Consider the following 92,747-nt stretch of genomic DNA (forward strand, 5'->3'; position numbering starts at 1 on the left):
TTATTCCAGTAAGTATTTTGATTATAATTTGTTCATTTTTATTAAATATTTCTTTTGATGTAGGAATGTTATTTGTAATTAGTGGGTTTGTTGTAACCTGTATTACTTTATTGATTTTAAACTTAATTAAATTGCAAAAAAAATGGAAAATAAAAGAGATATAAAACAGGTTTTAACTTATGTTCAAAGTTATAAAAGTGATTTTGAATATGAAGAAGAAAAAATACAGCAAGAAATAAGTGAAGAAGAAAAAAATCAATCCTCTTTGTTGATCAAAATTCTTTCTATTTTCGGAGGTTATTTCGCAGGGATATTTTTAATTTTAGCTTTATTTTTTATAGGAATATATAAAAATGAGGGAGCAATGTTAGCTCTTGGAATTATTTTTATTATTTCGACAATTTTAATTTCAAGATTTGTGAAAAATAGTATAGTAGATGCTTTTAGTTTGACACTTATTATTACTGGTTTTGTAATGATTAATTTCTCTTATGAAAACTCTGAAGATTGGCAAATAGCGTTTTTATTAAGCGCTATAAATTTAGTTGTTTTTCTGTTGTCTAGAAGTTTTTTGATTTCATTTATTTCCATAATCGGATTTCATGCTTGTATATTTTATATGCTTTTTGAATTAGAAGTACCAAGTTGTATTAATATTATCGTGATTTTTGACTTATTGGTTTTATATTTTTTACAAACAAATGAATCGAAATTAATAACTGAAAATAATTTTATTTCTTATACCTTTCAACCAATAAGAATTGCTTTTATATTTACTTTATTAATAGGATTTTTTACAGTGAGTGAAATATTTGATTATAAGAAATTTGATTTTTATCCTTGGATTTCAACTATTGGAGTTTTTGTAGCTCTTTTATTTTTTCTTCCTAAATTATTTAAGAAAATAGAAATAACAGAAACCGTTTCAAAAATATTGATAATTGCATTTACATTTTGTGTTTTTTTAATTACAATTTTTGAACCGACAATTCTTGGAGCAATTTTCATTTTATTATTATGTTTTTATGCAAATTATAAAACAGGATTTTCTATTAGTTTAATTGCTCTGATTTATTTCGTATGTCAATATTATTATGATTTAAGTTTTACACTTCTAACAAAATCTATCTTGATGATGATTTCAGGAGTTTTGTTTTTAGTTATTTATTTATTCATCCAAAAAAAATGGTTCAAAAATGAAAAAGTCTAAACTGCTATTAATTGCTTTAAACTTAGTTTTATTATTAGGTTTTTTTACCTATTCCATTTTTCAAAAAGAAGAGTTATTAGAAGATGGAACTTTAGTTTTTCTAGAGTTAGCTCCAGTAGATCCTCGTTCTTTAATGCAAGGAGATTATATGCGATTAAATTATAAAATATCAAGAGAAGGAAACGATATTTCAGAAAGAGGATTTTGTATTGTAAAATTAAACGAGAAAAATATTGCAGAAAAAGTTCGAGTGCAAGATGAAAAGAATCCTCTGAACGAAGGAGAATTTTTGATTAATTATACAAAAGCTCGTTGGGGTAGAATAAATATAGGAGCCGAATCTTTTTTCTTTCAAGAAGGAACAGGAGATAGATATGAAAAAGCAAAATATGGAGCTTTGCGAATTGATAATAAAGGAAATAGTTTATTAGTAGGGTTGTATGATGAAAATTTGGAAGAGATTAAGTAAGAAAAAAAGATTTGAAATAACGAAAAATAACACCTATGAAGATGTTTTTAGTTCTGATGTCTTTTTTCAATATTGTATTAGCCCATTTTACATGAGATTGATGAATGGGATTATTTGGTTAATGAAAGAGAAAGAACAAATATCTTTTTGCAATAAATTATTAAAAGCAACAAAGAATTTATCTAATAAAGAATTAGAATATCTTTTATTGAAGCTTAATTGGAGGTATAATAAAGTAGCTGCATGGTCTATCGGTCTTCAAGGTAAAACAGAATTCGTAAGTCACTTTGAAAGTATTTTAGAAACTAAATACACAAAAATTGAACATATACTTGTAAATCTTTTTTTTCTTCAAAAAGAAAAGTCTTGTAAAACAATTTTAAAATTTATTCATAAACAGAGAAAGTACCTTATAAGTAATCAAGGAAATCATGGAGAGTCGTATTATGATTTTCATTGGGCACTTTCTATTTTGTTATATTGTGATATTAAATATGACACTGAATATTATAAACAATTAGTAAGTTCAAATGAATGGGAAGATTTTTTATATTATATGGAAGGGAAGAGGAAGGAGGCTTTTTTACGAAAATGTAAACCTTCTGAAGTAGAATTTATACATAAATTTATGAAGTCCTTAAATATGAATCAGGATTAATAATTATTTAATTAAGCTTATGAAAAAGATAATTTCCATTTTTGCTTTAATCATTTTTCTTTCTTGTCAAGAAAATTCTAAAAAAGGAGAAGATGAAAAAGTAGCGTCAAAACAAGAAATTTCTAAATCTCAAGAAATAGAAATTCAAAAACCAAAAACAAGATTAGATTCAATTAAAGAAATCTTCAAGAATAATCCGCAGCATAAAACAAGTGGTTTTGATTTTCCTGTAGGAAAACCAGATGCCAAGAATTATTACAATGCACAGAAGTTTACAGAGAATTATCATTTGGGAGAAGATTGGAATCATGTAAATGGTGGAAATTCTGATTTAGGGCATCCTATTTATAGTGCTGCAAACGGCTATGTTTATTTTGCTAGAGATAATGGAGGAGGATGGGGAAATGTTATTCGAGTTTTTCATCAAAAACAAAATGGAGAAGTTTTAGAATCTCTATATGCACATTGTGATACGATTTTGGTTAAAGAAAAACAATTTGTAAAGAAAGGTCAGAAAATTGGAACTATCGGGACTGCAAATGGAGCTTATCTTGCACATTTACATTTTGAAATTCGAACAGATATTGAGAAATATATCGGAGATGGTTATGATGTAGATACAACTGGATTTGTAAATCCAACTAGGTTTATAAATGAAAATAGAAGTGAATGAAAAAGATATTTGTAATCATATTAATGACTTTGACTAGTTGTAAAACTAATAAATTAGAAAATTGGATTGAAACGGAATCCGTTTATGACCCAAGGACTTATATGAGTAAGAATGAAATGTGTGTTGGGAGCTACATACCTAAAGAAGCTGTTTTATTAAACGAAAAATTAAACGAGAGTATTTCTATTTCGGTTTCTGATGAGGTAAGTGATGATTTTATAAAACAAGAAGTAGATTATAATTTGATTTTTCATATTTACGATAATTTAAATATTGTTTATCCAGAATACATTAATAATAAAGAATTATCAAAAAGAGAACTAGAGGTATTAAAGGTAAAATATCGATATAGAAAATTTAAAAGTTTTAAAATAAAAAATTTAACATTAAAAGATTATCTTATTTCATCAGAAACAGGATTTGATATTATTCAAGAAGCGAAAGATGAAAATGGAAAATGGAAACCAATAGAATATAGTATTCAGAAAATAGGTACTATAGTTTATATGACTCATGATATCCCATCAAATTCTGAGATTGAGTTTGCAATGCCTAGATATAAAGGAGAATTTGAAACAGAATTGCGCATTAATGTAATCCTAGGAGGATATGGTATTTTGACTTCAAAACCATATAAAGGAAGTATTAATCTAAGTCAATTTGAGGTTTCTGAAGAGATATTGGATTCTAAATATTCTTTGTTTCTAGAAGATTTTAAAAAATAGATGAATGAAAATAATAATTAGTGTTTTTCTATTAATTCTTTTAGTTGTTTTGATCTTAAAAAAGAATCGATTTGTAATTGGAACGTTGATTTTTATATTTCAGATTCCTATAATGATTTTTGTAATGCTTTTGTTTTTGTTTAAAAAGAGAAAAGGTTAGAAGAAATTACTTTCATTTGATAGCTATATTTAAGATTATTCTTTTTAATTTTAATTAATTATGGTTGTTGATAATTTATTATATTATTTAGTATTTGTGATTCTATTTACTATAATAGTTAAAAAGTTAACATTAATTTAATATTATAGGTTAAGGTGTTAATATATTTGTTTTTTAAAAACTAATACAACAAAAAACAAAAGAATGCAAAACACAAAAAAATTGCTTTTTGTCTTATTCTGTTTACCAGTTTTATTTTATGGTCAAAGGAAACAATCAAAGAATTCCTTAGAAAATATTATTGTTTACACAAAAGACGGAAGTTTTAATAAAAAATTAAAAAAAGAAAAAATTAAATTAAACCAACTATTAAATTCAGTTAATCATTGGTTTCATTTAAACGAAGATTATTCATTTCAACAAATTTCAAGTAGAACAGATAAATTAGGCTTTACGCATATTAATTTTGAAGAGTATTACAAAGGAGTTAAGGTTGAAAATGGAATTTTAATGGTACATCTAAAAGCAGGTTATGTTAATTCTATTAATGGTCAAATACATGCTTTGAAAGATGTTTCTTCTTCTTTAAAAGTTTCAAAAAGAAAAGCTTTAGAATTAGCGAAATCAAAACTTAAAGTTTCAAAATTAATTCAAAAATACCCTGTAGAAACAATATATTTAAGAGTTAAACATAAAGATTCTTTTAATTTTAAGTTAGCACAAAAAGTTAGAATTGATTCAAATGAACCATTTGAAATGTGTCATTTGTATTTAGATGCTAATTCAGGAGAGATTTTATCAAAAGTAAATTTATTTTATAATGAAGATACTTCAGGTACTGCAGATATTTTATATGGAGGAGTTGTAGATATAACTTGCGAATCTCATAACGGATCTTATAGGTTAAGAGAATCAGTGAGAAATATTCAAACTTTTGATGGAACAAATGCCGAAAATACAATAGAAATTGATGGAATTCCAAACGCAGAAGATTATGTTAGTTCAACAACGGATTGGGTAATGTCAGGAAATAATCAAACGGCATTAGACGTTCATTGGGGTATGGAAAAAACGTATGATTTCTATTTGAACGCAATGAATAGAAATAGTTATGATGATGAAGGAGGAGTAATTAAGCAATATATTAACCCACCACATTATCAAGAAGCATATGGAAATACACAAAATAATGCATCTGCTTATGGAGCACCTTATAATATTATGTTATATGGTATGGGAGATGGTACTGAATTCAATCCAATAGTTGCTTTAGATGTTGCAGGTCATGAGTTTACGCATTTAGTTGTGAATAATAATGGGAATGGAGGTTTAGTTTATCAAGGAGAATCAGGAGCTTTAAATGAATCTTTTGCAGATATTTTTGGTACATGTATTGAGTTCTATTCAAACATAAACCCAGATTGGCTAATTGGAGAGGATATTTATGTAGAAGATTTTACTTACATGCGTTCTTTACAAAATCCCAACTCAAAAGATCATCCAGATACATATGATGGAAATTATTGGATTAACCCTAATGATTCCTTTGATTATGGAGGAGTTCATATAAATAGTTCTGTACAAAATTTTTGGTTTTATTTGTTAAGTGAAGGAGGAAGTGGAGTAAATGATAAAGGAGATAGTTATTCTGTAACAGGTATTGGAATTGAAGATGCTAGAAGTATTGCATATAGAAACTTAATTACTTATTTATCTCCAACAGCATCTTTTTATGAAGCTTTTCAGGGTTCACTTCAAGCAACAGACGATTTATTTGGAGAAGATTCACAACAATATCAATCTGTAGAAGATGCTTGGTTTGCCGTTGGAATTTATCAAGGAATGGATTTACCTTGTACTGAGGAAACAGTTTTAACAGATTATGCAGGTACTTTTTCAGATGGTCAAGATTTATATTATAATAATACAAATTGTACTTGGTTAATAAAGCCAATCTATGCTAACCAAATTAAATTAACATTTACAGAATTTCAAACAGAATATGACTATGATTTTGTATATGTTTATGATGGAGGAAGTACAAATGCACCATTGTTAGGAAAGTTTTCTGGTTACACTATACCAGATGAAATTATAACATCAGAAGGTGTTGATCAAATGTTAGTCGTATTTACATCAGACTATACAGGGAATTTTAATGGATTTGAAGCTTCTTATGAAACAATAACAAATTTATGTGATGGCTTTATTGAGTTAAATGAAAATTCAGGTATCATTTCAGAAGGTTCCTCAATGAATGATTATCAAAATAATTCAAATTGTTCATGGTTGATTAACCCATTATCAGCAACTAAAATCTATTTAGATTTTTTAGAATTTAATATACAGAATGATGATTTTGTAAAAGTTTATGACGGAGAAGATAATTCAGCTCCTTTACTAGGGGAATTTACAGGAGATGTTATTCCAAATCAAATTATTTCTACGAACGAAGAAGGAAAAATGTATATAGAATTCTTTTCAAATAATGAGAATACTTCAGATGGATGGACAGCAAGTTATGAAATTGAGTATGAATATTGTGACGGTTTTGTAGAATTTACGCAAAATTCAGGTACTTTTTCAGATGGTAGTAATGATGGAAATTATCAAAACAATTCAAATTGTTCATGGTTAATAAACCCAAGCAATACTTACGAAACAACTTTATCTTTTCAAGAATTTAATTTATTTATTGGAGATCATCTATATGTATATGATGGAGAAGATGAGAATGCTCCACTTTTGGTAGAATTAACAGGTAATAATATTCCTAATGATATTGTAACTGTCAGTAGTCTTGGTAAAATGTTTGTGAAATTTACTTCAGATCAGTTTTTCCCCTCAAGTGGATGGACAGCTTCTTATACAACGAAAAATGCTGAATCTTGTGATGGATTAAAAGTTTTAACACAAGAGGAAGGTGTTATTTATGATGGAGTTATAGATGAAAATTACCCTAATAATAATAGTTGTTCTTGGCTAATTGATGTTGAAGATGCTGCTCAGATATTTTTAGATTTTACATTTTTTGATTTAGCTTCAGGAGATTATGTGAGAATTTACGATGGGGATAATTCTTCAGCACCTTTATTAGCAGAATATACAGAAAATAGTACTCCTGTCGATATTCAAACTACTTTTGGTAATAGCAAGATGTTCATAGAATTTTTAACAGATGATATGTCATCAGCTGAAGGTTGGCTTGCAGAGTATAGTGTAGGATATGAATATTGTAGTGGTTTTACAGAATTGGCTAGTCAAGGTTATATTACAGATGGAAGTGGTTATGATGCTAATTATCAAAATTCTGCTGATTGTTCTTGGTTAATTGATTCATCTAGTGCAAATTCCATAAGGTTTTATCCATATCAACTTGATTTAGCAGAAAATGATTTTATCAGAATTTATAATGGTGAAGATGACACAGCGGAATTATTAAAAGAGTACTCTCATACTAATGGTGGAATATATGAAACACCTTTAGGCGTGAATAAAGTCTTTATTAAATTTACTTCTGATGAATTTGGTTCTGATGAAGGCTTTAAGTTAAAATATGAGCCTAATTATAAACCTTGTCATGGTTTTACTGAATTGACAGATCCATCAGGTGTGTTTACAGACGGAAGTAATGAGGAGGATTATTCTAATAATACTTATTGTAAATGGCATATTAAACCAGAAAATGCCGTTCAAATTACTATTAACTTTACTGAATTTAACATTGAGAATGACTATGATTTTGTTAGAATTTATAAAAGTACAGAAGAATCAAATCAAAATATAATTGGGACCTATACAGGTAACGAACTTCCTGAAGAATTAACAACACCTTTAGGTGTTGGTGAAATGTTAATAAAATTTTCTACAGATGATTCGTATACTTATGATGGTTGGGAAATAAACTACACAAGTATAATTCAAGAACCTTGTGAAGGTTTTGTAGAATTAAATGCAGAAGAAGGAATATTATATGATGGAAGTGGTATTTATGAATATGAAAATAATTCAGAATGTTCTTGGTTAATAAATGTAGAAGGCGCTGCTCAAATTCTTTTAAATTTCACTGAATTCAATCTTGAAAATGATGATTATTTAAGGATTTATGATGGGGAGGATGAAACATCTCCTTTATTAGGTGAATATACAGGTGCAACAATACCTTCTGAAATACAAACAACTTATGGAAATAATAAAATGTTCGTAACATTTGAATCAAATGAAATAAATTCAAATTCTGGTTGGTGGGCAAATTATAAAGCAGGTTTTGAATACTGTAATGACTTTACACTTTTAGTTGAAGATAGTGGTGAAATAACTGATGGAAGTGGACCTAATTTTAACTATCAGAATTTAGCAAATTGTTCTTGGTTGATCAATCCTATAGATGCTGAGAAAATTAGACTAAGAATAGGAAGTTTTACTTTAGCAGAAAACGATTACATTAGAATTTATGATGGAGAAGATGAAACAGCACCTTTACTTTGTGAATTTTCTCAAAATGTACCAGTTGGTGATTACTTTCATTCTTCTTTAGGTAATAATAAAGTACTGGTTAAATTTTCGTCAGATGAGGCAATTACAACAAGTGGATGGAATATTACCTATAATTCAACAATTACCAATTGTAATGGATTTAAAGAATTGACAAGTGATTTTGGTGTTTTTTCTGATGGAAGTGGTGATGATAATTATCAAAATTATTCTGGTTGTACATGGTTAATCTCTCCAGAAGATGCTTTACAAATAAGTTTAAATTTTACAGAATTCTCAATAAATCCTGTTAATGATCATATTAAAATTTACGATGGGCCTTATATAACTTCACCTTTATTAGGAGAGTTTTCAGGTTATGATATTCCAGAAGAAATTAAGACATCCTTTGGAGTTGGTCAAATGTTAGTTAAGTTTCATTCAGATTATTCAGGGACTTCTTCTGGGTGGAGAGCTGAATATACAAGTATTATTGAAGAATATTGTTCTGGATTAACAGAATTGAATGAAGAAATAGGATATTTATATGATGGAAGTATAGACGAGGATTATTTAAATAATTCTAACTGTTCATGGTTAATTAATGTTGAAAATGCAGCTCAAATATTTTTAAATTTCACAGAATTAGATGTTGTTGAAAATGATTTTATAAGGGTTTATGATGGGCCTAATACAACATCACCTTTATTAGGAGAGTTTACAGGAAATAATATTCCAGATGAGGTGCAATCTTCTTATGGTAATAATCAAATGTATGTAGAGTTTATTGCTGATGGTAACGAAACAGCTTCAGGTTGGCTTGCAAGTTATTATGTAGGATATGAATATTGTAATGAAGAAGTATATTTAACAGAAGAAACAGGCACATTTTCTGATGGAAGTGGTGATGATAATTATCAAAATGAGGCGACTTGTTCTTGGCATATTTTTGTTGATGACTCTGATATTAATGGTTTATGGTTAACTTTTTCAGAAGTAAACCTTTCTATTAATGATTATATTAAAGTGTATGATGGAGAAAATAATACAGCTCCTTTAATTGCTGAAATAACTGGAAATGAAATTCCGGATGCTTTAAAAACAACTATAGGGAATAAACATTTATTTGTGGAGTTTATATCAGATGAAAGTGGAGTTAGTTCTGGTTGGGAAGCAAGTTATGAAACTTATACAAGCTATTGTTCTGATCTTACAGTATTAGATGAGATTTCTGGAACTTTTTCTGATGGAAGTGAAGAATATAATTACCAACCTAATACTAATTGTCAATGGCTTATAAGCCCAGAAAATGCAAATAGAATATTTCTTAATTTTACTCATATTGATCTTAATACAAATGATGTAGTTAAAGTATATGATGGAAATACTACATCAGCTCCTGAAATAGGATCATTTTCAATACAGGCAATTCCTGAAGAAATTTCAACTAGTTTTGGTGTTGGAGAAATGCTAGTTGTTTTTGATACATTTGATTTTGATGGTTATGAAGAACTTTCAGGTTGGGAAGTGGTATATACTTCTGAAATATTGGAGCCTTGTGATGGGATGACAGTTTTAAATGAAAAAACAGGGTATTTATATGATAGTGATTTAGATGAAAATTATTTGAATAACTCTAATTGTTCTTGGTTAATAGATGTAGAAGAGGCTGCACAAATATTTTTAGAATTTGAAGAGTTTAATTTATCAAATACTGATTATGTTAGAGTTTATGATGGTGCAGATGATTCGGCACCACTTTTAGGTGAATTTACTGGAAACAGTATTCCAGAGAATCTTCAATCTTCTTTTGGTAATAATAAATTGTTTGTAACTTTTATTTCAGATAATTCAATTACAGAAAGCGGTTGGTATGCTAGTTATTATATAGGATATGAATATTGTGAAGGTTTGACAGTTTTGACTGATGAATATGGTAACTTTACAGATGGAAGTGAGGAAGAGCAATATCAAAATTCAGCAAATTGTTCTTGGTTAATTGACGTACCGGAAGCTTCAAGTATAAAAATGAGTACTTCTAATTTTAAATTAGCAGAAAATGATGTGATTAGAATTTATGATGGTGAAAATGATCAAGCGCCTTTGTTAAAAGAAATAAGTCATGAAGATATGAATGTTTTTATTAGTGTTGAAACTTCATTTTTAACAAATAAAATGTATATACATTTTGAATCAGATGAGATTGGAAGAGAAAATGGCTGGACAATAAATTATCATTCAAAATATGATTTTTGTGAAGAAAACATTTTATTAACTGAACTTTCGGGAACTATAAATGATAATAGTGGAGATGAATTGTATAACCCTAATACTAGTTGTTCTTGGCTTATTGATCCGGAAGAAGATGTAAATCAAATATATCTTACATTTACAGAATTTGATATAGCATGGTGGGATTATGTAAAGGTTTATGATGGTCCAGATATTAATGCAGATTTACTAGGTGAGTTTACTGGGGATAATTTTCCTGAGCAAATAAAAACATCTCAAGGTGTAGGACAAATGTTTATTGTTTTTGAGACTAATGATTTTAATAATAAGGAAGGATGGGAAGCAGAATATACATCTGTATTAAGTACACAAGAACAGTATTGTATAGAATTAACCGAATTAACTTCTGACGAAGGACAAATTGACGATGGAAGTGAGCAATTTGATTATGTTTCTAATACTTATTGTTCTTGGCTAATAGCCCCTGTAAATAAAGATATAACAACATTAACCTTTACAGAATTTGAAACAGAATCAAACTATGATTATGTTAAAATTTATGATGGTGTAGATGCATCAGCACCTTTATTAGATTCATTCAGTGGTTCTTATGCTGAAGGATATACAGTATCTACTAACAATACTGAAGGAATAATGTTTATTGAATTTATAACTAATGATGAAGTGAATTTTGGAGGTTGGTCAGCTACTTATAACACCACAATTGGTACAGAAGAATATGAATTAGCTAATTTAATTTCAATATATCCAAATCCTACAGATGGGATGTTATTTATATATTCAAAATTAAATTATGAAGTTGAGTTTAAAATACTGGATATATTAGGTAAAGTTGTTTATGATTCGAATATCTTATTAAAAGGAGAAAACACAATAGATTTGAGTTACTTATCTAAAGGAATTTATAATATTGAATTTTGTTCGAATTCTGACTGTTCATTAAAAAAAATAGTCTTAAAATAGAATAAATTTTATATAATTTAAAAAAATCCTATATTAATTTTTATATAGGATTTTTTAAATTAGCTATAGAAAGCTACGTGATTTTTAAACTAATAAGAAAAAAAATTGATTTATTTTCTAATTTTAACTCTACTCAAAACATAATCTTAAAAAAGAATCGATTTGTAATTGGAACTTTGATTTTTATTTTACAGATTCCTATAATGATTTTTGTAATGCTTTTGTTTTTGTTTAAAAAGAGAAAAGGTTAGAAGAAATTACTTTCATTTGATAGCTATATTTAAGATTATTCTTTTTGATTTTAATTGATTCTGATTGTTGATAATTTATTATGTTATTTAGTATTTATGATTCTATTTACTATAATAGTTAAAAAGTTAACATTCATTTAATATTATCGATAAAGGTGTTAATATCTTTGTTTTTAGAAAAAGTAACTCATCAAAAAACAAAAAGATGCAAAACACAAAAAAATTGCTTTTTGTCCTTTTATGTTTACCGATTTTATTTTATGGTCAAAGGAAACAGTCAAATAATTCCTTTGAAAATATTATCGTTCACACAAAAGGCGGAAGCTTCAACAAAAAATTAAAAAAAGAAAAAATTAAATTAAATCAACTGTTGAGTACAGTTAACGACTGGTTTAATTTAAATGATGATTATTCATTTCAACAAATTTCGAGTAAAACAGATAAATTAGGTTTTACGCATATTAACTTTGAAGAGTACTACAAAGGAGTTAAGGTTGAAAATGGAATTTTAATGGTACATTTAAAAGCAGGTTATGTAAACTCTATTAATGGTCAAATACATGCTTTAAAAAATGTGACTTCAACATTAAAAGTTTCAAAAGGAAAAGCACTGGATTTAGCAAAATCAAAATTAAAAGTTTCAAAACTAATTCAAGAATATCCTACAGAAACTGTTTATTTAAAGATTCAAGAAAAAGATTCCTATAATTTTAAGTTAGCACAAAGAGTTAGAATTGATTCCAATGAACCATTTCAAATGTGTCATTTGTATTTAGATGCTAATTCAGGAGAGATTTTGTCTAAAGTAAATTTATTTTATAATGAAGATACTCCAGGGACTGCTGATATTTTATATGGAGGAGTTGTGGATATTACTTGCGAATCTCATAACGGGTCTTATAGGTTGAGAGAGGCAGAGAGAAATATTCAAACTTTTGATGCAACAAATGCTGATTATACAGTTGGTATTGACGGAATTCCAAATTCAGAAGATTATGAAAGTTCAACAACGGATTGGGTAATGTCAGGTAATGATCAAACAGCATTAGACGTTCATTGGGGAATGGAAAAAACGTATGATTTCTATCTGAATGCAATGGATAGAGATAGTTATGACGGCGAAGGAGGACTAATTAAGCAGTATATTAATCCACCACATTATCAGGCGGAACAAGGAAATACGCAAAATAACGCATCAGCTTATGGAGCTCCTTATAATATTATGTTATATGGAATGGGAGATGGAATACAATTTAATCCTTTAGTAGCTTTAGATGTAGCAGGTCATGAGTTTACACATTTAGTTGTAAGTAATAATGGAAATGGTGGTTTGGTATATCAAGGGGAGTCAGGTGCTCTTAATGAATCTTTTGCTGATATTTTTGGAACTTCTATTGAGTTTTATTCTAATGTAAATCCAGATTGGCTAATAGGAGAAGATATTTATGTAGATGGAATAACTTATATGCGTTCTATGGAAAATCCTAATTCAAAAGAACATCCTGATACTTATGCTGGTAATCACTGGATTGATACAAGTTCTTCATTTGATAATGGAGGAGTACATATTAATAGCTCGGTTCAAAATCACTGGTTTTATTTATTGAGTGAGGGAGGAAGTGGAACTAATGATAACAATGATAGCTATTCAGTTACTGGAATTGGAATTGAAGATGCTAGAAGTATTGCATATAGAAATTTAATTACTTACCTATCTTCAACAGCTTCTTTTTATGAAGCATTTCAAGGATCACTTCAAGCAGCAGATGATTTATTTGGTGAAGATTCTCAACAATATCAGTCTGTGGAAGATGCTTGGTTTGCAGTTGGTATTTATGAAGGAATGGATATTCCATGTTCTGGAACTACTGAATTAACAGATTTCTCGGGAACTTTCAATGATGGACAATCAATTTATTCAAGTGATACGTATTGTGCATGGTTAATAAATCCAGTATATGCGAATCAAGTTAAATTAACATTTACAGAATTTGAGACGGAGTCTGGTTATGATTTTGTTCGTGTTTATGATGGAAATAATACATCAGCACCATTATTAGGAGAATATTCAGGAACTAGTTTACCTGATGAAATTACAACTTCAGTTGGTGTAGGGCAAATGTTTGTAGTTTTCACTTCAGACCCTGGTGTTAATTATAGTGGTTTTGAAGCGGAATATGAAGCGTTAAACGAACCATGTGAAGGAAATACAATATTGACAGAAAATTCAGGTCAAGTGATGGATGGTTCAGGTCTTGATAATTATGCTGATAATTCGAATTGTACTTGGCTAATTGAGCCAGCAGGAGCAACTCAAATTAGTCTAAATTTTTCAGAATTTGATTTAATAGATGGAGATAGCGTAAAAGTTTATGATGGAGAAGATAATACAGCTCCATTATTAGGAGAATTTTCAGGGAATGAAATTCCAAGTGAAATTGAAACAACTTTTGGTAATGGGAAAATGTATATTGAATTTACTTCAGACGCTACAAATAATGCTTTAGGATGGCATGCAAATTATGATGCAATTTTTAGTTTTTGTGAAGGAGATTCTGAGCTTAATGACTCTACAGGTACTTTTACAGATGGAAGTGGAGATGATAATTATGAAGATAATTCAAATTGTTCATGGTTAATTAATCCAGAAAATGCAATTCAAATAACTTTAAGTTTTTCAGATTTTAATACTGAAACTGGATATGATTTTGTTAGAGTTTTTGATGGAGAAGATGATTCAGCAACTCTTTTAGCAGCATTTTCAGGAAATAATATTCCTGAAAGTATTTCAACTTCTTTTGGTGTGGGAGAGATGTTTGTAAGATTTACATCAGATGGTTCCGTAAATCGTCCTGGATGGACAGCTAATTATACAAGTGTAATAAATGAGCCTTGTGATGGATTGACAGAATTAAATACAGAGACGGGTATTTTATTTGATGGATTACTAAATGAAGATTATACTAATAATTCAGATTGTTCTTGGTTAATAAATGTAGATGATGCTGCACAAATTTTCTTAAATTTTACAGAGTTCAATTTAGAAGAAAATGATTATGTAAAAGTTTATGATGGAGAAAATGAATCAGCGACTCTTTTAGGTGAATATACAGGGAGTACTTTACCTGCTGAGGTTTATACAACTTTCGGAAACAATAAGATGTTTGTGGAATTTACATCTGATGATTCAGAAGTAAATACAGGTTGGTATGCAAACTACCATGCAGCTTATCAGTATTGTGCTGGAGAACAAGAGTTCACTGCTATTTCAGGAACTATAAATGATGGTAGTGACTCTAATGATTACCAAAATATGGCAGATTGTTCATGGTTAATTAATGTTGAGGTTGCAAATTCAATTCAAATTTCTTTTGATTACTTAAATTTAGAAGAAAATGATTATGTAAGAATTTATGATGGAGCAGATGAAGCAGCAAGTTTATTAGCTGAATATACAAATGAAAGTATTCCAGGATTTATTGAATCTTCATTTGGAGTTAATCAGGTACTTGTAAAGTTTACTTCTGATGAAGCAGGATCAAATGAAGGGTGGGAATTAAACTATGAAGCAAACTTTTCATATTGTCAAGGTCTTATGGAGTTAACAGAGCCTTTTGGATCATTCTCAGATGGAAGTGGAGATGGTAATTATGAAAATTATTCAGATTGTTCTTGGTTAATTAACCCAGAAAATGCAATTCAAATTACACTAGATTTTTCTGAATTTAGTACAGAATCAGGATATGATTATGTAAGAGTTTATGATGGAGAAGATAACAATGCACCTCTTTTAGGTACTTTTTCAGGTTCCACTTTACCTTCAGAATTGTCTACAACTTTTGGAGTTGGAGAAATGTATGTGGAATTTACAACAGATGTTTCAGTAACGAATTCAGGGTGGATAGCGAACTATACAAGTTTAGAAAGTGAGCCATGTACAGGTTTGACAGAATTAAATACAGAAACAGGAATTTTATTTGATGGATTAGTAGATGGAGATTATGTAGATAATTCAGATTGTTCTTGGTTAATTAATGTTGATAATGCTGCACAAATTTTCTTGAATTTCACAGAGTTTAATTTAGAAGAAAATGATTATGTAAGAGTTTATGATGGTGAAAATGAATCTGCTACTTTATTAGGAGAATATACAGGAAATACTTTACCAGTTGAGATTCAAACAACTTTTGGAAACAATAAAATGTTTGTGAAATTTACATCTGATGATTCAGGGGTAAATTCAGGGTGGTTTGCAAATTATTATGTAGGTTATGAATATTGTTCGGGTACTGAAGAATTAAATGCAGCATCAGGAAGTATTTCTGATGGTAGTGACTCTAATAATTATCAAAATATGGCAGATTGTTCTTGGTTGATTAATGTGAGTGCTGCTACTTCAATTCAAATTGAATTTCAAGATTTTTATGTACAAGAAAATGATTATTTAAGAATTTATGATGGAGCAGATGAAACAGCAAGTTTATTAGCTGAATATTCAAATGAAAGTACTCCAGATTATATTGAATCTTCTTATGGAGTTAATCAAGTATTTATAAAGTTTACTTCTGATGAGGTAGGAACAGCAGATGGATGGGAATTAAATTATGAAGCAAATTATACATACTGTCAAGGGTTTACTGAGTTAACAGATGGATCTGGATCATTTTCAGATGGAAGTGGTGATAATAGTTACCATAATTATTCAGATTGTTCTTGGTTAATTAACCCAGAAAATGCAATTCAAATTACATTAGATTTCTCTGAATTTAGTACAGAATCTGGGTTTGATAATGTAAGAGTTTATGATGGAGAAAATAACAATGCACCTCTTTTAGGTACTTTTTCAGGTTCCACTTTACCTTCAGAATTGTCTACAACTTTTGGAGTTGGAGAAATGTTTATTGAATTTACAACAGATGGTTCTGTAACATATTCAGGATGGACTGCAAATTACACTAGCTTAATAAGTGAGCCATGTTCAGGTTTAACAGAATTAAATAGCGAAACAGGAAGTTTATTTGATGGATTAATAGATGGAGACTATTCTAATAATTCAGATTGTTCTTGGTTAATTGATGTGCCAACAGCAGCGCAAATTTTCTTGAACTTTACAGAGTTTAATTTAGAAGAAAATGATTATGTAAGAGTTTATGATGGAGAAAATGAATCAGCAACTTTATTAGGAGAATATACAGGGAGTTCTTTACCAGCTGAAGTTCATACAACTTTTGGTAACAATAAAATGTTTGTAAAATTTACATCTGATGATTCAGGAGTTAACTCAGGATGGTTTGCAAATTATCATGTTGGTTATGAGTATTGTTCAGGTTCTGTTGAATTAAGTGCAGCATCTGGAAGTTTTTCAGATGGAAGTTTTGATGAAAATTATCAAAATATGGCAGACTGTTCTTGGTTAATAAATGTAGCTGATGCTCAGCAAATTTTCTTGAATTTTACAGAATTAGATTTAGCAGAAAATGATTATGTAAGAGTTTATGATGGGGAAGATGAAACAGCTCCATTATTAGGAGAGTATACTGTTAATAATTTACCACAGAATCTTGAAACAACATTTGGAAATAATAAAATGTTTGTAAAGTTTACTTCAGATGAAACAGGAACAAATTTTGGTTGGATAGCAAATTATAACGCAGGATTTGAATATTGTTCAGGTTTGACAGAATTTAATGATTTTTCTGGATACTTTACAGATGGTAGTTTAGGACAAAATTATCAGAATAATGCTGATTGTTCTTGGTTAATTAATGTAGATAATGTGAACTATGTAGAATTAAGTTTTACGGAGTTTAATTTAGCAGAAAATGATTATGTAAGAGTTTATGATGGGGAAGATGAAACAGCTCCATTGTTAGGAGAGTTTACTGGGAATTCACTTCCTTCAACTGTACAGACATCTGATAATAATGGAAAAATGTTTGTGAAATTTACTTCTGATGAAACAGGAACTTTTACTGGATGGGAAGCAAATTATATTAGTTATGTTGAATACTGTTCTGGATTAACTGAATTAACAGAAGATTCAGGAACTTTTTCAGATGGAAGTTTAGATTATGAATATTTAAATAGTTCAAATTGTTCATGGTTAATTAATCCAAATAATGTAGCTCAAATTATCCTTAATTTTACGGAGTTTAATACTGAAGGTGGTTATGATTATGTAAGGGTTTATGATGGAGAAGATAACTCAGCTCCTTTAATTGGTGAATATTCAGGTTCTTCAATTCCTAGTGAAATTTCAACTACTTATGGTGTTGGTAAAATGTTTATTCAATTTACAACAGATGGTTCTGTTACTTATGATGGTTGGACTGCAGAGTATACTTCTATTTTACCTGAGCCATGTTCAGGGTTGACGGAACTTACAGAAGATACAGGTTCTTTAAATGATGGTAGTGCTTCAGGAGATTATATGAATAACTCAAATTGTTCTTGGTTAATTGATGTAGCAGGTGCGACTAAAATATTTTTAGATTTTTCACAATTTAATTTAGCATCTGGGGATTATGTAAGAGTTTATGATGGTGAAAACGAATCTGCAACACTTTTAGGAGAGTTTACAGGAAATACTTTACCAGAAATTTTGGAAACAACATTTGGAAACAATAAAATGTTTGTGAAATTTACATCAAATTCTTCTGGAACAGCTGCAGGATGGTTTGCAGAGTATTTTGTTAGTTATGATTTATGTGCTGGAGAAGTAGTTTTAACAAATGAATCAGGATCATTTAGTGATGGAAGCGGTTCATTAAATTATTTAGATAATTCGAATTGTTCGTGGTTAATTGATCCAGATGTTGAAGTTTCACAAATTATTTTAAATTTTAATGAGTTTTCTACGGAAACAAGTTTTGATCGTGTTACTGTTTATGATGGGCCTAATGAAAATGCAAATGTATTAGGTCAATTTTCTGGGAATATTCTTCCAGAACAATTAGAGACTTCTGTTGGAGTTGGGCAAATGTATATTACTTTCACTTCAGATAGTTCTGTTACTGATGATGGATTTAGCGCTACTTATAATTCTGTACTTGTTTCACAACAACCTTATTGTAATGGATTAACGGAATTGACTGCTGCTTCAGGTTCGTTCTCTGATGAAAGTGGAAATTCTAATTATATTTCAAATACAGAGTGTACTTGGTTAATTAATCCTGAAAATGCAAACAAAATTACATTGACTTTTTCTGAGTTTGAAACTGAAAATATGCATGATTTTGTGAATATTTATGATGGAGAAAATGCAAATGCGCCACTTTTAGCTTCTTTTTCAGGAACTAATATTCCTAATTCTATTTCTACGTCAGAAGGTGTTGGCGAAATGTTTATTGAATTTATGACAGATGATACAGTTAATTTAGGAGGTTGGTCAGCAAGTTATAATACAATTTTAGGTTCTGAAGATTTTGAGTTGTCAAATTCAATTAAAATGTATCCTAATCCTTCAAATGGAATGTTGACAATTAACTCACAACTTAGCTATAATGTTAAATTTAAAGTTACTGATATGATTGGAAAAGTAGTTTATACTTCTGAAAAATTGATGAATGGAAGTTCTACATTTGACTTTAAACACCTTTCAAAAGGAGTTTATAATGTAGAGTTTTATTCTAAATCAGGTAGCTCAATAAAGAAATTAGTTTTAAAATAATTTCAATAACATAAGAAACCCAAAAATCTCCATAAAACATTTGTTCTATGGAGATTTTTTTATTTTCGATTCCTTTCAAATAATGTGGTTTCAATAGTATGAAGTGAAATATCTTTTTTCTTTAATAAAATCATGAAATGAAACAACATATCTGCAGCTTCGTTTTTAAATAAATGGTCATCTTGATCTTTTGCTTCTATCAATAATTCCATAGCTTCTTCACCAAATTTTTGACTCACTTTATTGATGCCTTTTTGATATAAATTATAGACATAAGATTCTGAATTTTTATTTTCAATTCTTCCCTCAATGATTTCTTCTAACTCATATAAAAAGCCTTTTGGTTTTTTCTCAGAAAAGCATGAGAATTTTCCTTTATGACAAGTTTCTTCAGAAGGTTTTACTTGAATTAAAAGAGAATCTGAATCACAATCTAATTGTATGCTTTTTACTTTTAAAAAGTTTCCAGAAGTTTCTCCTTTTGTCCAAAGCCTATTTTTAGAACGACTAAAAAAGGTAACAATGTTTTCTTTTAAAGTTTTTTCTAAAGCTTCTTTATTCATATATCCTAGCATTAAAACTTGAAAGGTTTTTTCATCTTGAATTATGACAGGAATTAATCCGTTTCCTTTGTTAAAATCGATATTTTCAATTTTCATAATCTTACAGGAATTTGTTCTTGATTTAAATAATTTTTTAATTCTGGAATAGAGATGCTTTCATAATGAAAAATACTTGCTGCTAATCCACCAGTTACATTTGTTTGATTAAAAACTTCTTTAAAATGTTTCATTTCTCCAGCGCCACCAGAAGCAATCACTGGAATTTTTACTAAGTTTGAAACCATTTTTATAGTTGAAATATCAAAACCATTTTTCGTTCCATCCGAATGCATGGAAGTAAGTAGAATCTCTCCAGCTCCTAATTTTTCTACAGTTTGTACCCAATCTTTTAAAAGAATTTCTGTCTTATTCGTTCCAGAATGCGTTACCACAAAAGAATTGCCATCCATATTTTTTACATCAATTGCAATAACGACACATTGACTACCAATTTCTTCAGAAATTTCTTTTATTAAAGTAGGGTTTTGAATAGCAGCCGAGTTTAAACTAATTTTATCCGCTCCAGCAATAATCAAATTTTTAGCATCTTCCAAACTTGAAATTCCACCGCCAACAGTGAAAGGAATAGAAATTTCTTTATTTATTTTTCTAACTAAAGAAATTAAGGTTTTTCTTTTTTCTAAAGTTGCTGAAATGTCTAAAAACACTAATTCATCTGCGCCTTGTTCCATATATTTTTTAGCTAAAACCACAGGATCTCCAACATCTTTTAAATCTAAAAACTGTGTGCCTTTTACGGTTTTTCCATCTTTAATATCCAAACATGGAATGATTCTTTTTTTTAGCATAATTCACATAGTTGTTTTAAAGAAATTCGATTTTCATAAATAGCTTTTCCAATAATTACTCCTTCACAACCGATTTCTTCGATTTTTAAAACATCATCAAAACTTGAAATTCCACCACTTGCAATCAGGTTTATTATTGAGTTATTTTTAAGTATTTCTTGGTACAACTCATTAGAAGTTCCAGCCAACATTCCGTCTTTTGAAATATCTGTACAAACAATATTTTTAATTCCTTTTTTGGTATAAAAATCAATGAATTCAAGAATTTCCAAATCCGATTGATCTAACCAGCCACTAGAAGCAACCAATTTATTTTTACAATCAGCACTTAATATTATTTTTTCAGTACCATATTTTTCTAACCATTCTAAGAATAAATCTTTTTGTTGCACAGCTACACTTCCAATATTCACCTGATTTGCACCAGAATCAAAAGCGATTTCAATTGATTTTTCAGTTTTAATTCCTCCACCAAAATCAACTTTTAAATTTGTGTTTTTACAGATTTGCTCTAAAGTTTTAAAATTTTTAATCTCATTCGATTTTGCACCATCTAAATCAACCAAATGCAAATATTGAATTCCATTTGCTTCAAATTCTTTAGCAACTTCCAAAGGATTTTCATTATATATTTTTTGTTTGCTATAATCGCCTTGCGAAAGTCTGACACATTTTCCGTCAATAATGTCGATAGCAGGTATTATTCTCATAATTCTAAAAAGTTTTTCAATATTTGATAACCCAAATCTGCTGATTTTTCAGGGTGAAATTGAGTTGCATAAAAATTGTCTTTTTCCAAAACAGCACTAAATGGCTGGTTGTAAAAAGAGATAGCAGTTGTTTCATCACAGATTTCTGCAAAATAGCTATGTACATAATAGAAATCCGTTTTACTTTTTAGATTTCCTAAAAGTGTAGAATTTAAAATTTCAATAGAATTCCAACCCATATGTGGCACAATTTCATTCTCTGGAAATCGCTTCACTTTTGTATTGAATATTTTCAAACATACCGTATTTCCTTCCTCGCTAGTTTCACACATTAATTGAAGCCCTAAACAAATTCCCAACATCGGTTTTTTATAATTTTTTAAAACCACATCCATTCCTTTTTCCGATAAATATTTCATTGCACTAGAAGCTTCACCAACTCCTGGAAAAATTATTTTGCTCGCATTTTGAATCGTTTTCAAATCATCTGAAACCTTACATTCATACCCAAGTTTGTTGACAGCATTTTCTACAGAAGCAATATTTCCACCATTATATTTTACAATTACTATCATAGGATACCTTTTGTACTTGGAATTCCGTTTTCATTATTTTTCTTAACTGCCATTTTTATCGCTTTTGCAAAACCTTTAAAAATTGCTTCAATTTTGTGGTGTTCATTTTCGCCATCAGCTTTTATATTCAAATTACATTTTGCACCATCTGAAAAAGATTTGAAAAAATGAGAAAACATTTCCGTAGGCATTTTTCCAACAAATTCTCTTTTAAATTCGGCGTTCCAAACAAGTTGACTTCTTCCTCCAAAATCAATTGCAATTTGTGCTAAACAATCATCCATAGGAAGTAAAAAACCATACCTTTCGATATTTTTCTTGCTACCTAAAGCTTCTGAAAATGTATTTCCAAGAGCAATTCCAACATCTTCAATTGTGTGATGTTCATCTATTTCTAAATCTCCTTTTACATTTATTTTCAAATCAATATTGGCATGTTTTGCAATTTGCTCCAACATATGATCAAAAAATCCAATTCCAGTATCGATGTTTTTCTGCCCATTTCCATCCAAATTCACTTCAATAGAAATATCGGTTTCCTGTGTTTTTCTTTTATAGGAAGCTTTTCTTGGTTGTTTTTTTAAAAAGGAATAAATTTCTTTCCAGCTTATAGTACATAAAACAGCATCTTTATTTTTATCACCAATTAAAATCCCGTTAGATTTCAGGTTTTTTGCTAATTCAATATCTGTTGCTCGATCTCCAATTACGAATGATTTTTTCAAATCATAATCTCCATAAATATATTTTTGCAAAAGTCCTGTTCTTGGTTTTCTAGTGTCTTTTTTTTCACTTTCAAAACTTTTATCAATTAGAATTTCTTTAAAATTCACACCTTCATTTTCAAAAGATTTGACAATGAAATTTTGCACTGGCCAAAAGGTTTCTTCAGGGAAAGAGTCTGTTCCCAATCCGTCTTGATTTGTTACCATTACTAGTTCAAAATCCAATTCTTTTGCAATTTTTGCTAACCATTGAAATACTTCAGGGTAAAACTCTAATTTTTCCCAACTATCCAATTGGTGATCGATTGGTGGCTCAATAACCAATGTTCCATCTCGATCAATAAACAATACCTTTTTCATCTATTTCTTTTAGTTTTTGGATTAATATTTTATTTTCTTGTTTGGTTCCAATTGAAATTCTCAAACAGTCTTTTATTTGTGAATTTCTATTTCGGATAATGATTTTATTCTCAATTAATTCTTGATATATTTTTTCAGAATTTTTACATTTTATAAGTAAAAAATTAGCTTCTGATGGAAATATTTTTTCTACAAAACTTAACCCTGAAAGTTCTTTCTTTAATTCTTCTTTTTGGTTTAAAATTTTATTAATATTTTTCTCAAATACTTTTTTGTTTTTTAATATTTCAATCGCCTTTTTTTGACTTTCTAGACTAATATTATAAGGTGGTTTTATTTTGTTTAAAAAAGAAATAATAAGTGGGTTCGAAACTGCCAAACCAATTCTTAAACCTGCCATTCCCCAAGATTTACTCAAAGTTTGAAGAACTACAAGATTTTGAAATTTTTCTACTTTTTTTACAAAAGAATCTTTGGAAGAAAAATCAATGTAAGCTTCATCAACGACTACAATTCCTTTAAAATTCTCTAATAAAAAATCAATTTTACTTTCTTTAATACAATTACCAGTTGGATTATTTGGAGAACAAATGAATAAGATTTTTAAGTTTTTATTTGAAATGATTTCTTTTAAAGTTTCTTCTAAAATTTCAAAATTTTCATTTAAATAGTATTCTTCGATATCTACATTATTAATTGCTGCCGAAACTTGATACATTCCATAAGTAGGAGAGAAGATGCCAATTTTATCTTCCTTTTGATTACAAAAAATACGAATTAAAAGATCAATTGCTTCATCACTTCCATTACCAAGAAATAAATTCGATTTTGAAATGTTTAATTGCTTACTCAAAATGTTTTTCAATTCATTTTGATTCCCATCTGGATATCGATTAAAGTTTCCAAAAGGATTTTCATTTGCATCCAGAAAAATTCCTTCTTTTAAGTTACTTTCACTTCGAGCACTCGAATATGCTTGTAAAGAAAGAATGTGTGGATTGATTAATTTTTCTATTCTTTCCATTTTTAAATTGAGTTTAATCTTACAGAAACTGCATTTTTGTGCGCCATTAATCCTTCTGCTTCTGCCATAATTTCAATTGTATTTCCAAGATTTTGAATTCCTTTTGCAGTAATTTCTTGAAAAGTGATTTTTTTAATAAAACTATCTAAACTAACACCACTATAATTCTTTGCAAATCCATTTGTTGGTAAAGTATGATTGGTGCCGCTTGCATAATCTCCAGCACTTTCACAACTATATTTCCCAAGAAAAACAGATCCTGCATTTTCTATTAAATCTTGATAAGTTACTGCATTTTCTGTAGCAACAATTAAATGTTCTGGAGCATAATAGTTACTTAATTCAAATGCTACATTAATATCTTTAACTAAAATCGCTTTACTATTTTGAATAGATTTTTCAACAATCCTTTTTCTGTCAAGTTGCTTTGTTTGTTTTTCTAATTCAAAAAGTGTTTTGTCAATTATACCTTCAGAAGTAGAAACCAAAACAACCTGAGAATCTTCTCCATGCTCAGCTTGAGAAAGTAAATCTGCTGCAATGTATTGTGGATTTGAAGTTTTATCAGCAATCACCAAAACTTCACTTGGACCAGCAGGCATATCAATCGCAGTTCCAAATTGCTGACAAATTTCTTTTGCTTTTGTCACATATTGATTTCCAGGGCCAAAAATCTTATCAACTTTCGGAATACTTTCTGTTCCCAAACTCATTGCTGCAATTGCTTGTGCACCACCAACTTTATAAATATTTTTAATTCCAAGCATATTTGCAGTAAAAAGAATAATTGGATTAATTTCATTTTTACTATTCGGCGGTGTGCAAATCGTAATGTTTTTACATCCAGCAATTTTTGCAGGAATTCCAAGCATCAAAATTGTAGAAAATAGGGGAGCACTTCCTCCAGGAATATAGAGTCCAACATTTTCAATTGGTTTATCTTTTTGCCAACATTTTACACCTTCTATAGTTTCAACTGTTTTATAGTTTTGTTTTTGCGAACTGTGAAATTTGTAAATATTTTGATAAGCAACCTGAATTGCATTTTTCAATTCTCTAGAAACAAAAGATTTTGCATTATTGATTTCTTTATTGCTAACTTTTAGATTTGAAATATTTACACCATCCAAAAGTTTTCCATATCGGATTAAAGCTTCATTCTTGTTGACTTTTACATCTTTAATGATTTCTCGAACAATAGTTTCTAATCGATTCGAATTTAATTTTGGTCTTTCGCAAATGGAATCCCAATCCTTTTTCTTTGGTTTTAAATATGTTTTCATGTTAGTTTACCATTTTATTTATTGGAACAATCAAAATATCTTCTGCTCCAGCAATTTTTAATTCATCAATAACTTCCCAAAATTCATTTTCATCAATAACAGAATGAAGTGAACTCCAACCTTCTTCAGTAAGTGGTAAAATCGTTGGACTTTTCAGTACAGGAAGAATTTTTGTGATAGCTTCAATTTTAGAATTTTCGATATTCATCAAAATATATTTACTGTTTTTTGCTTTCAACACAGCTTTTAAACGAAATAAAAATCGATCTAATAGTTCTTCTTTTTCAAGACTCAACAAATTACTTTTAGCCAAAACAGCTTCTGATTTCATAATTTGTTTTACTTCTTTCAGTCCATTTTTGAAAAGTGTACTTCCAGTACTTACGATATCTAGAATTCCATCTGCAAGACCAATATTTGGAGCAATTTCTACAGAACCAGAAATCTTGTGGATTTTCGCTCTGATATTATTTTCTTCTAAAAATTTGGAAAGAGTATTCGGATAAGAAGTTGCGATTTCTTTATCATTGAAATAATTTAATGAATCAAAATCAACATCTTTTGGTACAGCTAGAGAAACTCTACATTTTGAAAAACCAAGTCTTTGTACGATTGTAATATTTGGCTCTTGTTCGATCAAAACATTTTCACCAATGATGGCAATATCAACAGTTCCATCTTCCAGATATTTTGGAATGTCGGAGTTTCTTAGATATAAAATTTCTAAAGGAAAATTAGAAATATTTACCTTCAATTGATCTTTTCCATTGTCTATGGAAATTCCGCAGGAACTAAGAAGTTTTATGGAATCTTCGTGAAGCCTACCTTTTTTTTGAATTGCGATTTTAAGTTTACTCATTGTTTAAAAAATTATATCTGAGTAAAACGTAGGTAGCTTCCAAAAACAAAAAACACCATCTGATTTTACTCAGACGGTGTTCGGATATATCTTAAAACATTACATACCACTTTCACTCTGCCTGAGGGCAAATATGAAAATGATGATGATGTAATGATAAATTTCTCATTTGTTTGTTTTGTATGGTGCAATATTATGATCTATTTTTTAATATTCCAATAATTTTTTTCTTTTTCTTAAATTTTATATCAGAATTAACATTTCCCTAAACGGGATCTGTATTCATTCCGCCAATGATTTTCCAAGCTCCATTATCCTTTTTCCAAGTGTGCAAAATTCTAGTAGATTTAGAAGATTCGATTTGATTTGTAACAGTGTTTTTAAATATATATTTTACTACATAAATGCTGATTACCACACAGTCATATTGCTTTACAGAATATGGTTTTAAAGTATAAGAAAACTCTAGAAACTCACCTTGTTTTACAAAATTTATAGAACCTCCAATTTCATTTTTTGTTCTAATATTTTCACTCCAACTTGGCCAAGCTACCAATTCTTCATCCCAAAGTTTTAAATAAGAATCCAGATCTAAATTGGTTAAAACTTCCCAATATTTTTCTTCTAATTTCCAAACTTCTTCTTCCGCTTTGTTCATTTCTTTCATAGTTTAAGAGTTTTATTTTACAGCAACAATATTATTCAACATTTGTAGAATTTTTTCTGTTGCTTTATAATCGTCAAGGTTTTTAGAAGTATGAATTTCAGCAACCACATTATCTTCTCCATCAGCATATAAATAGAAAAAAACCGTAAAATGAATATGCATCACATCACCATTCATTTTCATATAAAGCATCTTTTTTCCGTTTACCAGTCGATACTCTTCCTTTACAATTTCCATATTAGAATCAACAGATTCTACTTCTTCTACCATTTTTTGTCTTAATTCCTCAATAGATTTTCCTTCTTTATTTGCAGCAAAAGAACCGAAAACATTACTTCCGTTTATTTTGGTTTTAAGAATATATTCTGTTTGCTGATCTGGATTATCATTTACTTCAAAATTCCATTTCTTTGGATTTAAATAAATTCCATATTTCGGATTCAATTGACTTTTAACTAAAAAAGTAGCATTCTTATCTACAGAAAATTCACTGTCATTTAGATCTCTAATATCATGTGGATCTCGATTCATATCAGTATATTCCCAAGTTCCATCATTTTTTAAAAAGACTGTTCTTCCTTCAGAAGTAATAGCGTTTTGTGCAAAAGAAAAATTCCAAGCAAAAACGAACAAAAAACAAAGTGTTATTTTTTTAAACATATCAATTACTTTAATTTCCTACATTAAAGTTAATTAATAAAAATGTTTTTATTTGTTAATTTTTAATTGAAATTAATTTGCTGATATATAGTTTTTTAAATGCTTTTGTTTTAGGTTTTACTTCAAATTATTTTAAAGTAATTTCTGGGAATAATTTTTTATATTTTTTAGGAACTTCTGAAGTGATAGAAAGTAATTCGCCAGTTTTTGGATGTGTAAATTTTAAAGAAAAAGCATGAAGATAAAGTCCTTTTCCTTTTAATAATAAATCTTCTTTTCCGTATAATAAATCTCCTAAAATTGGATTTCCATGCTCTGAAAGTTGTACTCTTAATTGGTGTTTTCTTCCTGTTTTTGGATTTAATTTTATTAGGTTTAAAAAATCAAATCGAGGAGATGCTACAGAAGAAATAAGTTCATAAGAAGCTTCCGATTCTTTATTTTCTACAGGAGTTTTTAAAATCCCATTTTCTTCCATTTTTCCTATTGTAATTGCTAAATATTCTTTCTGAACTTGTCTTTTTTCAAATAAAGAATTTAATTCTAAAATAGTAGAAGCAGTTTTTCCAATTAATAATAATCCACTAGTAGGGTAATCCAATCTATGAATTGGAAGTGGAGCAACAGCATCTTTTTCAGAAGATTTTTTTAAGTTGGATTCTAAAGCATTTTTAATTGTCCATTTTTTATTTCCACTAACTTCAATTCCTGCTGGCTTGTAAATAATCGCAAGAAAATCATCTTCAAACAAAACATCTAATTTTAAATCAATAGATACTTTTTTTGCCGTTTGAGTAGTGTCTTGAAATAAATCAATCGTATCACCAGAATTGATAAAACTTCCAGAATATCCACGTTTGTTATTCACTCGAATCAAACCTTTTTTTAACGAGTTTTTCATCGCTTTTTTCGAAGGAATTGTCGGGAAAGTTCCCGGAGTTAAATCACACAAACGAAAGGATTCTGTAATGGAATTTGGAACAACAAAAGTTCCTATTTTAACTAATACTGGTTTCAAATTTTTCTTGTTTAAAATATAATTTTGTAAAAATGCGAACTGCAAAAGTACAACTTCTTTTATTTAAAACCACCTAATTAACAATTACATTTTTAGATGTTCTAAGGCAAACTTCTTTCAACAACAGATTCTGGTAAAGATTTCTTTGCTTTCGCTCCCATATCTTTCAGTTTCTCCATACTTACAACAATATTTCCTTTACCTTCACATAGTTTATTCATCGCTCCAGAATATTCTGTTTTTGCATCATCTAAACGTTTTCCAATTTTAATTAAATTCTGAATCAAACCTTCAAATTTATCATACATCGCACCGGCTTGTTGTGCAATTTGAATTGCATTTCGTTTTTGTTTTTCGTTTTGCCAAATAGAGTTAATTGTACGAAGTGTTGCTAAAAGTGTAGAAGGCGTAACGATTACAATATTCTTTGAAAAAGCATTGTTATATAAATTCGGATCCATTTTTGAAGCAACCGCAAAAGCAGGCTCAATAGGAATAAATAAAAGCACAAAATCAGGAGATTCAATCTGATAAAGATCTTCATATCTTTTTCCACTTAACTGCATCACATGTCTATTGATCGAAGTAATGTGTTCTTTTAAAAGTGTCGGTTTTAAAGTTTCTTCCTCACAATTGATATATTTCTCATAAGCAGTCAGCGATACTTTTGAATCAATAATCATTTTTCTATTTTCTGGAAGATGAATAATTACATCAGGACGAAGTCTAGTTCTATTTTCATAATTTACACTAAAACTTTTTTCCATTTCAAATTCACGACCTTTTTCCAAACCAGATTTTTCTAAAACTCTTTCTAAGATAATTTCCCCCCAGTTTCCTTGCATTTTAGAATCACCTTTCAATGCTTTTGTCAAGTTCAAAGCATCTTTACTCATTTGTAAATTTAGTTTTTCAAGACCAAAAATTTGTTCTCTCAATGCAGCATGTCTATCAATTGTATCTTTATGTGTTTCTTCTACTTTTTTCTCAAAAGTCTGAATTTTTTCCTGCAACGGGTTTAAAATTTGCTGTAAATTGATATGATTTTGTTTCGTGAATTTCTCTGCTTTTTCTTCTAAAATCTTGTTTGCCAAATTCTCAAATTCAACCGAAAATTTCTCTTGAAGATTTAGAATTTCCTTTTTTTGTTCTTGCAACTTTTCTTTAAGCAAAACATTTTCAGAATTTCTTCTCGTATATTCTATTAAAACATCTTCTTTTTCATTTCTCAAATCTTCCAATTCAAGTTTTAGTTCCTCAATTGCTTGCTTTTTTTCCATTTGTGTTGTTTCCAACATATTTTGAAGATGCGCCAATTCAGTTGTTTTTTTCTGTAAATCTTCGTTTAGAGTATTAGACTTTTTACTTGCTTGAAGTTTTGAATATAAAAAACCAGCAATAGCGCCAATTGCGATACTTGAAATAGAAATAATTATCTGTTGCATTCTTTTTTATTTAAAAAGCTAAGATACTAGACTTTGTTAAAAAATAAAACCAAAAAGATAGAAGAAACCTACATTTTTAGCTAAATAAAAAATCATTTGTATTTAAATGCTTAACTTTAAAGAGAGTCAATTCAAAATCTTTTCATATGTCTTCATCAAAATTCTTTTTAAATCTGTTTAAAGTCTTATCCATTTTATTTTTAATATTTCTTTTTTCGAGTTATGTTTTTAGTGTTTTTTTGGAAAATGAATTGCGAGATATTACACAAAAAAAAGTAGAGGAATTCAATAAAACTTCAAGCTATAAAATCAAGATTGATAAAATTAATTTTAGTTTATTAAGACAAACAATTGTTCTAAAAAAAATAGAGATAAGTCCAGATGAGAAATATCTTTCTTTGATGGAAAATGGAAAACTGAATAAATCTGTTGCTTATAAAGTTTTTCTGCCAAAAGTAGAAATCGAAGGTTTTGGTGTAATTTCTTATATGAAAGATAAAATCATTCATTCGAACCAGTTGAAATTGATTGAATCAAAAGTTCGAATTATTCATTATGATGATGTAAAACGATTTGCGCACAAAGAACATATACAGAATTTGATGTTTGAGATAAAAGGAGTCAATGGTTTGATTTTGGATAAAATTCAACTTTATAAACCGCAGATAACTTTTGAAAATATAAATAATAAACAGAAATCTGAGATGGAGTTGGAGATGTATGATACTTCGGTTAATTCCATTGTTTTCAAAAAAAATGCTAAAGGAAAATTAGAGTTTCAAACAGAAAATTCAACTTTTACTTTAAAAGATTTTTGCTTGATTACATTTGACAAAAGATATAAGTTTTTTATAAAAGATTTACATTACGATTTGCATGAAAAAGCATTGCACTTAAAAGAACTTAATTTTGCACCAGATAAAAAAACACTACTAAAACTAACAGAAACTTATAAATATACAGAAGATGTTTTTTCTGTAGATATTAAAAAAATGGCTTCTACAAACTTTGATTTATTTACATTTTTTAAAGACGATGAAGTTCTTTTAGAATCTATTTCTATTTCAGATTTGGATGCTAAAATTTTAAAAAATAAAACAAAACCTTGGAATTATGATAAAAGACCGATATTTCCAAATCAGTTTTTAAATACTGTAAATACACCAATTATGATTGATAAAATTCATATTGAAAATGTTAGTTTGGATTATGAAGAAAAATTGAAACATTCGGATGAAAACTTGAAAGTTACTTTTAAGGAAGGAAATATCGAATTAAAAAATATTGCTACTAGTTTTTTTAGAAAAAAAGCACCTTTAGAATTATCTTTTAAAGGGAAGTTTATGGGAAGTTCCAATTTAGATTTAGAACTAAAAATGCCATATTTTAATCCAAATTTTGAAATTACAGCTTCTATGTCAAAAGCTCCTTTGACAGATTTTAATAAAGCCTTACATCCTGCAACAAATTATTCTTTTTTAAAAGGAGAACTGTTAAAAGTAAACATGAAAGCTACTGCAAATACCACAGAATCTTCAGGGGAAATGATCCTATTATATCATGATGCAGATTTTATCTTTCAAAAACATAAAAATGGAAAAGAGAATAAATTCAAGTCCTTTTTTGGAAACATTTTAGTAAAGAAAAGCAATCCAAATAAAAAAGGACATACGAAAGTTGTACCTGTATCTTTCGAAAGAGTTCCTTACAAAGGCTTAGGGAATTTTCTTTGGAAAACTTCCGAATCAGGTATTCGTCATACTTTTTTTGTGTTAGGTAAAAAAGAAAAATAATTATCGGTATTTTATTCGATATTTTTCAATATCGGTTAAAAATACGATAAAACTTATTTATTGTAATTTTACCCTGTAAAAAAAAAGTAGTACATTCACATCAAAAAGAATGAAAATATGGTAAGTGTAATTACTGGGGATATTATTAATTCTAGAAACAATTCTCCTGAGATTTGGTTGAAAGTTTTGAAAGAAGCTTTGCAAAATTATGGAGAAGAGTACGCAAATTGGGAAATATTCCGTGGCGACAGTTTTCAGTTATTAGTTGAAAATTCAGAAGAAGTCTTGAAAATTGCGATTTATTTAAAAGCAGCTTTAAAACAAATCAAAGGAATTGATGTACGAATGGGAATTGGAATAGGGAATATTTCTTTTCAATCTTCCAAAGTTTCACAAGCGAATGGAGAAGTTTTTATTTTCTCTGGCGAAGCATTTGAAGATTTGAAGAAGAAAACCATTCTGATTAAAACCAATAATACAATATTCGATGAAGAAATGAATTTGTATTTAGAACTTGGTTTGCTAAAAATGGATTTTTGGTCTGTTCGAGAAGCGACTTTAGTAAAAACGATTTTAGATTTTCCAGATTATACACAAAGTCAACTAGCTGAAAAATTAGAGAAAACGCAAAGTACGATTAGTGAAACTTTGAAAAGATCGTGTTTTGACGAGATTATGAAAATTGAAAAAATGTTTAAAGAAAAATTAAATAGAAAATGATATTATTGATAAAATTGCTTCTAGCTCATTTGGTTGGAGATTTTTTGTTACAACCTACAAGCTGGGTGAAAGATAAAGAGGAGAAAAAGATAAAATCGAAATATTTATATTATCATATTGGTGTTCATGCGCTGTTTTTGCTACTTCTTTTAAAGTTTGATTTTAAATATTGGTTAGGAATGTTGGTGATTGTAGCATCTCACTATATTTTTGATTTGTTTAAAATCTATTTTGTAGAGAAGAAGAATAATAGAATTTTCTTTTTTGTGGATCAATTGCTGCATTTATTGGCAATTATTTACGTAGTTACGCTTTATGAAAAAGTCAAATTCTTGGAAGAAGTTTTTGAGAGTCCAAAATTGTTATTGTTACTGGTTGCTGTTTTATTGGTAACAACTGTTGCTTCGATTGTAATGAAAGTGATTATCTCAAAATGGCGCCCTGAAACAATGGAGGAAAATGGCTCTTTAGAAGATGCAGGGAAATATATAGGAATGTTAGAAAGATTGTTTGTTTTTTGTTTTATCATCACAAATCATTGGACTGCAATTGGATTTTTAATTACTGCTAAATCTGTTTTTCGTTTTGGAGATTTATCACAAGCAAGAGATAGAAAATTGACAGAATATATTTTGATTGGAACTTTATTGAGTTTTGGTTTGGCTATTTCTGTAGGTTTATTATATCAGTTTGTAGAAAAATATATTAGTTAAGTTTTCGAAGCTTTCTTTTTAAAAATAAATAATAAAAGAAAAGACTTAGAAGTAGAACAGGGAAAATAACACAGAAAATAAAAAAGTTAGTTTCATAGTATGAAATCCCTAATAAATTGGAGATATTGATGATGAAATCAGTACAATAATTATATAGAAATTGAACTATTTTTTCCATTCTTTGATTTTCTTTTTTAGGTTTAAAATCTTATAAAATAAAAAAATAAATAGTGCTGGGAATAGAATCACGAATAGAAAAAGATTTGCAAAACGATAATTACCAGAAGACTTCAAAGTTTTGATTGTTCCAAAATATAGAGGGTCTGTAAATTGAAAATAATCTTTGAGTAGAGTAACATGATTTTCTTTACAATGATCCGTATTATGATGACAAGCCCAAGAACATTGATTTTTTAATTTTTTAGAACTGTTTAATTTAGTTTCAGAAAAAGAATAATTATTACTAAAACGAAAGTATTCATTGATTCCAATTATAAATAAAAAAGGAAAAAGAATCCAGAATAAAAATTTCCATTTCATAGGTGATTTTTTAAAAGATAAATTAGAATTTTAAAAAAAAGGTAACACAAAACATGTTACCTTTTTTAGTTTTATTTACTCAAGAAAATCCAACCATTTCTTGGTTCCATATTATTTCTATTTAATTCTAAAACATAATAATAAGTTCCAGATGGGAGAGGAGCATCAGAGTTTTTTGCAGTTCCATCCCAGTTTTCAGTGTTTTTATCTCCTTCATAAACCAAAGTTCCATATCGATTATAAATATAGAGTTTAAAATCAGGGAAATAATTTTTTAAATCTTCAATTTCAAAACCTTCACTAGAGTTTGAGTTAAAAGAATTTGGAACTTCAATATCCGGAATTTCACATTCTTTTACAATTAACTCTAATGTTGTCTTTGTTTCGCAATTTGTTTCAGAATTGAAAATTTTGATATATAAAATTTCAGGATTTGATTCATTAATATAAACTTCTGAAAGATTAATTGGATTTAAATTATTTAATAAATCTTCTTCAGAAGTATAAAAAGTAAGTTCGATATTTTCATTATCAACTTCTTCTAAATAAGAATTTTTGAAAGCTTCCAAATCAAATTCCGAAATTTGATAAGAAGTTTCACATTGTTCAATATTATCTTTTGGCAAAATAATTTTAGCATAAACATTTAATGTAAAACTTGTTGTGTCTTTACACTGTTCTTCACCTTTTAAAATTTTGACATAAATAGTTTTCGAATTTTCTTCAATGGAATAATTATCCGTAATCTGAATTTGGTTTTCATCGTTTTCTAGATCATTTTCTGTTTCATAAAAACTAATAATTACAGTTTCAGAAGTAAAAGTTTCTAAAATTTGATTGTATACAACTTCTAAATCAAATTTGGCTAAATCATCTAAAGGTTTACAAACAAAAAGATCTTCGATATCTGGACTAAAATCATTTTCAATTATAATTAATTCAAATGTTCCAGTAGAATTACAAAGAGAGACATTTTCTACAAAAACATAAATTGTTTGATTTTCACTTGTAGTATAATTATCAATATTTTCAATTTCGTTTTCTTGATTTTCTAAATCTTCTAAAGAAGTATAATATTGAATATTCGTAATTTGCTCGTTTGAATTTAAAATAAAATCTGAAACTTCACTAAAATCAAAAACTGCGACATCCTCATTATTTCTACAAGACTCTAAATTTGGTAAATCATCTAGAATTGGTGAATCTAAAATTGTTACTTCTATAGAAACAGAAAAGTTTTGAATTCCAATACCAACCTCAGCTGTAACAGTAAAAGTTCCAGTATCAGAGTAAATATGAGTAGTTTCTAAATCCGTAGAAATATTATTCGTACCAGAATCTGGATCTCCAAAATTCCAAACTACAGAATCTACATCTTCATTGTCAATATAAAAATGAGTTTCATCTCCCAAACAAAAGAATTGAGCTTTTATTGTTGGCTCAAAAATAGATTGAATAAAAACAGGTAGACCCCATCTGGTTTTTACACTAGAATTTAAAGCTAAACCTTCTTCTATATAATTTGCTGCCAAACCAGGTTCATTTGGAAACTCGATAAACGAAAGGTTTTTATAGGAATCAGTTACAGTTGTATGATATATTTTTCCATCGATAGCAATTTGTAAGGAACCTCTAGATCTCCTTTCAAAAGTTTGTAAAGAAAGGTCGTCATTGTAGGTTTTTTCATAAATATTTATTTTGGAAGCAGGAATGTCATTTGCGTTTAAATCGAATTGAGAAATAACTCCTAACTCAGAATAAAAACTAACAGCTTCACCATTATTATTCTCGAATTCTGTATAATAATCAATTTGTGCATAAGCATAATTTCCATTTGGCGAAAACTCCACTCCATAAGGAGATCCTTGATCATCATCACTTAATAAACTCAGCGGATTGGAAACAATGCCGGTTTCTTTATCAAAATCAAATAAATAAAGCAATCCTTTTTTGATTTCAGCAGCTATTCTAGGAGGATTAATATTGTTATAATCATTTGATAACGCAGGAAAATCTTCTATTTTATTGTTAGAATAAAAAGCAGAAATTAACTTAGTTCCTTGAAGATTAAATTTCATATATCCTCGCATATTTGTTACAGCAACATCATCATAATTTATTGTTGTGTTATCTAGAGGAGCTAAAATTAATTCTATATCAGGACCAACTTCCGAAGTAATTGGAGTTTCATTTACGCCACTAGAAGTAACTTTATATGCATAAAACTTATTTTCATAATGTGTCAATAACCAAAACCCTGTTCCATCTGAAGTTTTAGTTGCTGTCAATTTTTCAGAGCACTTATTTAACAATTGAATATTTTTTTCAGACTCAACAACACCGCCTAAACCAGCGTTTAAAGTCATGTCAATTGTAGAATATTTCAATCCAGTTGAAATTTCTTCAAAATCGGTATCATCTGTATGCACTGTGAAAATAAAATATTTGGTATCATCATTCGGATAAGGAACCACCATCCCTGAGCTAGTACTAGAATTTTCACCTCCAAGTTTGTCCTCGATAGGAGTATCTATGGGAAACATAGATTCATGATTTTTATTCCAAACATCAATTCCATCAGAATAAAAAAGTAAATCACCTTCAGGAGTACAAATGGAAGTACAACCTTCAAGAGTTTCCATTTCTCCAACAATAGGGGTTGGCGGGTTTGTATTAAAATCTAGTCCAGCATTTTCTCCAAAAAACCAGATACTAGATTCTTTTTGAGCAAAAACGGAAACAGTGAAAATAAAATAGAGTAAAAAGAGAGATGTAATTTTAATTTTCATTAATAAATGTTTTATAGATGTTTAGGACTAAATGTAATGAAAATTATAAATTTTAATAAAAAATATTTGATGAATATTGTATTTTGCGAAAAATAGCATACAATCTTGTGTTAAATAAAGTGAAAAAACTATGAAAATTATAAAAAGAATCCTTTTAGGAATAATTCTAATTCCAATACTTTATGGTTTAATTTCAATTATTTCAACATATATAACTATAAATCCTCAACAAGAAGAATCAAAAGAGAAGTATATTTTTCTTACAACAAATGGTGTGCATTTAGATATTGTTTTGCCAGTTTCTGAAATGAGTCCAAATTTAAGAGATGGTTTGCATTTTTCAAATAATTCTAAATTTATTGCATTTGGTTGGGGAGATAAAGATTTCTATTTAAACACGCCATCTTGGGAAGATTTGACTTTCAAAAATGCGATGAAAGCTCTTTTTTATAAAAGTGAAACTTTGATGCATCTTACAGAATTTTATAGACAAGAATCAGATTGGGTTAAAATTGAAATTTCGGATGCGCAATTGAAAAAAATGAATACCTATTTAGAAAATTCATTTCAAAGAGAAAATAGTGAAAAAGTTCTATTGAAAGGAAAAGGTTATAGTTATGATGATCAGTTTTATAAAGCAAATGGAAGTTATTCTTGTTTTAAAACTTGTAATTCTTGGGTAAACTCTGCTTTCAAATATTCGGATTTAAAACATTGTTTTTGGACACCGTATAGTTTTCGTTTGATGGATTTGTATTCGCAAGAAACAATTATAAGTTGGGATCCGAGATTTCCAAATGAAAATATTAGACGAGAACCTATCTTAAAAAAAGGATTTGAAGGAATAATATTCGATGATGGTTATTGTATTTATCAAAAACGAAAAAAAGATTCTTTCCTTGACTTTTCTTTTTCCTATTATGATGATTGTCAAATAGCAGTTAGCCAATTATTAGGTTTTAAAATCCGAAACATAGAAGAAACTGAAAAGGGTATAGAAAATCCATTTACTTTAAGAAAAAATGATAGTCTTAAAATTCAGACTATTTTGGAAAAGTTCGAAATGAGGAAAACTTCAGATATATTGAAACAATATCCTAATTCATTTTATTTTTATGTTGAATATTACTCAAAAATATTCAAATGGGAAATTTCTAAAGGTTTTGGAGAGGATGTTCTTTATCTTAAAAATTCACAACATTTCTTTTAAGTTAAAATAGTATAAGTTTTAGTTAGAGGCGTATCAGTTTTCAATTTTTCAATGCTTTATATTTGATTTATAAAATTATAAATAATGAAAAAGCTATTAGTAATAATTTTTGCATGTTCTTTAGGTTCATGTTTAAGTTTAGAAGAAAAGAAAGAAAAAGCAGAGAAAGAAGGAAATTCTATTGTCTCTATCAAATCGAAATTAATTAAAGGAGCAGGAGATGCTCTGAAGAGCGATGGGAAAGAAGCTGCAGAATCGGCAAGTGAAGGATTAGGAGAAGTTATCAAAGGAACAAGTTCAGGTTTTGATAAAAGTTTAGCCCGAGTAAATGTGAAATCGGATTCGACATTTTCTAAAGTTTTTGAAATTGGAAGAACGGCAATGAATGTAGAAAAAGATACTTCAAAAATTGTAGTTTATCTTATTGCGAATAAAGATTTTAATGGTAAAGTAAAGTTGAAAGCTTTTGATAACATGGAGAAAGAAATGGGAAGAAAAACCATGCCTGTAAATATGAAAGAAGATGATGCGGAATATTTTGATTTCATTTTTGATAAAAGAACTCCTCTATCACAAGTTGAATATTATGAAATTGAATTAAAATAAACTTACATCTAATATACTTTGTTTATTCTAATAAGCCAGAAACAATAATGTTTCTGGTTTTTTTATTTTCAATACTCTACTTTTGAAAACATTTACTTAATTTAAAAGGATGAAAGAATTTAAACACGAATTTCCAAAGGAAATCATTGAAGAACTGAAACAGATTGGAACTCCAAGACAATTAAAAAGTCATGAGGTTTTGATAAATAATGGAGAAAAAGTCAATAAACTATATTTGATTTTAGAAGGAGGAATGATTTTACTTTTTATTCATCCGAAAACTGGAAAAGAAAAAGCAATCAATTTTTTTATTCCAACATTTCATCCTTTAGCTACAATTGCAGATTCTTTTTATTATGGAAATCAATCAATTTATCAATTGAGAACTTTTACAAATACTTCTGTAATTGAAATTGATAAAGCAGATTTTGATAAATATTTAGAAGAATCAGAAGGAGGAAAATTTATTTATGATTTTGGTTTAAAATCTTTACTTCAAAAAAATACAATAAGAACTTTACTTACAAATTTAACAAGTGAGGAAATGTTGATTTATTTAAAAGATCATTTCCCACAAATTCTGCAAAATGTACCATCGAAATATGTTGCAGATTTCCTTGGAATTACTCCGCAATGGTTGAGTAAATTGAAGCATAAAATCTGATTTCTGAAATTAGTTTCAGAATTAGTAGTAACTTAATGTAGAACTTTGCCAAAAAATAATTCACGATGCAAAATAAAAATTGGGATACTACGAAAATGCCTAGTCAAAAAGGTAAAAATGTCATTATTACTGGTGGAAATGCAGGATTAGGTTTTCAGATGAGTTTAGAATTAGCCAAAAAAGGAGCTAATGTTGTGATTGCTTGTAGAAGTAAGGAAAAAGGATGGAATGCTGTGGAGAGAATTCAGAAAGAATTACAAAATTCGGATGCTAAACTGGATGTAATTCCTATGGATTTGACAGATTTCAATTCGATTGAAAACTTTGCAAAGGAATACAAAGCTAAATACGATACTTTAGATATTTTAATCAATAATGCTGGGGTTGTAAACTTGATTGAAAAAGGAACAACAGCTTCTGGTTTAGAAATGCATATGACTACAAATCATTATGGGCATTTTGCACTTACAGGAAGGTTGTTTCCTTTGATTAAAAAAACAAAAAATGCTCGTGTTGTTACGATGAGTAGCGGTGGTTATCGTTGGGGAGTTATTGATTTTGATGATTTAAATTGGGATAAACGTCCTTATGATCGTGTGAAATCCTATGGAGATAGTAAGCTTGCCAACATGATTTTCATGCGAAGTTTACAATTGAAATTTGAAAAAGAAAATATTTCAGCTATTTCAGTTGCAGCTCACCCAGGATTATCTGCTACGGAAAGACAACAAACAATAGGAATAGGAGGTAAGTTAACTAAAATATTAGCACAACCAGTTTATAAAGGAGCTTTGCCAGCTTTGAGAGCAGCAACAGATCCAGAAGTAAAAGGAATGGAGTTTTATGGACCAAGATTTGGAATGTTTGGTTATCCGAAATTAGTAAAAATCAAACCGATGGTTTTTGATGATGCTGTAGCAGAAAGACTTTGGAAAGTTTCGGAAGAAGTAACAAATGTAAAGTTTTAAGTTATGGAATTTAGAGCAGTTGTTATTGGTGCGACAGGTTTGGTAGGAAGTTTTTTAGTGAAAAAATTGATTGCCGATGAAAATTGTGTGGAGTTACGTTTGATCGTTCGAAGAAAAACAAAATTTGAACACCCGAAAGTAAAAGAAATACAGATTGATTTTGATAATTATCAAGATTATGTGAAAAATATAAAAGGAGATGTTCTTTTCTCGTGTTTGGGGACTACAAGAAAACAAGCAGGATCGAAAGCAAACCAAATCAAAGTAGATTATACTTATCAATACTATGCGGCGAAAAGTGCAAAACAAAATGGTATAAAAACTTATGCTTTGGTTTCATCTCCTTATCAAGATGTGACTTCTTCGAATTATTACAGAAAAATGAAAGCAGATTTGGAAGTTTCTGTAAGAGAATTAGATTTTGAACAAACAATTATTTTAAGACCAAATGGAATTGTTGGAAAACGAGAAATAGAGCGAAAATGGGAGGGAGCTGCAAGTAAAGTTTTTGATTTTCTTGGTTTAATAATTCCTCCATTACGAAAATTAAAATCTATAAAGGGAGAGAAAATAGCTGAAATTCTTTGGAAATTGTATCATAAAATTCAGAATAAAGAAAAAGAATTGATTATTCTAAGTAGAAATGAATTGTTAACTGTTTAATATCTTTTGATACTATACTCTTTATATGCATAGCGGAATTGAAATTATCTTTTTAGATTTTTCATTCCGTTTTTTTATTTGTTATGCATGAATAAAAAACTATATTTGATAAATTATTAATTTTAAAATGATTGCTATGAATTTTAAAAAGAATATTCAGTTAGTTTTTTTGTTTTTACCCTTTTTTCTTTTTGCTCAAACTTTTGAAGGTGATGATGTAATTATTCTTTCAGATGAATCAAATAATCAAAAATCAAAATCTAAGAAAAATAGATTTTTAAATGATTTTTGGAATAAAAGAAAAGGTATTAGATTCTCTGGAGGGAAAAATGATAATTTAGAAACTGAAGCAACATTTTTTATTACATCCTATCCTTATACAGAAGAAGGTTTTGGAGCAATGGTAACAAGATATCAAAATATTGGAGCTGGTTTAGAATACCTTAGAGTTGATGGGGAAAATGTATTTGGTACTAAATTATCCTATGAAAATCATTTTTTTCTTTTTTCTGGGCAAATTGGAGCAGATTTTCTTTTTTCAGATGATTCTCATCAATTTCGTTTAATGCCTAAAATAGGTTTATCAGCATTTGGAACTTTGACTTTATATTATGGTTGGAATTTTGATTTAATAAAACATAGTAAACTACAAACACAAAATCATTTAATTTCTTTACAGCTAAATATTATGTAATAAATTTGAATTAAAATTAGAAATGAAAACCCTACAAGATTTAATTGAAAAATATACTTACGATGAAAAAGTTCCAACAATAGATGATTTATTTTTATTGATTCAGGAAAATAATCTTGATGAAGAAAAAGAAATTTTAATTGACACTTTTGATTCTGAGTTTTGTCAAAGTCATTATGACTATATGTGTGGTAAATTTAATAATCTAGAATGGATTTTAGATTTACTCCAAACTGTTGAAAATATAAAAATTCTATCTCCAGATTTTGAACAATATTTCTATTATAAAGCACATGTTTTTGAAATGCTTTCGAGTGTTTCAGAGGACAAAAAAGAGAAGTTGAAATACAATCAACTTTGTCTGGATTATTTAAATCAATATTTAGATGAAAATCCTGAAAGTGTCACAACTTTAAATGATATTGCAGATAATATTTTTGTTCAATGTCAACTTAAAAATGATTTTTCTAGAGAAAATTTGGATAAAATAAAACAATTACTTTTAGAAGCTATTTGTTTAGAAAGAAAGGAAGAAAATCAAGGAGGTTTCTTTGCTTTTAACGGAATGGCAATTCATTCTTTTTTGGATAGACAATACAGTTTTTTAGGTTTAAAATTTGAAAATTATCAAACTTATTTTAAAGAATATCAAGTTGAGTTTAAAAAAGTAATGATTCAATTTTCAGAAGACAATCCTTCAATTTATTTTCATTGGGCAGAAACACTTTTAAGAATCACAGAATGGATTAATTATCCAAGTGAAGAAACTTGTAGAATAACTGAAGAAGATGTTACTTTAATTTGGAGAGAAGTAAAAGAAATTTCAAAGTATATCACGAATTTAAAAAGTAAAGATGAACATTTTCTAACAGCAATTGGACATCTCTTTCATAAAATTGCAAAGCATGAATTGGATTTTGATTTTTTTGCTTTAGCATTAAATTATTATCAAAAAGCAATTATTGTAAATCCGAAAACTTGGACAAATCCTTATTATGCTAGTGAAGTTTTAAAAAATATAGCTTTTATACATTTAAAGAATAAAGAGACAGAAAAAGCTCAAGATTTATTTCTTCAAGGAAAGACAATTTATAAAAAAGCACAAAATGAAATAAATGATTTTCAATTGAGTATTCATCATGCAAATTTTTTGATGGAATATGCCAAATATTTTGAAAACTATTCAAATACAGAAACTCTTTTAGAATGTAAAAAGCTGTATGAAGAAAGTAAAATTTTAGGTAAAGATTTTTACACGAGTCCTTTTTATGGTTTGGCAAAAACAAATTTATTATTAGGAAATAAAAGTATTTGTTTAGAAGTTTTGAAACAATGTTGTGAGATTTTTTCTAATGAATATCATACACATACTTTTGATGAGATTTTAAAAGATGAAGATTTTGTTAAGACTAAAGGTGAGATAATTAAAATACAAGAGAGTTTTAAAATTAAAATCAAAAAGTAAATGAGTTTTGATATACATATTAGTTGTAACTGCTATCAAGATGGTAAGATGGATTTTCCTGACTTTAAAGATAAATTAGAATTTGTTGAAGGAATTTGGTATTTAAAACATGAATACGAATGGACAGATTATGAAAAACATTATGATAATTGGAAATTTTGTGAACATAATCAATATGCTTATTTAGGTTCAAAAGCTCAATCCATAATTTATTGGAGAAAGTATTTGGAAGAGAATTATTCTACAAGATTTCAAAACTTAATTTTATTTTTTCCAAATGATAATAGCTATGCAAATTTTGATTATAATAAAGAGAAAGTTCTTTTAGAATTGAAAGAATTTATAAAACTTCAAAATGAAGAAAAATATATAACAAGATTAAAACAATTTGAAGAAATGCTAAAAATCGCAATCGAATTTAATCAAACAATTTATTGGAATTAAAAAAGACTAACACTGAAGTTAGTCTTTTTTCTTTATAAAATCGTGTATTTCAAATCTAAATAATAGAATTTCTATAAGTTAATAGTTTAATATTGAGGTTTTTATTTAAGCTCTATTAAATTGATTTGACCATCTTGAAGTCGATTAAAAGTTCCAACTAAAAAATCTTGTTCTTGTAGTTTAGTTTCCAATTCATCACATAAATCATTACAGTCAATTTTAATCTGATTTAGAATTTCGTATCCTGAAGTTGTTGTAATAAAACTTTCTCCATTTATTTTTAAATCAATATCAAATGAAGTTTCATTATTCACCTCTTGAGTTGATTTTACTTCTAATAATGAATATTTTAAGGAGCTACCATCTTGAGGTGGGTTTTCAACTTGTTGAACTTTTACTTTAAGATTGTAAATAAATCCTGATTGATAATCAAACCCATCAATGGAATTATAAAATTTTGTCCAATTATCAGAGCCTATTTTGTCATCTTCTTGAACTAATAATGTCAAAGATAAACCTTCGCTAATTCCCGTGTTTTGATAATGATTAATTCTCATGTCAATAGTTTGGGCATTGTCTTGATTATTATCATCATCTTTAGAACAAGAAAATAAAATTCCGATAATCATTAAAATTAATAAGTGCTTTTTCATAGTATAAAATTTAAGTTAAAATAATAGTAATTCTTTATAATTAGCAATTTTAGCAAAAATAGACTTTTAATATAAAAAATGAAAATCTTTTTTTATTTCTTCAAAAAATCTTTAAGTCTTTTATCAAATCTAGGATCTTCACCAAAAGTAAAATTTTCTGGCAAACCAAATTCAATTTTAAAACCATTACTACGATATTTTGGAAAAGTATAAACTCGATCACAACCAGCTGAAGAAGCCATACCCCAAAACCAAAAACCATAAATAATTTCGCCATTTAATACCATAGCAACGGGTGTGAAACTTGAAAAAGCTAAATTATTTATTCTTTTTTGAGCAGTATCTGTGAGGGTAATTTGTTGATTATCCCAATCAAAATTTTTGATATCATTATATGTAATTAATGGTGAATCATACAAATCATCTTTCTTTAAATCTAAACAAAATATGCATTCTTGTTTGCCCCCTTTATAGTTTTCGTAGTTTAAATCTAAGTTTTCTTTTTTAACTAAATAAATCTCAATTCCACTATTTTTATTTTGACTATAAAGTAGGGAAGAGGTGATAAATATTAATAGAATAACAATTTTTTTTAATTTCATAAATAGTAATTTTTAGTTGAGTTAATGTTTACAATTTTTATTCTTCAATCTAAATATATTTAAACTTAAAACTAATTGATTTTTTTAAAAAATATAATTGTTTCAAGAAATTAAATCTAAAAAAATCCGATTCATTTTGTTTTAATTGAATCGGATTCTCTAAATATATCTTTATAATATTAAGTTTTTTGATGTTTCTTTTTTGCTGCTGGAAATAAAACATTGTTTAAAATCAAACGATATCCAGGTGAATTTGGATGTAAATCTAATTCTGTTTTAGGGTCTCCAACTCTGTGCTGGTAATCTTCCGGATCATGACCTCCGTAGAAAGTAAACATTCCTTTTCCTTTTGTTCCATGAATATATCTTGCTTCTCCATTTGATTTATGTTCTCCCATCACAAGTATATTTGATTTCACAGTACTTCTATCAAAAGAAGTTGTTTGTCCCATAAAACCTTTTACTAAAACTGTATGATTTTGACAAAGCATTGTTGGAATCGGATCCCATTTTGCAGAATAATCCATCAAAGAAAAATAATCAGAAGTTCTAGGTATTTTTCTTTTTCTAGTCATGTCTATAGAAGAGAATTCATATTCTGTAGGATTTCTAGATAAAATGAAATTCTTAAAGGCAAATGTTTTTCTAAAATCAATTTTCGATTGATAATTTGCTTCCGAAGGATCTCCATCAAACATTACTTCTGTAATATCGACACCTTCAGCTGAAAGAGCAATATCAAAACTATCTGTTGCAGAACACATTGCAAACATAAACCCTCCACCAATCACATAATCACGGATTTTTTTTGCCACAGCCAATTTTTCTTGAGAAACCTTATTATAACCCAATTTTGTTGCTAAAGCTTCCGCATCTTTCTTTTGTTCTATATACCAAGGAGCCGCTCTATAATTTCCATAAAATTTCCCATATTGTCCTGTAAAATCTTCATGATGTAGATGAAGCCACTCGTAAACAAGTAATTTATCATCTAATACTTCCTCATCATAAATGACATCATAAGGAATTTCTGCATAACTTAAAACCATTGTTACAGCATCATCCCAAGGAAGTTTTCCTTTAGGAGAATAAACAGCAATTTTTGGAGCTTTTTCTAAAGTTACAGCTTCCATATTTTTAGAAGGACTCGCAATTTCTGCTAAAATAGAAGCTGCTTCAGAATCGCTAATTACATTATAAGTTACACCACGAATTTTACATTCATTTCTTGTAGCATCATTATCTTCTAATAAAAATGAACCACCACGATAATTTAAAAGCCATTTCGCAGATCCGCCATTTTGTAAAAACCAATAGGTAATTCCATAAGCTTTTAAATGGTTTTTCTGTATTTCAGCATCCATTGGAATTAAAATAAAAGAAGCAAAAGATTGTATAGAAAACAAAAAAGTGAATACCACCAAAATAGTAGTATTCACTTTTCTGCACTTTGAACTAAAATTTAGTTTCATAGTTATTTTTATGTTTTGTTAATATTTTTAAAAAGGTACATCACTATTTGGTGTTCCGAAATCTGTATCAAAAGGCGATCCAAAAGCATCTTCTGGACTAGCAAAGTTTGAAGGTGAAATTCCTGGTTCACTTTCTCCTCCTTCACCAGATAAATCATTCATTTTAGATTGAAATTCTGTTCCGAATCCTTCTTCTAAATCGGCGAATTTTGCTAAGTGTCCAATAAACTTTAAACGAATATTTTCTAATCCACCATTACGGTGTTTTGCAACAATAAATTCTGCTTGTCCTTCACAAGGCGTTCTTTCATCATCATCCCATTCTGTTTGCCCATAATATTCTGGACGGAAAATGAATGATACGATATCGGCATCCTGCTCAATCGCTCCAGATTCACGAAGATCGGATAGTAAAGGTCTTTTACTTCCACCTCTGGTTTCAACGGCACGAGAAAGCTGCGAAAGTGCAATTACGGGAATATTTAATTCTTTTGCAAGTGCTTTAAGATTTCGGGAAATTGTAGAAATCTCCTGCTCACGATTTCCTCCACCTTTTGCTGCTCCACCAGCGGTCATCAACTGAAGATAATCGATAATGATCATTTTGATTCCATGTTGTGAGGCCAAACGTCTTGCTTTTGCTCTTAAATCAAAAATAGAAAGAGAAGGAGTATCATCAATAAAAATAGGAGCATCTGAAAGATTTTTTACTTTCACATTTAATTGTTCCCATTCATGTTGTTCTAAATTACCTTTTCTTAGTTTTTCAGAAGTAAGTCCAGTTTCACTAGAAATCATTCTGGTGATAAGCTGAACTGATGACATCTCCAGAGAGAAAATAGCTACGGCATTATTAAATTCAATTGCCATATTTTTCGCCATTGACATTACAAAGGCAGTTTTTCCCATTCCAGGACGAGCGGCTAGAATAATCAAATCGGAAGGTTGCCAACCAGAAGTTAACTGATCTAGTTTTGTAAAACCAGATGCAACTCCACTCATTCCTTCTTGATTTGAAATTTCTTGAATTTTCTTAATTGCTTGTGAAACTAAGCTTTGTGCGTTTTCAGATCCTTTCTTTAAGTTTCCTTGTGTAACCTCGAAAAGCTTAGATTCAGCACTATCTAATAAATCAAATACATCTGTAGTTTCATCATATGCTTCGTTGATAATTTCTGTAGAAATAGAAATTAATTTTCTTTGAATATACTTTTGAAGAATAATTCTCGCATGAAATTCAATATGTGCAGCAGAAGAGACCTTTTGTGTAAGATTAATTAGGTATAAATCCCCACCAATCACATCAAGTTTTCCGTTTTTACGAAGTTGGTTTGAAACAGTTAGTAAATCCGTAGGTTCTGAATTTTCAAAAAGATTATAAATGGCTTCATATATATGTTTATGACCTTCTTTATAAAAAACGTCGGCATGTAAAATATCAATTACATCATCTACACCTTTTTTATCAATCATCATGGCACCAAGAACTGCCTCCTCTAAGTCTAATGCTTGAGGTGGGACTTTACCTTGTTCTAGGTTTATGACTTGTTTTTTCTTAGTATTTCTATAACCTGACGGTTGCGTTTCTTCCATAAAAACGAATAAAATTTAATTGCCGAAACAAAAGTGCAAAATAATACATTTTTAGCTTAATTTACAATATTTATTTCACATATAAATCACAATTTTTTAGATAATTAATTTTCAATTTATTAAGGGGATTTCGTATATTATAAACCTAATTTTAATAGTTGTTTATCTTTAATATTTTTCCCTATGTTACATTCTTCTTTAATATCTGACCTGCACTATAACGAAGATCATGCCATAATTTATGATCTTTTTGAAACACCAAAATCTTCTGAAAAAGCTATATTGTTTAGAAAAGAACAAACGGTAGACGAAAGCTTTTTTTTAGCAAATGGAGTAGTAGAAGTTTTTGCTGGAATTATTGAAATTACCCATGAAAATGAAGCTGTAAAAACTTTTGATAAAGGAGATTTATTCTTTTTAGAAATAAATTCAAAATTTACTATAAAAGCAAAAGTAAACACAATCTTGAGATATACTGTTTTTAAGTAAAAACTTTTTAAACTTATAAAAAAGAAAGCCATATCGTTTTGATATGGCTTTTTTCAAATGAAATAAAACTGTGAAATATTCTAGTCTTATAAAGGGGCGTTTTATTTCAAGAAAATTATGGACAAATAGCTGTCTCTCTTAATAATTGTTACTGCAAAAGAATGAAAGTTTTGAATTAGATTTAAAATAATTAAAGATAATAGGAGATTTTTTCAGTGTTTTTGTAAATTAAAGTATATAAAAGAAGAAAAGTGATTCACTGAAAAAATAGGCTAATTCACTGAAATTATAAATTTTGTCTTTTATCAATTTTTACATTTACAGATTATATGAAAATAATGTATAAACATATAACTATTTGGCTTATTTATAGTTTTCTGCTTTTCAGTTTTTATTTGATTGGTTCAAATACTTCATCTGCAATAATTCATACCGTTTCTTTTGTTGGAAATCAATTATTAGCTTTTTATTTAAATCATTATTTTCTTTTACCCAAAACATTTGAAAAAAGAAAATACATCACTTATGCTTTTTCTAATATTATTCTGATACTTTTTGGAGCTTTTTCTAATACTTTTATTGAAGGGTTTTTTGGTCATAAATCCGAGCATTTTGAATTGAATTTAGAATCTTTATATGCACATTCGCTACCTACAGTTTTAGCTATTTTTATCGCTTTTATTATTTATACTTATCTAAAAAGATTAAAACAAGAACAAAAAGAACTGGAATTATTGAAGTCAGAGAAAAACTTTTTGATTCAACAAATTAATCCTCATTTTCTGTTTAATACTTTGAATAATATTTATTCTTTAACAATTGAAAATAATCCAAAAGGATCTGAAGCAGTGATGCAATTGTCAAAAATGTTGGATTATTCACTTTATGGTAACAAACACGAATTTGTTTCTATAATAGATGAAAAAAAATATATCGAAAATTTTATCAAACTCTTTAGTTTAAAAGATGAAGAAATAGACGGAATTTCATTTACAACAAAGAATATAAATATAGAAACCAAAATAGCTCCGATGCTTTTAATTCCTTTTGTAGAAAATGCTTTTAAACATGGAAATATTGAAGAAAATAATATTGGCAAAATAGCTATTGAACTTTTTGAAGATGAAAATGAAATTAATTTTTCATGTGTTAATACTTTTCGAGAAGGGAAGAAAATTGATCAAATAGGTGGAATAGGAATTGTAAATGTAACTAGAAGATTAGAACTAATTTATCCAAAAAAATACGATTTGAATATTGAAAAAAAAGAAGGATTGTTTAAAGTGTATTTAAAAATTAAGAAAAAATGATTTATAAATGTATAATCATTGATGATGAACAACCTGCGAGAAGGTTGTTACAAAATTATTGTAATAAAATAGAAGATCTAGAAGTAATTGCTTCTTTTAAATCAGCTTTGGATGCAATAGATTTTTTGAAAAATAACGAAGTCGATATTATTTTTTTAGACATACAAATGCCTGAAATTACAGGGATTGATTTCCTAAAAATTATACAGAGAAAAGAAGCAAAAATTATTTTTACTACGGCATATCGAGATTATGCTCTTGAAGGTTTTGATTTGGATGTGACAGATTATTTATTAAAACCAATTGAATTTTTTAGATTCATAAAAGCAATTGAAAAAGTAAAAAAACTGGGTTTAAAAGAAGAAAATCAGACAGAAGAAAAGGAAAAGAAGGATAATGATTTTATTTTATTAAAATCAGGAAAAAAACAATTTAGAATTAAAAAAGATTCGATTAATTATATAAAATCTGAAAATGAATATGTGACTTATTATTTTTCAGATAGAAATAAATTATTGATTTATGGTTCGATTAAAGAAATTATTTCCAATAATATTTTGAATTCAAATTTTCTAAGAGTGCATCGTTCATATATCGTAAATATGAATAAAATAGATTATGTAGAAGGGAATAGAATTGTTACGGATACAATCAAAATTCCAATAAGTGAAACATATCGTAATGATTTTTTTGAAAAATGGCAAAAAAAATAGGTTCTCCAAAAAAGAGAACCTTAATTTTATCTGATAGGAGATTGTCGATCTGTTGGAATCCCAACTTTAAAAGAGGGATAACTTTCTTCTCCAGCGTAGGCGTGGCAAGCGGTACAACTATTTCGCATAAATTCTATTTTTTCATTAAACAGATTTTTATCTTTTGCATCAATAGCTTTTTTCATTTCAGGAATAACATTGTTTAAAAAATGTTCAGCTGATTTTGCTCTATTTGGTCTTCTTTGTAAACCAAGTTTTAAAGCTTTTTTTATCTTTTTTAATTGATAATTTGCATAATCCCAATTTTTATCTTGACCTCCCCAATACAGTTCTTGATATCTATATCCAATTTCTACCATAGCTTTATCCAAACCTCGAAATTGTTTTTCTATTATTTTAATTTTTTCCTGTTCTGAACCCTTAATCCATCTTCCTTCAACTGGTAAATGTTGTTCTTTTGAATTAGTACATGAGATAAAAATAATTTCTAATGTAAAAACGATAAATAATTTTTTCATTTTATAAACTATTTAAATAATCATGAACAACTGCATAACCTTCTTCATCTAAAGTTGTAGTTCCAATCCAAGGCATATAAACATCTTTGATAACTCGATCTATTTGTTGCTTTTTATTCAGAATTCCTGTGTTTTCTAGCGAAGTTTCTCGTCTAAAATCCAAACCTTTTTTTGCTGCTTCAGAAAAACCTTGCGGATTATGACAATGTGCACAATTCATTTCAAAATAAGCACGTCCTCTTTCATCTAATGGAATCGATTCGTCAAAATAATTTCCAAGCGAACCTATTAAATTATGATCAAAATCGTCTAACATCCCAATTGATTGAAAATATGCCAATTGATTAATGATTTCTCCATTTCGAGAAACATCCATATTCATATTTCTCAGTTTAGGTCCAATAGGACTGATTTCTGCATTATTTTGATGACAAACAATACAATCTTGTTTTTTTGGGATTTCGTAAATGACACTTTTTTCATTCCCATTTTTATCTATCCAAGCAACGTTTTTGCTTTGCCCATCTAAACTAAATACAGCTTCTGTTTGCGAATCATTCCAAATGTAAGTTCCAACATTCCACAATCCTTTTGATTTAATCAACAAACGAGTTTCAATAATTTTATTTCCCAAAGAAGGATTTCGATCATCAATGTGATAGTAAAATGTTTTAACGATAATTGTTCCGTCTGGAAAAGATGGATTTAAATCATCAATTTTCGTCATTTTGCTGTTTGGTGGAAGTTTTATCAATCGTTGTTTCTTGGCGTAATTTGTAAACAACGGCGAAGCAATTTCATATAAATGATAATCTTCCGTCGGGATTAAATTTTTTAAAGCACCATCATAAATATTATAATCCGATAGTTTTTCTTTAAATTCTTCGGTGTCTTCCGTTACCAAATACTCAATTTCATCTTTATTACACGAAGAGAAAAATCCTAGTATAAAAATGAAAAAGAGCAAATTGATTTTAAAATGTTGTTTTATCATAAAGTTTTATTTTAGGCTGTAAAAGTCTTTAGTAACCAATAAAACTTCAAGAATTTTCAATAAACAAGACTTTATTTTAAGTGAAACAGCATTTTAATTTTTATGTTTAAACATACACACATAATAAGATTTTCCTAATCCATTTTTTTGTTTTCTATATTTCAAATCTGGATATTTTTTTTTCAAAGCTAAAATTTCATCTTTTTTTCCATAGAATTTTAATTTCTGCACAAACTCATTTGGTCTTGCTTTTTTACCTTTATAAATAGAAGTTACCTCGTAATCTTTAATGTATTTTTTATTCTTTGAAGCAAACTTTTCTAAAACTCTAAATTTTCCTCGATTCAATTTACTTGATTGTGCCACAATATTTAAAGCACCAGAGTTTCCGCCCAAATTATGACCAATCATATGACCTCCATCATCCAAACCTTTGATTCCTCCTTTAGAGATTGCTTTTGCTTGTTCGTTTGTTCCTTTAATTTTTGTTCGGTCTAAAATGTTTTTTGGAATCGAAGTGATTTTTGCTGAAACTGTTCTTCCTAAATGATCAGTTTTAAAAATTGAATTATTGATTTTGTAGTTCGTATTTGGTAAAACATCTTCAAGAATAGGATTTACTTTCTGAATTTTATTTTTAAGTAAAATTGTTTCATCAGCAGTAATAGTTGTTTTATTCCCTTTTTTAAAGACTTGTCCGAGATTTCTACCAGATTTATCTTTTATTTTAAAAACACCTTTTCGTTTTGTTTGCGTTAATTGAAATTTATTATTTGTGGCCCATTTTTTTAAATCAATTTTCGAACCTTTTTTATAAGTAGTTTTTGCAATTTTTCTACTTCCAATTTTTGAGGTCTTTTTTATTGAAGTTTTCAAAACTTTTGCTGAAGAATTATTCACAGCTTCTTTGCTTATTTTCTTCTTAAAAGCATTTTTTGCAATACGTTTTGTAGCTCTTTTACTTCCTCTTTTGACAGTTTCTTTTGCTGTTTTTCCAAATAATTTCTTACCAACTTTTTTAGCAAAACCAGTTATTTGTGCTTCTGATTGAAAAGAAGTGATAAAAAATAAGAGAAATAATATTTTAAATATTTTCATAAATGATTTCGATAATTGTGTTGTAATATTCTTTTTGATTTAATTCAAATTCAAGTGTTTTTTGATCTATTATTTCTTGAATGGATTCTTCATAAATCTGATGGTATTTTTTTATGGTTGAATTTTCGTTTAAAATTCCTCCAGTAGTCGAGCCTACAAAAGAAACTCCACGTGTAATAATCAAAGAAGTTCCTCCCGTAAAAAAAGCAGCTAAAGATTCAATAGTCAAACTCCCGATTTCGATAATTGCTTCTTTTTGTGCAGATTCTTTAGAAACTTTCACATTTTTGGAAGTATTGAAAACCGTACTTTGTGATTTATTAGAAATTTTTGTAGAAACTTTTTCTTCAGAAACGAATAAAGTAAGCAGTTCTTTGGTTGTAATTGCTCTATATTCATACAAATCATTTTTCATTTCCTTTTCTGCATTTTCGATAATTTCTTCAATTTTTTCTTTATCAATGAATTTGTTCCAATCCTCTAGAAAATCTTGTTCAATTCTATCTCCATCCGTAAAAAAATCTGCAGTCGCTCCATAAACTTTATAAAATGAACTTCCAATATCAAAATATTCATCAGCAAATTTTTCAAAAGCAGGGTAGAAGTAATGATCCAATTCTTCTTTCATTATTTCATTGGAAACATTTACAAGCTCCAATTCATTTTCTTTAAAAGTATTCAAAAGTGGATTTAATTCTTGTTTAAAACTTTGTTCTTTTTGTTTTAAAATACCTTTAGATTTTTCTGGAATTGTTGAAAAATGAGTATATGCATTGATTTTTTTAATTTCCAAAAATGATAATTGATCTAAAACTGGAAGAATGTTCTTTTCCAAAAAAGGATTAATAGCTAAAGAATTTCCTGGATTTTCTTCGTTGTAATAATAAATTTCTTCAAATGTTAAGTCCTGAATTTCTTGATGGATTTGCTCTTTTCTTAATTCTAGTTCGTTTTCTATTTCATAAAAAATAATATTATCAGAAAAATATGAATTTAAACCATGTAACTCATTGTATGTATAAAGTTCAATATTTGGTAAAACCTCTTTTTCTAAAAATGAATTTATAATGTTTTTTCTTAAAGGATATTTTTGAAAATAACTAGAGAAATCAGTAGTTATAAGTGTACTGAATTCTTCAATAATTTCTTCTTCCTTTTTCGCTTTTTCTAGTAGAATTGATTCTTCTAAACTTGATATGTTAAGCTTTTCAATTTGAAGTAATTCTTCATAAGTCAAATTATTTTGAATAACAAAGTTCCAATGCAAAGGACTTAAATTGTGAACTTTTTTTCTATCTTTTTTATACAATTGAAAAAGTCCGTTTATATCCTTTTTCATTGCAGTTTTTTTTATCTGAAATTCAAATTCATGAGTAGAAACTTTACTACTTGAACAGCTTGAAAGTAGTATTAAAGCAGAAATTATTGGGATTATATATTTCAATAGGAAATAGTTTTATTGTTTAATCTGCATAATTACATTATTTAATTAAAAATCCAAATATTAACAATAAAAAACTTGTAATGTCATGTATTTAAGTGAAGAAGTAAATTGATAAAAGATTATATTTTGTTAAACGTTATTATAGGTTTAATTAATTTATAACAATATTTAAATCAAATAATTAGATTGTTTTATATAAGACTGTAAAATCAAGAATTATACTTTTACTAAATATATGGGGGAATATTTTAGATAATAAAATTTAATCATAAAAAAAACCGCTAAAACTAGCGGTTTTTAATTTCTAACTCGTTCATTACGAGCCCTGTTTTTCATTTTTTCTTTATGTCTTTTCTTAAATTGCTTTAACAACTTTCTATTAAAATCAATTTCAGCTTTTTTCAAAAGAACTACTTTTTTAGCTGGTAAAATCTTTTGTAACGCTTCGTAATACTCTTTTCTATTTTCGTAATTTTCTTTTTCAAGCTTCTCAATATTTATAAGAAGTTGTTTTGCTTCCTGCTCATTTAGATTATCAATCTCCTTGATTTTTTGAAAAAAATCATGTTCCTTTTTTCTGTAATCATTTAATTTATCTTCATATTCATTATATAAAGGCCAAAATTGTTGCGCTTCCTTCACAGATAAATCCAAAATATCTGTAATATATTGAACTTTTAAAGCTTTGATCTTTTCCATTCGCTCCTTGGAAGGTTTTCCAAGTGGAGGTGGATGACCTTGTGCTTTAAGAGTAGTAGGAACCAACAAAAAAGCTATAATGGTTATTATGTAAATATGTGCTTTCATAATTCGTTAATTTTCGGAATCTAATAAATTTTCTATTTCAATAGTGTTTAAATATAACTCTAAATCTTCATCACTAATATTATTGGTGTAAAAAATATCATCTTCAATAATATCATCATTCTCGTCATACAATGCAGCTAATTGATAAGTATCAAAATCCTCAGATTCTAAACTTACCCAATTATTAAGTTCTGTGTTTGAAACAGAATCAAAATTAACTTCAGAAGTATTTTTTTGAACTAAGATTAAAATCAAGAAAACAGCAGCAACAGCAACACTTGCAAACCTATAAAAATTTGAATTATATAAAAATCGGATCTTACTTTTCTTTTTAGTAGATTCAGTTGTTTTTACCTTATTTAATATATTTTCTTCGAAACTTTCAAAATAATTGTCAGGAACTTTCATTCCGTTTTCTTTTCCTACAATATCAGAAATAGATTCTTCAGAAATTTTAGACATCAAAGATTCGTCAAATGATTTAAAATAATCATCTGGAGTAGAAAAAGGATTCTTCTTTAATTGAGATTCATTTTTCTTTAAAAAATCTTTATGTTCATTATTTTCGTTCATATTAGTTTGACTTTCTTTCTTTTTAAAAGTTTAATTCGACTTTAAATATTCTTCAATTTTTTTCACCGCATGATGGTAAGAAGCTTTTAAAGCTCCAACAGATGTATCCAAAATATCTGACATATCTTGATATTTGATATCGTCAAAATATTTCATATTAAAAACAATTTGTTGTTTCTGCGGAAGAGTAGCTATAGCTTTTTGTAATTTGATTTGCGCCTCATTTCCTTCAAAATAAGAATCACTCTCAATATTTTCAATAAGCTTTACCTGCATTTCTTCCATAGAAATACTGTTTTGCTTTGCTCGTTTATTTATAAAAGTTATGGATTCGTTTGTAGCAATTCGATACATCCAAGAGTAGAGTTTACTTTCTTCTTTAAAGTTGTCAATGTTTCTAAAAACTTTAATGAAAGTATTTTGCAGAACGTCATCCGTATCGTCATGAGAAATTACGATTTTACGAATATGCCAATATAGTCGTTCTTTATATGTAGAAACTAACACTCGAAAAGCTTTTTCTTTGCTTTTCGAGTGTTTGAGTTCTTGTATTAATTGTTTTTCGTCTAGCACCAAATTTGATATTTATGGTTTAGACTATATAAGTTACAAAAGGTTTAATTAAAATTAATCTATTTTAATAAATTTTCTTTTTGAGTAACCAAATAATTTTTCTGCTTTGATGATTTCAGCAACACCTTCTGGTAGCATTTCTTCCCATCCTTCTTCCCCTTCAGAGATCATTCTTAAAACATTTCTTGAATAAACATTTAAAATCTCAGGGTTGTAGTTTTTGATATCTAATACTTTACCATTGAATTTGAAGTACTTGTAAAGTTCTTTCATTCTTGGGTGAACTTTTAAGTTATCACTTGTGCTAAGTTCTCCTGTTTCTTGGTTTTGAAGAGGGTATAAGTAAAGCTTAAGGTCTTTAAAGAATAATTTACCAAATGCTTCAAGAATACCACCACTTAAGTTTCTGTAGTATTTTTCATCGAAGATTTGAACCATATTATAAACTCCCATTGCTAGTGCCATACGAGCTTTTGTAAACTCAGAGAAATATTCTACAAGTTTATAATACTCTTGGAAGTTTGTAATCATAACGTTTTGACCTAGTGAACAAAGTAATTCTGCTCTGTCTAAGAAATCTCTCTCGTTAATTTTACCTTCAGCTCTTAAGTTTGTAAGTGTAATCTCGAAAATAACTTTCGTTTTATCCGGATCTACTCTTTTTTCCTGTAAGAACATTTCCTTCGCTTTTTCAAACATATCCATGTTAACTTTTGTTACAGGACGGAAACTTCCTCTTAATGCTAAAATATTTGCTTTATAAAGTTGTTGAGCTGGTAGTAAATTATTTCCATCAGGACCGAACATTACTGCATCCGTCATTCCATTTTTCACTAACTGTAAACTCATTAAACGGTTGTCTACATAAGTAAAACGTGGTCCTGAGAAGTTAATCATATCTATTTCAATCTGATCTTTATCTAAATTGTCATAGAATGATTTTAATAATTCTTTAGGGTTATCATTTAAATAAAATGCACCGTAAATAAGGTTTACACCAATAGCTCCAAGAGTTTCTTGTTGTAATTTTGCATCATTCTCTTTAAAACGAACGTGCATAATAATTTCGTTATAACCTTCTAAAGGATCTAACTGGAAACGAATTCCCATCCATCCATGTCCTTTGAATTTCTTAGCAAAATCAATAGTTGTTACTGTATTTGCGTAAGCAAAGAAAATTTTATTTGGGTGTTTGTCTCGACTTAATCTTTCTTCCACTAGCTCCATTTCATGTGAAAGCATTTTTTTAAGACGAGCTTCAGTTACATATCTTCTATCATTTTCTACTCCATAAATCGCATCAGAGAAATCTTTATCATAGGCACTCATCGCTTTTGCAATGGTTCCAGATGCTCCACCAGCCCTGAAAAAATTCCTTACTGTTTCTTGACCTGCACCAATCTCAGCAAAAGTACCATAAATATTTTCGTTCAAATTAATCTGTAACGCCTTTCTTTTAATAGAAGGAACGTGCGATATTTCTTTATCTCCTTTTATTTTTAGAGCCATTTTGTTTACTTTATATTTTCATACAAAAGTACTAAATTTCACTTTTAAATTTTATATTTAACCATTAAATTTACAGAAAAAATAAATTTTGAAAATAACATTTTTAGGAACAGGTACATCTCAAGGAATTCCAGTCATAAATAATACACATCCTGTATGTTTTTCAAAGGATTTTAAAGACAAAAGATTAAGGAGTTCAATAGCAGTAGAATGGGATGATTTTAGATATATAATAGACTGTGGTCCAGACTTTAGATATCAGATGTTGCGTGCAAATATCCAAAAGATAAATGGAATAGTTTTTACACATGAACATTCAGATCATAGTGCTGGGATGGATGATATACGCCCTTTCTTTTTTGATATGGGACCAATTCCTGTATATGCACATAAACGAGTTTTGGAGAATTTTACTAAAAGATTTGACTATATTTTTAGTGATGAAAACAAATATCCGGGTGCTCCAAGTGTCATTCAACATGAAATTTCGAACGAATCTTTTGAATTAAATGGCTTAAAAGTAACCCCAGTTGACTTTCTTCACGGAAATTTACAAGTTTTTGGTTTTAGGTTTAAAGATTTCTGTTATATCACAGATTTAAAGACAATTTCGCAAGAAGAAAAGGAAAAGCTTAAAGGATTGAAAGTTTTAGTGATTAACGCTCTTCAGAAAGAAAAACACTTTACTCATTTAAATTTAGAAGAAGCTTTAGAAATAATAAAGGAAGTAAAACCAGAAAGAGCTTATTTGACTCATATTAGTCATAAACTAGGTTTTCATGAAGAAGTAGAGAAGGAGTTACCAGAAAACGTTTTCTTAGCTTATGATGGTTTAGAAGTTGAAATATAAATTCAAAAATAAAAAGCACCTCAAAATTTCTTCTGAAGTGCTTTTACAACTTATTCTATAAACTTAACTCTCACTTTTAATATTCTACCTCAACTTCATCTGTTAGAGGTAGACTTTGACAACTCAGAATATAACCTTTCTCTACATCTTCATCACTCAAACCAAGGTTTTTCTTCATTGCTACTTTTCCTTTTACCAATTTGCAAGCACAAGTGGAACAAACTCCTCCTTCACAAGAATAAGGAGGGTTCTCACCAAAATCTATCAATGTTCTAAGAATTGTCTTTCCTTTTGGAATTGTAGTTTCTACAGTATCTCCATTTAAAGTTGCAATTAAAACTGCATTATCAACACTTTCAATTCCTTTCTTTTCTTTTCCTGATCCAAAATATTCTTTAAAAATTCTATTTTGTGGAACATCTATTTTATGCAGAGCTTCCTCTGTATCTTCAATCATTTTTCCTGGACCGCAAATATAATATTCCGTGTTTTGCGCATAAGGAGGATATTCATTTATAAACCAATTTACAGATTCTTCATCCACACGACCTTTTCTAAATTCAAATTCATTTTTGGAAAACCAACTAGTTTTTGGTTTACTCAGCGTATGAACTAAAATAAATCTTTCTGGAAATTGTTCTTTTAATTCATCTAATTCCTTTTTGAAGATAATACTTTCTTGATCTCGATTTCCAAAAAAGAGATAAACAAAACTTCTTTCTTCAGTATTTAAAACCGTTTTTGCAATCGAAAAAATTGGAGTAATTCCACTTCCAGCTGAAAATAAATAATATGTTTTATAAAATTCTTTTTTAGAATCTGCATAAAATCTACCTTCAGGAGGCATAATTTCAATGGTATCCCCAATTTTTATTTTATCATTGATATAATTAGAAACCAAACCATTTTTCACACGTTTGACACCAATTCGTATATTTTCTTCTAAAACAGGAGAACTACAAAGAGAATATGAGCGTCTGACTTCTTTATCATTTATATTAAAAATCAAAGTTAAATGTTGTCCAGCCTTATAATCGAAAGTTTCATACAATTCATAAGGTAAATCAAAAGAAATTGAAACTGCATCTTTCGTTTCATGTTTTACATCGATTACTTTTAAAGGAAAAGATTTATTATTCATTGTCTTAGATTTTTGCTCCATGATTTTGCATCCATTTTTTAACTTCTTCTTGAAAACGCCAAATAGCATATTCCCCACGTTTTGCTTGTGCTCCTACACTAAACATTGGCGAATACAACGATTTTTGTTGTTGCTCACAAGCATAAATATCTTCTTCCATAAAATCTCCTGAAGCCATAGGATCTGTTTTAGCATCTCCTTCATATTTTCCTTTGTTTCCATATTTTTGCCAAACACTACTTAAAGAAGATTTCGTCATTTGCTTAGTATATTCCCAACTAGAAGCATTTTCCATTTTCGAACGAATAACAACTAAAGTTCTATCTGGAGCTAAAGGAATTGTATGAAAAGTACTCCAAGCAGATTCATTTTCGCCCAAACCAATATTTGGAAATAACCAAGGAACATAAGCTCCAATTTGTTCTCTCGGAACACTTTTAATCAAAGGATAAGGAACAGCATTATCAACATCTGCTAAATAATCTGGCATTAAAGGTTCGTAAAACCAATAATGTGGACCTTTCCAACCAAATTCAGCCTTCGAATGGTCATACATATCTAAAGTTCCTTCGTGTAAATGAGATAAATGATAATGGTCGATATAATTTTCTACAACAATTTTCCAGTTGGCTTTTATTTCTTTTGTATAAAAAGCTTCCTCTTCTTTTTCAGAATATTCTACCAAATCTTCAACAATATGAGGTCCAAGGTATGGCTCCACCTCTCCAAAAAATTCCATAATACTTGGTGCATTTTTTTCAGGATGAACAAATAACATTCCTTTAAAAATATCTACAGAAGCTTCATGAAGATTTAAATTACATTTATGAAGTTCTTTTCCTTTTAATTCAGGAAATTCTTCATCTTTTTTTGGAACACTCATTAGTTTTCCTTCCAAATCATAAGTCCAATCATGATATGGACAAGTAATTGCTTTCTGTGCTTTTCCAACAGCTCTTAAAAGTTGCGTTCCTCTATGTCTACAAATATTATGGAAAGCTCTCAAACGATTATCTCTTCCTTTTAAGATGAAAATATTATTCAAACCAGCTTGCACAGAGATATAATCTCCAGGATTTGGAACATCTTCTACAAAACCAGCAAATTGCCAAGTTGTAGAAAAAAGATATTTCATTTCCATGTCAAACCATTTTTGTGAAGTATAAGCTTCAACAGGCAAGGTGTGCATCATTTTTTTATTCTCCATAATTATTTGTTTTAGTTTAAATTACAATCAATTCTGAACTAATTCAAATTTTAATTCTTAAAAGAAAAAGAATTGTTCTGATTGATTTTTGAAAGCAAAATTAAAGGTAGATTTTCATCTTTATTTTGATACAAGTCAAAAAATGATTTTTGGTTTAAATACATCCGGAATATGAGAATTTTTTAAAAATGTAACGCTTTTAGACTTTCAAGATTAATTTGAAATTAAATTTTAGAAAAAGCTTTTCATATTCTTTATTTTCTAACTTCATTTTTACTTTAAAACTGTATATTTGGTAAAAAATGTGAATAAATGGATAATTTACTAGTAGCAGAGAATATTATTAAGAATTACGGAGATTATAGAGCGTTGAATGATGTTTCTCTGGCAGTTCCAAAAGGAAGTGTTTTTGGACTTTTAGGACCAAACGGAGCAGGGAAAACTTCTTTGATTCGAATTATAAATCAGATTACTTTACCAGATCAAGGAACGGTTTATTTAGATAATGAAAAATTAGAACCAAAACATATTCAGGATATTGGATATTTACCAGAAGAAAGAGGTTTATATAAAAGTATGAAAGTAGGTGAGCAAGCTCTTTATTTGGCACAATTAAAAGGTTTGTCAAAAAAAGAAGCAAAAGCTCGTTTGGAATATTGGTTTGATAAATTTGATATTTCTGATTGGTGGGGAAAGAAAGTTCAGGAACTTTCGAAAGGTATGGCACAAAAAGTTCAGTTTATTGTAACAGTGATGCACAGGCCAAAATTATTAATCTTTGATGAGCCTTTTAGTGGATTTGATCCTGTAAATGCGAATTTGATTAAAGATGAAATTTTACAACTTCGAGATGAAGGAGCTACCATTATTTTTTCTACACACCGAATGGAATCTGTTGAGGAACTTTGTGATCATATTGCTTTGATTCATAAATCGAATAAAATTTTAGATGGAAAACTGATTGATGTAAAAAAACAATTTAGAACAAATACTTTTGAAGTTGGAATTCATGCAGTAGATACAAATAGTGTTAGAAGAGAATTAGAAGATAAATTCAAAATTTCTGATGCGAATTTCAATTCTATTTATGATAATTTGAAACTAAATATTCAAATTCCAAAAGGAACTTCGCCAAATGAATTGTTGCAATTTTTGACTTCAAGAGCGGAAATTTCTCATTTTGTAGAAATGATTCCTAGTGTAAACGATATTTTTATTCAATCTGTAGAAAATAATTAAAATCCTATTTTAAAGAAAAATGAGTAATTTAAAATTAATTATAAAAAGAGAATTCAACGCAAAAGTTCGAAACAAATCTTTTATCATCATGACTTTTTTAAGTCCACTTTTGATGGTAGGAATGGGATTTTTAATTTTCTTTTTGAGTAAAGTAAATAATGATAAAATTAAAACCATTGCATATGTAGATGGTTCAGCATACTTCACTAAAGAAGATTTCAAAGATGTTGGAGGAATTCAATATAAAGATCTGACAGCTTTAGGAGCAGAAGAAGCGGAAAAAATTACAGAAAAAGACGGTTACTACGGACTTCTTGTAATTCCAGAAACAAAAGATATTGATAAACTAGCAAAAAATATTGAATTTCATTCAGATGACACACCAAGTGTAAATATTCTAGAAAATATTGAAGATGTTATTGAAAAAAATCTTCGAACAAGAAAACTAGAAGAATTTGGAATTAACAAAGAAGAACTTTCACAAGCAAACATTAGAGCAGATATTAAACTTTCAAACTATTCAGGTGAGAAAACTTCCAAGATTATCGGGCTAATTAAAACCGTAATCGGAATGGGAGCAGGATATTTGATTATGATGTTTATTATCGTTTATGGAGCATCTGTAATGCGTAGCGTAATTGAAGAGAAAACCAGTAGAATTATTGAGGTAATAATTTCTTCGGTGCGTCCTTTTCATCTTATGTTGGGTAAAATTGTAGGAAATGCTTTTGCAGGTTTATTACAGTTTGCAATTTGGGGAGTACTTATTGCAATTTTTGGTTTTGTATTTACATTAGTTTTAGGAGTAGATTCTTCAGAATTAGCAACACAAACACCACAAATGCAAATGGGAGCAGAGCAGTTGGAAGCTATGAAAGAAATGCAAAGTCAAGGAAAGATAGAGCAAGTTGTTATAGAATTTTTCCAATTACCACTTTTAAAAATAGGAATTATGTTCATCCTTTACTTCTTAGGAGGATACCTTTTATATAGTTCTATTTATGCTGCAATTGGAGCTGCTGTTGATAATGAAACAGATACGCAACAATTTATGCTTCCTGTAATGATTCCATTGATGCTTGCAGTTTATGTTGGTTTTGCTTCTGTAATTAGTGATCCTGATGGGCCAATTGCTGTTGCATTTTCATATATTCCATTAACTTCTCCAATCGTAATGTTGATGAGAATTCCTTTTGGAGTTTCTTGGGGAGAACTTGTGATATCTCTGGTATTATTATTGCTTACGTTCTTAGGAATTGTTTGGTTTGCTGCCAAAATCTATAGAGTTGGTATACTTATGTATGGTAAAAAGCCGACTTACAAGGATTTATGGAAATGGTTGAAATACTAAACAATTGAACCAAAAATCCAAATGTGATACATTTTATCATTTTTATAACTTTTAGACCAAAAATAAAAATAGAACTTTGTAAAGTTATTAGTCTTTTAAGTCAATTTTTATTTATTAAATAGTTTTTTAGGTTTAAATAAAATGTATTAGGACTTGAGAAAAGAACCATTAACAAAAATTAACTAATTAGCGAAGAATGTCAAAAATACTGATTATAGAAGATGAGGCTGCAATTCGTCGAGTTTTGAAAAAAATTATTGCAGAAGAAAACGACTCATACGAAGTAGACGAAGCTGAAGACGGTCTGATGGGACTAGAAATGGCTACCAAAAACGATTATGATTTAATTTTATGTGATATCAAAATGCCAAAAATGGATGGTGTTGAGGTATTGGAAAAATTAAAAGCTGCAAAACCAGAAACAGTTATGGTTATGATTTCTGGACATGGTGATATTGATACAGCAATTAATACGATGCGTTTAGGAGCTTTTGATTATATTTCAAAACCGCCAGATTTAAATAGACTTTTAAATACAGTTCGAAATGCGCTGGATAAAAATAAATTAGTTACTGAAAACAAAATTTTAAAGAAAAAAGTCAGTAAAAAATATGAAATGATTGGAGATAGTGAGCCAATTGTTCATATTAAATCTATTATTGAAAAAGTAGCACATACAGATGCAAGAGTTTTAGTAACTGGTCCAAATGGAGCAGGAAAAGAAATTGTTGCACACTGGTTACACGAAAAAAGTGATCGTGTAAAAAAGCCGATGATTGAGGTGAATTGTGCTGCGATTCCTTCAGAACTAATTGAAAGTGAACTTTTCGGACATGTAAAAGGTTCGTTTACTGGAGCAAATAAAGACAGAGCAGGAAAGTTTGAATTGGCAAATGGAGGAACTATTTTCTTAGATGAGATTGGAGATATGAGTTTGTCTGCACAAGCAAAAGTATTGAGAGCTTTACAAGAAAATAAAATTTCAAGAGTTGGTTCTGATAAAGATATAAAAGTAGATGTTCGTGTGATTGCTGCAACGAATAAAAACTTGAAACAAGAAATTGAAGACGGAAAATTTAGAGAGGATTTATATCACAGGTTAGCGGTAATTCTAATCAAAGTTCCTTCTTTAAATGATAGAAAAGAAGATATTCCTTTATTGGTAAATCATTTTGCTAAAAAGATAGGAGAAGAGCAGGGAAGCGCTCCTAAGACTTTTACGCAAGATGCAATTTCTCTTTTACAAGAATATGATTGGACAGGAAATATTCGTGAATTGCGAAATGTTGTAGAAAGATTGATTATTCTTGGAGAAAACCAAGTTACAGAAAGTGATGTGAAGCTTTTTGCAAGTAAATAAAAATTACGAAAAACATGTATAAACCTCCAGTTGAAAAATTGGAGGTTTTTTTATGAATACATATTATTTTTTTTCATTTTTGTATTTATAGAAGCACATGAAAAATATTCAAGAACGAGAAATAGAAGGATTTCAGAAAAGTAAAATTATTTTATCGAAACTTCAAGATTATGAAGTTGAGGTTCATAATTCGCCACTTTCTATTAAAATGGTTTTAGAAGGAAAAGAAAATTACCATTTAAATTCCACGAATTTTTCTGTTACAAATCAAAAATATTTAATTGTTAATCAAGATTCTGAATATGATATTTCTGTGCAAAAAACTAAAGAAATAAATTTTACTTCTGGAATTTGTATTTATCCTCCAATAGATTTGGTAAATGAAGTTTATCATTATTTTTCTATGAAACCTAATTTTTTTTTAGAGTATTCATTAGGAAATAAAAACTGTTCTTTTTCATCATTGATTTATAATAATGCTGAAACACAAACTGGAAAATTTATTCAGAATAAACTACCATTTTTTACGCAAGAAAATAATAACATTGATTTTTTAGATTTTTATATCGAATTAGCGCATCAAATGTGTTTTGATCAATTAGGTTTAGAGGATGTTTTAAATAAATTAACTGCTAGAAAAAAAGAAACAAAAGAAGAACTCTATAGAAGACTTTCTTTGGTGAAAGATTATATTCATGATACAAAAAATGAAACTTTTTCTATAGAAGAATTATCAGAGATAGCTTGTCTTTCTAAATATCATTTGATTCGAAATTTTAAATTATTGTATCAAAAAAGTCCTTATCAATATTTACTTTCTTTAAAATTAGAAAAAGCTATAGAACTCGTAAATAAAGGATATTCATATAAGCAAATCACAGAAATAGTTGGTTTTTCAGATGAGAAAAATCTAAGAAAATCTATTAAAAAACTGACAAATTAAAATTAGCAATTTTTACCCCTTTTTTCCTTTTTAGAATTTTTAGTTTTGTGAAAATTTAATCACAAGAATGAAAAAAATAGTAACTCAACTTATTTTTCTTTTAAATATCATTGTTGTTTTTGGGCAAAATGAAAATCAAGATTGGAAAACTTTTTCCGAAGATTTTGCAACAGAATATAGAACATTTGAATTTCAAAGAATAGCTCTTTCATATGTAGAAAATTTAGAAAGAATTAAATCTGATTCTGAAATATTAAAACAAGAAAGCTTTTTTAAAATAATTAAAAAAGGATTAAAAAGGTTTGATTCCGAGGAATTATCAAAAGAAAATAGAATGGATTTTGAATTAATTTCTTATGAGACAGATTTAAATCTGGAGCGTATTTCTTTAGAGAAAAAATGGAAAAAGAAAAACATAGATTCTATTTCTAAAGAAGGACTTTCTAAAATTCCTCATGGAAAAAAGTGGTATAAATATTTTTTAAAGAGATGGTTAGATTCAAGTGTTAATCCTGATGAATTATTTCAATTTGGACTTTTAGAAATAGAAAAAGTAAAAAATGAGATGAAATTAATTCAAGAAAAATCGGGATTAAATCCTACTGATTTTAAGAATTATTTGAATGCTTCTTCTTTTTATTTTAAAAATAAAGATTCTGTTCAGTTAGCTTTTGAAAGTAAAAAAATTTTGATTGAAAATGTTATGAAAAATTACTTCCCATATATAGAAGAAACTCCGGATTTTCAGATAAAAAAAGGAGAAAATAAAGCATTAGCAAAAGTCCCTGGATTTTATAATAGCAATACTTTTTATTATAATTTTTTCGATAAGCCTTATAATAAAAGACAAGTAACGTGGTTGTTTTTACATGAAGCTATTCCAGGACATCATTATCAAGTTTCTTATGAAAGCAGAGCGGAAAGAAGTGAAATCAATCGATTGTTTCAATATTTTTGGTTTATAGAAGGTTATGCTGCTTATGTTGAAGATTTAGCTTTAGAAATAAATTTATACGATGATATTTATGAAGTTTACGGAAAATATGAATGGGATATTATCCGATCGGTTCGTGTAGCTTTAGATGTTGGAATCAATTATTATCATTGGTCGGATGAAAAAGCTTTAAAATTTTGGCAAAAACACATTGAAGGAAAAGACGATATAGCTTTGAGAGAAATTGAACGGATGAAAAACTGGCCAGTACAAGTAATTACCTATAAATATGGAGCAGACAAAATATTGAAATGGAAAAGTCAGGCAATGAAAAACTCGAATTTTGATTTGATTGAATTTCATAAAGTAATACTTAAAAACGGTTCCTTACCGATAAGTGTTTTAAATAGTTTAAACTTAAATTAAATTTCCCCTTTTTTAATAAATTCTATTAGAATTTTTAAGCTACCAAGAAATTGGTAGCTTGTTTTTTTGAATAAAATTCAGTTTGTTTGCAATAAATTAAAAAACATGAAAAAAATAAACTACTTCATTCTAATTTTTAGCCTAATTACAATCTCTGGAATTGCTCAAAACACCAAACTAGAATTAACAAAAGAAACGCAAAAAGATTCCATTTTAAACAGATGGTTTTCGTATTATAAAAATCTAGACTCAACTTTTTCATTTGAAAATTTTGAATTAGAATCAGAAAGAAAAATTGATACAATGCCTGGTTTTGCTTTTGCGATTTTTGATAAAGAATTTGAAAAATACCACGAACCGTTTTTAGTTTTTAATTCTTCTAAAAAGAAATATATTGATTTTGATAGTTATTTTTGGTTTATTAATTCCGAAAATAAAATAAATTTTGAAATTGATCAAGAAATTGATTTAGTTGACATAAAATCTAAAATGATTTATAGAGTTGCCTTTAGAGGACCAAGTCAGTTAGTTGAAGATGCTTTTTGGGAGAATGATTATACAGTTTATTTATTAGAGGTTTTAGAAGAAAATACACCTATAATTTCAAAAATTGATTTGAGATATTTTTCAAGGAAAGTATATTTTTATAATAAAAAATTGAGTAAAAAATCCAATTATCAAGAATTAAGATTTAAAGAAAAAGGCTACAGTTTAGAATAAAACTAAAAAAGCATATTGAGAAGATCAATATGCTTTTTTATTATCACGATTTAGAATATTTTTTTTTATAAAAGAGTAAAGTTATTTCACATCCAAAACTCTATTTTGTTCTATGGCTTTTTTATCCATCATTGTTCCTACTACAATTCCAAGTACCATTCCGATTGGCATTCCGATTCCAATAAAAGCTAAATTATCTAAAGAATATGAGAAAACTAATCCTAATGGAATTCCAAAAGCTGATAAACCAAGAACCATCCATAGATTTTTGTAATAATTTTTTGTAACCAATTTGAATTTCTTCTGAATAGTATTCAAAATTACAAGTTGAGAACTCAACATTTGCTTTCTGAATTTATACATATCGTCCTCGGTATTATTGATTTTTTCAACTTCTTTGTTTATAAAATCAACCGTTTCTTGAGGAAGATTTCTTTCTTCTAATAATTTAAAGATAGAATTCAATTGTTCAAATAACTTTGAAACTTTTGGATCTTTTAAAGCGTTTTCTTTTGGCTGAATTTCTTCAATTTTCATTTTGGAGTAAATTTATTTTAGAATCGGATTATTTTTTCAACTTTATGATTGTCTAGATGTTTTTTAATGCAAGAACGATTGTAACTACTATTTTCTAAAGGTGATAAAAGAGGTTTCAAAATGTCAAGATTACTAATTTGATGTGCTAAATCAACATAAGCAAAACCAACTACTTCTTGATTTTCAATCAAAATCACAGACCTTTCACTCACACTTCTTCCTCTGTCAATAATTAACATGTTATCATTATTGAACTTTACAGCATCTGCATTTTTCTTGTTTTTATTATTGAAAGTAGGTTTATTTAGCTGAACTTCCTTATAATATTTCAGATTATTAATCAGATTATTTCCTGTGATTTCATAAGAAACAGAAACTACTTTTTTCTGAATATATTTCGAATTTTTTGTAGTTTTTAAAAATAACTGATTTACTGCTTTTTTAATATTATGCGCTTTTCCAATATAAAGAATTCCACCACCTTTTTTGTGTATATAAAAAACACCTTTATTGGTTGGTAAGCTATCTAAAATTCCTTGAAGTTTTGGAGCTAACTTTTTAATAGGAACGGCATTTTTAGTGTTTTTTTGAATAATGACTTTATTATTATCTTTATTCAATAGAAGCTTAAATAACTTTACAGTTGCCATTGCATCTCCGCTAGCTCTGTGTCTATCTGTAACAGCAATTCCTAAAGAACGACAAAGTTTCCCTAAACTATAAGATGGAACATCAGGAATTAATTGTTTACTCAATTCTACAGTACAAAGAGATTGTCTTTGATAATCATAACCAAGTCTAGAAAATTCTGTTCTTAAAATTCGATAATCAAAAGAAGCATTGTGTGCAACAATCACGCAATCTTCCGTAATTTCTAAAATACGTTTTGCAACTTCATAAAATTTTGGTGCATTACGAAGCATTTTATTGTTAATCCCAGTAAGATTTACAACAAATGCTTGAATTTCTTTTTCTGGATTTATTAAACTGATAAATTGATCAACAACTTCATGACCATCGAATTTATAGATAGCAATTTCTGTTATCCCTTCTTCATTAAATTTACCTCCAGTAGTTTCTATGTCGATTATTGCGTACAAATTAATTATAATTTCTTTTTCCAAAAATTGCGCTTCCTACTCTCACCATCGAACTACCTTCTTCGATAGCTACTTGATAGTCTCCACTCATTCCCATCGAAATAGTTTCCATCTCTGGATATGAAACTTTTAACTCATCAAAATTTTTTTTCAAAGTCGAAAATTCTTCTCGAATAGTTTCTTCATTTTCCGTAAACGTAGCCATTCCCATCAAACCTTTAATAGTTATGTTCTCTAAGTTACGAAAAGTTTCACTTTTTAAAATTTCTTTTACATCTTCAAAAGCAAATCCAAATTTAGTATCTTCTTTAGCAATTTTAATCTGTAAAAGACAAGAAATATTTCTTCTATATCTTTTGGCTTGTTTGTCAATTTCTACAAGAGTTTTTAAACTATCAACTCCATGAATTAAATCCACAAAACTAGCCATATATTTTACTTTGTTTTTTTGTAAATGACCAATTAGGTGCCAGGAAATATCTTTTGGTAAAGCTTCATGTTTCTCCACCATTTCTTGTACTTTATTTTCACCGAAAACTCTTTGTCCTGCTTCATATGCTTCTAAAATATCTTCGTTTGGTTTTGTTTTAGAAACAGCTACCAACGTGACATTTTCAGGAATTGTTTTCTTTATTTCTTCTAAGTTTTCTTTGATATTTGACATTTTTCTTTTCTTTTTATTCTGTGAATTCGTAAATCGTAATTCCACTTCTTAATTTTGGTTCGATATAAGTACTTTTTGGAGGCATTTGTAAATTAGCATCTGCAATTTGTTTTAATTGTTTTACAGAAACAGGAAATAATCCAAAAGCAACTTTATATTCACCAGTATCCACACCATTTTTTAAATGAACTCCATCGTTTTTTCCGTTGAAATAAGAAATACGTGTATCGTATCGTAAATCTTCAATTCCAAGAATTGGATTTAAAACAGTATCAAATAAAATCTGAGGATCTAATTCACTTAAAGGATCTGTGAATTTATAATGTTCTTTTTTCAGCGAAAGTTTATAAAAATCATTTTCCAGGTACATACTGAAAGTGTGCATTTCATCTGGTTTAAATAATTGTTGTCCAAGATTTTCGATGATAAACCACTCTGATAATTTTTCAAGAAACTCATCTGTAGAAAGTCCATTTAAATCCGTAATCAAACGATTGAATTCTGAAATTTTCAAGTTAGATTCAGGAATTAAAAAACTCATGAAGAAATTATAAGGTTCATCTCCAGTATGATTTTCACTATTTTTTGAAAAATCTTGAAGTAACAAATGACTTGAAGCAGATCGATGATGACCATCTGCGATATAAATAGATTCTACTTTACCAAATGCAATTTCAATTTCTTCAATATCATTTAGCTCATCTACAACCCAAAGAAGATGTGATTTTTTATCATTACTTGTAAATTCATATTCAGCTCTTCTTGATTCATATTTCTGAATAATTGACTGAATTTCGTCATTGTCAGGATAGGTCAATAAAACTGGTTCTGTATTAAATCCAGTAGCTTTCAAATAATTTTCAAATAATTCTTCTCTTTTATGTAAAGTACCTTCGTGTTTTTTGATTGTATTATTCAAATAATCTTCAATACTCGTAGCAGCTATAATTCCACAAAAAGTGTGTTGAGGAGTAATTTTTTTATAGATATAAAAAGCAGGTTTTTTGTCTTTAATAAAAATTTCTTGCTCTTTAAATTCTTTATATTTTTTGTGAACATTTCCAAAACGAATGGTGTCAGAAACTTCACGTTGGTGTTTGTAACCTTGGTTTATTATATGTAAAAAAGAATAAGGATTAAAGTCTAGTTGAGCACCCAACTCCGCTGGTGTATAATCTTCATAAGATCTAGAAGACACCAATCCTACTTTATCTCTTGTTGCTCTAACAGCTTTAAAAGGTTTTACAATAGCCATGTAATGTTTTTTATTAAAATTCTAAAAATAGATTCAAAGATAAAGGAAATAATTCACTTAAATAAATTATTAGATACCTGAAAATTTAGAGTTTCTAGAATATTATTATGATTTTTTTAATATCAAATCACTAAATATTTGACTTACTTTATAAAAGCATAATTTTTCTATAGAATGTTAAAATTAAATATAGAAAATTCTACTCGCCCCATTTTTACTTATTGCGTTTTTTCAGATGTTTTTTGAAAAATAATCAAAACGATTGTTGAATGTAGATGATAAAATGTAATATTATGAAAAACGTAAAAACAAAACTATTCCTAACATTTATTTTTGTTTTAAGTGTAAACTTTTCTTTGTTCTCGCAAGCACCACCAGATTATTATACGAGTGCTTATAATACAAAAGGCGATGACCTGAAAGAAGCACTCTATGAAATCATTAAAGGTCATGTAGAATTTCCCTACACAAGTAGTTCTACAGATGTTTGGGATATTCTAAAAGTAACAGATCGAGACCCGAATAATTCGGCAAATGTGATTCTTATATATTCTGGTAGATCTATAAACGCTGCGCAAGAGTATAACAATGGAAATGGTTGGACTAGAGAGCATGTTTGGGCAAAATCAAGAGGTGATTTTGGGACTTCAAAAGGTGCTGGAACAGATGTACATCATCTTCGACCACTAAGTGCAAGCGTTAACTCTACAAGAAGTAATCGTTCTTTTGATAATTGCATGACTTGCCAAGATGTGGTTGATAAAGGTTTTAATACAGGTTCAAAGATAGACGCTTTTCTATGGACTTTTCAGCCAAGAGATGAAGTAAAAGGAGATGTAGCTAGAATGATTTTTTATATGGCTACTAGGTATGAGGGTTTCAATGGTGAGCCAGATTTACAAATGACAAATTCTACTCCGCCTCAAACAGATAAAGCTCCTTATCATGGTGTTTTAAATACACTTTTGGTCTGGAATGAAGAAGACCCTGTGGACGCTTTTGAAATGAATAGGAATAATATCATTTTTGATGATTATCAGTTGAACAGAAATCCATTTATTGATTATCCAGAAATAGCAGATCATATTTGGGGAAGTAAAATGAACGAAAATTGGAATCCTACTTTGAGCGTTTCTGTATTGGAGGAAGACTTAGGTAGGGATATCATGATTTACCCAAATCCTTCAAAAGAAGAATTTTCAATAATTGGGTTTAGTCAAAATGCAAAAGTAGAATTATATGATATGACAGGAAAATTACTTTTAAAAGAAACATTAAATTCAAAAGAAGATAAAATAGCAATAGGACATTTAGAAGGTCTTTTCATAGTAAAAGTAAAATATGATAATGACCAACAAAAAAATATGAAATTAATGATTAACTAGATATAATTTAACTCAAACCAATTTAAGATTGTAAATATAAATTGGTTTGAGTTTATATTTTTAAATACCGATTTTTTCTCCCATTTTTACTACAGTTTCAAAACCGTTTTTAGTATTTTCAATTAAATCTTCATCTAATTTTACTTTTCCTTCTTCAAAAAATAAAACCAATGTAGATCCACCAAAAGCAAAATATCCTTTTTCAGATCCTTTTTCAATTTTAGTATTTGGTTTATAAGTTTGAATGATACTACCAACCATGGTTGCTCCAACTTCAGAAACTAAAATATCTCCGTTTTCAGAAGTTTTTAGAATACTATATTCTCTAATGTTTTCGCAAAAAATTTCTAAACTCTTTTTTAAAGCTAAAGGAGAAACAGAATAATAGTCTCCATTTATAAGTTTTGATTCCGAGATTTCTCCACTTGCAGGCATATGAAATCTATGATAATCGACAGGAGCTAAACGAATAATCACCATTGCTCCATTTTCATATTTTTTGGCTAATGTTTCATCTTTTAAAAATGATTTAGCGGTAAATTCACTTCCTTTGATAAAGAAATTATTACTTTCTTTTATAGTGTTGAAGGCTAGTAATTTACCGTCAGCAGGTGAAACAACACCATCTCCAATAGGTCTTGCTTCAGGTTTTATTTTTCTGTAGAAAAAATCATTAAAAGAACTAAAACCATTTTCTGGACAAATATACTCTGACATGTCCATGTTATATTCTTTAATAAAATTTTCTATTTTATTTTTTGATCCTTTTGAGTTCATATACCAACCACCGATACTAGAAACTATTTTTCTTTTAAAAAGTAGTTGTAAAGAAGCTTTTCCTAGAGCTGAACTATAAAGGAATTTTAACATTCCTGCGCTAGGTATTTGTTCTACAATTTTTTCTCTTGTTTTTCTATTTACAAAAGTAACAGACTCCATTCTTTATTCTTTTAATTATTTGCTTACTTTCAATTTCAAGAAGCCCTCAAAGATACTATAAGAAAATTACTCAACCAATGATTTTTTAAGTTCTTCTTTTTTTGAATAATAAAAATAGATAATTGAACTAATATATAAACTAGTAGATAAGAAATTATTTATTGTCCAAATTTTATAGAATAATCCAATATTATTAGATTGAACTAAGAAGTTTAAACTCAGGAATAAAATAGTAGAAATACTATAATAAATAAAAAGTGTTATAGGTAAAACAAAATCTATAAATTTTAAGTTTATTTTTGTTAAAAATTGCAATAATATAGATGCAATATATATTAAAATTAGTGTGTTTGATATTAGTTTAGAATAACTTAATATTGGATTTTGTTTGGTAAATATTAAAAATAAAGGTTCAATAGTGAAGATTATTGAAAGTAAAAATATCCAGTATTTATTTTTTATCAAGAATCGATTTTCAATGGTATAAGTTTTAGTTAAAAAAAGCATTATAAGAATAAAATCGCCAATAACATAAACAGGATATAAAGCGATGTTATCAATATTATTTAATTTTAAAAAGTTAGTTATGATTTCAAAAAGGAGTAAAAATGATAAATAATGAAGAAATTTTTCATTTTTACTTGTAAATTTTAACCATCCAAATGCTACACATGTAACTAGACAGATTATTGTTAATGTAGTTGAAATTTGAAATAGATACATTTTGTTTTTTATAAATTCATTTTATTTAGATAAAAATTAAGGGGTGAGGTTTATTTAATATACTTTCAGAAATTTATAATTTTCTAATTAGGATAAATAAAAACAACCTCTGTATAAATACAAAGGTTGTTATCTATAAAATTAATCTTTAATTAATCTAAAGGTGGTCTAGGTTGTGAGAAATCAGAAACATTTGAAAAAGTTTTTACTGATATAGGAGTATTCAATATTTCTGAATTATCTCCAGCAAAAACTAAAGTAGGTAGCATTTTGTTTAAAGTTTGATCCATTTTTAAACCAAATAAACAATTTAAATCTACATTAAAACTTGATAAATCTCTTAAGATTGATTTTTTAGGAATTTTAAATTCCTGAAAAATAGTGTTTTCTGGAGTTCCATCAAAGTTAGTTTTAAACCAATCCATACGATTTCTATTCCAATTAGAAACAGTGTCTACAGCTGTTGTTTCATCAAATTCTGGAAAGTTAATTTTGTTATCAAAAACCTCTTTAGATTGTCTTTTGATACTTAAATTCGTATTAAGTATTGTTCTGTTTAAATTTACGATTTCTTTTCTTTCTATAAATTCAATTTCAGAAGTTATTGTTTCTAATTCTATTGCTTTAAATTCAGTTTCTGAAGTATTTTTGAACATAAGATAAATAGTACCATTATTTTCACCGATATATCCAATTACACTACTTTCATTACTGAAAGTATTTGAGATCCAAGTTCTAACATTTGGAGTAAATACGAAATTTTTATTTGTATCAAACCATGTTTTAACATTGTTATATCCGTTTGTGTCTTTTAAATTGTCAATCCAATTTTTTTTGTAAGCATCGAAATCTTCTTTTCTCATTTTATTTTAATTTTTGTTATTGATGTTGCTAATTAACTAATAAATAATTGAATACGAAAAGAAAATAAATTAAATTAACATAAAAAATAAATTAAATATAAAATATTAACATGTTGTTGTGTAAGTATTATTAAATTTATAATTATTAGTTTAACTTAATAGGAGGTATTTCGTTTGATATTGAATTAATATTTTAATTTATAGTTTAAAATATTAAATTGTCCAATGGGTTGATTTATAAATAAAAAAAGGCAATCTCAAAGAAGAGATTACCTCAAATATTATATTTAAAGAAAACAATTACTATTTTTCTCTTTCAAAACCTGTTAATCCTAAAAATGCATTATCATAACTCATAGTGTTTGCAGTAGAAGGAATAACAAATGGAGAATGTCTATGTTCTTCCAGATTTCCGTCTCCTTTTATTTGGAAATAGCTAATTTCATGAGTATTAACAGCTCCAGAAACATAAAGTTTATTATCATAGAACTGGAACATGTCTTTTGTATCACCTGCTGGAATATTTCCATTTCTTCTAAAATAGTTTGGAGTTAAAGTTTTTTCAAGAAGATTTGTTGTTTGATCAATTTTAAAACTAGATACAAAATTGTCAGTGAAACTACTTGTGAAAAAATCTAAATTATTACTAGAAACACAAGTCCAACTAGCATGTCCATTATTATTTCCTGTTGCAAAATTTTGAACTTTACTTAAATCCGAACTTTGTAATACGGTAATACTATTATTGTTTTTATCAGCTGAAACATTTGAATTTGCTACATATAAGTAATTATTGTTATTACTCCAAGAGCAACCAATTGTACCTGAGATTCCTTCTTCTTCAAAAACAGAAGATTCTGTCAACATTCCAGCATTAAAATCATACACATAAACTCTGCTTGGTTGTTGTACGTTTGGATCAGGGTCACTTACATTAAGATGAGGAACTCCCCAAGTTGTAACAGCTAGTTTATCACCATTTGAATTAAATCCAATAGAAACCGGGCCACCATAATTTCCATCATTGTATACAATATCAGTATTGTTAAATTTTAAGATTCCAGTTTTTTGGTCAAATTCAAAAACAGTTAAATTTCTCAAGTTAGTGTTCTGAATAGAACCATTCAACGAAGCAGGACTTCCTTCATAATAAGGATTTGAGTATTGATTTGCAACAATAATCCATTCTTTACCTCCAGCAAAAGTATGTGTCATACTAACAGGTCTAACACCTTTTGAATCACAATTATCAACTGTAGAAGTAGTTGGATCTTGATCTATTCTTTCTAAATGACCTTTGTTCTTATCTGCTTTAAACACACTTAAAGAACCATTTAAAGGGTTTTCTCCTGCATTCACAACTATAAGATAATGACCAACCATCATCATTCCTTGTTGAGAATCAAAATTTCCTTTAATAGCATCACCATTGTCTCCTGTACTAAAAGGTGAATGTATCAATTCTGTAAGTTTTCCGTGTTTATTCCTTCCCATTGCTAAAACTTCGTTGCCTGTAGAAGAGTTTGTACTTGTGTAAAGGAAGCCTTCAAATTCTTCTTCAAGAGTAGGGAAGCTTTCTTTATCTGTACATGAAGTAATACTTAATATTATTACACATAAAAATAAATAGTAATTAATTGTTTTCATATTATTTAATTTTGTTTATAATAAATTTAAAACTTATTTAAGAAAGTGGCAATCAATGGGTTGTGAAATTAATATTTTTAACTTGAAATTTAGTTTAATGTTAAAAAATGAAAGTTTAGTAAATTATGTTTACACTTAAAATTATTATTATAAAAAAATGTAAATCATAATTCTTTATGTATATCTTAATTGTAATAATAATTTAAATTAAACTATTAAATATCAATTAATTTTCCTTGAAAATCGGATTTAAAACATCCATTTGTATGGCAAACTTGAAAAGTTTTAAAGCCAGCACAAGCATCTAATGTACTGTAATCACGATTTCTCCAAAGAGGATTTGTTCCAATACCTCCCCAGCCATAATTATATCCCATCCAAGGATATTTTGTACTATTGCAATCAAGTTCTACCATGTTATCTGAAATTACCCAAGTATCTAAATAATGTTTTTTACTTCCAGGATTTCTCCAGTCTTCCCAATAACAACAAGTTCCTGTTCCACCATCATCATGATAAGAACCGTGATTAGTTTTTCCTACATAAACCACAGGATGTTGTTTTGAACCATCTGTAAAACCTGTATGATCTGCTCTTCTAGTATAAGAACCTTTGTGTTGATAAAAAGTAATAGCTCTTATTTTACCGTCAGGGTTTACTTCTCCGTCTTGAGTTAAAGCATTGTCAACTTGTACAATTACATTTTCCCAATCATAATCATGTGCTCCAGATACACCATCACATTTTTGTTGTACATAATAAGTCCACCAATAATTAATAATAATTCTACCTGGTTTTGAAGGAATTTTGGTTAAAATATAATAAGTTTCCGCATTTGATTTTACATAATTAAAATCTGTATTTTCTTTTGGTCTAGTTTTATAATTTAACTGTCCATTACAATTTGCTCCTGAAGATAATTCAACAATTTGACTACCTTTTACAGGATATGTACTTGCGACTTGATCGAATCTTAATTGAGGAGCATACCTTAAAGCAAGAATTTGACGAGTTTCTGGATCAATATCCTCAGGAATGTAGTTTGGACAATCTGAACATGCAGCAGTTCCAGCTGTTTCTCCCAAAGTATTTACACCATCAGTAGTTTCATCATCACTACAAGAAAAAATAATAATTCCAAGAAGTATTAAACACAGAATTAATTTTTTAGATTTCATAATTTAGTTTTAAAAAAGTTAGATTCTTTAAATTATTAAAATATTTTATCTAAATCTGTTAATGCTTTTCTAAAATAAACGGAAAGCTAGGTTTATAATATGTATCTGTAATTGTGAAGTTTAATTTTTAAAAATTGATTTTAGATTAAATTTTATTTCAATCCATAATTATAACTTCTGAACATATGTTTTTTAATTTAAAATTTATTTGAATAAATGTTGTACAATATTTATATGTCAAATTTTATTTTTTTAATTTTGCAGAAAATTTTAAATAAATTAAATATATATAATGCTTACAGTATCAAATTTATCTGTACAGTTTGGAAAAAGAATTTTGTTTGACGAAGTTAATACAAAATTTACACAAGGAAACTGTTATGGAATTATCGGAGCGAATGGAGCGGGTAAATCTACATTCCTTAAAATATTATCTGGAGAAATGGATCCAACTTCTGGACACGTAACATTAGAGCCAGGAAAAAGAATGTCAGTTTTATCTCAAAATCACTATGCTTTTGATGATTTTGCAGTGTTAGAAACTGTTATTATGGGAAATAAAAAGCTTTATGAAATCAAGAATGAGATGGATGCTATTTATGCAAAACCTGATTTTTCAGAACAAGATGGAATTAAAGCTGGAGAGCTAGGAATTGAGTATGAAGAAATGGGAGGATGGACTGCAGAAAGTGATGCAGCTTCATTATTATCTTCATTAGGAATTAAAGAAGAGCAGCATTATACTTTAATGAAAGATATGGAAGGAAAAGCAAAAGTACGTGTGTTATTAGCACAAGCACTTTTCGGAAATCCTGATGTATTAATCATGGATGAGCCTACCAATGATTTGGATTTTGAGACAATTTCTTGGTTAGAAAACTTTTTAGCAAATTATGATAATACAGTAATCGTTGTTTCGCATGACCGTCACTTCTTAGATGCTGTATGTACACATATTTCTGATATTGATTATGGAAAGATTAACCACTACTCAGGGAACTATACTTTCTGGTATGAGTCAAGTCAGTTAGCTGCAAAGCAAAGAGCACAACAAAATAAGAAAGCTGAAGATAAGAAGAAAGAATTAGAAGAATTTATCCGTCGTTTCTCTGCAAACGTTGCAAAGTCTAAACAAGCAACAAGTAGAAAGAAAATGATTGAGAAATTAAATGTGGATGAAATCAAGCCTTCTTCAAGAAGATATCCAGCTATTATCTTTGATAAAGATAGAGAAGTTGGAGATCAAATTTTAAATGTTGAGAATTTAAGTAAATCTCAGGATGGAGAATTATTATTTAAAGACATTCATTTTAATTTAAATAAGGGAGATAAAGTAGCTTTAATTTCTAAAAACTCTAGAGCTGTTACTGCTTTATACAATATTATTGCAGGTCAATTAGAATCAGATACTGGAAAATTTGCATGGGGAGTTACAACTACACAATCTTATTTACCTCTTGATAACTCATCATTTTTCCAAGATGATACTTTAGATTTAGTAGATTGGTTACGTCAATATGCTAAAACAGAAGAAGAGAAAGAAGAAGTTTTCTTAAGAAGTTTCTTAGGAAGAATGATTTTTAGTGGAGAAGAAGCATTAAAGAAATGTAATGTTCTTTCTGGAGGAGAGAAAGTAAGATGTATGGTTTCTAGAATGATGATGACAAGAGCGAATGTTCTTATGTTAGATGAGCCAACAAACCACTTAGACTTAGAGTCGATCCAAGCTTTCAATAACTCATTGAAAAACTTTAAAGGAAACGTAATCTTCACAACGCACGATCATGAGTTTGCGCAAACTGTAGCAAATAGAATTATCGAGATTACACCAAATGGAGTGATTGATAAACATTCTACATTTGATGAATATCTAGAAGATCCAAAAATTCAAGAATTACGAAAGAAAATGTATTCTTAAAAAATATCAAAATGATTGGGAGAAATCTCAATCATTTTTTTTTGCTTAAAAACCAATATTCTTATACGTTATTTAAATTATTTCTTTAATTCTTTTTTTAAATAAATATAAAATCATCTTTTATTGTAAATAATTGAAAGTATGATTTTTATCAGTTTTCTACCTTAAAATTAAAAAATATTAATTTTTATTCAATATAACCTCAAAAAAATCAAATAATTAACAATATTTTACTTTTAATTTAACAAAAATTAATATATATATTTGATTTTATCGTTTTTTTTTCACAAATTGCAAGAAGATTATTAAATTTTTCTAAAAATAAGATTCATTTTATTAACCCCCTAAATAATAGCTGTTTGATATAACAAATAGTCTAAATTAATATGATGAGAAAATTACTTTATATATTATTTCTAAATATACTTTTCATTCAAAGTGCTTTAGCCACCAATTTTGATGATGATACTAGTTGTGTAAATACAATTATTAAATATGTGAATGTTAATGCAACACCTGGAGGAGATGGAACAAGTTGGTCTTCAGCTTATAATATTCTTCAAGATGCTTTAACAGGTGATTTAACCAATGTTGAAATTTGGGTTGCAGAAGGTACTTATTATCCAACGCAAATGGTAAACATAACAGACGTTAGAAGTCGATCATTTATTTTGACAAGCGAAGTGAAAATATATGGAGGTTTTAATGGTACTGAAACGGATTTATCACAAAGGGATCATGAAGAAAATCAAACAATTTTATCTGCAGATTTTGAAGAAACACCTGATAATATCAATGATAATGCTTATCAAATAATGTATATTTTAGGAATAAGTGGGAATAATACATTGATAGATGGTTTTACTATAAAAGATGGATTAGCAAATGGACCAATTTCATATGATAGAGGTGGAGGGATTTATATTAAAAATTCTTTAGCACACTTTAAAAATATTATCATAGATAATTGTAGTGCTGATTATGGAGGAGCAATTTGTGCAAATAATTCAATCACAACTTTTGAGAATGTTGAATTTAAAAATAATCATGCGAATGTTAATGGGGGAGCTGTCTTTAATGAGGAAAGTGTAATTCAAACTTTAACTAATGTTATTGTAAACAATAATTCTTCAGATTTGTTTGGAGGAGGAATGTATAATGAAGATAGTTCCATTACTATGATCAATGTACTTTTCTACGAAAATACAACGCAATTTTATGGTGGTGGAATACGAAATAAGAATTCTACAATAACGATTAACAATGGAACAGTAGCTAATAATACAGTAGCTTATGCAGGTGCGGGAATTGCAAATGATCAAAATACAAATGTATATTTAAATAACTCTATTATTTATGGTAATGAGGCTAACACTTTAGAATCTATTTATAATACAAGTGGTAGTAAAGTATATGTGAAATACTCTTTAATAGATGGAGGAATAGGGACTTCAGCAATAGGAATAGATTTAGGTAATAATGTTGATTTTGACCCTATTTTTGCTGATGTTGAAGCTGGGAATTTTAGATTAGAAGAATGTTCGCCAGCGATTAATATTGGAAATAATACATTAAATACTTTTGAAACGGATTTAGATAATAATTCAAGAGTTTATAATTCAAGTACAATTGATTTAGGAGCCTACGAATTTCAAGGAGAACCTCTAGTTATTAATACACCTGTAGGAGATTCACCTCAATCTTTTTGTAATATTATACCTTTGAGTGATATACAAGTAACTTCTCAAGTTGGAACGGAAATAGTTTGGTATGATTCTGAAACTTCAGATACACCACTAGATTCTTCTATAAATATTGTTAGTGGAACAACATATTGGGCTCAAGCAAATTCAACTTCAAATATTTGTATAAGTAGTGGAAGATTACCAGTTCAAGTTTTGGTTCAAGATAATGAGTTTCCTGTTATTAACGGATGTGTAGGAATTCAACTTTTAAATCCAGAAGCAGATTGTAAAACGATTTTACCAGATTATTCTGATTTATTAGATGTAACAGATAATTGTAATTACACAGTAGTTCAAACACCTGCAGCTGGTACGGAAATTTCAAATACAACGAATATAACTTTAACCGTAACGGATGATGCAGGAAATGAAACTTCTTGTAGTTTTATTGTTATTTCTCAAGATATTTCTCCAGCACAATTAATTTGCCAAGATGATATTACTGTAAATACCGAAGCAGGTTTATGTGGAGCAACTGTTTCCTATGATTTGCCTGAAGTTCAAGATAATTGTGATAGTGATATTGTTCCTACACTTGTGAATGGTATTGTAAGTGGAGGATTTTTCCCAGTAGGTGAAACAATTAATACTTTTCAAATTGAAGATTCGTTAGGAAATATTGTAACATGTACTCAGAAAGTTATTGTTCAAGAAAATTCAAATGTTGAATTAAGTTGTCCTGATGATATTACTATGAATATAGATGCTGCAGAATGTGGAGCACATGTAACATTTGATTTACCACAAGCAATGAACTTTTGTGGAGATACTGATATAACTCAAGAGACAGGATTAGTAAGTGGAGAATTATTCCCTGTTGGAGAGACATTAAATTCTTACACGATTGTTACTGATTCAGGAGAGGTATTCAATTGTTCATTTACAGTTACAGTAATTAATAATCTTACTCCAACAATAAATTGTCCTTCAGATATTACAATGGATACAAATTCAGCTTCTTGTTCTTCTGTTGTTTCTTATGAATTACCAACAATATCTGATAATTGTTATTCATTCACAGTCACACAAACAGAAGGTCTAGCAAGTGGTCAAGAATTTCCTGTAGGTGAAACAACAAATACTTTCATTTTTACATCTACAGAAACATCTGAAACATATTCTTGTTCTTTTAAAGTGATACTAAATTCGACGAATGATGTGTCTCTAAGTTGTCCTGAAAATATTGTAGTTGATAATGATGTTGATCAATGTGGTGCAATCATAAATTATGAAATGCCATCTCTTGAAAATAATTGTGAAGAAATTACAATAACTCAAACTTCTGGTTTTGCTTCAGGAGAAATGTTTCCTATTGGAATTACAACGAATACATTTATTATTGAAAATTCTGATGGAGAAACAACAGAATGTTCTTTCACTGTTGAGGTTGAAGATACACAAACTTTAGTTTTAACATGTTCTGGAAATATTGAAGTTAATAATGACCCAGGACAATGTGGTGCAGTAGTTGATTTTGAAATGCCTACGATTATAGATAACTGTAGTCCAATTTCGATTATTCAAACAGAAGGTCTAGAATCTGGAGAAATGTTTCCAATTGGAATGACTAACATATCATATGAGATTATTAGTACAGACGGAACTTTTTATACTTGTACTTTTGAAGTAAATGTTATTGATACAGAAGAACCACAAGTTCAATGTACAGAAGATATAGTAGTACAAGCATCAACATCTAATAATGGTCAATGTGGAGAATATGTTGTTTATGACACACCTTTGATGGTAGATAATTGTTTAGCTTCTAATAATTTTGTTTTAGTAGAAGGTTTAGCAAGTGGAGAATTATTTCCTATTGGAGAAACTACAAATGTTTATCAATATACAAACATAGAAGGAGAATTATTTGAATGTTCTTTTACCGTAACAGTAACTTCTCATGAGGAATTTACCTTAGAAGGTTATATTGCAAATCACTCATTAAAATTAAATGCTGATTGTGAAATAATTGTTGCTAATTACATTAATTTAAATATATTCACTCCTTCAATTGACTGTGGAGATGTTATATTTACGCAGGTTCCTGCACCATTAACTCATGTTACTGAAGATACAGATGTTACAGTTACAGTCACAAATGGTTCAGGAGAGTCAGATTCATTTACTTTTACAGTTTTTGCAATTGATGATACAGACCCAGAATTTGTAGAAGAATGTATAACATCTGATTATAAATTATTGCCAAATGGTGAAGTTTATTTCATGGAAGATTATATTGAAGATATTGAAGTTATCGAAAACTGTGGTTATACAATTACACAGGATCCTGAAGTAGGAGAACAGTTGCCTTTTGGTAATCATATAGTAACCATTAATGTTACAGATAATGGAGGGAATACAATCTCTTGTCAATTTGATTTACAATTAGAAGAAGAACCTAAAATTGGTATAGATGAAGAGGAATTATTAAATTTAACTTTATATCCTAATCCAACAACTGATGTTTTCTATGTGTCTTCAAAATACAGAATTGATACAATTGAAATATATTCAGTTCTTGGTAATAGAATAAAAGTAATAGAAGCAAATAACGTAACTGATGTAGATATCTCAGAGTTAGCATCTGGAACATATCATGTTATTTGTAAATCTAAAGATTTAGCTCATTCTTCAAGAATAATAAAAAAATAAGTTTTATATATAAATAAACAAGAAAGCGGATTCAAATTTTGAATCCGCTTTCTTGTATAATAAGTTTAAAACCCTCCTTCATCTCCACCGCCATCATAAGATCCTCTAGAACCTCTTTGTTGTTTTTTCTTTTGATTGAATCTATAAGTAAAACTCAAAAGAATTTGTCTTTCTCTCCATTGAAATTCATTTTCTGAAATTGTTGTTGGAGTAGTAGTAGTTGATTTTCTTTTTCTTGAATTAAACAAATCACTTACATTTAAAGTGATAGTTCCTTTGTCCTTTAAAACATCTTTACTAAAAGCTAAGCTAGCACTGAAAATTCCTTTTCGCTCTGTCTGACCGTTTTCGGATGGTCCTCTATAAAATAATCTAGTTTGCCAATCTATTTCTTTAAATAAAGTAATTTTTGAACTTAATCTTGCAGTCCAGCTGAAATTTGAAGCATCAAAACTGATATCTTCATAAGCTCCTTTAGTTTCAAATTTAAAAAAGTTGAAATCAGAAGAAATTCGCCACCATTTAAAAATAGAATAGTTTGAAGTAAACTCAAACCCATATTGATTTCTTGAAGATAAATTCACGGGACTTCTTTGAATAATTGGAATTCCATCTTCTGTTTCTCCTATTTCTGTTGAAATAAATTGTATTACATCTGTAGATCTTCTAAAATAAACGGAAGAATTTAAAGTGAATTTCTTCCATTTTTTCAAAATACCAGTTTCAAAAGAGTTTGTAAAAACAGGATCTAAATCGATATTTCCGACAAAAATATTTGTTTCACTAGAACGTGATGGGAAAGGATTTAAAAACCAAGAACGAGGTCTTGATAATCTTCTGTTATATCCTAAAGATAAACTCAAGCTTTCTGAAAATTCATATCCTAAATTTACAGAAGGAAAAAAGCTTGTGTAATTTTTTGTTGCATTATTATCTGAACCGGAAAAATCGTCTGCAAATTTAATTTTTATATCTGTAATCTCAGAACGAAGACCTAATAAATAAGAGAATTTTCCAAATTCACTTCCAAATTGTGAGTAGAAGGAATGAATATTTTCTGTGTAATCTAAAACATTAGAAGTAATTAAATCTTTTTCAAATTCACCATTCGCATTTCTTAAAAATAATGAATAATCCGTGATTTCGTTTTCAAGATCACTTTTATATCCAGCTTCAAACTGAGAAACTTCACCAAGCGGAAGAACATAATCAGCTTGAATTAAATAACTTTTTTCGTTTTGATTATTTATTGTTTTTTCATCTTCATTTGACAAATCTAAATTTTCAGAATCAAAAATATTTTGCTGTAAAATCTCTGCAGTATTATCTTCAATTGTTTTGTCAAACTGAAAATCTACTGTTAATTTATGTCCTTCTTTTTTGAAATTTCTAGAAAAATTATAATTAAACTCAAAAGTTTCCCCATCTGAGGTTTCATCTTCTGTTCTCACATATTGTTTGTCAAGAGATGTGTCAGCATTTAATATTTTTCCATTATTTTTTATAAACGTATTTCCATCAGAATTTCGATAAAAAATACTTCCAGTCATCGAAGTTTTGTCATTTATAAAATATTCAGTACCTAAGCTAATATTTGCAAAATTTCTTTTTCGATCATAATCTTTCTTTTCGGATAAAAAACTATTGATCTCATTATTCATGATGTTCTTTTGAAAAACGGAAGAATTACCTGGAGCATTTCTATAAGTATAACCAAGATTTGTGAAGAAATTAAATTTCTCAGTTCTATAATTTAGATTTGCATTTCCTCCAAAATAATCTGGATGTCCAGCATTTGCTGTAATAGATCCATTAAATCCTTGAACTTTTCCTCTTTTTAAAATTATATTTAAAATTCCTGCGGTTCCTTCAGCGTCATATCTTGCAGATGGACTTGTAATTACCTCAACTCTTTCTATTGCATCAGCTGGAAATTGTTGTAAAGCTTCTGTACTCGAAAGACCAACCAAACCTGATGGTCTTCCATTGATTAAAATTCGAACATTATCGCTTCCTCTAAGATTTACAGTACCATCGACATCAACAGAAACAGATGGGATGTTATCTAAAACATCTGAAGCAGTTCCACCCTTAACCGTTAAATCTTTTCCTACATTGTAGATTTTTTTATCCAATTTAACTTCAACAGTCGTTTTTTCTGCTCTAATTTCAATTTCATCCAAAGTTTCACCGTCTTCTCTTAAAGTTATAGTTCCTAAATTCAAATTAGAAGTAATATTTTTTAACCCAAGAGATTTTGTTTTAAAAGAAATAAATTCAACTGTAATAGTATAATTTCCTTGAGGTACATTAATTATGAAGTTTCCATTCTCATCGGTAACTCCTCCAGTTACATTTCCTCTATTTTTAGGGGTAAAAACGATTGTAGCGTATTCTAAAGGGGCTTTTGTTTCTTCATCAATTACTTTTCCTGAAATCTCAAAAATAGGTTTTCTACCATTTTGAGAATGTACAAAAGTAAAAGTCAATAGTGTAAGAACAAATAGTAGTTTTGTTTTCATTTAGTAAGGTTGTTGTGTTTTGATTTAATGGGTGAAAGTAGATTTTCATTGTATATTTTGCTGTTAAAAATCCGTTAAATCAACTTTATTAAAAATCAATTTAAATACGAATTTATGAGTGATAGTGTAAGGAATGTCTCTAATTCTCTACTATATAAATAATAAAACAAAACTATAATCTTATTATTTATACTAAATTTTGAAATAATTTATTTGAGTTTTTAAATAGATTTTTCTTAAAATTTGATTTTTTTCAATTTATTTACTTGAAAAAATAATTAAACTCTTTGCTTTTTAAAATTAAGAAAGTTGTATTTATAATTACAAATCTTAATATTTTAAACAAAAAACTTTTAAATGTTAAAAAATAAACAAAAATTTAATTATTTTGAAAAAATCATTTTTATTCTGTAAAAGTTATAAATAGAATTATTTTGGTTGTGAAATGAGGTAAACTATTACTAATATTGTCAGCTATCTTTAAATATTATAATAATATTATAGTATATAATTAAAAACAATCAAACACACTTATGAAAAAATTATTACTACCTGTTATGCTGATTGCATCTACGTTATCTTTCTCTCAGAGTATAGATGCCCCAGTACGTAGAGCTATCTCTGCAGAACAGAATGAATCTGATTTTAACTTCAATCAAAGAGTTGCAGAGTTGGATGCTTATTGGGAGAGCGTTCCTTCAGACTTTAAAGGAAGTGGAGTTAAAGTATATGAAAGATGGAAGGAGAATTGGAGATATAGAGTAAATCCTGATGGAACATTATTTTCGGCAGAACAAATTGCTGAAGCATGGAAAAATGTTCAGGATATGAAATCTTATCGAAGAAATGAAAATACAGGACAATGGATTCCTTTAGGACCTTTTTCTCATAGTAATGTTAGTTCTTGGAGCCCAGGACAAGGACGTGTTAATATCACAGTAGTTGATCCAAATAACCCAAATACTTTATATGTAGGAACGCCAGATGGTGGAATGTGGAAATCTACAGATCATGGTGAAAATTGGGAAGCAATGACGGATTATTTACCTTCAATTGGTGTATCAGGGATTGCTGTTGATTATAATGATTCTGATACAATTTATATCTCAACAGGAGATGAGGATGCTTCTGATTCTTTATCGGATGGTGTTTACAAATCTACTGATGGAGGACAAACTTGGGATAAATTAGCAAGTCTTGGAGGATTTACACTTTCAGGAGAAATCTTAATCAATCCAGAAGATTCAAACATGTTATGGGTTTGTACAAACCAAGGGTTGTATAAAACTTCTGATGCAGGGCAATCTTGGGTTAGAGTTGTTTTAGGAAATGTAAAAGAAATTAGATTAAAACCTAATGATCCTAATACCGTTTATGTTGTTTTAAATAGTGCAAATTCATCTTCAGTATTAAAATCTACTAATGCAGGAGATTCTTTTGAAGAAGCACACTCTCAACTATTAGGTGGTAGAACTGCAATTGCTGTGACACCAGCAAACGAGAATATTGTTTATGCTCTTTATTCTAATCAAAATGAAACTTTCAAAGGTTTATATAAATCAGAAGATAGTGGAGATACTTTTTCTTTAGTACATTCTCCTACAGATTCTGATATTTATGATGGTTCTCAACAAGCTTTTTATGATTTGGCAATTACAGTTTCTGATACAAATGAAAACGAAGTTTTTGTTGGAAATTTAAATATTTTTAAATCAATTAATGGAGGGCAATCATTTTTTAGAATGAATGCTTGGAACCAACCAACTCTTCCTAGTTATACCCATGCAGATATTCATGATTTAAAATTTTATAACGGAAAATTCTACGCTTCTACAGATGGAGGTATTTATATTTCTGAAAATGCAGGAACATCATTTGAAAATAAAACTTTCGGGTTAAATATCAGTCAGTTCTATAGAGTTGATGTTGCTCCTGAAACTTCTTCAAAAATAGCAGGAGGTCTTCAAGATAACGGAGGATTTGCATTCTCTAATAATAGTTGGAAAGTGTATCATGGAGCTGATGGAATGGATGCTGCTATTGATCCAACAGATTCAAATTATTATTTTGGATTTCTTCAGTTTGGTCAATACCTGTCAGTTTATGATGTAGAAAATAATAATGGTGGAGGAATTGCCAATAGTCCAAATAATATTGCTGGAGATTGGATTACTCCATTAGAATTTGGGAATGAAGGAACGCTATATGCTGGGTATAATAGACTTTATAAGTTAGAATTTAATGAAGCTCAATCTGAATATCAATTTGTACAAGTTTCAAAAGATCCAAATGCAACATCAACTGGTTTTACAAAGAATTTAAGTATTATTAGAGTAAACCCTGAAGATGATAATAAATTATTAATTTCAGACGAATATAAATTATATAAATCTAATCCGTCATCTTTAGACTCTAATGGTAGAATGTCATTTACTGCAATTACATCACCAGTAGGAGGACAATATTGGGGGAATTTCATTACTAATTTTGATTACAATCAAGACAATCCAAATATTATTTATGTTACAACAAGAGATGCAGTTTATAAATCAATAAATGGAGGAGCTTCGTGGACAAATATTACATTTAATTTACCTACAAATGGAGTTTCAAATGTAACAATTGCACATCAAAAAGATTCTAAAAACAATACAGTTTATTTAGCACAAAATAATGCTATTTACTATATGGATGATACTGCTGATGAGTGGATTTTATACAATCACAATTTACCACACACAGCTATTCGTGATTTAGAAATTAATTCAGTTGAAAATCATTTAGTAATTGCAACTTATGGACGTGGAATCTGGAGAGCTTCTGTAGTGGAGACTAGTTTAGATGTAGAAGATGTTACAGATGGAAATTCAAGTGATTTAGCTAAAATTTATCCAAATCCAATTCAAACAAGTGCCAAAATTAGTATAGATATTAATGAGAAAGCTTCTTTAAAAGTTTATGATTTAACTGGAAAAGAAGTTTTAAATAGAAATTATTCTTCTATTACTTCAGTTACGAACTTAGATTTTTCTTCACTTTCAAGTGGGAATTATATTTTACGAATTGTTTCTGAGAAACATTTAGTTACAAAGAAAATTATAATTCGTAAATAATCTTTGATTATTTAGTTTACTTTTTAATGACCTTCTCAATTTTGGGAAGGTCTTTTTTTGTTTAAAATTTCTTACAAAGATTTAATATAAGACTAATAAATATTGATTGTAGCGCTTAAAATATAATGTAACTTTGTAGCGTATAATTCAAATTAACCATGATTAAAAAATTAAGTATTGCAATACTTTTATTCATAAGTTTTGCATTTTATAAAATAGAATATTCAGAAAAAAAGAAATCTTTAAAATTAGAAAGAGAGCCATATCTTCAAACGGTATTTGCTGATAGTGCTACAATTTCTTGGAAAACAAACATTATTTCAAAAGTTTCTCTTAAATATGGAGAATCAAAATTAGAAATGAAATCTGTAGATGGAAAAGTTGTAGATAAACATGTAAATATTTTAAATGAGGTTGTTTTAAAAGGTTTGAAACCAAATACGAAATATTTCTATGAAATTTATAACAATGATTCTCTTATGGCAGGAGGAGATTCTTATTATTTTATTTCTTCTGTTAAAGCTAAATCGAAAGAGAAATTTTCTTTTTATGCAATGGGAGATATAGGGCAGCCAAAAGCGAAAGGAGGTTTTCCAGATATTACAGCAAATCAAATTAATAAATTAGAAACCCGTCCAGATTTTGGAATTGGTTTAGGAGATATTGTCTATCCGATTGGAGAAAGTAAGAAATACGATGCTTATTTTTATGAGCCAATGGCACCGATTTTAAGAAATATTCCTTTTTATCCAGCTTTAGGAAATCACGATTGGTACTCGGATCCTGACGAGAATTTTAAAAGAGAATGGAAACTTCCAAATAATGAACATTATTACACTTTTTCTTATGGAAATTCATTTTTTATTGCTTTAGATTCTAGAGAAGGTGGTTTTTATAAATTCAGAAAACAAAAAGCTTGGTTAGAAAAAACTTTAAAAGAAAATCAAGGAAAATATGATTGGATATTTGTGTATTTACATCATAATGGGAAAACTTGTTCTTATAAAAAAGATTATAAGCACGTGATGAAGTTGTACGATGTTTTTGCAGAAAATAATATCGATTTTGTTTTAAATGGTCATGCACATACTTATGAAAGATTACGACCGTATGACAAAAATGGAAATATTCTAACAAAATATTCTGATGATGAAAAATATCCTGAAATCGAAAATGGTTTTATTTCAATAACAGCAGGAGCAGGAGGGAAATTGAAAACTCCATGGACTCCTGACCCAAGTAATCAGAAAAATTGTAAAGATGGAGATATTGTATCAAAATTTTATCATAAAGGACATTTTACAACTTTCGAAATAGTAGGAAAAAAATTAGTATTTAAAGGAATTGATTCAGAAACAGGAGAAGTATTTGATACTTTTACGATGGAAAAATAATATTAGAACAAGAAAAAATAATGACAAAACAAAAGAAAAATAAAGGATTACATCCGAACAATCTTCATAAAGATGGGTATGATTTTGAGTTGTTGATGGAAAAAAATGAAGATATAAAATCTTTTGTAAAACCCAATAAATTTGGAAATCTTTCTATTGATTTTTCAGACTCGAAAGCTGTTTTTGAATTTAATAAAGCATTATTAAAAACCTATTATCAAATATCTTTTTATACAATTCCAAAAGAAAACCTTTGTCCACCAATTCCAGGAAGAGTAGATTATATTCATCATTTGAAGGATTTACTTTCATCTTTAAAAAAGGAAGAAATTACTGGTTTAGACATTGGAACTGGAGCAAACTGTATATATCCAATTTTGGGAAGTTCTGTCTATAATTGGAAGTTCATTGCAACGGATATTTCCAAAAAATCACTTTATAATGCTGAGAAGATTGTAAAACGAAATACTAGTTTAAAAAAGAATATCAAATTTAGATTACAGAAAGATAGTAATGCTATTTTTAATAATATTATTAAAAAAGAAGACTATTTTGATTTTACGATGTGTAATCCTCCTTTTCATGATTCACAAGAAGCTGCATTGGCAGGAACGCAAAGAAAATGGAAGAATTTAAAAGAAGAGAAGAATAATTCTAATTTAAATTTTGGTGGAATTGATAATGAACTTTGGTATGAAGGTGGAGAAAAGTCTTTCCTACATAAAATGATTAAAGAAAGTACTTTTTATAAAAAACAAGTTGGATGGTTTACAACTTTAGTTTCTAAAAAAGAAAATGTTAAAAGCATGAAAAAGTCTTTAGAGAAATTTGGAGCAAAAGAGTTTAAAATTATTGAGATGCAACAAGGGAATAAAATAACTAGAGTAGTTGCGTGGAGGTTTTAACTTTTCAGGATTAATTTATTTAAAAAAATAAAAAAGAGTCTATTTAATTTTTTATTAAACATTATCACGATTGATTTTGTAAGGGACTTCTGAGTGTAACTCTGAAATTATGTATTCCGACAGCAATTTTCATAATTTTCTCTCTTTTTTCAAAGTATTTTATTCGAATTTTCTCTTT

Annotated in this window: 72 protein-coding genes (1 of these 72 only partly in view); 35 read left to right on the forward strand and 37 right to left on the reverse strand. The window is 28.4% G+C overall.

All coding sequences use genetic code 11. The features are described from left to right. From I0K12_RS12735 to I0K12_RS12770, 8 genes are all read left to right on the forward strand, one after another. A protein-coding gene (locus I0K12_RS12735; RefSeq protein WP_196888503.1) for a DUF2157 domain-containing protein crosses the window boundary here: on the forward strand, positions 1-164 show its end. 796 nt of this gene lie to the left of the window's left edge; 164 of the gene's 960 nt are visible here — the last part of the coding sequence; its start codon lies beyond the left edge, outside the window; its stop codon occupies positions 162-164. Continuing rightward, on the forward strand, positions 143-1,210 hold the full coding sequence (locus I0K12_RS12740; RefSeq protein ID WP_196888504.1) for a DUF4401 domain-containing protein: 1,068 nt from the start codon (positions 143-145) through the stop codon (positions 1,208-1,210). Before I0K12_RS12735 ends, I0K12_RS12740 begins: the two co-directional genes overlap by 22 nt. Continuing rightward, the gene (locus tag I0K12_RS12745; RefSeq protein ID WP_196888505.1) at positions 1,197-1,679 is read left to right on the forward strand and encodes a GDYXXLXY domain-containing protein; all 483 of its coding nucleotides are present in this window, start codon (positions 1,197-1,199) and stop codon (positions 1,677-1,679) included. Before I0K12_RS12740 ends, I0K12_RS12745 begins: the two co-directional genes overlap by 14 nt. After that, positions 1,654-2,337 carry a DUF6000 family protein gene (locus I0K12_RS12750; RefSeq protein ID WP_196888506.1) on the forward strand — a complete coding sequence of 228 codons (684 nt, stop codon included), beginning with the start codon at positions 1,654-1,656 and terminating at the stop codon, positions 2,335-2,337. Before I0K12_RS12745 ends, I0K12_RS12750 begins: the two co-directional genes overlap by 26 nt. 19 nt (positions 2,338-2,356) lie before the next feature. Beyond that, positions 2,357-3,010 (forward strand): M23 family metallopeptidase, encoded by a 654-nt coding sequence (locus tag I0K12_RS12755; RefSeq protein WP_196888507.1) that lies wholly within the window; start codon positions 2,357-2,359, stop codon positions 3,008-3,010. Then, entirely contained in the window at positions 3,007-3,735 is a 729-nt protein-coding gene (locus tag I0K12_RS12760; RefSeq protein WP_196888508.1) for a hypothetical protein, read from the forward strand. Before I0K12_RS12755 ends, I0K12_RS12760 begins: the two co-directional genes overlap by 4 nt. A gap of 364 nt (positions 3,736-4,099) precedes the next feature. Beyond that, positions 4,100-11,584 (forward strand): CUB domain-containing protein, encoded by a 7,485-nt coding sequence (locus tag I0K12_RS12765; protein WP_196888509.1) that lies wholly within the window; start codon positions 4,100-4,102, stop codon positions 11,582-11,584. 456 nt (positions 11,585-12,040) lie between these two features. After that, entirely contained in the window at positions 12,041-19,504 is a 7,464-nt protein-coding gene (locus tag I0K12_RS12770) for a CUB domain-containing protein (protein WP_196888510.1), read from the forward strand. Between the two features lie 59 nt (positions 19,505-19,563). Here the strand turns inward: I0K12_RS12770 and hisIE are convergent, their stop codons facing one another. The 12 genes from hisIE to I0K12_RS12830 form a co-directional block, all read right to left on the reverse strand. Continuing rightward, a complete protein-coding gene (gene hisIE / locus I0K12_RS12775; protein ID WP_196888511.1) occupies positions 19,564-20,163 on the reverse strand; it encodes a bifunctional phosphoribosyl-AMP cyclohydrolase/phosphoribosyl-ATP diphosphatase HisIE in 600 nt (199 codons plus the stop codon). After that, complete coding sequence (gene hisF, locus I0K12_RS12780) at positions 20,160-20,915, reverse strand: imidazole glycerol phosphate synthase subunit HisF (protein WP_196888512.1); 756 nt, start codon at positions 20,913-20,915, stop codon at positions 20,160-20,162. Before hisF ends, hisIE begins: the two co-directional genes overlap by 4 nt. After that, complete coding sequence (gene hisA / locus I0K12_RS12785; RefSeq protein WP_196888513.1) at positions 20,909-21,625, reverse strand: 1-(5-phosphoribosyl)-5-[(5-phosphoribosylamino)methylideneamino]imidazole-4-carboxamide isomerase; 717 nt, start codon at positions 21,623-21,625, stop codon at positions 20,909-20,911. The genes hisF and hisA overlap by 7 nt, the downstream gene beginning before the upstream one ends. Beyond that, a complete protein-coding gene (hisH, locus tag I0K12_RS12790; protein WP_196888514.1) occupies positions 21,622-22,200 on the reverse strand; it encodes an imidazole glycerol phosphate synthase subunit HisH in 579 nt (192 codons plus the stop codon). The genes hisA and hisH overlap by 4 nt, the downstream gene beginning before the upstream one ends. After that, on the reverse strand, positions 22,197-23,285 hold the full coding sequence (gene hisB / locus I0K12_RS12795) for a bifunctional histidinol-phosphatase/imidazoleglycerol-phosphate dehydratase HisB (RefSeq protein ID WP_196888515.1): 1,089 nt from the start codon (positions 23,283-23,285) through the stop codon (positions 22,197-22,199). The genes hisH and hisB overlap by 4 nt, the downstream gene beginning before the upstream one ends. Beyond that, positions 23,263-24,309: a histidinol-phosphate transaminase gene (hisC, locus tag I0K12_RS12800; RefSeq protein WP_196888516.1), complete on the reverse strand. Its 1,047-nt coding sequence runs from the start codon at positions 24,307-24,309 to the stop codon at positions 23,263-23,265. The genes hisB and hisC overlap by 23 nt, the downstream gene beginning before the upstream one ends. A gap of 2 nt (positions 24,310-24,311) precedes the next feature. Then, positions 24,312-25,592, reverse strand: coding sequence for a histidinol dehydrogenase (gene hisD / locus I0K12_RS12805; RefSeq protein ID WP_196888517.1), 1,281 nt, complete (start codon positions 25,590-25,592; stop codon positions 24,312-24,314). 1 nt (position 25,593) lies between these two features. Then, entirely contained in the window at positions 25,594-26,451 is an 858-nt protein-coding gene (hisG, locus tag I0K12_RS12810; protein ID WP_196888518.1) for an ATP phosphoribosyltransferase, read from the reverse strand. A 265-nt stretch (positions 26,452-26,716) separates the two neighbouring features. Next, the gene (locus I0K12_RS12815; protein WP_196888519.1) at positions 26,717-27,118 is read right to left on the reverse strand and encodes a nuclear transport factor 2 family protein; all 402 of its coding nucleotides are present in this window, start codon (positions 27,116-27,118) and stop codon (positions 26,717-26,719) included. 12 nt (positions 27,119-27,130) lie between these two features. Continuing rightward, entirely contained in the window at positions 27,131-27,778 is a 648-nt protein-coding gene (locus I0K12_RS12820) for a hypothetical protein (RefSeq protein WP_196888520.1), read from the reverse strand. A gap of 127 nt (positions 27,779-27,905) precedes the next feature. Continuing rightward, positions 27,906-28,796: an RluA family pseudouridine synthase gene (locus tag I0K12_RS12825; protein ID WP_231372758.1), complete on the reverse strand. Its 891-nt coding sequence runs from the start codon at positions 28,794-28,796 to the stop codon at positions 27,906-27,908. A gap of 101 nt (positions 28,797-28,897) precedes the next feature. Then, positions 28,898-30,241: a DNA recombination protein RmuC gene (locus I0K12_RS12830; RefSeq protein WP_196888521.1), complete on the reverse strand. Its 1,344-nt coding sequence runs from the start codon at positions 30,239-30,241 to the stop codon at positions 28,898-28,900. Between the two features lie 146 nt (positions 30,242-30,387). Between I0K12_RS12830 and I0K12_RS12835 the strand changes: the two genes are divergently transcribed. From I0K12_RS12835 to I0K12_RS12845, 3 genes are all read left to right on the forward strand, one after another. After that, complete coding sequence (locus tag I0K12_RS12835) at positions 30,388-32,034, forward strand: DUF748 domain-containing protein (protein ID WP_196888522.1); 1,647 nt, start codon at positions 30,388-30,390, stop codon at positions 32,032-32,034. A 117-nt stretch (positions 32,035-32,151) separates the two neighbouring features. After that, on the forward strand, positions 32,152-32,754 hold the full coding sequence (locus I0K12_RS12840) for a SatD family protein (protein ID WP_196888523.1): 603 nt from the start codon (positions 32,152-32,154) through the stop codon (positions 32,752-32,754). After that, positions 32,751-33,467, forward strand: coding sequence for a DUF3307 domain-containing protein (locus I0K12_RS12845; protein WP_196888524.1), 717 nt, complete (start codon positions 32,751-32,753; stop codon positions 33,465-33,467). The genes I0K12_RS12840 and I0K12_RS12845 overlap by 4 nt, the downstream gene beginning before the upstream one ends. A 165-nt stretch (positions 33,468-33,632) precedes the next feature. Here the strand turns inward: I0K12_RS12845 and I0K12_RS12850 are convergent, their stop codons facing one another. Together I0K12_RS12850 and I0K12_RS12855 are read right to left on the reverse strand one after the other, a co-directional pair. Further along, positions 33,633-34,007: a hypothetical protein gene (locus I0K12_RS12850; RefSeq protein WP_196888525.1), complete on the reverse strand. Its 375-nt coding sequence runs from the start codon at positions 34,005-34,007 to the stop codon at positions 33,633-33,635. Positions 34,008-34,078: 71 nt separating this feature from the next. Beyond that, positions 34,079-36,796 (reverse strand): gliding motility-associated C-terminal domain-containing protein, encoded by a 2,718-nt coding sequence (locus I0K12_RS12855; RefSeq protein ID WP_196888526.1) that lies wholly within the window; start codon positions 36,794-36,796, stop codon positions 34,079-34,081. Positions 36,797-36,926: 130 nt separating this feature from the next. Here I0K12_RS12855 and I0K12_RS12860 point away from each other — a divergent pair, with 130 nt between their 5' ends. From I0K12_RS12860 to I0K12_RS12895, 8 genes are all read left to right on the forward strand, one after another. Then, positions 36,927-38,006: a DUF2459 domain-containing protein gene (locus I0K12_RS12860; protein WP_196888527.1), complete on the forward strand. Its 1,080-nt coding sequence runs from the start codon at positions 36,927-36,929 to the stop codon at positions 38,004-38,006. Positions 38,007-38,090: 84 nt separating this feature from the next. Further along, positions 38,091-38,612, forward strand: a complete 522-nt coding sequence (locus tag I0K12_RS12865; RefSeq protein WP_196888528.1) for a hypothetical protein — start codon at positions 38,091-38,093, stop codon at positions 38,610-38,612. A 109-nt stretch (positions 38,613-38,721) separates the two neighbouring features. Beyond that, entirely contained in the window at positions 38,722-39,276 is a 555-nt protein-coding gene (locus I0K12_RS12870) for a Crp/Fnr family transcriptional regulator (RefSeq protein ID WP_196888529.1), read from the forward strand. 65 nt (positions 39,277-39,341) lie between these two features. Next, positions 39,342-40,244, forward strand: a complete 903-nt coding sequence (locus I0K12_RS12875) for an oxidoreductase (RefSeq protein ID WP_196888530.1) — start codon at positions 39,342-39,344, stop codon at positions 40,242-40,244. A 3-nt stretch (positions 40,245-40,247) separates the two neighbouring features. Beyond that, positions 40,248-40,907: an NAD(P)H-binding protein gene (locus tag I0K12_RS12880; protein ID WP_196888531.1), complete on the forward strand. Its 660-nt coding sequence runs from the start codon at positions 40,248-40,250 to the stop codon at positions 40,905-40,907. A gap of 136 nt (positions 40,908-41,043) precedes the next feature. Further along, on the forward strand, positions 41,044-41,601 hold the full coding sequence (locus I0K12_RS12885; RefSeq protein WP_196888532.1) for a hypothetical protein: 558 nt from the start codon (positions 41,044-41,046) through the stop codon (positions 41,599-41,601). A gap of 22 nt (positions 41,602-41,623) precedes the next feature. Beyond that, complete coding sequence (locus I0K12_RS12890) at positions 41,624-43,066, forward strand: hypothetical protein (RefSeq protein ID WP_196888533.1); 1,443 nt, start codon at positions 41,624-41,626, stop codon at positions 43,064-43,066. Beyond that, positions 43,067-43,510, forward strand: coding sequence for a hypothetical protein (locus tag I0K12_RS12895; protein ID WP_196888534.1), 444 nt, complete (start codon positions 43,067-43,069; stop codon positions 43,508-43,510). A 101-nt stretch (positions 43,511-43,611) separates the two neighbouring features. Here the strand turns inward: I0K12_RS12895 and I0K12_RS12900 are convergent, their stop codons facing one another. The 4 genes from I0K12_RS12900 to dnaB all read right to left on the reverse strand — a co-directional run bounded on the left by I0K12_RS12900 (position 43,612) and on the right by dnaB (position 47,830). Continuing rightward, positions 43,612-44,163 carry a DUF4377 domain-containing protein gene (locus I0K12_RS12900; protein ID WP_231372759.1) on the reverse strand — a complete coding sequence of 184 codons (552 nt, stop codon included), beginning with the start codon at positions 44,161-44,163 and terminating at the stop codon, positions 43,612-43,614. Positions 44,164-44,255: 92 nt separating this feature from the next. Continuing rightward, the gene (locus tag I0K12_RS12905) at positions 44,256-44,765 is read right to left on the reverse strand and encodes a hypothetical protein (RefSeq protein ID WP_196888535.1); all 510 of its coding nucleotides are present in this window, start codon (positions 44,763-44,765) and stop codon (positions 44,256-44,258) included. A 179-nt stretch (positions 44,766-44,944) separates the two neighbouring features. After that, a complete protein-coding gene (locus tag I0K12_RS12910; protein ID WP_196888536.1) occupies positions 44,945-46,237 on the reverse strand; it encodes an asparagine synthetase B in 1,293 nt (430 codons plus the stop codon). Positions 46,238-46,264: 27 nt separating this feature from the next. Continuing rightward, positions 46,265-47,830, reverse strand: coding sequence for a replicative DNA helicase (gene dnaB / locus I0K12_RS12915; RefSeq protein ID WP_196888537.1), 1,566 nt, complete (start codon positions 47,828-47,830; stop codon positions 46,265-46,267). 183 nt (positions 47,831-48,013) lie between these two features. On the opposite strand from dnaB, the gene I0K12_RS12920 reads away from it, so the two are divergent. The 3 genes from I0K12_RS12920 (at position 48,014) to I0K12_RS12930 (ending at position 50,342) form a co-directional block, all read left to right on the forward strand. Further along, entirely contained in the window at positions 48,014-48,319 is a 306-nt protein-coding gene (locus tag I0K12_RS12920) for a hypothetical protein (protein WP_196888538.1), read from the forward strand. A gap of 338 nt (positions 48,320-48,657) precedes the next feature. Then, positions 48,658-49,629 carry a sensor histidine kinase gene (locus I0K12_RS12925; protein ID WP_196888539.1) on the forward strand — a complete coding sequence of 324 codons (972 nt, stop codon included), beginning with the start codon at positions 48,658-48,660 and terminating at the stop codon, positions 49,627-49,629. After that, on the forward strand, positions 49,626-50,342 hold the full coding sequence (locus I0K12_RS12930; RefSeq protein WP_196888540.1) for a LytR/AlgR family response regulator transcription factor: 717 nt from the start codon (positions 49,626-49,628) through the stop codon (positions 50,340-50,342). Before I0K12_RS12925 ends, I0K12_RS12930 begins: the two co-directional genes overlap by 4 nt. A 26-nt stretch (positions 50,343-50,368) precedes the next feature. On the opposite strand, the gene I0K12_RS12935 is transcribed toward I0K12_RS12930, so the two are convergent. The 8 genes from I0K12_RS12935 to I0K12_RS12970 all read right to left on the reverse strand — a co-directional run bounded on the left by I0K12_RS12935 (position 50,369) and on the right by I0K12_RS12970 (position 57,858). After that, positions 50,369-50,860: a hypothetical protein gene (locus I0K12_RS12935; protein ID WP_196888541.1), complete on the reverse strand. Its 492-nt coding sequence runs from the start codon at positions 50,858-50,860 to the stop codon at positions 50,369-50,371. Position 50,861: 1 nt separating this feature from the next. Further along, complete coding sequence (locus tag I0K12_RS12940; protein ID WP_196888542.1) at positions 50,862-51,854, reverse strand: c-type cytochrome; 993 nt, start codon at positions 51,852-51,854, stop codon at positions 50,862-50,864. A 93-nt stretch (positions 51,855-51,947) separates the two neighbouring features. Then, positions 51,948-52,952, reverse strand: a complete 1,005-nt coding sequence (locus I0K12_RS12945) for a DNA/RNA non-specific endonuclease (RefSeq protein ID WP_196888543.1) — start codon at positions 52,950-52,952, stop codon at positions 51,948-51,950. Beyond that, positions 52,939-54,396 carry a hypothetical protein gene (locus I0K12_RS12950; RefSeq protein ID WP_196888544.1) on the reverse strand — a complete coding sequence of 486 codons (1,458 nt, stop codon included), beginning with the start codon at positions 54,394-54,396 and terminating at the stop codon, positions 52,939-52,941. Before I0K12_RS12950 ends, I0K12_RS12945 begins: the two co-directional genes overlap by 14 nt. A 297-nt stretch (positions 54,397-54,693) precedes the next feature. Continuing rightward, positions 54,694-55,203: a sensor of ECF-type sigma factor gene (locus I0K12_RS12955; protein WP_196888545.1), complete on the reverse strand. Its 510-nt coding sequence runs from the start codon at positions 55,201-55,203 to the stop codon at positions 54,694-54,696. A gap of 6 nt (positions 55,204-55,209) precedes the next feature. After that, a complete protein-coding gene (locus tag I0K12_RS12960; RefSeq protein WP_196888546.1) occupies positions 55,210-55,776 on the reverse strand; it encodes a hypothetical protein in 567 nt (188 codons plus the stop codon). Between the two features lie 30 nt (positions 55,777-55,806). Beyond that, the gene (locus tag I0K12_RS12965; protein WP_196888547.1) at positions 55,807-56,349 is read right to left on the reverse strand and encodes an RNA polymerase sigma factor; all 543 of its coding nucleotides are present in this window, start codon (positions 56,347-56,349) and stop codon (positions 55,807-55,809) included. Between the two features lie 54 nt (positions 56,350-56,403). Then, complete coding sequence (locus I0K12_RS12970; protein WP_196888548.1) at positions 56,404-57,858, reverse strand: TonB-dependent receptor; 1,455 nt, start codon at positions 57,856-57,858, stop codon at positions 56,404-56,406. An 88-nt stretch (positions 57,859-57,946) separates the two neighbouring features. On the opposite strand from I0K12_RS12970, the gene I0K12_RS12975 reads away from it, so the two are divergent. Continuing rightward, positions 57,947-58,708 (forward strand): MBL fold metallo-hydrolase, encoded by a 762-nt coding sequence (locus tag I0K12_RS12975; RefSeq protein ID WP_196888549.1) that lies wholly within the window; start codon positions 57,947-57,949, stop codon positions 58,706-58,708. 76 nt (positions 58,709-58,784) lie between these two features. On the opposite strand, the gene I0K12_RS12980 is transcribed toward I0K12_RS12975, so the two are convergent. Together I0K12_RS12980 and I0K12_RS12985 are read right to left on the reverse strand one after the other, a co-directional pair. After that, positions 58,785-59,849: a ferredoxin--NADP reductase gene (locus I0K12_RS12980; protein WP_196888550.1), complete on the reverse strand. Its 1,065-nt coding sequence runs from the start codon at positions 59,847-59,849 to the stop codon at positions 58,785-58,787. 4 nt (positions 59,850-59,853) lie between these two features. Beyond that, positions 59,854-61,056 carry an aromatic ring-hydroxylating oxygenase subunit alpha gene (locus tag I0K12_RS12985; protein WP_196888551.1) on the reverse strand — a complete coding sequence of 401 codons (1,203 nt, stop codon included), beginning with the start codon at positions 61,054-61,056 and terminating at the stop codon, positions 59,854-59,856. A gap of 312 nt (positions 61,057-61,368) precedes the next feature. Here I0K12_RS12985 and I0K12_RS12990 point away from each other — a divergent pair, with 312 nt between their 5' ends. The 6 genes from I0K12_RS12990 (at position 61,369) to I0K12_RS13015 (ending at position 68,029) form a co-directional block, all read left to right on the forward strand. Further along, on the forward strand, positions 61,369-62,295 hold the full coding sequence (locus I0K12_RS12990; RefSeq protein ID WP_196888552.1) for an ABC transporter ATP-binding protein: 927 nt from the start codon (positions 61,369-61,371) through the stop codon (positions 62,293-62,295). A gap of 19 nt (positions 62,296-62,314) precedes the next feature. Further along, on the forward strand, positions 62,315-63,646 hold the full coding sequence (locus I0K12_RS12995; RefSeq protein WP_196888553.1) for an ABC transporter permease: 1,332 nt from the start codon (positions 62,315-62,317) through the stop codon (positions 63,644-63,646). A gap of 196 nt (positions 63,647-63,842) precedes the next feature. Then, positions 63,843-65,006, forward strand: coding sequence for a sigma-54-dependent transcriptional regulator (locus tag I0K12_RS13000; RefSeq protein ID WP_196888554.1), 1,164 nt, complete (start codon positions 63,843-63,845; stop codon positions 65,004-65,006). A gap of 97 nt (positions 65,007-65,103) precedes the next feature. Then, entirely contained in the window at positions 65,104-65,949 is an 846-nt protein-coding gene (locus I0K12_RS13005) for a helix-turn-helix domain-containing protein (RefSeq protein WP_196888555.1), read from the forward strand. A gap of 67 nt (positions 65,950-66,016) precedes the next feature. Then, on the forward strand, positions 66,017-67,309 hold the full coding sequence (locus I0K12_RS13010; protein ID WP_196888556.1) for a DUF885 domain-containing protein: 1,293 nt from the start codon (positions 66,017-66,019) through the stop codon (positions 67,307-67,309). A gap of 105 nt (positions 67,310-67,414) precedes the next feature. Next, on the forward strand, positions 67,415-68,029 hold the full coding sequence (locus I0K12_RS13015; protein ID WP_196888557.1) for a hypothetical protein: 615 nt from the start codon (positions 67,415-67,417) through the stop codon (positions 68,027-68,029). A gap of 81 nt (positions 68,030-68,110) precedes the next feature. Here I0K12_RS13015 and I0K12_RS13020 read toward each other — a convergent pair whose 3' ends face one another. From I0K12_RS13020 to I0K12_RS13035, 4 genes are read right to left on the reverse strand one after another with little or no spacing between them, the layout of a single operon-like run. Next, on the reverse strand, positions 68,111-68,566 hold the full coding sequence (locus tag I0K12_RS13020; RefSeq protein WP_196888558.1) for a hypothetical protein: 456 nt from the start codon (positions 68,564-68,566) through the stop codon (positions 68,111-68,113). 17 nt (positions 68,567-68,583) lie between these two features. Continuing rightward, positions 68,584-69,666, reverse strand: a complete 1,083-nt coding sequence (locus I0K12_RS13025; protein WP_196888559.1) for an exonuclease domain-containing protein — start codon at positions 69,664-69,666, stop codon at positions 68,584-68,586. A gap of 1 nt (position 69,667) precedes the next feature. Then, the gene (locus I0K12_RS13030; RefSeq protein WP_196888560.1) at positions 69,668-70,330 is read right to left on the reverse strand and encodes a YggS family pyridoxal phosphate-dependent enzyme; all 663 of its coding nucleotides are present in this window, start codon (positions 70,328-70,330) and stop codon (positions 69,668-69,670) included. A 13-nt stretch (positions 70,331-70,343) separates the two neighbouring features. Further along, on the reverse strand, positions 70,344-71,585 hold the full coding sequence (locus I0K12_RS13035; RefSeq protein WP_196888561.1) for a DUF1015 domain-containing protein: 1,242 nt from the start codon (positions 71,583-71,585) through the stop codon (positions 70,344-70,346). Positions 71,586-71,878: 293 nt separating this feature from the next. Between I0K12_RS13035 and I0K12_RS13040 the strand changes: the two genes are divergently transcribed. Continuing rightward, positions 71,879-72,970 (forward strand): endonuclease, encoded by a 1,092-nt coding sequence (locus I0K12_RS13040; protein ID WP_196888562.1) that lies wholly within the window; start codon positions 71,879-71,881, stop codon positions 72,968-72,970. A 60-nt stretch (positions 72,971-73,030) separates the two neighbouring features. Here I0K12_RS13040 and I0K12_RS13045 read toward each other — a convergent pair whose 3' ends face one another. From I0K12_RS13045 to I0K12_RS13060, 4 genes are all read right to left on the reverse strand, one after another. After that, entirely contained in the window at positions 73,031-73,909 is an 879-nt protein-coding gene (locus I0K12_RS13045) for a phosphatidylserine decarboxylase (protein WP_196888563.1), read from the reverse strand. Positions 73,910-74,784: 875 nt separating this feature from the next. After that, positions 74,785-75,495 carry a hypothetical protein gene (locus tag I0K12_RS13050; protein ID WP_196888564.1) on the reverse strand — a complete coding sequence of 237 codons (711 nt, stop codon included), beginning with the start codon at positions 75,493-75,495 and terminating at the stop codon, positions 74,785-74,787. A 303-nt stretch (positions 75,496-75,798) separates the two neighbouring features. Beyond that, positions 75,799-77,142, reverse strand: a complete 1,344-nt coding sequence (locus I0K12_RS13055; RefSeq protein WP_196888565.1) for a hypothetical protein — start codon at positions 77,140-77,142, stop codon at positions 75,799-75,801. A gap of 215 nt (positions 77,143-77,357) precedes the next feature. Next, positions 77,358-78,320, reverse strand: a complete 963-nt coding sequence (locus tag I0K12_RS13060) for an NPP1 family protein (protein ID WP_196888566.1) — start codon at positions 78,318-78,320, stop codon at positions 77,358-77,360. A 292-nt stretch (positions 78,321-78,612) separates the two neighbouring features. Here I0K12_RS13060 and I0K12_RS13065 point away from each other — a divergent pair, with 292 nt between their 5' ends. Further along, positions 78,613-80,238, forward strand: a complete 1,626-nt coding sequence (locus tag I0K12_RS13065) for an ABC-F family ATP-binding cassette domain-containing protein (protein WP_196888567.1) — start codon at positions 78,613-78,615, stop codon at positions 80,236-80,238. A gap of 389 nt (positions 80,239-80,627) precedes the next feature. Beyond that, on the forward strand, positions 80,628-84,635 hold the full coding sequence (locus I0K12_RS13070; protein WP_196888568.1) for an HYR domain-containing protein: 4,008 nt from the start codon (positions 80,628-80,630) through the stop codon (positions 84,633-84,635). 65 nt (positions 84,636-84,700) lie between these two features. Here the strand turns inward: I0K12_RS13070 and I0K12_RS13075 are convergent, their stop codons facing one another. Next, positions 84,701-87,157, reverse strand: a complete 2,457-nt coding sequence (locus I0K12_RS13075) for an outer membrane beta-barrel family protein (RefSeq protein ID WP_196888569.1) — start codon at positions 87,155-87,157, stop codon at positions 84,701-84,703. 533 nt (positions 87,158-87,690) lie between these two features. On the opposite strand from I0K12_RS13075, the gene I0K12_RS13080 reads away from it, so the two are divergent. The 3 genes from I0K12_RS13080 (at position 87,691) to rlmF (ending at position 92,569) form a co-directional block, all read left to right on the forward strand. Continuing rightward, positions 87,691-90,270 (forward strand): T9SS type A sorting domain-containing protein, encoded by a 2,580-nt coding sequence (locus I0K12_RS13080; RefSeq protein ID WP_196888570.1) that lies wholly within the window; start codon positions 87,691-87,693, stop codon positions 90,268-90,270. A gap of 158 nt (positions 90,271-90,428) precedes the next feature. Then, positions 90,429-91,664: a purple acid phosphatase family protein gene (locus I0K12_RS13085; protein ID WP_196888571.1), complete on the forward strand. Its 1,236-nt coding sequence runs from the start codon at positions 90,429-90,431 to the stop codon at positions 91,662-91,664. Positions 91,665-91,684: 20 nt separating this feature from the next. Then, positions 91,685-92,569 (forward strand): 23S rRNA (adenine(1618)-N(6))-methyltransferase RlmF, encoded by an 885-nt coding sequence (gene rlmF / locus I0K12_RS13090; RefSeq protein WP_196888572.1) that lies wholly within the window; start codon positions 91,685-91,687, stop codon positions 92,567-92,569. Positions 92,570-92,747: the final 178 nt, after the last annotated feature.

The sequence above is a fragment of the Aureivirga sp. CE67 genome (genome assembly GCF_015767245.1).
GTDB lineage: Bacteria > Bacteroidota > Bacteroidia > Flavobacteriales > Flavobacteriaceae > Aureivirga.

Excerpts from the sequence above, each read along its gene's own strand:
- I0K12_RS12940 (WP_196888542.1), bottom strand. The coding sequence starts at position 51,854 with ATGATAAAACAACATTTTAAAATCAATTTGCTCTTTTTCATTTTTATA.
- hisB (WP_196888515.1), bottom strand. The coding sequence starts at position 23,285 with ATGAAAAAGGTATTGTTTATTGATCGAGATGGAACATTGGTTATTGAG.
- I0K12_RS13030 (WP_196888560.1), bottom strand. The coding sequence starts at position 70,330 with ATGTCAAATATCAAAGAAAACTTAGAAGAAATAAAGAAAACAATTCCT.
- I0K12_RS13075 (WP_196888569.1), bottom strand. The coding sequence starts at position 87,157 with ATGAAAACAAAACTACTATTTGTTCTTACACTATTGACTTTTACTTTT.
- hisA (WP_196888513.1), bottom strand. The coding sequence starts at position 21,625 with ATGAGAATAATACCTGCTATCGACATTATTGACGGAAAATGTGTCAGA.
- hisG (WP_196888518.1), bottom strand. The coding sequence starts at position 26,451 with ATGAGTAAACTTAAAATCGCAATTCAAAAAAAAGGTAGGCTTCACGAA.
- I0K12_RS13000 (WP_196888554.1), top strand. The coding sequence starts at position 63,843 with ATGTCAAAAATACTGATTATAGAAGATGAGGCTGCAATTCGTCGAGTT.
- hisC (WP_196888516.1), bottom strand. The coding sequence starts at position 24,309 with ATGGAAAGAATAGAAAAATTAATCAATCCACACATTCTTTCTTTACAA.
- I0K12_RS12870 (WP_196888529.1), top strand. The coding sequence starts at position 38,722 with ATGAAAGAATTTAAACACGAATTTCCAAAGGAAATCATTGAAGAACTG.
- I0K12_RS12745 (WP_196888505.1), top strand. The coding sequence starts at position 1,197 with ATGAAAAAGTCTAAACTGCTATTAATTGCTTTAAACTTAGTTTTATTA.
- I0K12_RS12865 (WP_196888528.1), top strand. The coding sequence starts at position 38,091 with ATGAAAAAGCTATTAGTAATAATTTTTGCATGTTCTTTAGGTTCATGT.
- I0K12_RS13050 (WP_196888564.1), bottom strand. The coding sequence starts at position 75,495 with ATGAGAAAAGAAGATTTCGATGCTTACAAAAAAAATTGGATTGACAAT.
- I0K12_RS12985 (WP_196888551.1), bottom strand. The coding sequence starts at position 61,056 with ATGGAGAATAAAAAAATGATGCACACCTTGCCTGTTGAAGCTTATACT.
- I0K12_RS12905 (WP_196888535.1), bottom strand. The coding sequence starts at position 44,765 with ATGAAATTAAAAAAAATTGTTATTCTATTAATATTTATCACCTCTTCC.
- I0K12_RS13055 (WP_196888565.1), bottom strand. The coding sequence starts at position 77,142 with ATGAAAACAATTAATTACTATTTATTTTTATGTGTAATAATATTAAGT.
- I0K12_RS13010 (WP_196888556.1), top strand. The coding sequence starts at position 66,017 with ATGAAAAAAATAGTAACTCAACTTATTTTTCTTTTAAATATCATTGTT.
- I0K12_RS12955 (WP_196888545.1), bottom strand. The coding sequence starts at position 55,203 with ATGAAAGCACATATTTACATAATAACCATTATAGCTTTTTTGTTGGTT.
- I0K12_RS12875 (WP_196888530.1), top strand. The coding sequence starts at position 39,342 with ATGCAAAATAAAAATTGGGATACTACGAAAATGCCTAGTCAAAAAGGT.
- I0K12_RS12970 (WP_196888548.1), bottom strand. The coding sequence starts at position 57,858 with ATGGCTCTAAAAATAAAAGGAGATAAAGAAATATCGCACGTTCCTTCT.
- I0K12_RS12740 (WP_196888504.1), top strand. The coding sequence starts at position 143 with ATGGAAAATAAAAGAGATATAAAACAGGTTTTAACTTATGTTCAAAGT.
- I0K12_RS12845 (WP_196888524.1), top strand. The coding sequence starts at position 32,751 with ATGATATTATTGATAAAATTGCTTCTAGCTCATTTGGTTGGAGATTTT.
- I0K12_RS12890 (WP_196888533.1), top strand. The coding sequence starts at position 41,624 with ATGAAAACCCTACAAGATTTAATTGAAAAATATACTTACGATGAAAAA.
- I0K12_RS12885 (WP_196888532.1), top strand. The coding sequence starts at position 41,044 with ATGAATTTTAAAAAGAATATTCAGTTAGTTTTTTTGTTTTTACCCTTT.
- I0K12_RS12880 (WP_196888531.1), top strand. The coding sequence starts at position 40,248 with ATGGAATTTAGAGCAGTTGTTATTGGTGCGACAGGTTTGGTAGGAAGT.
- hisD (WP_196888517.1), bottom strand. The coding sequence starts at position 25,592 with ATGAAAACATATTTAAAACCAAAGAAAAAGGATTGGGATTCCATTTGC.
- I0K12_RS13040 (WP_196888562.1), top strand. The coding sequence starts at position 71,879 with ATGAAAAACGTAAAAACAAAACTATTCCTAACATTTATTTTTGTTTTA.
- I0K12_RS12860 (WP_196888527.1), top strand. The coding sequence starts at position 36,927 with ATGAAAATTATAAAAAGAATCCTTTTAGGAATAATTCTAATTCCAATA.
- I0K12_RS13045 (WP_196888563.1), bottom strand. The coding sequence starts at position 73,909 with ATGGAGTCTGTTACTTTTGTAAATAGAAAAACAAGAGAAAAAATTGTA.
- hisF (WP_196888512.1), bottom strand. The coding sequence starts at position 20,915 with ATGCTAAAAAAAAGAATCATTCCATGTTTGGATATTAAAGATGGAAAA.
- I0K12_RS12910 (WP_196888536.1), bottom strand. The coding sequence starts at position 46,237 with ATGAAACTAAATTTTAGTTCAAAGTGCAGAAAAGTGAATACTACTATT.
- I0K12_RS13080 (WP_196888570.1), top strand. The coding sequence starts at position 87,691 with ATGAAAAAATTATTACTACCTGTTATGCTGATTGCATCTACGTTATCT.
- I0K12_RS12755 (WP_196888507.1), top strand. The coding sequence starts at position 2,357 with ATGAAAAAGATAATTTCCATTTTTGCTTTAATCATTTTTCTTTCTTGT.
- I0K12_RS12895 (WP_196888534.1), top strand. The coding sequence starts at position 43,067 with ATGAGTTTTGATATACATATTAGTTGTAACTGCTATCAAGATGGTAAG.
- I0K12_RS12760 (WP_196888508.1), top strand. The coding sequence starts at position 3,007 with ATGAAAAAGATATTTGTAATCATATTAATGACTTTGACTAGTTGTAAA.
- I0K12_RS12930 (WP_196888540.1), top strand. The coding sequence starts at position 49,626 with ATGATTTATAAATGTATAATCATTGATGATGAACAACCTGCGAGAAGG.
- I0K12_RS12995 (WP_196888553.1), top strand. The coding sequence starts at position 62,315 with ATGAGTAATTTAAAATTAATTATAAAAAGAGAATTCAACGCAAAAGTT.
- I0K12_RS12840 (WP_196888523.1), top strand. The coding sequence starts at position 32,152 with ATGGTAAGTGTAATTACTGGGGATATTATTAATTCTAGAAACAATTCT.
- I0K12_RS13005 (WP_196888555.1), top strand. The coding sequence starts at position 65,104 with ATGAAAAATATTCAAGAACGAGAAATAGAAGGATTTCAGAAAAGTAAA.
- I0K12_RS13070 (WP_196888568.1), top strand. The coding sequence starts at position 80,628 with ATGAGAAAATTACTTTATATATTATTTCTAAATATACTTTTCATTCAA.
- hisIE (WP_196888511.1), bottom strand. The coding sequence starts at position 20,163 with ATGAAAATTGAAAATATCGATTTTAACAAAGGAAACGGATTAATTCCT.
- I0K12_RS12820 (WP_196888520.1), bottom strand. The coding sequence starts at position 27,778 with ATGTTTAAAAAAATAACACTTTGTTTTTTGTTCGTTTTTGCTTGGAAT.
- I0K12_RS13065 (WP_196888567.1), top strand. The coding sequence starts at position 78,613 with ATGCTTACAGTATCAAATTTATCTGTACAGTTTGGAAAAAGAATTTTG.
- rlmF (WP_196888572.1), top strand. The coding sequence starts at position 91,685 with ATGACAAAACAAAAGAAAAATAAAGGATTACATCCGAACAATCTTCAT.
- I0K12_RS13085 (WP_196888571.1), top strand. The coding sequence starts at position 90,429 with ATGATTAAAAAATTAAGTATTGCAATACTTTTATTCATAAGTTTTGCA.
- I0K12_RS12850 (WP_196888525.1), bottom strand. The coding sequence starts at position 34,007 with ATGAAATGGAAATTTTTATTCTGGATTCTTTTTCCTTTTTTATTTATA.
- I0K12_RS12750 (WP_196888506.1), top strand. The coding sequence starts at position 1,654 with ATGAAAATTTGGAAGAGATTAAGTAAGAAAAAAAGATTTGAAATAACG.
- I0K12_RS12830 (WP_196888521.1), bottom strand. The coding sequence starts at position 30,241 with ATGCAACAGATAATTATTTCTATTTCAAGTATCGCAATTGGCGCTATT.
- I0K12_RS12835 (WP_196888522.1), top strand. The coding sequence starts at position 30,388 with ATGTCTTCATCAAAATTCTTTTTAAATCTGTTTAAAGTCTTATCCATT.
- dnaB (WP_196888537.1), bottom strand. The coding sequence starts at position 47,830 with ATGGAAGAAACGCAACCGTCAGGTTATAGAAATACTAAGAAAAAACAA.
- I0K12_RS12980 (WP_196888550.1), bottom strand. The coding sequence starts at position 59,849 with ATGAATAATAAATCTTTTCCTTTAAAAGTAATCGATGTAAAACATGAA.
- I0K12_RS12765 (WP_196888509.1), top strand. The coding sequence starts at position 4,100 with ATGCAAAACACAAAAAAATTGCTTTTTGTCTTATTCTGTTTACCAGTT.
- I0K12_RS12945 (WP_196888543.1), bottom strand. The coding sequence starts at position 52,952 with ATGAAAATATTTAAAATATTATTTCTCTTATTTTTTATCACTTCTTTT.
- I0K12_RS13020 (WP_196888558.1), bottom strand. The coding sequence starts at position 68,566 with ATGAAAATTGAAGAAATTCAGCCAAAAGAAAACGCTTTAAAAGATCCA.
- hisH (WP_196888514.1), bottom strand. The coding sequence starts at position 22,200 with ATGATAGTAATTGTAAAATATAATGGTGGAAATATTGCTTCTGTAGAA.
- I0K12_RS12960 (WP_196888546.1), bottom strand. The coding sequence starts at position 55,776 with ATGAACGAAAATAATGAACATAAAGATTTTTTAAAGAAAAATGAATCT.
- I0K12_RS12770 (WP_196888510.1), top strand. The coding sequence starts at position 12,041 with ATGCAAAACACAAAAAAATTGCTTTTTGTCCTTTTATGTTTACCGATT.
- I0K12_RS12990 (WP_196888552.1), top strand. The coding sequence starts at position 61,369 with ATGGATAATTTACTAGTAGCAGAGAATATTATTAAGAATTACGGAGAT.
- I0K12_RS12935 (WP_196888541.1), bottom strand. The coding sequence starts at position 50,860 with ATGAAAAAATTATTTATCGTTTTTACATTAGAAATTATTTTTATCTCA.
- I0K12_RS12920 (WP_196888538.1), top strand. The coding sequence starts at position 48,014 with ATGTTACATTCTTCTTTAATATCTGACCTGCACTATAACGAAGATCAT.
- I0K12_RS12815 (WP_196888519.1), bottom strand. The coding sequence starts at position 27,118 with ATGAAAGAAATGAACAAAGCGGAAGAAGAAGTTTGGAAATTAGAAGAA.
- I0K12_RS12925 (WP_196888539.1), top strand. The coding sequence starts at position 48,658 with ATGTATAAACATATAACTATTTGGCTTATTTATAGTTTTCTGCTTTTC.
- I0K12_RS13015 (WP_196888557.1), top strand. The coding sequence starts at position 67,415 with ATGAAAAAAATAAACTACTTCATTCTAATTTTTAGCCTAATTACAATC.
- I0K12_RS12900 (WP_231372759.1), bottom strand. The coding sequence starts at position 44,163 with ATGAAAAAGCACTTATTAATTTTAATGATTATCGGAATTTTATTTTCT.
- I0K12_RS13035 (WP_196888561.1), bottom strand. The coding sequence starts at position 71,585 with ATGGCTATTGTAAAACCTTTTAAAGCTGTTAGAGCAACAAGAGATAAA.
- I0K12_RS13060 (WP_196888566.1), bottom strand. The coding sequence starts at position 78,320 with ATGAAATCTAAAAAATTAATTCTGTGTTTAATACTTCTTGGAATTATT.
- I0K12_RS12855 (WP_196888526.1), bottom strand. The coding sequence starts at position 36,796 with ATGAAAATTAAAATTACATCTCTCTTTTTACTCTATTTTATTTTCACT.